Annotated in this window: 135 protein-coding genes and 38 tRNA genes (2 of these 173 only partly in view); 137 read left to right on the top strand and 36 right to left on the bottom strand. The window is 64.4% G+C overall.

The features are described 5' to 3' along the window. A protein-coding gene (locus tag NF551_RS17990) for a hypothetical protein (RefSeq protein WP_227897647.1) crosses the window boundary here: on the bottom strand, positions 1–370 show its 5' portion. The gene continues 371 nt to the left of window position 1, outside the view; the window shows 370 of its 741 coding nt (coding positions 1–370); it begins with the start codon at positions 368–370; its stop codon lies off the left edge, out of view. Positions 371–564: 194 nt separating this feature from the next. On the opposite strand from NF551_RS17990, the gene NF551_RS17985 reads away from it, so the two are divergent. Next, positions 565–1,152 (top strand): DUF3592 domain-containing protein, encoded by a 588-nt coding sequence (locus NF551_RS17985; protein ID WP_227897648.1) that lies wholly within the window; start codon positions 565–567, stop codon positions 1,150–1,152. Positions 1,153–1,218: 66 nt separating this feature from the next. Here NF551_RS17985 and NF551_RS19020 read toward each other — a convergent pair whose 3' ends face one another. Then, a complete protein-coding gene (locus tag NF551_RS19020; protein WP_227897649.1) occupies positions 1,219–1,989 on the bottom strand; it encodes an Ltp family lipoprotein in 771 nt (256 codons plus the stop codon). A 295-nt stretch (positions 1,990–2,284) separates the two neighbouring features. On the opposite strand from NF551_RS19020, the gene NF551_RS17970 reads away from it, so the two are divergent. Continuing rightward, on the top strand, positions 2,285–2,557 hold the full coding sequence (locus tag NF551_RS17970) for a hypothetical protein (RefSeq protein ID WP_227897650.1): 273 nt from the start codon (positions 2,285–2,287) through the stop codon (positions 2,555–2,557). Positions 2,558–2,587: 30 nt separating this feature from the next. Here NF551_RS17970 and NF551_RS17965 read toward each other — a convergent pair whose 3' ends face one another. Both NF551_RS17965 and NF551_RS17960 read right to left on the bottom strand, forming a co-directional pair. Further along, a complete protein-coding gene (locus NF551_RS17965; RefSeq protein ID WP_227897651.1) occupies positions 2,588–3,211 on the bottom strand; it encodes an RES family NAD+ phosphorylase in 624 nt (207 codons plus the stop codon). After that, positions 3,208–3,765, bottom strand: coding sequence for a hypothetical protein (locus NF551_RS17960; RefSeq protein WP_227897652.1), 558 nt, complete (start codon positions 3,763–3,765; stop codon positions 3,208–3,210). Before NF551_RS17960 ends, NF551_RS17965 begins: the two co-directional genes overlap by 4 nt. Before the next feature lie 431 nt (positions 3,766–4,196). On the opposite strand from NF551_RS17960, the gene NF551_RS17955 reads away from it, so the two are divergent. From NF551_RS17955 to NF551_RS17935, 5 genes are all read left to right on the top strand, one after another. Next, positions 4,197–4,556 carry a hypothetical protein gene (locus NF551_RS17955; protein ID WP_227897653.1) on the top strand — a complete coding sequence of 120 codons (360 nt, stop codon included), beginning with the start codon at positions 4,197–4,199 and terminating at the stop codon, positions 4,554–4,556. Between the two features lie 75 nt (positions 4,557–4,631). Then, positions 4,632–5,135 carry a tRNA-dihydrouridine synthase gene (locus NF551_RS17950; protein ID WP_227897654.1) on the top strand — a complete coding sequence of 168 codons (504 nt, stop codon included), beginning with the start codon at positions 4,632–4,634 and terminating at the stop codon, positions 5,133–5,135. A 121-nt stretch (positions 5,136–5,256) separates the two neighbouring features. Next, entirely contained in the window at positions 5,257–6,429 is a 1,173-nt protein-coding gene (locus NF551_RS17945; RefSeq protein ID WP_227897655.1) for a glutathionylspermidine synthase family protein, read from the top strand. Next, positions 6,426–7,910, top strand: a complete 1,485-nt coding sequence (locus NF551_RS17940) for an APC family permease (protein ID WP_227897656.1) — start codon at positions 6,426–6,428, stop codon at positions 7,908–7,910. Before NF551_RS17945 ends, NF551_RS17940 begins: the two co-directional genes overlap by 4 nt. Next, positions 7,907–8,689, top strand: a complete 783-nt coding sequence (locus tag NF551_RS17935; protein ID WP_227897657.1) for a hypothetical protein — start codon at positions 7,907–7,909, stop codon at positions 8,687–8,689. The genes NF551_RS17940 and NF551_RS17935 overlap by 4 nt, the downstream gene beginning before the upstream one ends. Before the next feature lie 27 nt (positions 8,690–8,716). Here NF551_RS17935 and NF551_RS17930 read toward each other — a convergent pair whose 3' ends face one another. Next, positions 8,717–9,283: a DUF5067 domain-containing protein gene (locus tag NF551_RS17930; protein ID WP_227897658.1), complete on the bottom strand. Its 567-nt coding sequence runs from the start codon at positions 9,281–9,283 to the stop codon at positions 8,717–8,719. 201 nt (positions 9,284–9,484) lie between these two features. Here NF551_RS17930 and NF551_RS17925 point away from each other — a divergent pair, with 201 nt between their 5' ends. From NF551_RS17925 to NF551_RS17915, 3 genes are all read left to right on the top strand, one after another. Continuing rightward, a complete protein-coding gene (locus tag NF551_RS17925) occupies positions 9,485–9,829 on the top strand; it encodes a DUF4326 domain-containing protein (protein WP_227897659.1) in 345 nt (114 codons plus the stop codon). A 282-nt stretch (positions 9,830–10,111) separates the two neighbouring features. Beyond that, positions 10,112–10,468, top strand: coding sequence for a hypothetical protein (locus NF551_RS17920; RefSeq protein ID WP_227897660.1), 357 nt, complete (start codon positions 10,112–10,114; stop codon positions 10,466–10,468). A gap of 9 nt (positions 10,469–10,477) precedes the next feature. Next, positions 10,478–11,122, top strand: a complete 645-nt coding sequence (locus tag NF551_RS17915; protein ID WP_227897661.1) for a hypothetical protein — start codon at positions 10,478–10,480, stop codon at positions 11,120–11,122. On the opposite strand, the gene NF551_RS17910 is transcribed toward NF551_RS17915, so the two are convergent. Together NF551_RS17910 and NF551_RS17905 are read right to left on the bottom strand one after the other, a co-directional pair. Further along, positions 11,119–11,472, bottom strand: a complete 354-nt coding sequence (locus NF551_RS17910; protein ID WP_227897662.1) for a hypothetical protein — start codon at positions 11,470–11,472, stop codon at positions 11,119–11,121. The two genes, NF551_RS17915 and NF551_RS17910, sit on opposite strands and share 4 nt — an antisense overlap. Positions 11,473–11,520: 48 nt before the next feature. After that, entirely contained in the window at positions 11,521–11,913 is a 393-nt protein-coding gene (locus NF551_RS17905; RefSeq protein ID WP_227897663.1) for a hypothetical protein, read from the bottom strand. A gap of 77 nt (positions 11,914–11,990) precedes the next feature. On the opposite strand from NF551_RS17905, the gene NF551_RS17900 reads away from it, so the two are divergent. The 6 genes from NF551_RS17900 to NF551_RS17875 all read left to right on the top strand — a co-directional run bounded on the left by NF551_RS17900 (position 11,991) and on the right by NF551_RS17875 (position 15,128). Then, positions 11,991–12,182, top strand: coding sequence for a hypothetical protein (locus NF551_RS17900; RefSeq protein ID WP_227897664.1), 192 nt, complete (start codon positions 11,991–11,993; stop codon positions 12,180–12,182). Continuing rightward, on the top strand, positions 12,179–12,847 hold the full coding sequence (locus NF551_RS17895; RefSeq protein WP_227897665.1) for a hypothetical protein: 669 nt from the start codon (positions 12,179–12,181) through the stop codon (positions 12,845–12,847). The genes NF551_RS17900 and NF551_RS17895 overlap by 4 nt, the downstream gene beginning before the upstream one ends. Beyond that, positions 12,844–13,905, top strand: coding sequence for a hypothetical protein (locus tag NF551_RS17890; RefSeq protein ID WP_227897666.1), 1,062 nt, complete (start codon positions 12,844–12,846; stop codon positions 13,903–13,905). The genes NF551_RS17895 and NF551_RS17890 overlap by 4 nt, the downstream gene beginning before the upstream one ends. A 112-nt stretch (positions 13,906–14,017) precedes the next feature. Next, positions 14,018–14,473: a hypothetical protein gene (locus NF551_RS17885; RefSeq protein ID WP_227897667.1), complete on the top strand. Its 456-nt coding sequence runs from the start codon at positions 14,018–14,020 to the stop codon at positions 14,471–14,473. 152 nt (positions 14,474–14,625) lie between these two features. Beyond that, positions 14,626–14,829 (top strand): hypothetical protein, encoded by a 204-nt coding sequence (locus NF551_RS17880; RefSeq protein WP_227897668.1) that lies wholly within the window; start codon positions 14,626–14,628, stop codon positions 14,827–14,829. Then, positions 14,826–15,128, top strand: coding sequence for a hypothetical protein (locus tag NF551_RS17875; RefSeq protein WP_227897669.1), 303 nt, complete (start codon positions 14,826–14,828; stop codon positions 15,126–15,128). Before NF551_RS17880 ends, NF551_RS17875 begins: the two co-directional genes overlap by 4 nt. Before the next feature lie 9 nt (positions 15,129–15,137). On the opposite strand, the gene NF551_RS17870 is transcribed toward NF551_RS17875, so the two are convergent. After that, entirely contained in the window at positions 15,138–15,359 is a 222-nt protein-coding gene (locus NF551_RS17870) for a hypothetical protein (protein ID WP_227897670.1), read from the bottom strand. A gap of 88 nt (positions 15,360–15,447) precedes the next feature. Here NF551_RS17870 and NF551_RS17865 point away from each other — a divergent pair, with 88 nt between their 5' ends. The 4 genes from NF551_RS17865 (at position 15,448) to NF551_RS17850 (ending at position 19,529) form a co-directional block, all read left to right on the top strand. Further along, a complete protein-coding gene (locus NF551_RS17865; RefSeq protein WP_227897671.1) occupies positions 15,448–16,263 on the top strand; it encodes a ribose-phosphate diphosphokinase in 816 nt (271 codons plus the stop codon). A gap of 10 nt (positions 16,264–16,273) precedes the next feature. Next, positions 16,274–17,809 carry a nicotinate phosphoribosyltransferase gene (locus NF551_RS17860; protein WP_227897672.1) on the top strand — a complete coding sequence of 512 codons (1,536 nt, stop codon included), beginning with the start codon at positions 16,274–16,276 and terminating at the stop codon, positions 17,807–17,809. Further along, entirely contained in the window at positions 17,806–18,447 is a 642-nt protein-coding gene (locus tag NF551_RS17855; RefSeq protein WP_227897673.1) for an NUDIX hydrolase, read from the top strand. Before NF551_RS17860 ends, NF551_RS17855 begins: the two co-directional genes overlap by 4 nt. A 143-nt stretch (positions 18,448–18,590) precedes the next feature. Beyond that, positions 18,591–19,529, top strand: coding sequence for a cation diffusion facilitator family transporter (locus NF551_RS17850; protein WP_227897674.1), 939 nt, complete (start codon positions 18,591–18,593; stop codon positions 19,527–19,529). Between the two features lie 110 nt (positions 19,530–19,639). On the opposite strand, the gene NF551_RS17845 is transcribed toward NF551_RS17850, so the two are convergent. The 4 genes from NF551_RS17845 to NF551_RS17830 form a co-directional block, all read right to left on the bottom strand. After that, positions 19,640–19,819, bottom strand: coding sequence for a hypothetical protein (locus tag NF551_RS17845; protein ID WP_227897675.1), 180 nt, complete (start codon positions 19,817–19,819; stop codon positions 19,640–19,642). Next, a complete protein-coding gene (locus NF551_RS17840; protein ID WP_227897676.1) occupies positions 19,812–20,240 on the bottom strand; it encodes a DUF6283 family protein in 429 nt (142 codons plus the stop codon). Before NF551_RS17840 ends, NF551_RS17845 begins: the two co-directional genes overlap by 8 nt. A gap of 186 nt (positions 20,241–20,426) precedes the next feature. Continuing rightward, entirely contained in the window at positions 20,427–21,173 is a 747-nt protein-coding gene (locus NF551_RS17835; RefSeq protein ID WP_227897677.1) for a hypothetical protein, read from the bottom strand. A 15-nt stretch (positions 21,174–21,188) separates the two neighbouring features. Then, complete coding sequence (locus tag NF551_RS17830; protein WP_227897678.1) at positions 21,189–21,887, bottom strand: 8-oxoguanine DNA glycosylase OGG fold protein; 699 nt, start codon at positions 21,885–21,887, stop codon at positions 21,189–21,191. A 112-nt stretch (positions 21,888–21,999) separates the two neighbouring features. Between NF551_RS17830 and NF551_RS17825 the strand changes: the two genes are divergently transcribed. Together NF551_RS17825 and NF551_RS17820 are read left to right on the top strand one after the other, a co-directional pair. Beyond that, on the top strand, positions 22,000–23,106 hold the full coding sequence (locus NF551_RS17825; RefSeq protein WP_227897679.1) for a site-specific integrase: 1,107 nt from the start codon (positions 22,000–22,002) through the stop codon (positions 23,104–23,106). Next, positions 23,103–24,008, top strand: coding sequence for a hypothetical protein (locus tag NF551_RS17820; RefSeq protein ID WP_227897680.1), 906 nt, complete (start codon positions 23,103–23,105; stop codon positions 24,006–24,008). Before NF551_RS17825 ends, NF551_RS17820 begins: the two co-directional genes overlap by 4 nt. A 2-nt stretch (positions 24,009–24,010) precedes the next feature. Here the strand turns inward: NF551_RS17820 and NF551_RS17815 are convergent, their stop codons facing one another. Further along, positions 24,011–24,919, bottom strand: coding sequence for a hypothetical protein (locus NF551_RS17815; protein ID WP_227897681.1), 909 nt, complete (start codon positions 24,917–24,919; stop codon positions 24,011–24,013). A gap of 635 nt (positions 24,920–25,554) precedes the next feature. Then, complete coding sequence (locus NF551_RS17810) at positions 25,555–27,585, bottom strand: ATPase, T2SS/T4P/T4SS family (RefSeq protein ID WP_227897682.1); 2,031 nt, start codon at positions 27,583–27,585, stop codon at positions 25,555–25,557. 222 nt (positions 27,586–27,807) lie between these two features. Between NF551_RS17810 and NF551_RS17805 the strand changes: the two genes are divergently transcribed. Then, positions 27,808–28,110 (top strand): hypothetical protein, encoded by a 303-nt coding sequence (locus NF551_RS17805; protein ID WP_227897683.1) that lies wholly within the window; start codon positions 27,808–27,810, stop codon positions 28,108–28,110. 75 nt (positions 28,111–28,185) lie between these two features. On the opposite strand, the gene NF551_RS17800 is transcribed toward NF551_RS17805, so the two are convergent. Next, the gene (locus NF551_RS17800; RefSeq protein ID WP_227897684.1) at positions 28,186–28,614 is read right to left on the bottom strand and encodes a hypothetical protein; all 429 of its coding nucleotides are present in this window, start codon (positions 28,612–28,614) and stop codon (positions 28,186–28,188) included. Between the two features lie 133 nt (positions 28,615–28,747). On the opposite strand from NF551_RS17800, the gene NF551_RS17795 reads away from it, so the two are divergent. Together NF551_RS17795 and NF551_RS17790 are read left to right on the top strand one after the other, a co-directional pair. Then, positions 28,748–28,918: a hypothetical protein gene (locus tag NF551_RS17795; protein WP_227897685.1), complete on the top strand. Its 171-nt coding sequence runs from the start codon at positions 28,748–28,750 to the stop codon at positions 28,916–28,918. Next, positions 28,915–29,493, top strand: coding sequence for a hypothetical protein (locus NF551_RS17790; protein WP_227897686.1), 579 nt, complete (start codon positions 28,915–28,917; stop codon positions 29,491–29,493). Before NF551_RS17795 ends, NF551_RS17790 begins: the two co-directional genes overlap by 4 nt. Before the next feature lie 757 nt (positions 29,494–30,250). Here NF551_RS17790 and NF551_RS17785 read toward each other — a convergent pair. Continuing rightward, positions 30,251–30,673 (bottom strand): hypothetical protein, encoded by a 423-nt coding sequence (locus NF551_RS17785; RefSeq protein WP_227897687.1) that lies wholly within the window; start codon positions 30,671–30,673, stop codon positions 30,251–30,253. Positions 30,674–30,860: 187 nt separating this feature from the next. On the opposite strand from NF551_RS17785, the gene NF551_RS17780 reads away from it, so the two are divergent. The 11 genes from NF551_RS17780 (at position 30,861) to NF551_RS17730 (ending at position 37,641) form a co-directional block, all read left to right on the top strand. Further along, positions 30,861–31,754 carry an aminoglycoside phosphotransferase family protein gene (locus NF551_RS17780; protein ID WP_227897688.1) on the top strand — a complete coding sequence of 298 codons (894 nt, stop codon included), beginning with the start codon at positions 30,861–30,863 and terminating at the stop codon, positions 31,752–31,754. Between the two features lie 272 nt (positions 31,755–32,026). Then, the gene (locus NF551_RS17775; protein WP_227897689.1) at positions 32,027–32,644 is read left to right on the top strand and encodes a hypothetical protein; all 618 of its coding nucleotides are present in this window, start codon (positions 32,027–32,029) and stop codon (positions 32,642–32,644) included. Positions 32,645–32,723: 79 nt separating this feature from the next. Continuing rightward, the gene (locus tag NF551_RS17770) at positions 32,724–33,038 is read left to right on the top strand and encodes a hypothetical protein (protein WP_227897690.1); all 315 of its coding nucleotides are present in this window, start codon (positions 32,724–32,726) and stop codon (positions 33,036–33,038) included. Positions 33,039–33,061: 23 nt separating this feature from the next. Further along, positions 33,062–33,138 (top strand) — tRNA-Arg (locus NF551_RS17765). A 67-nt stretch (positions 33,139–33,205) separates the two neighbouring features. Beyond that, positions 33,206–33,754 (top strand): hypothetical protein, encoded by a 549-nt coding sequence (locus NF551_RS17760; RefSeq protein WP_227897691.1) that lies wholly within the window; start codon positions 33,206–33,208, stop codon positions 33,752–33,754. Positions 33,755–33,787: 33 nt separating this feature from the next. Next, positions 33,788–35,359 (top strand): Na+/H+ antiporter, encoded by a 1,572-nt coding sequence (locus NF551_RS17755; protein ID WP_227897692.1) that lies wholly within the window; start codon positions 33,788–33,790, stop codon positions 35,357–35,359. An 88-nt stretch (positions 35,360–35,447) separates the two neighbouring features. Then, positions 35,448–36,278 carry a thymidylate synthase gene (locus NF551_RS17750; protein ID WP_227897693.1) on the top strand — a complete coding sequence of 277 codons (831 nt, stop codon included), beginning with the start codon at positions 35,448–35,450 and terminating at the stop codon, positions 36,276–36,278. Then, a complete protein-coding gene (locus NF551_RS17745; RefSeq protein ID WP_227897694.1) occupies positions 36,278–36,619 on the top strand; it encodes a hypothetical protein in 342 nt (113 codons plus the stop codon). Before NF551_RS17750 ends, NF551_RS17745 begins: the two co-directional genes overlap by 1 nt. A 46-nt stretch (positions 36,620–36,665) precedes the next feature. Further along, positions 36,666–37,052, top strand: coding sequence for a hypothetical protein (locus NF551_RS17740; protein WP_227897695.1), 387 nt, complete (start codon positions 36,666–36,668; stop codon positions 37,050–37,052). A gap of 61 nt (positions 37,053–37,113) precedes the next feature. Next, positions 37,114–37,189 (top strand) — tRNA-Arg (locus tag NF551_RS17735). A 38-nt stretch (positions 37,190–37,227) separates the two neighbouring features. Further along, positions 37,228–37,641 carry a hypothetical protein gene (locus tag NF551_RS17730; RefSeq protein WP_227897696.1) on the top strand — a complete coding sequence of 138 codons (414 nt, stop codon included), beginning with the start codon at positions 37,228–37,230 and terminating at the stop codon, positions 37,639–37,641. A 47-nt stretch (positions 37,642–37,688) separates the two neighbouring features. Here NF551_RS17730 and NF551_RS17725 read toward each other — a convergent pair whose 3' ends face one another. Further along, positions 37,689–38,843 (bottom strand): AI-2E family transporter, encoded by a 1,155-nt coding sequence (locus NF551_RS17725; RefSeq protein ID WP_227897697.1) that lies wholly within the window; start codon positions 38,841–38,843, stop codon positions 37,689–37,691. A 166-nt stretch (positions 38,844–39,009) separates the two neighbouring features. On the opposite strand from NF551_RS17725, the gene NF551_RS17720 reads away from it, so the two are divergent. Together NF551_RS17720 and NF551_RS18990 are read left to right on the top strand one after the other, a co-directional pair. Beyond that, a complete protein-coding gene (locus tag NF551_RS17720; protein WP_227897698.1) occupies positions 39,010–39,447 on the top strand; it encodes a GatB/YqeY domain-containing protein in 438 nt (145 codons plus the stop codon). Positions 39,448–39,509: 62 nt separating this feature from the next. Continuing rightward, complete coding sequence (locus NF551_RS18990; RefSeq protein ID WP_269439058.1) at positions 39,510–40,115, top strand: Clp protease N-terminal domain-containing protein; 606 nt, start codon at positions 39,510–39,512, stop codon at positions 40,113–40,115. Between the two features lie 61 nt (positions 40,116–40,176). Here the strand turns inward: NF551_RS18990 and NF551_RS17710 are convergent, their stop codons facing one another. From NF551_RS17710 to clpX, 6 genes are all read right to left on the bottom strand, one after another. Beyond that, on the bottom strand, positions 40,177–42,525 hold the full coding sequence (locus NF551_RS17710) for a fibronectin type III domain-containing protein (protein ID WP_227897699.1): 2,349 nt from the start codon (positions 42,523–42,525) through the stop codon (positions 40,177–40,179). A 253-nt stretch (positions 42,526–42,778) separates the two neighbouring features. Further along, positions 42,779–44,068 (bottom strand): Y-family DNA polymerase, encoded by a 1,290-nt coding sequence (locus NF551_RS17705; RefSeq protein WP_227897700.1) that lies wholly within the window; start codon positions 44,066–44,068, stop codon positions 42,779–42,781. 7 nt (positions 44,069–44,075) lie between these two features. Then, positions 44,076–44,507 carry a LexA family protein gene (locus NF551_RS17700; protein ID WP_227897701.1) on the bottom strand — a complete coding sequence of 144 codons (432 nt, stop codon included), beginning with the start codon at positions 44,505–44,507 and terminating at the stop codon, positions 44,076–44,078. A gap of 90 nt (positions 44,508–44,597) precedes the next feature. Further along, complete coding sequence (locus NF551_RS17695; protein WP_227897702.1) at positions 44,598–45,389, bottom strand: hypothetical protein; 792 nt, start codon at positions 45,387–45,389, stop codon at positions 44,598–44,600. Beyond that, on the bottom strand, positions 45,386–45,769 hold the full coding sequence (locus NF551_RS17690) for a hypothetical protein (RefSeq protein WP_227897703.1): 384 nt from the start codon (positions 45,767–45,769) through the stop codon (positions 45,386–45,388). Before NF551_RS17690 ends, NF551_RS17695 begins: the two co-directional genes overlap by 4 nt. 76 nt (positions 45,770–45,845) lie before the next feature. Continuing rightward, a complete protein-coding gene (gene clpX / locus NF551_RS17685; protein ID WP_227897704.1) occupies positions 45,846–47,111 on the bottom strand; it encodes an ATP-dependent Clp protease ATP-binding subunit ClpX in 1,266 nt (421 codons plus the stop codon). 241 nt (positions 47,112–47,352) lie between these two features. On the opposite strand from clpX, the gene NF551_RS17680 reads away from it, so the two are divergent. The 11 genes from NF551_RS17680 to NF551_RS17630 all read left to right on the top strand — a co-directional run bounded on the left by NF551_RS17680 (position 47,353) and on the right by NF551_RS17630 (position 55,585). Further along, the gene (locus NF551_RS17680; protein ID WP_227897705.1) at positions 47,353–47,916 is read left to right on the top strand and encodes a dihydrofolate reductase; all 564 of its coding nucleotides are present in this window, start codon (positions 47,353–47,355) and stop codon (positions 47,914–47,916) included. Positions 47,917–48,472: 556 nt separating this feature from the next. Beyond that, positions 48,473–49,447 carry a PDDEXK family nuclease gene (locus NF551_RS17675; RefSeq protein WP_227897706.1) on the top strand — a complete coding sequence of 325 codons (975 nt, stop codon included), beginning with the start codon at positions 48,473–48,475 and terminating at the stop codon, positions 49,445–49,447. Between the two features lie 62 nt (positions 49,448–49,509). Continuing rightward, positions 49,510–50,331, top strand: coding sequence for a DsbA family protein (locus NF551_RS17670; RefSeq protein ID WP_227897707.1), 822 nt, complete (start codon positions 49,510–49,512; stop codon positions 50,329–50,331). A gap of 95 nt (positions 50,332–50,426) precedes the next feature. Next, positions 50,427–51,086 carry a hypothetical protein gene (locus NF551_RS17665; protein WP_227897708.1) on the top strand — a complete coding sequence of 220 codons (660 nt, stop codon included), beginning with the start codon at positions 50,427–50,429 and terminating at the stop codon, positions 51,084–51,086. Between the two features lie 50 nt (positions 51,087–51,136). Beyond that, the gene (locus tag NF551_RS17660) at positions 51,137–51,712 is read left to right on the top strand and encodes a DUF2637 domain-containing protein (protein WP_227897709.1); all 576 of its coding nucleotides are present in this window, start codon (positions 51,137–51,139) and stop codon (positions 51,710–51,712) included. Positions 51,713–51,804: 92 nt separating this feature from the next. Further along, positions 51,805–52,050, top strand: a complete 246-nt coding sequence (secG, locus tag NF551_RS17655; protein ID WP_227897710.1) for a preprotein translocase subunit SecG — start codon at positions 51,805–51,807, stop codon at positions 52,048–52,050. A gap of 44 nt (positions 52,051–52,094) precedes the next feature. After that, positions 52,095–53,402, top strand: a complete 1,308-nt coding sequence (secY, locus tag NF551_RS17650; RefSeq protein WP_227897711.1) for a preprotein translocase subunit SecY — start codon at positions 52,095–52,097, stop codon at positions 53,400–53,402. Between the two features lie 23 nt (positions 53,403–53,425). Further along, on the top strand, positions 53,426–53,842 hold the full coding sequence (locus NF551_RS17645) for a hypothetical protein (protein ID WP_227897712.1): 417 nt from the start codon (positions 53,426–53,428) through the stop codon (positions 53,840–53,842). Between the two features lie 95 nt (positions 53,843–53,937). Continuing rightward, positions 53,938–54,660, top strand: coding sequence for a hypothetical protein (locus tag NF551_RS17640; RefSeq protein ID WP_227897713.1), 723 nt, complete (start codon positions 53,938–53,940; stop codon positions 54,658–54,660). A gap of 106 nt (positions 54,661–54,766) precedes the next feature. Further along, positions 54,767–54,916, top strand: a complete 150-nt coding sequence (locus NF551_RS17635) for a hypothetical protein (protein WP_227897714.1) — start codon at positions 54,767–54,769, stop codon at positions 54,914–54,916. 90 nt (positions 54,917–55,006) lie between these two features. After that, positions 55,007–55,585, top strand: coding sequence for a hypothetical protein (locus NF551_RS17630; RefSeq protein ID WP_227897715.1), 579 nt, complete (start codon positions 55,007–55,009; stop codon positions 55,583–55,585). Here the strand turns inward: NF551_RS17630 and NF551_RS17625 are convergent. Further along, positions 55,582–56,406, bottom strand: a complete 825-nt coding sequence (locus tag NF551_RS17625) for a zinc metalloprotease (protein WP_227897716.1) — start codon at positions 56,404–56,406, stop codon at positions 55,582–55,584. The genes NF551_RS17630 and NF551_RS17625 overlap by 4 nt on opposite strands. A 116-nt stretch (positions 56,407–56,522) precedes the next feature. On the opposite strand from NF551_RS17625, the gene NF551_RS17620 reads away from it, so the two are divergent. The 21 genes from NF551_RS17620 (at position 56,523) to NF551_RS17520 (ending at position 61,056) form a co-directional block, all read left to right on the top strand. Continuing rightward, positions 56,523–57,080: a hypothetical protein gene (locus NF551_RS17620; RefSeq protein ID WP_227897717.1), complete on the top strand. Its 558-nt coding sequence runs from the start codon at positions 56,523–56,525 to the stop codon at positions 57,078–57,080. A 425-nt stretch (positions 57,081–57,505) separates the two neighbouring features. Continuing rightward, a tRNA-Trp gene (locus NF551_RS17615) sits at positions 57,506–57,579 on the top strand. Positions 57,580–57,764: 185 nt separating this feature from the next. After that, positions 57,765–57,847: transfer RNA gene (locus NF551_RS17610), tRNA-Tyr, on the top strand. Between the two features lie 2 nt (positions 57,848–57,849). Continuing rightward, positions 57,850–57,923, top strand: a tRNA-Met gene (locus NF551_RS17605). Between the two features lie 34 nt (positions 57,924–57,957). Then, a tRNA-Leu gene (locus NF551_RS17600) sits at positions 57,958–58,038 on the top strand. Between the two features lie 193 nt (positions 58,039–58,231). Then, positions 58,232–58,314 (top strand) — tRNA-Leu (locus NF551_RS17595). A 12-nt stretch (positions 58,315–58,326) separates the two neighbouring features. Continuing rightward, positions 58,327–58,414, top strand: a tRNA-Ser gene (locus NF551_RS17590). Positions 58,415–58,427: 13 nt separating this feature from the next. Then, a tRNA-Ser gene (locus NF551_RS17585) sits at positions 58,428–58,514 on the top strand. A gap of 92 nt (positions 58,515–58,606) precedes the next feature. Continuing rightward, a tRNA-Pro gene (locus tag NF551_RS17580) sits at positions 58,607–58,680 on the top strand. An 81-nt stretch (positions 58,681–58,761) separates the two neighbouring features. Continuing rightward, positions 58,762–58,899: transfer RNA gene (locus NF551_RS17575), tRNA-OTHER, on the top strand. Positions 58,900–58,966: 67 nt separating this feature from the next. Next, a tRNA-Ala gene (locus tag NF551_RS17570) sits at positions 58,967–59,042 on the top strand. A gap of 1 nt (position 59,043) precedes the next feature. Continuing rightward, positions 59,044–59,116 (top strand) — tRNA-Ala (locus NF551_RS17565). Positions 59,117–59,157: 41 nt separating this feature from the next. Beyond that, the gene (locus NF551_RS17560) at positions 59,158–59,709 is read left to right on the top strand and encodes an HAD domain-containing protein (protein WP_227897718.1); all 552 of its coding nucleotides are present in this window, start codon (positions 59,158–59,160) and stop codon (positions 59,707–59,709) included. 47 nt (positions 59,710–59,756) lie between these two features. Beyond that, entirely contained in the window at positions 59,757–59,960 is a 204-nt protein-coding gene (locus NF551_RS17555) for a hypothetical protein (protein ID WP_227897719.1), read from the top strand. Between the two features lie 38 nt (positions 59,961–59,998). After that, positions 59,999–60,071: transfer RNA gene (locus NF551_RS17550), tRNA-Lys, on the top strand. Between the two features lie 29 nt (positions 60,072–60,100). Further along, positions 60,101–60,174, top strand: a tRNA-Lys gene (locus tag NF551_RS17545). Between the two features lie 204 nt (positions 60,175–60,378). Continuing rightward, positions 60,379–60,452 (top strand) — tRNA-Ile (locus NF551_RS17540). 1 nt (position 60,453) lies between these two features. Beyond that, complete coding sequence (locus tag NF551_RS17535) at positions 60,454–60,702, top strand: helix-turn-helix domain-containing protein (protein ID WP_227897720.1); 249 nt, start codon at positions 60,454–60,456, stop codon at positions 60,700–60,702. Between the two features lie 10 nt (positions 60,703–60,712). After that, positions 60,713–60,785 (top strand) — tRNA-Asn (locus tag NF551_RS17530). A gap of 78 nt (positions 60,786–60,863) precedes the next feature. Then, positions 60,864–60,938, top strand: a tRNA-Asp gene (locus NF551_RS17525). 45 nt (positions 60,939–60,983) lie between these two features. After that, a tRNA-Gln gene (locus NF551_RS17520) sits at positions 60,984–61,056 on the top strand. Between the two features lie 44 nt (positions 61,057–61,100). Here NF551_RS17520 and NF551_RS17515 read toward each other — a convergent pair. After that, positions 61,101–61,664 (bottom strand): NUDIX hydrolase, encoded by a 564-nt coding sequence (locus NF551_RS17515; RefSeq protein WP_227897721.1) that lies wholly within the window; start codon positions 61,662–61,664, stop codon positions 61,101–61,103. Between the two features lie 147 nt (positions 61,665–61,811). Between NF551_RS17515 and NF551_RS17510 the strand changes: the two genes are divergently transcribed. The 25 genes from NF551_RS17510 (at position 61,812) to NF551_RS17390 (ending at position 67,335) form a co-directional block, all read left to right on the top strand. Further along, positions 61,812–61,884, top strand: a tRNA-Arg gene (locus NF551_RS17510). 18 nt (positions 61,885–61,902) lie between these two features. Next, positions 61,903–61,975, top strand: a tRNA-Glu gene (locus tag NF551_RS17505). Between the two features lie 43 nt (positions 61,976–62,018). After that, a tRNA-Glu gene (locus NF551_RS17500) sits at positions 62,019–62,091 on the top strand. Positions 62,092–62,105: 14 nt separating this feature from the next. Then, positions 62,106–62,178: transfer RNA gene (locus NF551_RS17495), tRNA-Arg, on the top strand. Between the two features lie 11 nt (positions 62,179–62,189). Continuing rightward, positions 62,190–62,263 (top strand) — tRNA-Ile (locus NF551_RS17490). Positions 62,264–62,270: 7 nt separating this feature from the next. Beyond that, positions 62,271–62,343, top strand: a tRNA-Leu gene (locus NF551_RS17485). A 539-nt stretch (positions 62,344–62,882) separates the two neighbouring features. Next, entirely contained in the window at positions 62,883–63,158 is a 276-nt protein-coding gene (locus NF551_RS17480; RefSeq protein WP_227897722.1) for a hypothetical protein, read from the top strand. A 90-nt stretch (positions 63,159–63,248) separates the two neighbouring features. Next, complete coding sequence (locus tag NF551_RS17475; protein ID WP_227897723.1) at positions 63,249–63,551, top strand: hypothetical protein; 303 nt, start codon at positions 63,249–63,251, stop codon at positions 63,549–63,551. Between the two features lie 7 nt (positions 63,552–63,558). After that, positions 63,559–63,630, top strand: a tRNA-Val gene (locus tag NF551_RS17470). A 79-nt stretch (positions 63,631–63,709) separates the two neighbouring features. Continuing rightward, a tRNA-Val gene (locus NF551_RS17465) sits at positions 63,710–63,781 on the top strand. A 42-nt stretch (positions 63,782–63,823) separates the two neighbouring features. Further along, positions 63,824–64,093 (top strand): hypothetical protein, encoded by a 270-nt coding sequence (locus NF551_RS17460; protein ID WP_227897724.1) that lies wholly within the window; start codon positions 63,824–63,826, stop codon positions 64,091–64,093. A gap of 39 nt (positions 64,094–64,132) precedes the next feature. Then, positions 64,133–64,205, top strand: a tRNA-Thr gene (locus tag NF551_RS17455). 135 nt (positions 64,206–64,340) lie between these two features. Further along, a tRNA-Thr gene (locus NF551_RS17450) sits at positions 64,341–64,413 on the top strand. A gap of 177 nt (positions 64,414–64,590) precedes the next feature. Then, positions 64,591–64,935 (top strand): hypothetical protein, encoded by a 345-nt coding sequence (locus NF551_RS17445; protein ID WP_227897725.1) that lies wholly within the window; start codon positions 64,591–64,593, stop codon positions 64,933–64,935. Further along, positions 64,936–65,018, top strand: a tRNA-Ser gene (locus NF551_RS17440). Between the two features lie 35 nt (positions 65,019–65,053). Beyond that, positions 65,054–65,127: transfer RNA gene (locus NF551_RS17435), tRNA-Pro, on the top strand. 41 nt (positions 65,128–65,168) lie between these two features. Continuing rightward, positions 65,169–65,254, top strand: a tRNA-Ser gene (locus NF551_RS17430). A gap of 28 nt (positions 65,255–65,282) precedes the next feature. Beyond that, a tRNA-Phe gene (locus NF551_RS17425) sits at positions 65,283–65,355 on the top strand. A gap of 24 nt (positions 65,356–65,379) precedes the next feature. Beyond that, positions 65,380–65,452 (top strand) — tRNA-Gly (locus NF551_RS17420). A 40-nt stretch (positions 65,453–65,492) separates the two neighbouring features. Then, positions 65,493–65,564, top strand: a tRNA-Thr gene (locus tag NF551_RS17415). Between the two features lie 34 nt (positions 65,565–65,598). Next, positions 65,599–65,675 (top strand) — tRNA-Gly (locus tag NF551_RS17410). Between the two features lie 70 nt (positions 65,676–65,745). Then, a complete protein-coding gene (locus tag NF551_RS17405) occupies positions 65,746–66,330 on the top strand; it encodes a hypothetical protein (protein ID WP_227897726.1) in 585 nt (194 codons plus the stop codon). A gap of 39 nt (positions 66,331–66,369) precedes the next feature. After that, positions 66,370–66,441 (top strand) — tRNA-His (locus NF551_RS17400). Between the two features lie 119 nt (positions 66,442–66,560). Then, positions 66,561–67,001 carry a dUTP diphosphatase gene (gene dut / locus NF551_RS17395; protein WP_227897727.1) on the top strand — a complete coding sequence of 147 codons (441 nt, stop codon included), beginning with the start codon at positions 66,561–66,563 and terminating at the stop codon, positions 66,999–67,001. 25 nt (positions 67,002–67,026) lie between these two features. Next, entirely contained in the window at positions 67,027–67,335 is a 309-nt protein-coding gene (locus tag NF551_RS17390) for a hypothetical protein (RefSeq protein WP_227897728.1), read from the top strand. A 59-nt stretch (positions 67,336–67,394) separates the two neighbouring features. Here NF551_RS17390 and NF551_RS17385 read toward each other — a convergent pair whose 3' ends face one another. Both NF551_RS17385 and NF551_RS17380 read right to left on the bottom strand, forming a co-directional pair. Continuing rightward, a complete protein-coding gene (locus tag NF551_RS17385) occupies positions 67,395–68,366 on the bottom strand; it encodes a DUF7007 domain-containing protein (RefSeq protein ID WP_227897729.1) in 972 nt (323 codons plus the stop codon). Between the two features lie 43 nt (positions 68,367–68,409). Then, on the bottom strand, positions 68,410–68,901 hold the full coding sequence (locus tag NF551_RS17380; protein WP_227897730.1) for a hypothetical protein: 492 nt from the start codon (positions 68,899–68,901) through the stop codon (positions 68,410–68,412). Between the two features lie 186 nt (positions 68,902–69,087). Here NF551_RS17380 and NF551_RS17375 point away from each other — a divergent pair, with 186 nt between their 5' ends. The 14 genes from NF551_RS17375 to NF551_RS17310 all read left to right on the top strand — a co-directional run bounded on the left by NF551_RS17375 (position 69,088) and on the right by NF551_RS17310 (position 78,201). Then, positions 69,088–70,365, top strand: a complete 1,278-nt coding sequence (locus tag NF551_RS17375) for a hypothetical protein (protein WP_227897731.1) — start codon at positions 69,088–69,090, stop codon at positions 70,363–70,365. Positions 70,366–70,459: 94 nt separating this feature from the next. Continuing rightward, positions 70,460–71,116 carry a hypothetical protein gene (locus NF551_RS17370; protein WP_227897732.1) on the top strand — a complete coding sequence of 219 codons (657 nt, stop codon included), beginning with the start codon at positions 70,460–70,462 and terminating at the stop codon, positions 71,114–71,116. Between the two features lie 87 nt (positions 71,117–71,203). Next, the gene (locus tag NF551_RS17365) at positions 71,204–71,683 is read left to right on the top strand and encodes a hypothetical protein (RefSeq protein ID WP_227897733.1); all 480 of its coding nucleotides are present in this window, start codon (positions 71,204–71,206) and stop codon (positions 71,681–71,683) included. Between the two features lie 128 nt (positions 71,684–71,811). Then, positions 71,812–72,579 (top strand): hypothetical protein, encoded by a 768-nt coding sequence (locus NF551_RS17360; protein ID WP_227897734.1) that lies wholly within the window; start codon positions 71,812–71,814, stop codon positions 72,577–72,579. 163 nt (positions 72,580–72,742) lie between these two features. Further along, on the top strand, positions 72,743–73,558 hold the full coding sequence (locus tag NF551_RS17355; protein ID WP_252605000.1) for a histidine phosphatase family protein: 816 nt from the start codon (positions 72,743–72,745) through the stop codon (positions 73,556–73,558). Positions 73,559–73,679: 121 nt separating this feature from the next. Continuing rightward, positions 73,680–74,444: a hypothetical protein gene (locus NF551_RS17350; protein WP_227897736.1), complete on the top strand. Its 765-nt coding sequence runs from the start codon at positions 73,680–73,682 to the stop codon at positions 74,442–74,444. Positions 74,445–74,510: 66 nt separating this feature from the next. Beyond that, complete coding sequence (locus NF551_RS17345) at positions 74,511–74,903, top strand: hypothetical protein (RefSeq protein WP_227897737.1); 393 nt, start codon at positions 74,511–74,513, stop codon at positions 74,901–74,903. A 5-nt stretch (positions 74,904–74,908) separates the two neighbouring features. Beyond that, entirely contained in the window at positions 74,909–75,556 is a 648-nt protein-coding gene (locus tag NF551_RS17340) for a hypothetical protein (protein ID WP_227897738.1), read from the top strand. Positions 75,557–75,582: 26 nt separating this feature from the next. Beyond that, on the top strand, positions 75,583–75,861 hold the full coding sequence (locus tag NF551_RS17335; RefSeq protein ID WP_227897740.1) for a hypothetical protein: 279 nt from the start codon (positions 75,583–75,585) through the stop codon (positions 75,859–75,861). Between the two features lie 29 nt (positions 75,862–75,890). Continuing rightward, positions 75,891–75,964, top strand: a tRNA-Cys gene (locus tag NF551_RS17330). 122 nt (positions 75,965–76,086) lie between these two features. Then, positions 76,087–76,230, top strand: a complete 144-nt coding sequence (locus NF551_RS17325) for a hypothetical protein (protein WP_227897741.1) — start codon at positions 76,087–76,089, stop codon at positions 76,228–76,230. A 91-nt stretch (positions 76,231–76,321) separates the two neighbouring features. Next, a complete protein-coding gene (locus NF551_RS17320) occupies positions 76,322–76,543 on the top strand; it encodes a hypothetical protein (protein WP_227897742.1) in 222 nt (73 codons plus the stop codon). 31 nt (positions 76,544–76,574) lie between these two features. Further along, a complete protein-coding gene (gene trxB, locus NF551_RS17315; protein ID WP_227897743.1) occupies positions 76,575–77,492 on the top strand; it encodes a thioredoxin-disulfide reductase in 918 nt (305 codons plus the stop codon). 61 nt (positions 77,493–77,553) lie between these two features. Beyond that, complete coding sequence (locus NF551_RS17310; protein WP_227897744.1) at positions 77,554–78,201, top strand: hypothetical protein; 648 nt, start codon at positions 77,554–77,556, stop codon at positions 78,199–78,201. Positions 78,202–78,251: 50 nt separating this feature from the next. On the opposite strand, the gene NF551_RS17305 is transcribed toward NF551_RS17310, so the two are convergent. Both NF551_RS17305 and NF551_RS17300 read right to left on the bottom strand, forming a co-directional pair. After that, positions 78,252–78,581 carry a histone-like nucleoid-structuring protein Lsr2 gene (locus tag NF551_RS17305; RefSeq protein ID WP_227897745.1) on the bottom strand — a complete coding sequence of 110 codons (330 nt, stop codon included), beginning with the start codon at positions 78,579–78,581 and terminating at the stop codon, positions 78,252–78,254. Positions 78,582–78,663: 82 nt separating this feature from the next. Then, a complete protein-coding gene (locus NF551_RS17300; RefSeq protein WP_227897748.1) occupies positions 78,664–79,521 on the bottom strand; it encodes a sigma-70 family RNA polymerase sigma factor in 858 nt (285 codons plus the stop codon). 188 nt (positions 79,522–79,709) lie between these two features. On the opposite strand from NF551_RS17300, the gene NF551_RS17295 reads away from it, so the two are divergent. Together NF551_RS17295 and NF551_RS17290 are read left to right on the top strand one after the other, a co-directional pair. Beyond that, positions 79,710–80,621, top strand: coding sequence for an ABC transporter ATP-binding protein (locus tag NF551_RS17295; protein WP_227897852.1), 912 nt, complete (start codon positions 79,710–79,712; stop codon positions 80,619–80,621). Further along, positions 80,608–81,834 carry an ABC transporter permease gene (locus NF551_RS17290; protein WP_227897749.1) on the top strand — a complete coding sequence of 409 codons (1,227 nt, stop codon included), beginning with the start codon at positions 80,608–80,610 and terminating at the stop codon, positions 81,832–81,834. Before NF551_RS17295 ends, NF551_RS17290 begins: the two co-directional genes overlap by 14 nt. 8 nt (positions 81,835–81,842) lie before the next feature. Here the strand turns inward: NF551_RS17290 and NF551_RS17285 are convergent, their stop codons facing one another. Next, positions 81,843–82,628 carry a zinc finger domain-containing protein gene (locus NF551_RS17285; protein ID WP_227897751.1) on the bottom strand — a complete coding sequence of 262 codons (786 nt, stop codon included), beginning with the start codon at positions 82,626–82,628 and terminating at the stop codon, positions 81,843–81,845. A gap of 87 nt (positions 82,629–82,715) precedes the next feature. Between NF551_RS17285 and NF551_RS17280 the strand changes: the two genes are divergently transcribed. From NF551_RS17280 to NF551_RS17245, 8 genes are all read left to right on the top strand, one after another. After that, positions 82,716–83,561 carry a hypothetical protein gene (locus NF551_RS17280; protein ID WP_227897753.1) on the top strand — a complete coding sequence of 282 codons (846 nt, stop codon included), beginning with the start codon at positions 82,716–82,718 and terminating at the stop codon, positions 83,559–83,561. After that, positions 83,558–84,031, top strand: coding sequence for a hypothetical protein (locus NF551_RS17275; protein ID WP_227897754.1), 474 nt, complete (start codon positions 83,558–83,560; stop codon positions 84,029–84,031). The genes NF551_RS17280 and NF551_RS17275 overlap by 4 nt, the downstream gene beginning before the upstream one ends. A 110-nt stretch (positions 84,032–84,141) precedes the next feature. Further along, positions 84,142–84,414, top strand: coding sequence for a preprotein translocase subunit SecE (secE, locus tag NF551_RS17270; protein ID WP_227897755.1), 273 nt, complete (start codon positions 84,142–84,144; stop codon positions 84,412–84,414). 67 nt (positions 84,415–84,481) lie between these two features. Next, positions 84,482–85,423, top strand: coding sequence for a hypothetical protein (locus tag NF551_RS17265; protein ID WP_227897757.1), 942 nt, complete (start codon positions 84,482–84,484; stop codon positions 85,421–85,423). Positions 85,424–85,523: 100 nt separating this feature from the next. Further along, entirely contained in the window at positions 85,524–86,261 is a 738-nt protein-coding gene (locus NF551_RS17260; protein WP_227897759.1) for a Bax inhibitor-1/YccA family protein, read from the top strand. Positions 86,262–86,395: 134 nt separating this feature from the next. Continuing rightward, positions 86,396–86,623 (top strand): hypothetical protein, encoded by a 228-nt coding sequence (locus NF551_RS17255; RefSeq protein WP_227897760.1) that lies wholly within the window; start codon positions 86,396–86,398, stop codon positions 86,621–86,623. 11 nt (positions 86,624–86,634) lie between these two features. Then, on the top strand, positions 86,635–87,015 hold the full coding sequence (locus tag NF551_RS17250; RefSeq protein WP_227897761.1) for a hypothetical protein: 381 nt from the start codon (positions 86,635–86,637) through the stop codon (positions 87,013–87,015). Continuing rightward, positions 87,015–87,437: a hypothetical protein gene (locus NF551_RS17245; protein ID WP_227897763.1), complete on the top strand. Its 423-nt coding sequence runs from the start codon at positions 87,015–87,017 to the stop codon at positions 87,435–87,437. Before NF551_RS17250 ends, NF551_RS17245 begins: the two co-directional genes overlap by 1 nt. Positions 87,438–87,823: 386 nt before the next feature. On the opposite strand, the gene NF551_RS17240 is transcribed toward NF551_RS17245, so the two are convergent. Together NF551_RS17240 and NF551_RS17235 are read right to left on the bottom strand one after the other, a co-directional pair. Next, positions 87,824–88,570: a hypothetical protein gene (locus NF551_RS17240; protein WP_227897764.1), complete on the bottom strand. Its 747-nt coding sequence runs from the start codon at positions 88,568–88,570 to the stop codon at positions 87,824–87,826. Next, positions 88,567–88,815, bottom strand: coding sequence for a hypothetical protein (locus tag NF551_RS17235; protein ID WP_227897765.1), 249 nt, complete (start codon positions 88,813–88,815; stop codon positions 88,567–88,569). Before NF551_RS17235 ends, NF551_RS17240 begins: the two co-directional genes overlap by 4 nt. A gap of 166 nt (positions 88,816–88,981) precedes the next feature. On the opposite strand from NF551_RS17235, the gene NF551_RS17230 reads away from it, so the two are divergent. The 3 genes from NF551_RS17230 (at position 88,982) to NF551_RS17220 (ending at position 91,998) form a co-directional block, all read left to right on the top strand. Next, positions 88,982–89,401: a hypothetical protein gene (locus NF551_RS17230; RefSeq protein ID WP_227897766.1), complete on the top strand. Its 420-nt coding sequence runs from the start codon at positions 88,982–88,984 to the stop codon at positions 89,399–89,401. Beyond that, the gene (locus NF551_RS17225) at positions 89,398–90,129 is read left to right on the top strand and encodes a M50 family metallopeptidase (protein ID WP_227897768.1); all 732 of its coding nucleotides are present in this window, start codon (positions 89,398–89,400) and stop codon (positions 90,127–90,129) included. The genes NF551_RS17230 and NF551_RS17225 overlap by 4 nt, the downstream gene beginning before the upstream one ends. Positions 90,130–90,273: 144 nt before the next feature. Next, on the top strand, positions 90,274–91,998 hold the full coding sequence (locus NF551_RS17220) for a CCA tRNA nucleotidyltransferase (RefSeq protein WP_227897770.1): 1,725 nt from the start codon (positions 90,274–90,276) through the stop codon (positions 91,996–91,998). 485 nt (positions 91,999–92,483) lie between these two features. Here the strand turns inward: NF551_RS17220 and NF551_RS17215 are convergent, their stop codons facing one another. Continuing rightward, complete coding sequence (locus tag NF551_RS17215) at positions 92,484–92,753, bottom strand: hypothetical protein (protein WP_227897772.1); 270 nt, start codon at positions 92,751–92,753, stop codon at positions 92,484–92,486. A gap of 130 nt (positions 92,754–92,883) precedes the next feature. Here NF551_RS17215 and NF551_RS17210 point away from each other — a divergent pair, with 130 nt between their 5' ends. From NF551_RS17210 to NF551_RS17200, 3 genes are all read left to right on the top strand, one after another. Then, on the top strand, positions 92,884–93,198 hold the full coding sequence (locus NF551_RS17210) for a hypothetical protein (RefSeq protein WP_227897773.1): 315 nt from the start codon (positions 92,884–92,886) through the stop codon (positions 93,196–93,198). 39 nt (positions 93,199–93,237) lie between these two features. Then, positions 93,238–93,504, top strand: a complete 267-nt coding sequence (locus tag NF551_RS17205) for a hypothetical protein (RefSeq protein WP_227897776.1) — start codon at positions 93,238–93,240, stop codon at positions 93,502–93,504. A 136-nt stretch (positions 93,505–93,640) separates the two neighbouring features. Continuing rightward, on the top strand, positions 93,641–95,773 hold the full coding sequence (locus NF551_RS17200; protein ID WP_227897777.1) for an acyltransferase family protein: 2,133 nt from the start codon (positions 93,641–93,643) through the stop codon (positions 95,771–95,773). 61 nt (positions 95,774–95,834) lie between these two features. Here the strand turns inward: NF551_RS17200 and NF551_RS17195 are convergent, their stop codons facing one another. Then, positions 95,835–96,275, bottom strand: a complete 441-nt coding sequence (locus NF551_RS17195; protein ID WP_227897778.1) for a hypothetical protein — start codon at positions 96,273–96,275, stop codon at positions 95,835–95,837. A 133-nt stretch (positions 96,276–96,408) separates the two neighbouring features. On the opposite strand from NF551_RS17195, the gene NF551_RS17190 reads away from it, so the two are divergent. The 11 genes from NF551_RS17190 (at position 96,409) to NF551_RS17135 (ending at position 104,518) form a co-directional block, all read left to right on the top strand. Beyond that, the gene (locus NF551_RS17190) at positions 96,409–97,416 is read left to right on the top strand and encodes a GmrSD restriction endonuclease domain-containing protein (RefSeq protein ID WP_227897780.1); all 1,008 of its coding nucleotides are present in this window, start codon (positions 96,409–96,411) and stop codon (positions 97,414–97,416) included. Between the two features lie 42 nt (positions 97,417–97,458). Continuing rightward, positions 97,459–98,532: a hypothetical protein gene (locus tag NF551_RS17185; protein WP_227897782.1), complete on the top strand. Its 1,074-nt coding sequence runs from the start codon at positions 97,459–97,461 to the stop codon at positions 98,530–98,532. 25 nt (positions 98,533–98,557) lie between these two features. Beyond that, a complete protein-coding gene (locus tag NF551_RS17180; protein ID WP_227897784.1) occupies positions 98,558–99,712 on the top strand; it encodes a hypothetical protein in 1,155 nt (384 codons plus the stop codon). Positions 99,713–99,752: 40 nt separating this feature from the next. Next, on the top strand, positions 99,753–100,244 hold the full coding sequence (locus NF551_RS17175; protein ID WP_227897785.1) for a hypothetical protein: 492 nt from the start codon (positions 99,753–99,755) through the stop codon (positions 100,242–100,244). Between the two features lie 86 nt (positions 100,245–100,330). Then, positions 100,331–100,945, top strand: coding sequence for a hypothetical protein (locus NF551_RS17170; protein WP_227897787.1), 615 nt, complete (start codon positions 100,331–100,333; stop codon positions 100,943–100,945). A 159-nt stretch (positions 100,946–101,104) separates the two neighbouring features. Beyond that, on the top strand, positions 101,105–102,130 hold the full coding sequence (locus tag NF551_RS18985) for a lytic transglycosylase (protein ID WP_227897788.1): 1,026 nt from the start codon (positions 101,105–101,107) through the stop codon (positions 102,128–102,130). 432 nt (positions 102,131–102,562) lie between these two features. Then, complete coding sequence (locus NF551_RS17155) at positions 102,563–103,249, top strand: TM2 domain-containing protein (protein ID WP_227897790.1); 687 nt, start codon at positions 102,563–102,565, stop codon at positions 103,247–103,249. A 50-nt stretch (positions 103,250–103,299) separates the two neighbouring features. After that, entirely contained in the window at positions 103,300–103,602 is a 303-nt protein-coding gene (locus tag NF551_RS17150) for a hypothetical protein (protein ID WP_227897792.1), read from the top strand. Next, positions 103,595–103,924, top strand: coding sequence for a hypothetical protein (locus NF551_RS17145; RefSeq protein ID WP_227897793.1), 330 nt, complete (start codon positions 103,595–103,597; stop codon positions 103,922–103,924). Before NF551_RS17150 ends, NF551_RS17145 begins: the two co-directional genes overlap by 8 nt. Continuing rightward, positions 103,921–104,097 carry a hypothetical protein gene (locus NF551_RS17140; RefSeq protein WP_227897794.1) on the top strand — a complete coding sequence of 59 codons (177 nt, stop codon included), beginning with the start codon at positions 103,921–103,923 and terminating at the stop codon, positions 104,095–104,097. The genes NF551_RS17145 and NF551_RS17140 overlap by 4 nt, the downstream gene beginning before the upstream one ends. Before the next feature lie 37 nt (positions 104,098–104,134). Then, positions 104,135–104,518 carry an antitoxin Xre/MbcA/ParS toxin-binding domain-containing protein gene (locus tag NF551_RS17135; protein ID WP_227897796.1) on the top strand — a complete coding sequence of 128 codons (384 nt, stop codon included), beginning with the start codon at positions 104,135–104,137 and terminating at the stop codon, positions 104,516–104,518. A gap of 60 nt (positions 104,519–104,578) precedes the next feature. Here NF551_RS17135 and NF551_RS17130 read toward each other — a convergent pair whose 3' ends face one another. Together NF551_RS17130 and NF551_RS17125 are read right to left on the bottom strand one after the other, a co-directional pair. Then, entirely contained in the window at positions 104,579–105,130 is a 552-nt protein-coding gene (locus NF551_RS17130) for a hypothetical protein (protein ID WP_227897797.1), read from the bottom strand. Beyond that, the gene (locus NF551_RS17125) at positions 105,127–105,336 is read right to left on the bottom strand and encodes a hypothetical protein (protein WP_227897798.1); all 210 of its coding nucleotides are present in this window, start codon (positions 105,334–105,336) and stop codon (positions 105,127–105,129) included. Before NF551_RS17125 ends, NF551_RS17130 begins: the two co-directional genes overlap by 4 nt. A gap of 180 nt (positions 105,337–105,516) precedes the next feature. On the opposite strand from NF551_RS17125, the gene NF551_RS17120 reads away from it, so the two are divergent. Continuing rightward, positions 105,517–105,767, top strand: the 5' portion of a protein-coding gene (locus NF551_RS17120; RefSeq protein ID WP_227897800.1) for a PspA/IM30 family protein. It continues 481 nt past the right edge of the window; only the first 251 of its 732 coding nucleotides appear in the window; its start codon is at positions 105,517–105,519; its stop codon lies off the right edge, out of view.

Raw genomic sequence — 105,767 nt, 5'->3', positions numbered from 1 at the left:
CGTCCTCGCTGCCCGGGACGACATCGCCGTCAGCGTCGGTCAGCCCCGAGACCCAGTAGCGGTTGTCGTCCTCTTCGACGCGCAGGTACCGGGCTTCCGGGTACGCGTCCTTGATTCCGAGACCGATGCTCTTGAGGGATGCCCGTTCCAGGTCGAGTTCCATGACGTCGCGGTGCACGTCCACGGCCCGGATCTGGTCGAGGAGTTCCTCGGCGCGCTCCTGGGATTCTCGGTACTGGTCGTAGGGGGAGGCGGCAGGGGCGGCACCAACGGTGACACCGGATTCTGCATGGTTCGTGGCAGTGAACTGGCCTCCGGCTGGAACACCGGGCTGGACGCGCGCCCTGGGCGCATTGGAAGAAGTGGTCATGCCTACCTGTGTGCGGCACCAGGACAGGGGCGGCAGCATCTGGCGGGGTCGTGGCCTGGCATGGTTTCAGCCGTGTGCCGGCCGTCTACGCATGTCCCTTGGCGGCAGAACCATTTAGGCCGCCCCGGGGGATTGCCCGGCAGGCCGGAAGCCACTTGATTCTCCCCAGACGACCGCCATTGAAAGGCCTTCCCATGAACGCTCCCGACTTCCTGCAGCCCGGTGCTGCCGACACACAGACCGTGCCTTCAGAAAGCCGCCGCGACAACAGGCCCGCCCCCAGGTCACTGAAGCGCGCACTCATCGTCCTTGGCTGCGGCCTCGTCCTGACTGGTGCGGGCGCATTCCCCCTGGCCGGGGAAGTGTCCGCGGCGATCGCAGACAACCCCAATGTCAAGGGGACTATCGTCGACATCCGGTTCGAGGACCAGGCGCCGGCGGGAGAAGAAGCGCCCGCTGAGGGTGAAGCGGCTGAAGCGCCGGCTGAAGGTGAAGAGGCAGCAGCACCCAAGGAAGGGGAGGCTGAGTCGCCGGCCTGCTCTCCGGTTGTCGGCTACGAGGTTGACGGCCAGATGTACAACACCAGCCCGAGCGAGTTCTCCAAGGACTGCGACTGGACTGTCGGCCAGGAAGTAAAGGTGGCCTACGACAAGGACAACCCCGTGGAAGCCAGGATCACCACTGAAGAGTTCAACGCAGTGACGGCTATCCTGCCCGGCGCCGGGTTCCTGGTCCTCCTCGGAGGCCTCTTCATGACCATCACCGGGCTGCGCAAGCGCTAGCCAAACGCAAAGGGACGGCGGCACCCCCGGTGAATCGAGGTTGCCGCCGTCCCTTTTGGCGTGGCGTTACTTGAGGTTCTGGACCGCGTAGTCAGCTTCCTCCGGCGTGAACTTTCCGCCGTACTCGCTCACGAGCTGGTCGCGCACAGCCTCGGGGGACAGGTTCATGTCGTCCTGGTACGTCTGGGCCTGCGCCAGGGCGTTCTCCTTGAAGTCCGCCTGAACGTTGTCGACCGCGTACTGCGCTGCCTCAGCGGAGAACTTCCCGCCGAACTCGCTCACGAGCTGGTCGTAGAGCCCGGCCTTGCTCAGGTGGGCGAAGTCCGAGTAGCTCTCCGCCTGCTTCAGCGCCGACTGGTACTCCTTGGGTACGGACTCTTCAGCCGGAGCCTCATCAGCCGCGGGCGCCGCCGGCTCAGGTGCTTCTGCCGCCGGGGCGGGGACTGCCGGGGTGCTGCTCTGCTTGACCTCGGTGGACGCCGCATCAATGGCGGACCCGACAGCGAAGACGCCACCGATAGTCATGAACAGTGAGATGAAGATTCCCGCGACCCACAGGCCTGCGGTGACGAGCCAGGCCGTCTTCTTGTTTTCGTAGTAGCCGTCGAGCGGACGCCCATGCTTGTCGGTCTGGTTGCCGGTGAGCGTGATGATCAAATCGACCAGCGTCCAGATGCCGAAGCCGCCGGCAGTCAGGAGTTTCAGGACGCCGGTGCCGATCTTGCCCAGGTAGAACCGGTCGATGCCGAGCCCGCCCAAGAAGAGGGACAGGAGCCAGGTGGCGACGAACGACTTCCCGGCTGTGGCCGGCGCATAAACCGGTGCGGTGCTGCTCATAAGGGTGTTCCTTCTCTGTAGTGCTGGGATGTACATCACTTATGTGTGCGGCACGGGTAAGGAAGCTCACCACGGCCTTCGGAAGTTGCCCCGGCTGTCTGCTGGAGACCTGCAGCCCGGGTGTGCACAAGAACGCGCCGCTCACCCCTTCCCGGCTGGCACCTTCCCCTGGGGGTGCTCGGAGGCACAGGAAGAGGGGCGCAGGGCCCCGTGGAGAGCAGTTCGGCCGTGTCCGCACACATAGGACGCAGTAGGGCATCCCGCCCGCACCGTCCGATACAGGAGCATCCCGTCCATGAGCACCGCAGCAGAAACCGCCAGTCAGTATCCGATGTCCGAGAAGCTTGCCGGTGTCGCCGACCAGAGCCGCCAGATCGGCGAGTTTCTTGACTGGCTCGAATCCAAGGGAATGACCATCTCGGAATTCGTCCAGTACGAGGGCTACTCCGAACCGCGGCTGGAACCGGTATCCACCGGCTTCGAACGCCTGCTGGCCGACTACTTCGAGATCGACCTCAACGAGCTCGAAAAGGAGCGGCGCCGGATCCTTGCCGAGCTGAACGGCTAACCCGAACAGCTGCCCAATGGCAGGCGGGCGCTACACCTCGACGTCGATGTTGATGCCCGCACAGAAATCAATGAGCCAGTCCAGGTCGGGCCCATTCAGGTAGGCGCGTGCCGGCACGGAAATGTCCGTGGTGAATGCGTCTTCAGACCGGTCGAAGAAGATGTAGGCGAGCCCGTCGTTAAGACGCCTGGACATCCACACGCATCCGTCCAGGCCGGCATCGTAGGCTGCCTGTGCCCACTTCACAGTCTCGGTGTACCAGGCTGCCTCGCAGGCCGTGAGCTCGTGCGGTTCGACGCCGAGGGCACGCAGCCCCTCACCCTTGAAGGACGCGAGGCGCAGGTCCCTATCGGTTCGGAGGCCGGCGGAGACCCTGTCTTCGTAATTGGCTTTGAAGAGGACCCCTCCGGCATACGGGATCTCGTGGAGCATGCTTTCGCAGACCGCCGTCTTGAGGTCCCCGGCCGCGTAGAGCACCGCCACCGGAGGGTCGCCAAAGAAGGCGAACCGGGTTGGCTTACCCTTGCCCGGGTTGAAGTCAGTGACTTCCCTGGCGTTGCTGAATACTCGGTGAAGGACGGACCCGGCCGGAAGGGTCACGACCTGGGGGCTGAAGCCCGCCGGAACGGGCGGTACCGGCGAGTCGTGTGTCACCACTCTTCCGCCAGAGACTTTCGTGCCGTGCTGAGAAGCGCTGCCTCGTCGTCGATGACATCCACCGGCCGGCGGCCGTCAAGGAACCCGTTGGGGGCGCAGAACCACTGCAGCAGGCTCTCGCCGCTCCACCGGTCGCCGGCAATGCGCACGACGTCGCTGATGACCGGACGCACCTTCCCGGCAGCCAGGTCGAACTCGAATTTCGGGAAGAAGGTCTTATTGCCGCGCTTGACGCCCAGCAGCTTACCTTCCTTGACCAGCTGGGAAGCCTTGTTCCGGTTCGTGGCGCTGTTGCCGAGCTCCCGCGCCACCGCGGTGCTGTCCAGCATCCCGAACTCGCTCTCCATGGCCCGCCAGCGGTTCTCCTGCGCCGCGACAGAGCGTGCTACCTGGGGGCTCGTTTCAACGTCGTGCGGAAACTTCTGAGCCAGGACAGACAGTGCTTCAATGCTCCGTCTCAGGACCAGCTCGCGGTGCTCCAGCCTGTCCTCGATTGAGAGCCGGTTCTTTGTTGGCGCTAATGCCGAAGCTGCCCCTGCATGACGTTTCATACGAACCAGTCTAGCGTCCCAAATGTCATGAGTACATGGGGTCGGCCGTGGACTTCTCCAGGGAGCGGGGAGAGATGCCCCCTCTGCCGCACACATAACAGTTACGCCCGGGGAGTCCGGGTCATTCGAAGCACGGGGAAAGCGCGCCCCGGAGGACGGACAGGTAGACGGATGGCATCCGTTCGCCTGGACCTTGATTGGAACCCCTGAGACGGGGCCCGGATTCGATTTCCGGCAAAAGGGTCGAAGGGCTGGAAAGGCCCCGGAGGCTAGCCGTCCGGTGAGGCTGGGCGTGGTCGGAAACCCCTTCAGGGGGTAACCCGGGTTCGAACCCCGGGAACACGCGGTGGCCAACATGACGAACGAGCGCCGGCGGCGGGGACAACCTCCCCTCCGCCGGCCTTCTCATGCCCGTCCCCGAAAAGAGAACCATGAAGAGACCCCGGATAGCCGCCGCCACGGCCCTGGCACTGGCTGCACTGCTTGCTGTGGCAGGCTGCAGCGGCGGGCCTTCTGCACCCAGCCCCGATTCGGGGGTCGACACCGCGATAGCGACCGGGGAATGCCGTCTTCTGGCAGGTTTCCTCTCCGCCGACCTCGAGCTGGACCCGGGGAACGTTGAGGACATGCTCAGTATCCTTGCGTCCCTCATTGACGTGGGATACCCCGAGAGCGCGAAGGTGGCCGAAATGATCATCGCCTCGTACAGCGATACGCCGCCCAGCCAGGAAGAGGCGGACGCGATCGTTGCTGAATGGTCCGCGTTCTGCACCCGGAACGCAGCCGGCTAACAGCCCGCTCATCCCTGCCCGCCGCCGCACACAGATACTGCGGACACCAGACAACACAGAAAGCAGGACCACCCCATGAACGCAGACGCCGCCGCGCGCCTTGCCCGCTTCCGGGAACCGGACGGCACCTTCGGCAAACAGCACCACAAGGAACCCGCCGTGACGCTGAACGTGCCGGCAAAGCGCAAAGGCCGCCGCAAGAGCACCGCCGTGGTCCTTGGCGTGACAGCACTCCTGGCCAGCGCCGTCCTCACCGGCTGCGGCCCGTCAGGGAACGTTATCGACGCCGACTACGCGAAGGTCTGCCAGGACAAGACAACGAAACAGCGCATCGAGGACTCGAAGTGCAGCGAGGAGGGCCGCTCCTCCGGACACGCAGGCTGGTACTTCTTCCCGATGGGAACCACCGGATCCACGACGTCACACTCCATTCCGGCCGTCGGGCAGAAGCTCACCGGCGGTACCGAAACCATCCCGGCCAAGGCCACCTCGAAGTCAGGTGTCAGCTCCAAGGGCTCCACGTCTGTTTCCCGCGGTGGGTTCGGCAGCGGCGCGAAGGGCGGAAGCGTCGGCGGATAACCCCGAAACACACTGGCCGGCCGGTTGCTGAAGAGCGATCGGCCGGCTTCCGCACACATAGGTGCAGGAGCAATAAACACCACCGGTCTGCTCAGAGCTGCCGGATAAGACCAAGGAAATCATGAAGCGCATTGAATCAACCCCGCGGCCGGACTGGCGCAAAAAGATCGAGTCCCAGGGGCTGATCTACTCCACGGCGATCCGTGAAGACGGCTCCCTGTGCGAATACTGGCACGAGGGTGCCTACTACGAATTCACCATGCCCGAGGTGGAGATGCTTGAAAGCGTCACCGAAGAGCTGCACACGATGTGCATCGAGGCCGCCCGCTACCTGGCAACAGGGGCCATGGGAACCATCGGCATCGGAACAGAAGCACTTGCCCTGGCCTCCTGGTCCCTGGAACGCAGCGAACCCGCCGTCTACGGGCGTTTCGACCTGGCATACGACGGCGTGAATCCGCCCAAAATGCTCGAGTACAACGCCGACACCCCGACCGGGCTGATCGAAGCGTCCATCGCCCAGTGGTTCTGGCTGCAGGACGTCAAGCCGGAATCCGACCAGTGGAACGGCATCCACGAAGCGCTCATCAATGCTTGGCGCAAGCGCCTGGAAGCATCAGGGACCACCCGCCTGCATGTCGCCCACGCTGAGGTCGAAGCCAGCGGCGAAGACTGGATGACCGCGGCCTACATGCTCGACGTCGCAAGGCAGGGCGGCTGGACCGTCGAAGGGATCAACATGTCCGACATCGGCTGGGACCCGGTTCGGAAAATGTTCGTTGACCTGGACGGAGAGTCCATCGACAACATCTTCAAACTCTACCCGTGGGAAATGATGATCAAGGAGGAGTTCGGGGACAACATCCTGGACTTCCCGACCGCAGCCAACTGGTTTGAGCCGGCCTGGAAGATGCTGCTTTCAAACAAGGCTCTTCTGGCCGCCCTGTGGCACCTGTATCCCAACCACCCCAACCTGCTGCCGGCGTACATGGAAACCCCGCGCGACATGACACAGTGGGTGGCCAAGCCGCTGCACGGGCGCGAGGGCGACAACATCATCATCCACGCTGACGGCATCGACATCTCCCAGTCCGGCGACTACGGCACCGAAGGCTGGTGCTACCAGGAGTACTTCCCCCTGCCTGATTTCGACGGCAACAAACCGGTCCTTGGCACCTGGGTAGTCGACGGGGAATCGGTGGGCGTCGGCATCCGCGAATCGGACGGCCCGGTCACCGACTACTACTGCCGCTTCGTGCCCAACGTCATCGACGCACCGGCCCCGGAGAATTGAGCAGCGCCAAAGGGCTGAAGTCTGCAGGGCTGGGGCTGTGGGGGAGTTTCGCCATCGGGCTCTCCTCCACGGCCCCGGCCTATTCTTTGGCTGCGACGCTTGGGCTCATGGTTGCAGCCGTCGGTGCACAGGCGCCCGCTGCACTCGTCCTGGCCTTCATTCCCATGCTGTTCACCGCCGTGGCATACAACGAGCTGAACAAGGAGGACCCGGACTGCGGTACGACGTTCACCTGGGCGTCCAAGGCATTCGGCAGCCGCACCGGGTGGATGGGCGGCTGGGCCCTGGCACTCTCAGGCGTCGTCGTACTGGCGAACCTTGCAGCCATCGCGGGCGAATACCTCTGGAAGCTCATCAGCCCTGACCTTGCTGAAAGCCCAGTCCTGGTCACCGCTACAGGGGTAGGGTTCATTGCCCTCATGACGTGGCTGAACATCCGCGGGATCACTCTCGGGGACCGGATGCAGAAAATCCTCCTGGTCATCCAGTACGCCGCCCTGGCCCTGTTCGTCATCATGGCCGCGGTCAGGATCAGGACCGGCAGTGCCTACGACTTCACGCCCGTGGACGTGGAGTGGTTCAACCCCCTGGCTGCCGGAAGCCTCACAGCGATGACGTACGCCGTCCTGCTGGCCCTGTTCATCTACTGGGGCTGGGACACCTGCCTGGCACTGAACGAGGAGACCCGGAACCCCGGTAAGACACCGGGGCGCGCCGCACTTCTCTCCTCCGCCGCACTGCTAGTCACCTACGTCGGTGTCAGCGTGCTGGTGATGGTGTACGCCGGCATTGGGGAAGACGGGCTGGGACTCGGAAACGAAGCCCACGCCGATGACGTCCTCTACGCGGTCAGTGAAGACGTCATGGGTCCCTGGGCCTGGATCATCATCGTGGCCGTTCTCGTCTCGGCCGTGTCCTCCACCCAGACGACCATCCTGCCGACGGCACGCGGCACACTGGCCATGGCCGTCCACGGGGCACTGCCGGCACGCTTCGGCGCCGTCCACCCGAAGCACCAGACCCCGGTCTTCGCCACGGTGCTCATGGGCGCCGTCTCCTCCGCCTACTACTTCGGCATGAGCCTGCTGAGCGAGAACTTCCTGGAGGACTCCATCGCCTCCCTTGGCCTGTTCATCGCCTTCTACTACGGACTCACCGCCTATGCCTGCGTCTGGCATTTCCGTGCCACCCTGACGGCCAGCCTGCGGAACTTCGTGATGCGCGGCCTGCTGCCGCTTGCCGGTGCCGTGTCGATGACCGCTGCGCTCATCATCTCGGCGGCGGACATGATCCGTCCCGGCTACGGGTCAACAGTGATGGGCGGCGTCGGTGGAGCGTTCGTGATCGGTGCCGGATCCATGCTCCTCGGAGGGGTCCTGATGTGCCTCTGGTACCGGTCGCCGGCCGCCGCCGCCCGTCAGGCAGTTGAGCCGTCCCCGCAGGTGAGGGAGATACCCTCGGATCAGGGGGAATATCTATGAGCAGGAAATGGGACTCGGACCCGAGATACTTCAGCGCGCTGACGATCCTCTTCGCGGCGTCCGTCACCGTCCTTGTCTTCGGAGGCAAGTTCTCAGCCGCAGCTCTCTTCTTCGGGGTCGGCGCCCTGTACGGAGCCCTTCTTACCCGGGTGGTGTCCCGTTCGGGCCGGGCCTCCTACGCCATGTACTGCGCCTTCAGCCTCATGTTCATCGTGCTGGCCGGCCTTCAGAGTGACCTGGGTGTTCCTGCTGCCGGACCGATGATGATGGGATTCTCCGCCGGGCTTTCCGGAGCCGTGAGCAAATGGACGGGCAAGGACGCCGGAACCCGGGTGAAGGTGAAAAGGGTGCGCGACGCCGACGGCGGATACCCCGGGGGCTGGAAGGTAGCGCTCATCAACGCTCTCTGCGCTGCAGCGCTGCTGTGCTTCCCTCTGGTGTTCCTCGGCGACGGAGCAGCTCCGGGAACGATCGCCTGGTCGACCCTGATCGGCTTTGCCGGCGGGTGGGTGCTCTTCCGGTTCGGAAAGACCATGCAGGTTCGGTCGCTTACGCTCTTCGCCCTGTTCTTCGCGCTGCTTCCCGCCATGATTGTCGCGGGCCTGTACGGCTACGGTCCAGCTCCCATTATCGCCGGGTTCGGCCTCATGGCGGGCGCCCTCATCGGTGGTCGTTACTGGACCGGAGAGCGCTTAGGGGCACCGCGCCCGCCCTTCGCAGGCCAGGGTAACCGCCGGCGCCGGAAGAAGAAAGCACGAAAGCCGCCGGCCAGGGCGTAACAGCTCCGGCCGACGGCTTAGCGACTGCTACTGCAGGTTGTACGTGATCTTGCCGATCTCGGTCATGCCGAGGTTTTCGGAGGCGATGAGATCAACGGGGGTCGTCAGGTCATCGAGTTCGTAGGAGATGGCGCTCTGGATCGTGCCGCCGACCTTGATTTCCTGCATCTGGGACTCCAGGAAGGCATCATCCGGGAGCATCCCGACATCAAGCTTGTTGACGGCGTTCGGATCGTTGTCCTGGATCGCCTGGAACAGGAAGATCCAGTTCGAGGACGTGACGGGGCTCTCACTGGCAACATTGGTGATGTCGTACCAGAAGGCCAGCACGGGCTTCGAGCCGTACTCATTGCCTGGCTCACCGACCTGGATGATCCGGTGATCGGTGATGGCGATCTTTACATCGCGGGTGGTCAGGACGCCGTCGACGAAGGATGCCTCGGCGGCAGGGGCCGTGGTCTCCTTCGGTGCTTCAACGGTCTGGCTGGTGCTGGGCGTTGTGGCGGCAGGTTCATCCGCTGACGCTCCGCCGCATCCGCTGAGCAGGAGGGTAAGCGCCGCTGCAGCTGCCGGGATAGCCATTTTCTTGTTCATTTGTTCCCCCATTAAGGTCCGGCCTACTGCCGGGTAACTTCAATATCCATTCGGAGATTAGCACGGCGCGGGGACTGGCCTATGGCCCGTGCTGGACTGTTGCGTCCCGCAGGCAGGCTGCGCAGATCCCGGCCATGGTCCGCACACATAGGGGGTGCAGCCAGGCACACGGCCGGCGGCATCAACGGAAGCAGCAGAACCATGGCAGAACCAATGACCGGCGCCCCGCGCAGGATCCGGCACAGGGTAGGTGCAGCCCTGCCTGAAAACACGATGCTGGTCGGAAAGGCCAGCAGCTGGGCCACCCCGTTCAAAGCCGGAGAACTGGGTGTGCTCCGCGGCAGCGACGACACCCGGGTGTTCTTCCGCCCGGCAGACGAGGAGGAAGCCCTTGGCATGTTCCGGACCCTCCTCGAACAGCCCGGCATCCGGGCGAAGGTCGTCGCCGACCTCCGAGGCAAGAACCTTGCCTGCTGGTGCCCCCTTGATCAGCCCTGCCATGCTGACGCCCTCCTGGAGGCAGCCAACGGTGCGGACACTGTGTAGAGAGATCGCCTTCATGCCGCACACATAGGGGATGTGGACCACCGGAATGCCGGGCGGGTCCCTGGGGTGTTCGTATCAGCGGGATCCCGTGCATGACGGCGTGGGGCCGGGGAGGCGGTGGCTGACCTGCTGTCCATCGACGGGCAGCTTGATGCACGGGGCGAGCCCGCGATGGTGGAATACGCCGGCCCTTCGCGTCGGAGACGCAGGTTCGAAACCTGCACACCCCTCTCAGCAGCACCCGACCGGGCCAGCAGAGTCCGGCACAGAAGAGGAGCAACAATGGCCTACCCGACATTCCCCGAAATCAACCGCGACCGCCGTGGCTACCCGTTCTACGGTCCCGAGCTGTCTGACGCTCCGGACCTTTACGGCACCGAAGAAGTGCCCGCGGAAGAGAAGCTCGTCTACGCCCGGTACTCCCTGGGTGAGTCAGAATGGATGATTTTTGAGACGGACAAGCTGACTGGGGAGGCCTTCGGATTCGTTGTCCTGAACGGAGACACCGAGATGGCCGAGATGGGATACATCGACGTTATGGCCCTTGAAGGCGCGGTAACACCGTTTGGCTCCATCATCGAACGGGACCGGAACTGGACGCCAAAGCCATTCGGAGAGGTGGACCCCCGGGGCCGCTAGGATGTCCGGATGACACGAGACTGGGATGCCTACGACGCCACCTGGGTTCCGCTGGACGGACAGGTTCAAGCCTGCGCCAACTCCCTCCGCCGAATCCTGGAAGAGCTCCGCAGGACCCGGTCCGTGCCCGTACGGGACGTCATCAGGGACATGCAGAAGGTCTCCCAGCTGCGCTCCCGTGCAAAGGGCACCAGCCAGCTCGACAAGATCGACCGGGATGAACTGGTCGCCCGCCTCACCGTCAACTTCCGCGCGCTTCAGTTCCTGCGCGCCTGGGCGGACCGGTTCGTGCCATTGAGCGCCGAGACAGTCCATCGGATCCAGGGAAGCCGTGCCCTGGCCGGAACACCCGAGGAAATCCTCCTCAGCTGCCGGGAACGCACTGAGCTGCTGCTTCTCGCCAGGCCTGAAGGACGGCAGTTCTGGGACCTTGCCCGGACGCTTCTGGCTGACATCGAGGCAGAGCTCCAAAACGCCGACAGTGCCTCCGCGGTGGAACTGATCCAGTACAAGTCGACCATCCAGTGGGTGGCCCCTGCCTGGATCTTCAAAGACAGGACGAAGTACGGGGAGAGCACCAAGTACGGGTACCGCGCCGTCCCGGTTAACAGTGTTGTCTCAGGGGGCCTGCCCGGGCTGGGCCGCAGCAGCTAGGAAGGATCCGGCATCAGCTTCCAGATGCGGTCGATGACGTCCAGGGCACGGGCGCCTGAGAGGTCCAGGGCCCTGACACCGTCAACGTCGTGGATGTTGTGCATCAGGTTCGAGAAGGATGTTCCGTTCAGTGCCGGCACCTCACCGCGGACAATGCGGTCGGCCGCTGCGAGGAGCGCGGCGTCCCCCTGTGGTTCTTCCAGATGGCGGACATACGCGCGGACCGTGTTGATCCTCGGGTCCCGGTCCGATTCGGCGCGGCCCAGGGAAAGGGCCAGGTTCAGGGCAGGGTCTGCGTCCATGCTGGTGCGGATCGACTCAACGTACCGGTCAATGGATTCTCGGCTCATAGGCATGTTCCCTATGTGTGCGGCACGCCCCGAAGCGCTGCCCGCTCACTAGAACGGGGGATACGGGCGCAGCTCGCGGACCTCGGCGGAGAGTGAGCTGTCACGCTCAATGATTCCGAGGATGATCCGGCGTGCAGCGTCGGACGGGAATTCAGTGCCAGTGTCGACCCCTGCGCCGTCAAGGTTGACGATCATGTTGTTGAACGTCATGCCGTACACAGCGGGTTCTTCACCGCGGATGATCCGGTCTGCTTCGGCCAGGCGCAGCTCATCGCCGGTGGGGTTGTAGGCGCCCCTCACGTACCTCAGGGCAATATTGCCGCCAAGCTCACGGAAGCCATCCTCCTCCTTCAGCGTGTTCAGGGACATGGCCATCATGAGGGCCGGGTCGGAGCGGATGGCATCCAGGGCATTGGCCAGGGCGGTGTCGGTGGTCTTCATGGTTCCTATGTGTGCGGCACATCCCCGGGAGCTGTCCGCAGGCTGCTCCTCCGGTGCCCAGCCGCACACAGTCAGTCATGATGAACAGTTCCGTACATACCCTGCAGCGTCAGGGAACCGCACCCCTGCCGGCCCCGGAAAGCGACGAGCTGGTGGTCGATTCGATCCCGGCAATCACCTCCTACTCGGACGCCAACGACGCTGACTTCCGCACCATGATGGATCAGGCTTTCGAGCTGAACCACGCACACCGGGCAGGACTGAAGTGAGCACCGGCGGCACCAATACTGCCGGATCAAGCCCGCAGGTCATCATCCGGGACCCCATCGGGCGGTTCAAAGAGCACCTTCACCGTGAGCCGGCAGCGAAGCTCACCGGAAACATGGACATGCTCAGCTCGCGTCTGGCCGGCTACGCCGAGGAGAAGCACGAAGCCGCACTCGCAGCGAAGCGTGCCGCCAACAAGGCGCGCGTCTCGATTGCGGCCCGGGCCATCCGGGACAGCGACCCGGAGATCGCCAGGGTCTTCCTCAGCTCCAAGGACCCGCTCGGCGGCGCCACCGTCGTCGAAGTAGAGGATGCCGACGGGAAGGCCCTCAGCCCGCATAAGAGGGTGGCAGCCCAGGATGCGCTGAGGCACGCGCAGGTCTCCTACGAGCACAGGTTCCTGTACGGCGGCATCAACGTCGAGGGAATGAGCCAGTGGATTCCGGAGGACTTCAACCCGGATCTGGACCGTGAAAACGAGTCCGAGAAAGGTGCCCGCCGCGCCCTCGTGGCCATGAACGCAGCCGCGCTGGAAGCAACCGACCCGCAGACCCGTGTAGCCGACATGCTCACTGACATGCGCCACTACGCCCGCAAGCACGGCATCAGCTTCGACGACGCCATCGAACGATCTGAGAACTACTTCGAACAGGACCGGGAATCATGAGCACCACCACCGCGCCCCAGCCGCGTGAGGCCGGCGGCCAGTACAGCTTCAAGACCCACGGTGAGGCACCCGTAGCGCTTGGCGCCGCCGGTGATGACACCATCACCCGCCTCCACGAATTCGCCGACGCCCAGCCCGGCTCGACTGAAGGCCGCGGGCTGGCCAACCAGGCCCGGCTCTCGGCTGCAGCCCGGAACATCCATGAGGGCCTGCCCGGGGCGGCCAGCTTCACCCTGGACAAGGCCGATGGAGGCTACGTCGTCGCCCGAGCCTGGGACACCCGCGGCTACCAGCTGGGCGAGGATGACCGTGAGTACATCGTGAAGCACCTCCGCGAAGCCGGCGTCGGCTACATCCATACCCCGGTCGGCCTGGCCGAGGCCCGGCGGTGGGAGCCCGATGCCGTCTCTCCAACCTCCCCGAAGATCACGTCCAAGGGCCGCACCGTCTTCGTGACGCTGCCGGACGGGGTGGTTGTGGACAGGACGTCGAAGAGCAATAACTACACGCATGCCATCATCGCCTCTCCGGAGAACACCGACGTCGTGCGGAAACTGGCGCTCGTCGAGGCCGATGAGCACCGGAAGGAAGTCGATGACATTGACGCCGCTCTGGCCGAGCCGCTGAAGATCCGGTCAGTGCAGCGGGTCAAGACCACCGGCGACCCGGACGTGAACCATCAGGGCGAACCTGTCTACTACAACCACGAGTACCGCGCCTACTCCACGGACGGCAAACGCCTGCTGAAGACGCTGCGGGGCAACTCGAAGCAGGAAACCCAGGGCGCCTACGACGAGGACGGCAAATACCACCCGGACCGCATTGAGAAGATCTTCCCGGCCATGAAGGCGGCACTGAAGGAACGACGTAACACCGTGCAGGGGTACGTCGACAAGGCTATGTCAACGGTGGAAGAGATCGACAACGGCACCTACAACGCCGGCACCTGGTCCGCCTGGGGCTTCTCCGCCTCGGCCGCCAACGCAGAGAAGACTGCACGGTCCAGCATGAACCATGCGCCGGCACGCACGTTCTCCGCAGTGGAGATCGACAAGTAGCAGCGCTCTGGCCGAGGGGTCCGTCCTGATGGGGGCGGGCCCTTCGTTTACCCAAGAGGCTCCTGCCTCGACTTCATTACGGGGATCCACCCCGCGCCCGAAAGGAAGCCCATTGGCCAGTACGAGAACCCGCACCATCCCTGACGAGGCCTGGGAAGCGGTTGGCAATTCCGTCTTCCGCGACGGACACCTCTACCCGGACAGGTGGCACTGGGAGGGCAGGACCGCCGTGTACGAGGACTGCCAGGACCAGGAGCTGGTGCGGCTGCACGCGTTCTTCACCCTGGAGAACTACCCCGAATGGGCCGGCGCCGCCGTCATCTGCCCCCGCGCGCCCCGGCTGGAGGAAACCCTGGTCCGGTTCGATGACAAGGCCGCCTTCATCGCCAACGGGCACCTGAACCCGCACCGCAGCCCCGGCGTCCCGGACTGGTACTTCTTCTGGACCCGCAATTACACCATGGGAGCCCTGAAGAAATGGGCCCGCTCCGTCGGACTCATACCGCCCAAGGATCTTCCTCAGGGCCGCGGCGGCTACGGCATCGACACCGGCCTGAGAAGACGCTGACGCCGTTGCGTATTCCGGTGCGGGCCGCACACAGGAAAGCATGAACATCTTCCAGCGCAAGAGCGCGACCGGCAACCCCCGCAGACGGCAGCCCCAGGGGGGTACCCACCGGCGGCCAGTTCGCCGCGGAATCGAAGCCCGAACCCGAATCCGTGACACTGGCGCCGGCCGGCAGTGACCGCACCCAGGAACTGATCTACGAGGCCGGGAAGGTCTACAGCGATCCGGAGAAGGCCGTAAACGCCGCCATGGCAATCGAGGCGATGGAAGAAACCGCGCGGCAGATGAACCTGGCCGACGAATACCGGGCCAGGGGTAATGAGCCTGCTCCCCCGAAGAAGCTCGCGCGGCCATGACAGCGAACGCCCTTGCCGATCTGCGTTTCGATCTCCTGAGCGATGAGCAAGGAGGATTGCCTGTTTCCGCCATGCGCACGGACGCCACCGACGTCATCAGGAACCTTCCCGAGGAGATCGAGCAGGCCGGCTCCACAGAGGGTCGGATCGCAGCCGTCCAGGCGGCACGGGAGAGGATCCACGCCGTCCAGGAAAAGCACAGCGCTGTTTCAAGCGTCGCCCAGGACATCCGCAACCATCTGGACGAAGCGGACAGGCTTCTGGGCAAGACCTACGACTGGGACAGGGCAGGCTACTAGCCGTCAGGCCTATGAGGCGGGGGCGCCCTCATCCTTCAGGTAGGCGATGAGGGCGTCATCTTCGAGGAAGTAGGTGTCGAAGGAGAGGTCGAGCCGGTGGCGCAGGTTCTCGACGTACTGGAAGAAGCGCTGGTCGGATCCTGAGCGCTTCCAGTCTGCTTCCAGCAGGCTGAGCAGTTCGTCGATGCGGGTTTCGGGGCGGGTGCCCGGCTGCTGGTTTTCGGTGTCCATACGGCGAGTCTAACTCCGTCGCTGACGTCCAAAATACCCACGGTCACGTAATAAACATCAAATGATGAATATTGTGTATAGTGAAGGCATGCTCACAACATTCGCCCAGGTCCCCCAGGGATTCACCGTCCACTCGGCAGCAACGGCCATGACGTTCCCGGCCGGCGAAGCCCACATCAAAACCGACGCCGCCGAAGGCCAGACGCCGCTGTACCTCTACCTCACCGGTGCCGACGCCAACGAGTACATGAGCGCCGCAATGTGGATCGACTACGCCCACCAGGGCGGCCACGAGGTCAAGGCACTCATCCCGTACCTCCCCGGCGCCCGCCAGGACCGCGGCAACCCCTTCGGAGCCAAGGTCTACGCCAACCTCATCAACGCCATGAACGCCGACGAGGTCGTCTGCTTCGACCCGCACTCACCCGTCATGCCGGGTCTGGTCAACAACCTGCGGGTTGTGGGATCCGAGAGCGTCATCGCCCGCGCAGTCCGCAAGCACCTCCCCGGATACGCCGGCGTCATCTGCCCCGACGAGGGTGCCAAAGCCCGCTCCGCCGTCACCGCCCAGGCACTCGGTCTTCCCCTCTTCCACGCCGCCAAACACCGCGACTTCGCAACCGGCAAGCTCTCGGGCTTCACCTGCGAAGAACTTCCCGCCGAAGGCCGCTTCCTGGTCGTCGACGACATCTGCGACGGCGGCGGAACCTTCATGGGCCTCGCCCAGGCAACCGGCCTCGGACCCGGCCGCCTCGACCTCTGGGTCAGCCACGGAGTCTTCTCCGGCAACGCAGGCCAGCTCACCGAAGCCTTCGGAAACATCTTCACGACCGACTCACACCCCGGCGCCGCCAACCCGGCCGTCGGCGCCCGCATCACACCCCTGATCTCCCACCTCATCTAAGGAACCCGCCATGACCACCATCGCCCCGGAAATCACGACCGCCAGCGTCACCGCCGCCCTCTTCGAAACCGACGCCTACAAGCTCGGCCACATCCACATGTACCCCAAGGGAACCACCCAGGTCCTCTCCAACTTCACCAACCGCGGCTCGCGCATCGAAGGCGTGGACCACGTCGTGCACTTCGGTCTGCAGGCCTTCCTGCAGAACTACTGCATCGAACGGTTCGCACCCTTCTTCGCCGCCGACGAGGACGAAGCTGTTGCCGAATACGCCGAAGGCCTCATCGCCACGCTTGGCCCGAACAACATCGGCACTGACCACGTCCGTGCCCTGCACCGCCGCGGATACCTGCCCCTGATCTTCCGGGCCATCCCTGAAGGCACCCGGGTCCCGCTGCTGGTTCCGTCCGTCACCGTTGAATCCACCGAGCGCGAGTTCTTCTGGCTGGTGAACTACATCGAGACCGCCCTCAGCGCCTCCATCTGGCACCCCTCCACGGTCGCCACCATCGCCGACAAGTACCGGGGCATCCTCGATGACGCCGCCGAAAAGACAGGCACCGCACCGGGGTTCGTCGACTGGCAGCTGCATGACTTCTCCTTCCGCGGCATGCCCGGCATCGACACCGCTGCCGCCTCGGGCGCGGCCCACCTGCTTTCCTTCAAGGGCTCCGATTCGCTGGGCGCCATGGACTTCGTCCGCCGTTACTACAACTCGGCCTTCGGTGCGGAGAACGGCCAGATCCTGGGGTCCATCCCGGCCAGTGAGCATGCCGTCATGTGCGCCAGTGGCCCGGAAGGCGAGGAAGAGACCTTCCGAAGCATCCTCGAAGCCAACCCTGCGGGCAATATCTCCCTCGTCTCCGACGGCTACGACCTCTGGAAGGTGCTGCAGGTCATCCTGCCGAACCTGAAGGACGTCATCATGGCCCGCGAAGGCAACACCGTCATCCGCCCGGACTCCGGCGACCCGGCCGACATCGTCTGCGGCACCCGTACCCGCCCCGGCGCCGTGCACACGGCAGAAGTGAAGACCATGGAGCGCAACCCGGCATACTTCGGCGTCATTGAGCTGCTGGACGCCGAGTTCGGCCACACCATCAACGACGCCGGGTACAAGGTGCTGAACAAGGTCCGGGTCATGTACGGAGACTCCATCACAGCCGAGCGCGCCGTGGACATGACCTCACGCCTGGAAAAGATGGGCTACGCCTCGGAGAACCTCGTCATGGGCGTCGGCTCGTTCACCTACCAGTACAACACCCGGGACACCTTCTCCTCCGCCATCAAGGTCACCCACATCGTCGTTGAAGGTGAAGGACGCAACGTCTTCAAGGACCCGGCCACCGCAAAGGGCGCCAAGCGTTCGGCCACCGGCCGCCTGGCTGTCATCCTGGGCGAGGACGGGGAGCTGAAGCTGATCGAGAAGGCCACCCCGGAGCAGGAAGAAGCCTCGCTGCTGCAGCCGGTCTGGGCCAACGGCCAGTTCATCCGCCGTCAGTCCTTCGCAGACGTCCGGGCAGTGCTCGGTAACATCGCATCATGACCCTCCCGCAGCAGCCGCTCGTCTCGATCGACACCGTCCCCTTCCTGTTCCGGGACGGTGTCCTGATGGTGGTCCTTGCCGACCGCATCTTCGAGCCGTTCCTGGGGCAGGCCGCACTGCCCGGCGTCCTGCTGTCCACCAATGAACTCCTGGCCGAGGCCGCCGCCCGGGCCCTGAGCACGAAAGCCGGTATCGCCGGTGACTCTGTCCGCAGCATCACCGGTGCCGGCGTCTTCGACAACCCGGACCGCGACCCCCGCGGCCCGACGCTCTCCATCGTCCATACGGTTGTCCTGGATCCGCAGGCCGAGACTGGGGCGCTGGCACACCTGGTCCGCGCGGCCGACGCCAAGGGGCTGCCGTTCGATCACGAGGCCATCATCGCCCGCACGGCAGGCACCGTCCTGGACTCGCTCTGGGTTGATGCCGGCCTGACCCGGGCGCTGCTCGGTGAATCGTTCACGACGGCCTCGGCGGCACGCCTGAGCCGGGAACTGGCGGCAGCTGCAGGACGGCCCGAACCCGTGACCGCCAACCTGGGCCGGGACCTGGCCAAGAATCCAGCACTGGTGAAAACGACAGCTGCCGCCGAACCCGTCGGCCGCGGCCGTCCCGCAGCCGGATGGGCCTGGGCCTAGGCTGAGCCGACACTGAGCGGCGCCGTCCTGCATTGCGGGGCGGTGTCGCTTTGTTTTGCGGTGAAGGAAAACAGGACTGCCGCACACATAGGGGAGGCGGGCTGAACACTGCCCGCCGTCACCACTCTCAAGGAGCCCCGTCCGTGTCAGCCCCCAACGGCAGTAAGGCGATCATCGCCGCACTTGCCGCCAACCTTTCCATCGCCGCGATGAAGTTCGTGGCCTACCTGCTCACCGCTTCATCCTCGATGATGGCCGAGTCCATCCACTCGGTGGCCGACTCCTCGAACCAGATCCTGCTGCTTGTCGGCGGTAAACGGGCAAGGCGCCAGGCCAGCCCGGAGCACCCCTTCGGATATGGCCGTGAACGCTACATCTACGCGTTCATCGTCTCCATCATCCTCTTCTCCGTCGGCGGTCTCTTCGCCCTGTACGAGGCGTGGCACAAGTTCCAGGATCCCCACGGGATTGAAGGCCGCTGGTGGTGGGTCCCGGTCGCCGTCCTGGTCTTCGGCCTCTTCGCCGAGGGCATGTCCTTCCGCACCGCCGTCCGCGAATCGAACCACACGCGCGGGCGCAGCACCTGGCTGCAGTTCATCCGGCGGGCCAAGTCCCCGGAACTGCCCGTTATCCTGCTCGAGGATTTCGCCGCCCTGCTGGGCCTGTCGTTCGCCCTCTTCGGCGTTGTCCTGACCCTGGTCACCGGCAACGGAATCTTCGACGCCGCCGGCACTGCACTGATCGGCGTCCTGCTGGTCGTCGTGGCAGCCGTCCTGGCCGTGGAGACCAAGTCGCTGCTGCTCGGTGAGTCAGCGACGGCAGCCGACGTGCGCGCCATCGAGGAGGCCATGATCGGTGAAGGCGTGGAGAAGATCATCCACCTGCGCACCATGCACCTTGGTCCGGAAGAACTCCTCGTCGCAGCCAAGTTCGCCGTCGACAAGGCTAATACCGCCCAGGACATCGCTGACGCCATCAACGCGGCCGAAGCCCGGATCCGTGCCGCGGTGCCCATCGCCCGGCTGATCTTCCTGGAACCGGACGTGTACTCGCCGGCGAAGGCAGTCCCGGCACAGAGCTAGAGCCGGAAAGGAACCCCGCACCCCCACCGGTGCGGGGTTCTTCTGTGCCTGCAGGACCGCAAAAGCCCCGCACCGGGATCCGGCACAGGGCTTGCGGTGAAACGGGCGGGTCAGTCCTTCGCTGCGCTGGCCTGCTGGTCGCGGATTGCCTTCTGCAGGCGGTCCTGGCGCGACCCCTTCCGCGGCTTGGGCGTGTGCCTCTGGGCGGCACTGGAACGGCGGAGTTCCCGCATCGCTGCTGCCAGTTCGGGGTTGGCCCACGTGTGCTTCTTCCCGGGTTTCTTAGGCATGGAACGCCTGCACCTCTTTCTTGCGCATGATTTTGTCGATGACGGCCACCGCGTCGGCTCCGGGGGAGTGGATCTGCTTGCCGCCATGCTCTGCGGCCTCCGCTCCGCTGGCGAACAGGGGAACATCGGTCGTGTAGTCGGCGCACGAGGGGTCGAGGTCCCCGCGCATCAGGCCCAGGCGGACGGCGAGCATATCTGCCGGGTCCCGGTGGCCGAGCCAGCCGGAGCAGACGCAGCCGTCGCCCTGGTGGCACATGAAAACGGCGGCTGAGGACTGCTCGTGCATTTCGCCGTCGTAGGCAGGCAATTTGGCATATTCGGCCTTATCCCACACCCCTGACGGAACGTTCTTCCGGTAGGGGCACGAGGCGCAGGGACTCTTGCGGGGCTGGGCCGCTTCAGGTTGCTGGGGGCCGGACATGGGGGTTCCTTCGATAGGCAGAGTGGTTGTACTGCCTATGTGTGCGGACGGCGCGGTGGATGTGCACACGAGCGGGCCAGGGCGCCTGCCGCCGCGTCATTTCAGGGGTCCGGCGCTCAGGTCCCGTTTTTTCGGGCAGACAGTTCTCGCTTCAAGGGGGTGGAATTTCACCGACGATAATGAAGATTATCGTCGGTAGCCTGTTTTGAGATTTTCGCACCGAATTTGAATGAAATCGGGGCAGATGAGAGCCATAGCCCGGGACGGACAACGCCAGGGTCGGTTGGTGAGGGCCTCGGTCCAGCACCTGGCCGACCGCGCATATCCCGCATCGGGATCGTAGAAAGCTCCCGGCACCGAGTACGTTGCGGCCGTACCAGCCCATCGGACCCGGACCTCTCCGTCTCTTGCCGGACGGTCACCCTCATTGACCATCCAGCTGCTGGAACGAAACGCCACTCCCCAGGGCTCAGCCATGAACATCGTTCCACTGCCTGAACCGAAGAAGGTGCTCTCACTCGCCACAAGCTTGCAGCCTGTCGAGTTCTCGGCGACCACGCTGTACCTGGTGTGGTTCAGCGCATCGAGGCCCATGCCGATCACGCAGAACGCCGAGCACAGCGTCAGTGGAGTCCAAAACCAGCGGATTTGAACCTCGGACCACTTGAAAGCGTCGGCTTCCGGGACGGAACGGCGTGCGGAGACCTGCACGGAGACGAGGATGGCAGCGAGGGCAAACAGGGCTCCGGCTGCCATCCACCACGGAATGAACTTTCCGCCGACTACAAACAGGACCGTCATGAAGCCCGGAAAGACAAGCGGGATGCCGGCGATGAGAAGGGCCACCGCAATCCGTGGGAGGGCAGCGCTGCTTCCGGCCCAGGCCCTGGCACGTTGCAGCACTCCGGTGCGGGCGTCCTCCCTGCTATTCACAGATCCCGTCCCGCCCTACCGGCGCTTGAAGACGGCGTATTCGATCTCGTCGGCACGGACCTTGCGCTCACCGTTCAGCTGCTCGGTTGCCAGATCGGCCCACCGGCTCATGAATGTGCAGTACCTGCCGTAGGCGTCGGGGTACCAGCTGTCCGTAGGCGCTGCTTCCCAGACGTCGGAGAGGTTGCTGGCTACGGTTTCGTCCAGGATGACGTAGTGCGGCTGGGTGCTGATCCCCTGGGCGAAGTAAAGGAACTTGGTCGAGAACGCCGGACCGAACCAGGTGATCCGGGCACCTCCCCGAGGGGTGGTTAGGATGCCGTAGACCTCCTCGGCAGGCTCGCCGCCGCGCACCGCGGTCCAGGCTGACAGCAGCAGGTCCGCTGCCCTCTCCTGGTCCTTGGCGATGCCATCGAGCCTCTTGGGAAGGTTCCGGGCCTTGTTCCCGAGGCCCCAGGCATAGGAGTAGTAGTGCAGCTGGAAGACGTTCTCCGGTGTGATCTCGCGTGATCCCAGTTCAAGGACGTCGCGCCTGGATACGCTGACCCACCCGGTGCCGGAGAGCTTGCCCTCGAGGGGTGGCAGGTCCCGCAGCGCCAGTTCCTTCTGCCAGCGGTCGGTGTTCACCGGGATGGAGTGGCCCAGGACTTTCTCCTCTCCCGGCAGGTCAGAGACGATGTAGTCGGGCAGCGGTGCTTCGGCGATGATCGGCATGGCGTGACTCTACAGGGGAGCTGTAGCCGCGGAGAGGTATTGCGCCGCTGCGGCCGGCTGTTATGTCAGTGCCGGGAGGTATGACTGGTGACCTGATAACCAAGGGAGCGCCATGACCCTCATCGCTGACCACCGCCACGGGGAGCTGCTGAGCCCCGCCGATGCCGCGCGCGTCCAGGAAGCACTGGACAACTCCATCTCCGATGCGACCAAGACCGCCTACGCCTCCGACTGGCGTGCCTTCACCGGCTGGTGCTCCTCGAGCGGTTACCGGCCCATGCCGGCCTTAGCCGAAACCGTCATCGCCTACCTGACCTTCATGGCCTCAGCTGTCCGTCCTGACGGCAGGCACGCCTACGCCCAGTCCACGATCGTCCGCCGGGCCTCATCCATCAACGCCCAGCACGTAGCGGCCGGCATGGCCCCGCCCGGCGCGGACGGGCGCGTAACCCGGGCACTGAAAGCCATCAAGCGTTACAGGACCCAGCCCCAGCGGCGGGTGGCGCCTCTGCTGACGGGCGATGTCCGGCTCCTGCTCGAAGGCACCCAGGTCCGCACCTGGCCGGACGGTATCGGGGCTGTCCGGGACGCTGCGCTGCTCCTTGCAGGTTTTGCCGGTGCCTTCCGCCGCTCCGAGCTGGCCGCCCTGAAGATCTCCGACGTCATCCCCGACCTTGCCGACGGCGTCTACCTGCGCGTTCGCCGGTCCAAGACCGATCAGGAGGGGCAGGGCCAGATCAAGGGCCTGCCGTACGGAGTCCACCCGCTCACGTGCGCACCCTGCGCCATCTACCGGTGGATGGACCTCCTCGACGCGGCCGAAGGGCCCGACGGGCGCCCCGGACTCATGCGCGCCCTGCGCAAAGCCGGCCAGCCGACCTCCCACATTTGCCGGGACGGCAGGCACCAGCGGCGCTCGGACAACGAGAGCCCACTGTTCAGGTCCCTGGCCGGCGGCGGAGTCATCAAACCGAAAGGCATGACCGGCCACGCAGTCAGCGACGTCATCAAACGCCGGGCGGCCGCAGCAGGGCTTGACCCCAATCAGTACGCCGGGCACTCCCTTCGGGCGGGCTTCGTCACGCAGGCCTTCAAATCGGGCGCCGATTCGCGTTCGGTCCGCCGGCAGACCGGCCACACCGGTGACGCCATCCTGGCCGTCTACGACCGGGAGAACGCCCCGCTTGAAGGCAACGCAGTCAGGAGCATCGGCCTGTGACAGCAACCATCACGCGCCCGCGCCGCACCTCCCGGGAATGGTCACTGTTCCAGGACTGGTGCTCGGCCGCCGACGTAGTGCCCATGCCGGCCACGGCGGAAACGATCGCAGAGTTCTTCCGGGAGGTGCCCGCGACAGGATCCACCCGGAACCGGCAGCTCCAGGCCATCAGGCGAGCCCACCGGGAAGCCGGACTGCACCTGCCGCTGCCTACGCCGGAACCGAGGACACCCTGGCGGACCGGTCCGGGATGGCTGGATCTTGGGACGACCCTCCGGCGCGCACCGCTCAGCGGCTGGCCATCAGGGCTTGCAGCACGCCGGGACATGTTCCTCGTCGTCCTGGCAGGGGAGTGCGGGCTCTCACGTGAAGGCGCACGGTCGGTGGCCGCCGGGGACGTCGTCCAGGATGCCTGCGGAAGCTGGAGCATCGGCCGGCACCCCATCCCGCGGACCCCCGATGCCGGATCCTGCCCGTCGTGTGCTGTCGCCCGGTGGATGAAGGTACTGGAAATCTGGGACTCAAGGGGCCGCTACTCCGTCCGTGAGCACGTTGCCGGTTACCGGCCGGACGGTGAACACGAATGCCTGGAACCTGCCGTCCACGAAGGGATTTCCGCCCATACCCTGCTTCCCGGCATCGACAAGTACGGGTGGCTGGCGGACTGGGAACCGATGACGGCACGAAGCATTTCCGCTGTGCTCGCCTACCGGCAGGACGCCGCCCAATGGCCCAGGGATCCGGCACCGTTTGAGGCCGTAGACGTACCGGAGCGCACTGACTTCCAGCGGACCAGCATGCAGGACCTCACCGAGATGCTCGACGATCTCGACGACATGGTCAGCGCCGCGCTTCGGGCCTCCGAAGCCGTCATGAAAGAGGTCGCTGCCTCAGCGAAGTAGGCCTACGCGGCTGTGCCGCTGCCGAATGCGAAGTCCATGGCGCAGGCCAGATACGCCTGGGCGTGGTTGGACGCCAGCTTCATCTCGGGATGCGTTCCCTCGACCAGGGCCCGCAGCTCGGGTCCGTCCTGGAAGGGCAGGGCCAGGAGCCGGTCAGATTCCCATGAGTCGTGGGCGCCGGCAGCTGAGTCCCACACCTGGTTGTACGAGAGCGGAAGGTAGGCCAGGAATGAGAAGACCGGTTGCCACCGCTGGGTGTCCAGGAAGAAGCCTGTCGGAATGATCTGCGCCTCGTGGACGTCGAGCTCCTCAACGAGGCCGCGCGCTGCTGCAGCGGAGGCATCAATGGCCCCGTCGGCGCCGCGGTCTTCCGGAAGCATCCCTTCAGCTACGACGTGAACGTTGTCCCGGTATTCGCCGCTGTTCCCTGACGCTACGAAAGTCCGGCGGCGGACACCGAGCACGAGGTAGCCGTCGGAGGTAACCGGCACAACGCCGCACCCGGCCTTGGCCGGAGCCGGAAGCCCCGCAATGTCTCCGGGAGTATCCAGAGGTGCGTTCCACCGTTCACGCAAGGTGCCGCCCATACCGGGGATCAGTGTGGCTTCACCTTCTGTCAGTTCACGGTCCAGGCTTCCGCTGGAGGCGGCCCACCGGTGGTAGGTGGTGATGGCCGGTGCCAGTTCCCAGATCCCGTCAGCGGCGAGGGCAGCAGACGTAACGCAGAGACCCTCGCCATCGGTGAACATGACGCGGCGGGCGGCCGAGGCGGAGACCATCTCCCGGAGGCGCTCTACCCGGAGGACGTCCCAGTGCGCAGGATCCCCGGCCGGTGCCGGCTCTCCGGTGAAGCGGGCGGTGGTACCGGCCATGATTATGCCGGCGACAGTGGAAGCAAGGGTTTCGGTCACGCACCTCTGTGTGCGGCCGGACCGCAAACGCGCAGGGGCATGACGGTTTGTTACGGTGGGGAGAGTTCTTCACCGTGCCGCACACATAGGGGATAACAAGAACCGAGAAAAGCCGGCTAGGAACCGGCAGGGCTCATGGAACCGCTTTGCGGGCCGGATCGTTACCGGGAAGCCCACCGACTGGAACGGCAATACCGCTACGGACGAGCAAGGCCTGAATATAGCGCTAGGCAGGCCCCTCGAAACCGGACGGAATCCATTGCCGTTGAACCCGACGAGTAAAAGCACGTGTCCTAGGAACCGCGTGTAATAGGGATAGGGAATTCCGGGCGGCATTGCCGGCCAGTCGCCAACTTTGTCTGCATCCCTATTCATCTCCGGGGTGCGGCCGCGGCAGCCCGTAGCTCAAAAATGAGAGCAGGAAGCCAACCGTGTGCAGGTGAGAGTCCTGCCGGGTCCGCGGCCGTCCGGGGACGACCGGGAGCAGGCACGGGCCCGGGACGCCGGGCGGTACTGAAGCTCAGACCTGGCCGAGCGCCGGTATGGCGCCCCGGAGGTCGCGGGTTCAAATCCTGCCAGTGCCACCAAGAAGCCCCGCCACAGTTCGCTGCGGCGGGGCTTTCCTGTGCCCGTGGTTATGCGGCGTGCGCCTCCCAGACGGGGCTGAACGGGACCGGATCAGCGCTGCTGCCTGACCGGTATGTCGGGGTTTCACCGTCAAGGTCCAGGCGCCGGGCCGTGAGGGTCAGGTCATCGCCGAGCAGCTTCAGCTGGGCGTCGGACTCCACCCCGATCAGCAGGGTGACTCCGACCCGGGATGCTTCCCGGCTAAGCCGTGCCAGGGGAGCGAACCATGAACCGGCGCTCTCTCCGGCCGCCACCATGTCCGGCACATCCACCACAATGCAGCGGCGCGCAGGGCGGACCTCGGCCGGCAGCTCCGAGTACGGGCCGTCCCACTGGGAGATCCTCCGCGCAAGGGCCCTGGATTCCTCCAGCATTTCAGCCAGCTCCGCGCCGGCATTCCGTGGATCGACACGGTGAACTTCACCGGGGAAGCGCCCTGCAACGGCGGCCAGGGCTTCCCCGCGGCGGCCGGGGTCAGCACGGATGGCCAGGAGGTTCTGCTGCAGTCCCAGGGCGTGCCGGACCTTGTCACCCTTGCTGGTCGTGCCCAGGGTGATCGACTGCGCACTGTGGCGTTTGCCTGCGTGCAGCGCCCGACGGAAGTCCATGGGGTTCTCGGCTGCCTTCTCGGCGGCCTCTTCGGTGATGAGTCCGTCGAGGACGAGCTGGCTCAGGGAGGTGGCAAGGGGAATCATCCCCGGCTCGCCTGCCTTCACCAGGGACGCCAGAGCATCGCGTGAATCGTCGCTGATCAGTTCGCGTACCCGGTGGGTAACGGTCATCAGCTCGACTGCAGGAACACGGAGGGTGTTATCCGCGGTCTCGACCAGCTTCTGGAAGAGCACCCATTTCAGTGCGGAGGCGACGTCCTTCGCGGTGACAGGCCACCCGTTTGTCATGATGGCATCCAGGATGCGGAAAGGCACCCTGGCCGCTGACTCTGCATGCATGGACAGGAAGACGGTGTGCCCTGCCTGCGCAGCGAGAAGGGCCGCATGGAAGTCCTCAGGTGAACGGGCGTCGCCGACGACAATGATGTCCCGGACGTCGCGGACGGCTTCAGTGATGACCACATCCGTGGTTTCATCCTTGCCGACGATCCGGCGCCGAACCTCGGACAGGCCTGCGTTGACGGGCAGTTCCAGGACTTCCTCTATGACGGTCACGCGCCGGGCGTATTTCTCCGTGATGAGGTTCAGGACCGCCGCCATGGAGAGGGACCGCCCCGATGCAGTAAGGCCGGCGAAGACGTAGAGGCCGGGTCCCACCGAGGCGAATCCGCGTACTGCCGGAGGCAGGTTGAGGTCATCGAACCGGGGCGCTTCACCGGCGGTCACGGGTACAGCAGGAAGCACCGAGTCCGGGCACAGCTGGAACAGCACAGGAAGCCCGTTGCCGCCTGCACGGTAATGCCCTTCCATGAACTGCGGGCTGCCGGAGACGGGGGAGCCGAAGAACGCCGTACGCTGCTGCGGCACCGTGCGGCCCAGGAGGATCCGCGCCGAGCCCGGCCAGATAGCAGGCTCGGACTGCCATGCGGCAATGACCGGGTACCCGGCGTCAGCGAGTTCACCGGCGGCGGCGGACATTTCACGGCTGACGGTGTCCATTCCTGAGGCCAGGGCAGAGACACCCTCGAAGAAGACGATTGCCGGACGCGGTTTCCCGGTCAGGTCGCTGAAGACGGCCTGTGCCCCATCCCGGTCGGAAGTGACATGCGCACCTTCGATCTTCGAATAGCCGGCGCCGTGCTTGTCCGGGTCGATGATGTGCACCTCGATGCCGGCAGCCGCGGCCTGGGCGGCCATGGATGCCATCAGCTCGGATTTGCCGGTGCCGGACCAGCCTGAGATTTCCAGGCGTGCACCTGCCCGGGGCTGCCACGTGACGGGCGAACCTGCGGCGGTGCCGATCGTCAGATTGGGGTAGATGAATTCCCTGCCGGCCGCACGGACGAGGTCCAGGGCGCGGGGGTAGGTGATGCCGGTTTCTGCTTTAAGTTTGCGGGCCGCTTCTTTGGCCGCACGGTTTTTGACCATGGGATCTGTCCTTCAACACGCGGAGACGTCCTGTGCCCATCGCCTGTGGAGTACAGAAAGATGGTGGTGCAATCCGGGATTCGGGGAACCTTGTCCTCGTTGCAGCTATGGCGCACAGGGCCGTCAGCTGCTCGGAAGTCCGCCACCGGTGTGGCGCTGCAAGGAGACTTAACGCGGGCGTCCTGCACAGGCAACTGCCCACGGGCGCGGCACAATGGGCTGATGCAGTCCAGGGAGAAGTACGCCGGCGAGGGGAGCCACCCCGACTTCTCCTCCGGCGTCGTCCGGTTTCCGTATCGGCGGGAGCCCTACGCGCGGGTGCAGCTGAAACTGGAGGGCGGAGGAGAGATAGTCCGCGACGTACGGGTCCAGGCACGCACGGGCGACAGCACCCACCTGCTCATCTTCTTCGACGACGAAGGCGACGTGCATTCATTCTGGATCCCGGCACGCAGCGCGAAACGGATCAGCAGGGCCGAATCGTCCTGGATCGACCCCTACGACGAAGGGCAGCCGGAAGACTAGGCCGAGGCTGCTCCTAACCCTGACTTAGCGGAACGTTATTCAGGTTTTGGGGCATAAACCTGAATAAGCACTCGTTTATTCAGGGTTCCGTGCCGCTGCAGCCCTGGAGCCAGCCCCGGAGTAATGGCTGTCCAGTCCCGTCGTCTGGGAGGCCATGAACGCCCATTCCTCCTTCTCGCTGGCGTCGGCAGAGAGCAGCCCCAGCCGTTTGGTCAGCTCGAAGAACCCCTTGCCGGGCATGCTGGAGGCCTTGTTGTACACCAGGACGGAGATGAGAAGGCCCGGATGGTCTTCCCGTGCGCGTTCGGAAATTTCGGCCAGGAGCGGGCCAATGGCTGCCCGGTCGCGGCTCAGTGTCAGCGGTGGCTGCCCGCTCTCGTCCGCGAGGGCTGCAACGAAATCTGCGTACTGGATCATGTTCCGGCCGACCGCACGCCGTTTCAGGATCCGCAGTCCGGCGAGGACGAGCTCATCCCATTCAAGGTCATCGCGGCCGTACATCATTCTTCCCCCAAGGATTTGAAGCAGTGGATGGGAACCACCCTAACGGCATGGGCGGACAGCCGGGCAGAAGCAGCAGACCCGCCGCACACATAGGGAATGGAACCCCTGAAATCTGAACAGAAGAGAGAAGCCAATGCCCCGCAGAAAGAAACGCTGGTACATGGTCGTACCAGCCGAAGACCTCCCGAAGATCGTGCCGGAAGACTACAAGCTGGCCGTCCTTCGCCTGCCCTTCACCGGGACATTCCGCTTGACCTGGTGGCTGGACGCCAACGGGCGCATCGGTCGCAAAGGTGTCGAATGAGCACAGCGGACCTCCTGCAGCGCACAGGAGGCCATCAGATCGAACTCATCAGAAACAGCGGACCCGGCGACCAGGAATCATGGGTCGGATGTTCCTGTGATCCCGAATGGCAGGGCGCTGACGAAGCCAGCCATGCGGCACATGTCGCTGCCTTTGCGGCAGGGGCGATGACACCGTTCGCCTGGGCACAGGACCAGCTCCAGAACCTGGACAGCGTTATCTCCTACATGGAATCCACTGACGAGGCGTCCTGGCGCGTGAACACTGTCCGCTCCGCCGACGACACGACCAACTGCTTCTTCGGCCACCTGTTTGATATGGGCGGCGAAGATAAGCGCGGGTCGCAGCTGTGGAACCTGTTCGAGGAGATCTGGGCGACCACCTACATGGTCTACCCCGTCAATGACGGCCGGAACCCGGACTACCCGCAGGAAACTCCGAAGCAGCGGATCCTGGCCTACCTGCGCGACCTCAGGGACGGGAAGGCCAAGAGCACCTCCGTCCTCGTTGCAGAGGACATGGCGAGGTTCGAAGCGGAGGAGCGGGGAGAGATCTCCAACGTGCCGCACACATAGGGGAAGTAAGGAATGAACAACCGTCCCGGCTGCTGAGACCGTCTCCCAGCCGGGCACAGGGCAGATGCGGATAGACCGCAGGCGAACTGCAGCGCCGGAAGTGGGGGCAGAACCCACCTGTCCTACTGTGCACCGGACAGACCGCCCGGTGCACACCTCGGGGGTGCTCAGGGGAAGTGACGCGTTTAGCCGACGCGGTGAACTCTCCGGGACATGGACTGCATGCCGTTGGCAACGGAAGCAGGAAATACGGGCTGGGAACAGTGCCGTTTGCCGGTAGAACTCCGGCCGCTCCACCAGCCAGTGCCCGGCAGATCCGGGAAGCGTCCTTCGGGGCGGTGCGGGGGCAAGACCCGCCGCTGGCACTGCGTCACCGGGACAGAAGCGGGTTGCACCGCAGAACTGGGTCCCGGCGGTAGCCCGATGCCGGAGAAAATCGGGTCCCTGCCAGTGCTGGGCGGCTACGCAGGCCGAACTGGAAGCCGGATGTGCGCTGCAAGGGTTACGGGCCAGGGCGTGCGGGTTGATTCGGCGAGGAGGGTGATGCCTAGGTCCTCCAGAGTGCACCGGCAGCAAACCGGAGTCACGCACCGTATCGGTGAAAGTCCGAAGCAGTATGCCGTGTTTCCCCAAAGGCCACGGGGGAGTACCTGAGTGCCGGGACCCGACATAGGGACGGTAACTCGGCAGGTTGCGTCAGGGCCCGGTCCGCTTCGGCGGGCCGGGCCCTTTGCGTGCCCGAGCAGTCCGCGGCGGTCTAGTACCGGCCGTCCAGATCGACGCGGTCAATCTGGAACCCTTCCTCCAACTTCTCCCGGGAAACCTCGATGTACCCCTGCCGTTCACCCATGTCGAGCGTGTAGAAGTCATGGCCAGCCGGAATCTCGGCGGTGAACTGGAAGAAGCAGTCGACCGGTCCGGGATTCACCTGGACGCCCACACCAGCTGGCAGCTCGCCCATGGCGATCGTCTCTCCACCGGCCTTGATCTTCCAGGGCTTGCCCTCGTCCATCGCGTCATTTCCCATGCCGCCACACTCTCCGCCCTCGACGTAGTCGAGCGTGACCGGGGTTGATGACGTGAGAGTGATGTCGGCGGTAAATGTGTCCTCTCCGCAGCCTGACACGGCAAGCAGAGACAAAGCGGCAACAGGGACGATGAGCAGGCGGGACTTTGCCAATTAGGGCTCCTTATCGGCGGCGGGCGGGCGCCCAACCGGGAGCCTTGGACGGATCCTACCGGCACCATGGCTGCGGAGGATTTATGACGCAGTCGGGCCGCACCCCTTCCACTTACAGCTACAGCCGCACACAGGGGTTCAGAGGGCCAGCTGCCGGAAATGCCGGAGTTCCCTTCGAGAGGGAGTCATGCAGACATCCGCCCCGGGTATCGCAGCGAACGAGCAGAACACCGACCAGGCGTGGGTGAAACTTCGCCACCCGTCCGGCCTTGGCATGGCCGAGAGAGCCATCCGGGATTCCGTGCCGCTGGACAGCCGCATCCTGGGGGTGCAGCACGTCCGCACAGCCCATTATGTGGCCTGCAGGGTTGAGACCCGTGATGGATCATGGCTGGCCAGGGTGGGCGTCACTTCCCCCTCGGACACGGCGAAGGCGGACAACTCGGGCTTTATGGGAACAGCTGTCACGGTTCCCACGGGCCAACAGCGCGAGTACGTGCTGGCCCGGGAGTTCAGCTTCGCCGGCGTCAGTGTCACTGTGCCGGCAGGCTATACATCCTTCGAGGGGCCGCTCGATGCCCACTCCGGCCTTGATGTCCTGTGGCTGCCGTTCCTGCAGGACTCGGGCGCGGCCGTGACCGCAGAACAGTGGGCTGCAGCGCTGGTGCCCCTGCACGCATCCCGACCGGGCAATGAACTGCCGGTATTCACCAGCCGGGCTAAATCTCTGGGCAGGCTTGCTTCCTGGGCTGACCGGGAAGCAGCAGCCTCCGCTGCGAAGGAGTACGACGAGCGGCTGGCAGAGCTCTTTGGAGCAGCCACACGCTGGGGCCCCGTCCACGGGGACGCCCACTGCGGCAATATCCTGGTCGCCGCCAAGGGGCCGGTGCTCTTTGACTTCGATACGGTCTGCTGGGCTCCTCTCGCCTGGGACCTGACCCACCTCCTGGTCAGGGCGGGGACAGACCGGAACACCGGGTACACCGTTGGGGAGATCCGGGAGGCGTTCGGTTTCACGGACCAGGAGGTGGACGCTGCAGTTGCCCTCAGGCTCGTTGCCAGACGTATTGCACGGGCATAACCTCTGGCTCCGTGGCGCATTTTGTCCCGGAGAGTGCTTCGGCTGACCCCGTCATATTCAATGATCCCAACACTCTGTCAGTATGATTTCGGTCACGATCCCTGCTCTTCTGTGAGAAGAATGCGACGTCCGGTGCGGCATGTGATTCATGGGAGTGACCTCGAGCAGATAAAACGCGTAAAGCCGTCCTGACTGGACGGTAAGATAATCTCCGCGTTCAGCAGCCAGTCTCACTGCGACGGACACTCCTTTTGTCTCAATCTCTACCCCCGGTGACTGCCATGCTTCCCATCAACCCTGCACAGCTCAGCTACGACTACAACCTCCGGTTCGACGGCAACCCGTACACGGCCTCCGATGGAACCCCTTGTGCAAGCCGTGTCACCCTGGACGTCTGCCTTGCCGAAGACATCAGCGACGTCATGCCGGCCGGCCGAAGGGTCGCCCATTCTGTCCTCCACCTCGTTCCAGAAGTCCTCCAGGCGCCCATCGGCATTTTTGATGCCCCCGAACTGAAGGACTTTGGTGACCTGCTGGCGCACGTATCCCTGGATATCCTCGTGGGCCTCCAACGGGGGGTCGACAACAGCTGCATGACCGTCGTCGCTTCCATGAACGTTGACCCGCTTTTTCGCGGCCAGAACATTAGCTACATGCTCATGGACTCCATCCGGGACACTGTTGGCCGGTCAGGCTCGCTGATCGCGGTAAGCGCTGCACCCACACTTCAGGGGTATGGCCCCGACGCTGAGACTGCCTATGCAGCAGGGATGGCCTCCCTGGAGCGGCACTGGGAGCGCTACGGGTTTATCAACTGTCAGAACGGCCTAATGATGCTTCCGATCCTGCCGCACACCGACGAGGGACGGGTCGCCAGATACGCCTGGTAACAGGCTGGCGATGAGAGACCGGCACAGTGCCGCACACATAGGGACCAACAAGTATCCCCGTCCTTGAAGGAGCCCTCCAATGTCTGCAACCATGCCGCGACCTGACTACGCGCCGACCGGCGCCCTTGCCATGACCCTGGGCGAGCTTGCCGAACGCCACGAAGAGCTCCGCCCCAAGACGCGGTCGTTCCTGCGCGTCACCTTCCCCTACCTGAAGTTCACGCCCCAGGGACAGATCCGCAGCATCGAGAACGGAAAGCTCGTACTCATCCAGGGCAAAATCCACCCCAAAACCTATGACTTCTCCGGTGCAGACCGCCTCGACGAGAACACGCCGTGCTGGGTCTGGACGATCAACGATGAGCGTGCCGACGCAGCCTCGAAGGCAGCCTGATTCCAGACGGCTCTGCCGCCCACGCCTCCATAGCTCAGCTGGATAGAGCACCGGCTTTCTACCCCGGCTGTCGCAGGTTCGAGTCCTGCTGCGGGCACCAGCGGGGATATTCCCTGCCCTGTCCGCACACATAGAAGACACACGTACGTCTATCTATGGGGGACACCATGGCTACAGCCTTCAAACTGCCCAATGTTCCGGGCCTCGTCGAGCGGATAGTCGCCGGCCGCAAACGCCTTGATGAACTGCAGGCACGCGCGATGGCTGAAGCCAGGTCCATCCACCCGGAACTTCACGCCGTCATCCGAGCCGATAGGACGGGCCGGATATTTACCCATGTCGAGTTCGTGCCGTGGACCCCGTCTGCGCCCGAACTGCCGGAAGGCTGGCACTACCTCAAGACCCGCAACAGGGTCGAACCCCGCCGCGGCAAAGCCAGGGCAGAAGAACAGGCACTGTTCGCCAGCCTCCAGCCCGACTTCGAGCAGCCCGGTCACGTCATTAACGAGACAGGCCTTCCGAACATCGTCTTCCACAGCAACGGAGGCGGCATTCCCGCATGGATGGCCCACGAAGACTCCCTCTACGCACTGATCGACGGGGAAGAGCTCTGGGAACAGATTCCTGCCCCGTGGATCTCCGTCAGCACGGATGAGATCGCGGAAGCAGATCGCGCACGCCGGGCCTCGGACGTTCCCCTTCCTGTCGGCCGCTAGCCAGTCGCCTCAATACCCCTAGGACACCCACTAATGCATCAACTCGCTCTTATCATCGGGCTCCTGCTCGCCACCGTCATCGCGGTCGGACTCGGGGACAGACTCAAGCTCCCGTACCCGGTCATCATGGTCCTCATCGCCCTCGGCGTGGCTTTTATCCCCGGCATCCCGCACCTGGATCTCGCGCCGGAACTGATCCTTCCGCTGTTTCTGCCTCCGCTGCTTTATGCCACGGCCAAGAAGACCTCATGGTCCGTGTTCCGCATCCGGTGGCGTTCCGTTGTCCTGCTCGCCATCGCGCTGGTCGTCGTAACGACCGCAGTGGTTGCCGGAGTCGCCTGGCTGCTGATCCCCGGCATCGGCATTCCCGCAGCCATCGCGCTCGGTGCCATGCTGGCCCCGCCTGACCCGGTGGCCGTCGAGTCGGTTGCAGGGCGCGTACGCATGCCCCGCCGCCTGATGACCGTCATGCAGTCCGAAGGCCTGTTCAACGACGCCGCGGCCATTGTCATCTTCCAGACCGCAGTCGCTGCAGCCGTCAAGGGAAGCGAAATCAATGGGTGGCTTGCCATCAAGTTCGTCACCGGTGCAGCCATCGCCGTTGCCCTCGGCTTCGCCATGGCCTGGGCAGCCAAGAAGCTGATGCACTTCATCGCCTCATCGACTGCCCGTTCAGCCGTCACGCTTATCCTCCCGTTTGCTGTGTACATTGCCGCGGAAGAAGTCCACGCCTCCGGTGTTATCGCAGTCGTCGTAGCCGCCCTGGAAATGAAACGCCGTGCCCGCCCGCATGACGCAGCAGAGCGCATCACCTCCAGTTCGTTCTGGGACGTCGTGGAACTGCTTGCCACCGGCATCGCCTTCGGCCTGATCGGTCTCGAAGCCCGTGACGTCATCACCGAGACCGGCACTGACATCCTCCCGATGCTGGGGCACGCCGGAATCATCTGCGCAGTGGTCATCCTCGTCCGCGCTGCGTGGCTGAGCCTGCTTATCCCCGGGAACCTCCGCCGCGGCGACGGCCTGCCGCCGGCTGGCACCAAAGACGTCGTCATTCTCACCTGGTGCGGCATGCGCGGACTGGCAACGCTCGCTCTGGCACTGGCGCTGCCCACCGTGACCGCTGACGGCTCCCCGTTCCCGGCCCGCGACCAGATCATCGTCACAGCCATCGCAGTCCTTTTCGCAACCCTTGTCGTTCCGGGGTTTACCCTGCCGTGGCTGATGCGCCGGCTGAAGGCTCAGGAATCCCCTGCTGCCGAGCACGAGGTGGAAATGGTCCTGGCCCAGCGCGCCGAGGACGCCGCCCTTGCTGCACTGGATGAAGCCCCGTTCCTGCACGACCTGCCCGTCCAGCGACAGGAAGCCATCACCCGCGGCATCAAACGCCTGAGCGAGGATCTTGTCATCGACGTGCCTGTGCCATGCGACAAGAAGGGTGCAGTGAAGATCCGCCACGACTCAACCGTGGCCATCCGCACCATCGCCCTTGACGCCGCCCGCCAGGAAATCCTGCTCGCCCGCAACGAGGTGGGCGTTGACCCCGAAACTGCGGACCGGGTTCTGAGGCGCCTGGACCTGCGCACGGTCATGCTCCAGAAGTAGACCGGGGGAGGGCCGTCACGGACGAGCGCGCATAGAAACAACAGGCCCCTCGATCCGTGGCGGCCCCTCCCAACCGAAAGGCCGTCAGATGCCCATACCAACTCCGTATGAAGATCTCCTGCGCGATGTGCTCGCCAACGGGACCCCGCGCAGCGACAGGACCGGGACAGGAACCATCGGCGTCTTCGGCCGGCAGATCCGTTTCGACCTCTCCGAAGGCTTCCCCCTCATCACCACGAAGAAGGTCTTCACCCGCGGCATCATCGAAGAGCTGCTGTGGTTCCTGGCCGGCGACACCCGGGTGTCCACCCTGAAGGACAAGAACGTCCACATCTGGGACGAGTGGGAACTCAAGGACGGGACGATCGGCCCCGGCTATTCGCACCAGTGGCGCCACTGGGACATCCCCGAAGCTGAAGGCGGCGGGTTCATCGACCAGATCGAAGCTCTCGTGGACGGGCTGAAGAACGACCCGTTCAGTCGCCGCCACATCGTCAGTGCCTGGAACGTCGGCAAACTCCACGAAATGGCCCTGCCTCCCTGCCACACCATGTTCCAGCTGCATGTCACCCCGGATGCCGACGGCAATCCGTGGAAGCTGAACTGCCAGCTCTACCAGCGCTCCGGTGACCTGTTCCTGGGCGTACCCTTCAACATCGCCTCCTACGCTGTCCTCACCCACATGCTCGCCGCCCAGACCGGACTGGTCCCGGGCGAATTCATTCACACATTCGGCGACGCCCACATCTACCTCAACCACGTTGAGCAGGTGAATGAGCAGCTCTCCCGCGAGCCTCGGCCATACCCGCAGCTGGTGCTCAACCGCGTGCCCGAGGACATCTTCGGGTACACGATCGAGGACTTCACGATCGAAGGGTATGACCCGCACCCTGCGATCAAGGCGGAGGTATCGGTCTGATGGGCCGCAGGCTCACCGGCAAGCGGATCAGGGCGGCCGCACTTGCAGTCATCGCCGCGTACATCATCTGCGCGGTCTGGCTGGTTCTCCCTCTGCCGGGGGACAAGGAAGCCTCTGCGGCTGCCGGGATCCTGCTCCCGTTCTCACTGGCGGCAATGGTTCCGTATCTGTACCTGACCATGGTTCCGGGCATTGTCCAGATCCGCTGGGCTCTGAAGAACCCGCAGGGGACGCCGGAGGAATACCGGGAGCATCGCTCGAAAGCGGACGAAGAAGCCATGGGCCGAGCAGGAAACGGCCTGGTCCGGTGGATCGTCAGCCTGCGCACGGGAACCTGGTAGCCCCGGGCCGGGGAGCGGGACGCTGTCTGCCGCACACATTGCGCCCATGACACGTACACAAAACGGAACCCCCGAAGGCGTCTACTACCGTCGCGGACTCACCGCAATCGCCGGAGGTGGACTGCTCATGGCCATCGGGATAGTTTCCCGTTTTCACGGCACAGGGGAGTCCGTGCCCGGCCCTGTGGCTGCCGCAGCCGTGGCATGGTCCCTGCTGGCCCTCCTGGCGGCATCCGGCGCCATCTTCCTGAATGCCTACACCCGCAGCCTCCCGGCCATCCTCAGGCTGCGCTATGGGCACCGCCACGGCTCTCTGGCCGGCTGGGAAGGCCACCGCGAGGCTGCGGATGCCATAGCTGGGGCGAGGGCACGTACGGGCCTTGGAAGGCTGCTCGTGGGTATCCGGAAAGGAAGCTGGACGACCGGGCGGTGAGAGTTTCGGGACCAGCCGCACACATAGAGGGTGTTAGCCACAAAAGCCCGGCCGGGCACCTGCCTGCGTAGCTCAGCGGATAGAGCGTCCCCCTCCTAAGGGGAAGGTCACGGGTTCGAATCCCGTCGCAGGCTCCAACACCGGAGCCTTCCGGTCGCAGCACCGGAAAGAAACCATGCCACGCTCCAGCACGCCGTCCCGTATCGGCGCCGATCTCTATGCCCGGGCGGTCGCCTTCATCATCGGGGCGATCCTCATGCTGGCGTTTATGTCAGCATCTAGCCCGGCACCTTCGAACAGCATCATCGAATCGGTGCTCCTCGTTGCCCTTGCCGTATGCCAGGCCGGTGCTGCTGTGTCCGCCCTCGGCCTCCTGGGGCGAGACCTGCAGATCACCGGCATCACCGCGCTCGGCGCCGAAGCGCTTGTCCTGATCGGACTCTTCAACAACTCCCTCACAGCAGCCGGCATCTACGTCTTGCTCTGCCAGGGGCTTAGCATCGCAGGGATAGCCCTGATCCGGCACGCATCACGACGTCAGCCATCTCCTGAACCGGCATCACTGCCAAGGCTGGTTCCCGCACATTAGGCATCGAAAAGGCCCGCACCCAAGACGGATGCGGGCCTTTGTGCTCCCTAGAGGGCCGGTACTTCCTCTTCCCGGGAGTCAACGGCGGGTGCTGCGGGAACGGGTTCCCCGGTGTCTTCTCCGGTCCAGACCTTCAGGACTGCCCATGCCACCGCCGTGATCGGCACGGAGAGTATGGCCCCGACGATGCCGGCCAGGATGGTGCCGACGGTCAGGGCGAGGAGGATGACCAGGGCGTGGATGTTCAGGGACCTGCCCATCACTACCGGCTGCAGCAGGTTCCCCTCCAGCTGGTTGACGACAACGATGACGATGACGACGATCAGGGCGACGACCGGCCCGTTGGCGACCAGGGCAATCAGTGCGGCCAGCGCTCCGGCGGCAGTGGCACCCACCAGCGGGATGAAGGAGCCGACGAAGACGATCACGGACAGCGGCAGCGCCAGAGGTACCTGCAGGATGAACAGGGAAGCTCCGATGCAGATGGCATCCACGGCTGCGACGATGGCGGTACCGCGGACGTAGGCGCCCAGGACTTCCATGGTGCGGGTGCCCGTGAGGCGCATCTTCTCCAAGCGTTCGCCCTTGAACCAGCGCAGCAGGAATGCCCAGATCCGGTCCCCGTCCTTCAGGAAGAAGAAGAGGACCACAGCCATCAGCGCGAACCCGGTGATGAACGAGGTGGCCGCACTGATTCCGGCCAGGGCTCCGCTTCCGGCCGCACTGCTCGTGGCGAAATCTGTGGCTGCGCTCCTGGCGTTCTGAATCATGTCCGGGTCCACCGGAACAGGCCCGTCTTCGACGAAGGCGTAGAGCTTGTCGAACCCGGCCGAGGCCTGTCCTGCAAGGTTGTCCCATTCACCCCGGATGGCGAAGACGATCCCGGTGACCAGGCCGCCCGATACGCCCAGCAGGAGCAGGAAGGAGACTCCCGTTGCGAGTGCGCGCGGCCAGCCCCTGGTGCGGAGCCGTCCCACGAGAGGTGCAATCGCTGCGGCCAGGATCAGCGCCAGCAGAAGCGGGATGACCACCAGGGTCAGCTGAAGGAGACCGTAAACGACCGTGCCGGCCAACAGAAGCAGGAGAAGGATCTGGGCGGAGCGGTGACCGGCGCGCCCCAGCCTGCCGTCCCAGGGATTCCTGCGGTCGTTGTCAGTGGCGTGGTTCGGGTCCGGCGGACTTACCGGGGCAGGTGAGTGCATCAAGGATCTTTCTGGGAGGGAGGCAGCTGTGGATAGGCGGAAATCCACGTCAGGCTAGCTGAGAGACTGCCAGGCAGTCATAGACCCCACGGGGAGGGCAAGCACCCTGTCCGTACACATAGGAGCTGAGCCGGAAACCTTCGGCGTACCCGGCAGAAGGAACCCCGTGACCTTCCATCTGAAATCATCAGGCATGGCCGCCCTGGCCGATGCCGTCAACGAACTGAGCAAGCCCGGCCGGATCCCCGGCGAGCCCACCCTGGACCGCCCCGACGGCGGACTGAAAACGAAAGTGAAGACCATGTCCCCGAAAGAGAAGCTGCAGGCTGACGACACCGCCCGCATCTACACCGAAGCCGGGGAGGAATCCCGTGCGGCAGCCGAGATCGCAGAGGCTGTCATTATCGAGGCATACCTGCCCAAGCCGCTGGAACGCGCTGACGTCGAGAAGATCGTCGCCAGTGTCATCGCCGTACTGGAAGGCGACGGTGCACAGATGAACATGCGCTCCATGGGCGCCGTCATGAAGGCCGTCACCGCCAAGGTGGCCGGCCGGTTCGATGGCAAGGCCGTCAGCGACATCGTCCGCGCCGCCCTGTCCTAGCAAGCACTCGTCCGAGGCACTCCGGTCCGTCCGGGGTGCCTTGGGCTTTTCCAAGGAGACCCATGTTCGACCGCTTCACCCACGGAGCCAAACGCGTCGTCGTCCTCGCCCAGGAAGAGGCACGGATGCTGGACCACAACTACATCGGCACCGAGCACCTGCTGCTGGCCGTCCTGCACGAAGGAACCGGCACCGGGGCCCGCACACTCGGAAACCACGGTGTAACCATTGAGGGCGCACGCGCCGCCATCGTGGAAATGATCGGCCGCGGCATCATCCCGCCGAGCGGACACATCCCCTTCACACCCCGGGCCCGCAAGGCACTGGACCAGGCACTGAAGGAATCTCTCGTGCTGGAATCCAACAGCATCACCGAAGACCACATCCTGCTCGGAGTACTGCGGGGATCCGGCATAGGCGTTGCCGTCCAGATCCTGCAGAAGCTCGGCGCAGTGAAGGACACGATGCTGGGTGAGATCGAAGGGCATCTCACGTCCGCCGGACCCACGGAGGAGGACGCCGGCACGCCCGTCGCCGAAGCCCTGACTGCGTTCCAGCGCGCGCTCGGCGCAGATCTGGACGTCCCGTACTCCGAGCTGAAAAACGCCATGACCGAAGCCCTGCGCGCCGCCCAGCTCGCCGCAGTCGGACTGACCCGCGCGGCCTAAGCCGGCAAGGGCGCAGTTCGGACCGGGCTCCAGTACGTCACTGGGGCCCGGTCCTCGCTGCTTATTTGGCTACGAACTCATAATCGTCGAGCTGGTATGTACCTCCACTGCTCCGGGTGCTGTAGAGGATTGTCTTCCCGGCATAACTGGACAGATCGAGGTGGTATTCGGCCCACACGCCGTCGGTGTTTCCAGTGGCTACCGCACTCTTACTGGAGGACCCTATGAGGTGTGACGCCCTGCCTTTGGACCAGAAAGACAAGACTGGCTTATCGGCAGGTACCGTCAGGGACTGGGAAGCCTCGCTGTCATACCCACTCAGTACAAGGGAAGACCCGCCCGAGTGCCCGCCTGCGGCAATACCGGACTTGTAGAACGTCCAGCCGGCGGCGCCGTCCTCAAAACCGGGGTTGGCAATGGGCGTTTTCAGTATCCCGATTTCTCGTGATGCCGGTGAGGCGGATTCTCCAACTGAGTTCACTGCAGTGACAGTGAAGATGTACTTTTCGCCTGCCGACAGGCCTGTCATTGTCACGCTCTTGGCTGTAGGGGCAGCTTCCAGGCTGGCTCTGACATGCCCACCATTCCAGGCATCCACCCGGAAATGGGTTATCGGTGCCCCGCCGTTGTATGCAGGACCCACCCAGCTCACCCCCGCGTCGCCGAGCTTCGACATGGCGAGGACGGAGGTCGGGGCATCGGCGACTGTGGCACGGTTCAGTTCAAAGTTGTCCGCGTACTGGTTGCCTGCCAGAGCTCCGGTGACTCCCAGCGTCATGGGTGCACCTGCGTAGGCGGAGAGGTCGACTTTGTACTGGGTCCATGAGCCGCTGGTCTTGCCGGTTGTGTGCTGAGGCAGCGTGACGCTGCCGGCCTTTACCTTGATGCCGCTATAGGTACTCCAGTAGGTCAGTACAGGGGTATCAGCCGGGACGGTGATGACCTGGGTGGTCGTACGTGAATAGTCGTCGACTTTCAGAGCAGAGGACCCAAATGGGGTAGCTGTCGCTGAAACTGCAAACCCTCCAAGTTTCCAGCCGCTGCCTCCAAGCTCGAAGCTCGGATTGGCGATGGCCCCGGGGATTACCACAACAGGGCCGTACGGTGCAGACTCCTCGGAGATGCCCAGATTGTTCTTTGCAGCAACCGTGAACGTGTATTCGGCCCCGGTAGTCAACGTCGAGAACGTAGCACTGAAGGTGTCAGCCGGGACTGTTACCTGCTCCGCCACGTCGCCGTCTTTCCATGCTGTCGCCGTGAAGGAAGTGCGTCGGCTTGCACCGTCGAACGGCGGTGAAGACCAGGTTGCCGTGGCGGTTCCGAGACGAGAGCTGGCCGCAACCGAGATGGGGGCAAATGGCGCTGAGGCCGGTGCGAGATCGACGTCGTCGAGCTGTCCTGAGGGGCTGGAGTTTCCGGTGAAGGAAATCGTCACAGTCTGTCCGACGTAGGCGCTGATGTCGCCGTGGTGGATGTACCAGCCGTTGCCGACGTCCTCTGAGGCTGTAGCTACGACCGTGTTGTTGACCTTCGGGGTAACTCCCTGAGTCCTGCTTCGGCTGGCAAAGGTCAGCACCGGACGGTCGTCAGGAACGGAAACCACCTGGTACAGGTTCGCATACAGAGGGAGGCTAGCAGCGAGGGCCCCGGTTTGTACCGTCCCTGCGGTGGTTTTGATGCCTCCCGAGGTTGTCCAATACTGCAGGTTGTCTTCGAAACTTGGGTTCTTGAGGGTCGAATCAGGAAGCTTGACGGCGGCCGTTGCTGGCTCGGATAGACCCGTCGACCTGATGGCTGCAACGCGGATCCGTACGGTCTGCTCCGGGAGCGCACGCATGGTAGCGGTAGTGCTGGCGCTGTCCTCTGAAAGCAGGGTCCAGTCACCCTCGTCGACCTGATACTCAACCTTGTAGCCGGAGGCGCCCTTATCCCGGTCCCAAACGGCTTTCGCCTGCAGCGCGGAAATGGCAGTCAGCTTCAGATTGGATGGACGACCCTCCGCCTTCTCGATCCCGCCAATGGAGTCTATGAGTTCGGCTAGCTTGTCAGCCGGCAGGCAGCCGGGGTCGGTGTCTGCTTCGAAGAGTTCAGGGTCGGTGTTGGCATCGGTGGAGTAGAAGATCTTGCCGGTGCCGGATTTGGCCAGGGCGACGTAGCAGGTGCCCTTCTCATCGGCCATGACCTTGGTCTTCTTCGTGCTGGGCAGCTGCAGGTAGCCGGTGTCCAGGAGGCCGGCGTGGTCCATGAACCGGTTGTCCTTGGCCTTGGCTACACCTTCGGCGGTGCGGATGGAGGAGAGGTCCTGCTTGGCGCCGTTGTTCTGGGTGTACGGGATGACGCCGAAGATGGCTGCGAGGACGCCGGCGGCCAGGATCCCGACCACGACCACCCCCGTAAGGATGGATGGCATATCGAAAGCACCGGAACTCTTCCTGAGCACGGGCATGGCTGGGGGTCTCAAAACAGGTCTCCTGAGTGGGGCCGGACCGGGATGCTGGCTCCCGGTGGGACGGTAAGGCGGTCCGACCCGGGCAGGAGTCATGAGGATGGAGCTGCACGGGTCCACTCATAGATGTCTTCCGCCGCGCAAAAACAGGCTTGTTTGTGACGCATCGGACAGGATCCAGGCAACAGGCACTGGCCAGCCGCACTGCCTGCCGGCTCTAGCTGGCTTTCACTACCGGCAGCTCATCCCACTCGGTGGTGTAGCGCGGGGAGGAGAACTTCCTGGTCATCGTCCAGTCCGGTCGGGAAGAGTTCAGGCCGGCGAGGCCAAGACCGATGGCAGTGGTCCCGTACTTTTCGGTCACTTTGCCCAGGAGTTCGCCGATGTTCCGTTTCTCGTGCACGGTGACGAACTCGTCGAAGACCGGCTGGGCGCCGGCGGGGGAGAGGTCTGTGAGCATGACCCCTGCCCTGGCGTAGCGGATACCTTCGGTCATCTGGGCATCCATGGCTTCGATGGCCGCCTTGGTGAGGATGACGGGGTCAGCGGTCGGGACTTCCAGGTGGACTGCCGCTGAGGGAAAGGAATGCTCGCGGTCATTGAAGTGGGAGGTTCCGGCGAAGACGGTGAGGATCCGGGCCAGCTGGTTTTCCTTGGCGAGGCGGACGGCAGCCTTCTGGGCATATATACTCATGACCTGGCGCATTTCCTCGATGGTGGTGACCGGGGTTGAGAAGGACCGGGAGAAGATCATCTGCTTCTTGTCCGCCCGCTCGGACTCCATGGGGACGCAGGGGATTCCGTTCAGTTCCAGTACGGTGCGCTGCAGGACCACGGAGAACCGGCTGCGGATCATGACCGGGTCCGCATCCTTCAGGTCGGCAACCGTGTAGATCCCCAGGATGTTCAGCTTCTTGCCGATCCGGCCGGCCACACCCCAGAGCCCTGTCACCGGAACCCGGGACATGATAGTCTCCACGACACCTGGGGGCATGGTGTCCAGGTTGCAGACCCCGCCCATATGGGGGTTCTGTTTAGCGATGCGATTGGCGAACTTTGAGAGCGTTTTCGTGGGTCCGATCCCTACGCAGACCGGCAGTCCGGTGTTGCGCAGGACGGCTTTTTTGATCTCCCGGCCCCGGGATTGAAGCTCCTCGGGGTCGCCCCTGAGATGCAAAAATGCCTCGTCGATTGAGTAGATTTCCGTGAAGTAGGAGAACCTGGCCAAGAGCCTCATGACGCGTTCGGACAGGTTCCCGTAGAGCTCGTAATTACTGCTGCGCTGGACCAGCCCCATGCGCGGGGCGGCTTCGGCCAGCTTGAACCAGGGCGTCCCGTTTTCGATGCCGAGGGCCTTGGCTTCATCGGAACGGGCGACAACGCAGCCGTCGTTATTGCTGAGGACAACACAGGGGACGCCGGTCAGCTTCGGGTCGAAGACCCTCTCACAGGAGACGTAGAAGCTGTTGACGTCCACCAGGGCTATCCGCGGTCCGGGCGGGTACATCCCTGTCCTAGAGCCGGTGTAAACAACGGGTGGCCACTCCCCAGACGAGAAGATCGCTGAGCTCGGGGATCTCGATGTCCGGGTAGTCGCTGTTCTCCGGATGCAGGACAACGCCCCGTCCATTCACCCGGAGCCGTTTGACGGTCAGCTCCCCGTCAAGGATCGCCACGACGACGTTCCCGTCCCTCGGCTGGAGGGAGCGGTCCACGATCAGTTCGTCGCCGTCGCTGATTCCGGCGCCCGTCATGGAGTCTCCGCTGACCCGCACGATGAAGGTGGAGGTCTCATCCAGGATCAGGTGCTTGTTCAGGTCGATGCCCGAGTCGTAGTAGTCCTGGCTGGGGCTGGGGAACCCTGCCGGCACCGACGAGGGGCTGACCGGGACCTCAAGGACGGGATGGTCTCCGGGAAGCGGCCCGACCTCTGATACAGCTGTCACGACACACCTCGCATAGAACATACTTTCGAACTAATTCAGGTTAGCACCCGTCCGGGCGCCCGCGAGGCAGCAGCCGGAAACCTTATCGGCTCAGTACGGCAGGCGGTAGTGGCTGGCGATGTGGTGGAAATCGGGATCCTCGCCAATGCTGCTCGATGAGGCAACGTGCGGGTCATTGGTTCCTGGCGGAAGATCAAGATCCAGCCGCCGGTCCCAGAAAGCCCAGCAGCGCCCGTGGAGAGTCTTGGACTCGTAGGAGATCCCGAGCGGCTCCGATCCGTCCTCCAGCGCCTGGTCCCGTATGGTCTGCGCCAGGATCGTCGTAAGTGCACGGTTCTCACCCATGATCGAGCCGGCGGTAAGGAGTCTCAGGCCCATAGACGTACCTCTGACGGTGGGCGTCATGCGCTGCAGTGCGGCAAGCGTAGCCTGGTGGTCGATCAGTACCCACCAGCCTTCGGACGGCAGGGAAAGAGTGTGGATGGACCGGTTAATCTGCCAGCCCGCGGGTATTGCCCAAGGGGGATCAACCCCGTTGGCCTTCGCATCCTCCAGGACCTGGGAGATGTACTCGTCGACATCCCAGCCGACAGACTCTGCCGTCTCAGCAACGGAAGCCAATTTCATTCGAAAGACGGTCAATACCTCGGCATAGGAACACCGTTTGGAATCGGCGATGTAGACGGTGCGGCCCATGGTGTCGTACCGCCCGCGCCTTTCGACCATTGCGGTCCCCGGCGCCTGATCGGGAAGAGGGCCAACGTACTTGTTGGCCATGACGGCCAGCGCTCCGTGACGGTCCTGTGCGACCCGGAATCCAGTCTGCCCGGCCGCCCTGACAAGGCTGAGGCCCGTCCGGCTGCAGATGGCGTCCTCTTTCACGCCGCGTATGTATCGTGCACGAAAGCCTCAGCGGCGCCAAGGACTTCCTGGCCGAGCTGTCGCTGGATGTAGAGCACCGGGAGCCCGTCATTTAGCCGCGGGTTGGATCCCATCAGCCACGCCAGGGCTACATCGGGGCCCTGTGAGTGCTCAAGAGTCCTCCAGACCTGATACCCCAGGCGGACCCGCGCGATAACCTCAGAACGGCCTGGAATGGGGCCGTCTGGCTTCGCCCACTCATACGGGGAAGTCCGGTCTCTGACGCCGGCCATGGTCTGGACGACAGTGGCACCGACATTGTCGATGAGCACTCTCACCAGCTCATGAAAGTCCATCTTCATGGCGTCGAGGTAAATGCCGTTGGGGGAGATAGTCTCCATTCAGGCATCCTGTCACCCGGGCATTGGCGAAGCAACAGATAAGCGGCGTCCGACCGGCTCCCAGTCGGTGCCCAGACTATGCCGCGGACTTGTGGCGCAGCCCCACCTTCGCTTCCCCGAGGCCGTGGACGAGCGCCTCGGTGACCGTGACAGAGTCGATGTCTTCACGTCCGGGAAGGTCGAACATCAGCGGCATGAGGATTTCCTCCATGATGGCACGCAGACCCCGGGCGCCCGTTCCGCGGTCCAGAGCCATGCCGGCGATCGCCTGAAGGGCTGCCGGTTCGAAATGCAGTTCGACCCCGTCCTGGTGGAAGAGCTTGGCGTACTGCTTCACGAGAGCGTTGCGCGGGCCGGTGAGGATGCTGATGAGGGCATCGCCGTCCAGCGGGCTGACCGCGGTGATGATCGGCAGGCGCCCGATGAACTCCGGGATGAGCCCGAACTTGACCAGGTCGTCCGGCCGCACGTCAGCGTGGGTGGCCGCGGGGGCGCCGGAGCCAAGGTTCGCACCGAAGCCGATGCCCTTGCGTCCTGAACGCTCGGCGATGACACCTTCGAGGCCTGCGAAGGCACCGGCGACGATGAACAGGACGTTCGAGGTGTCGATCTGGATCAGTTCCTGGTTCGGGTGCTTGCGCCCGCCCTGCGGCGGCACGGAGGCGACCGTCCCTTCGATAATCTTCAGCAGCGCCTGCTGGACGCCCTCACCGGAGACGTCCCGGGTAATCGAGGGGTTCTCCGACTTGCGGGCGATCTTGTCGATCTCGTCGATATAGATGATGCCGCGCTGGGCCCGCTCAATGTCGCCGTCGGCTGCCTGGATGAGTTTCAGGAGAATCGTCTCGACGTCTTCGCCGACGTAGCCGGCCTCGGTCAGTGAGGTGGCATCTGCCACGACGAACGGCACGTCCAGGCGCTTGGCCAGAGTCTGGGCCAGGTAGGTCTTCCCGCAGCCGGTCGGGCCGGCCAGCAGGACGTTCGACTTGCCGACCTCGACGCCCTCAAAGGCGCCGGCGTCCTCGACTGCGGGGCCAAGGCCGATGCGCTTGTAGTGGTTGTAGACGGCAACCGAGAGGGCCCGCTTCGCAGGCTCCTGGCCGACGACATACTCCTGGAGGAAGTCGAAGATCTCACGGGGATGCGGCAGATCGAAGCCGGGCGCGGCCGGGGCCTCCGCTTTCGTTTCCTGGAGCTCCTCCTCGAGGATCTCGTTGCACAGCAGGATGCACTCGTCGCAGACGCATACCCCGGGGCCGGAAACGAGCTTGCGGACGTCTTCACGGCCCTTGCCGCAGAAAGAGCATTTGAGACTCTCGGATGCTGAGCTCACTCGTGCCATGGTGTTTCCCCCTGTTGCTGTGGCCGGCGGTGCCGGGCCGGGCATCTGCGCCCTCTGGTATCTGGTCTCGGGAGGTCCGGTGCAGCTCCGGCCGCGCGGACTATGCCCGGGCCGGCCGCCTCCCGGTGAACCTCAGATGGAAGCCTTACCACGATCGCCGCACACATTCGATTTATGTAACAGAGGTTCACCGGCCCAAGGAGTGGGCAGGTCCTGCCGTCCTGCCGCACACATAGAGGGCATGACAGTAACAACGAACGAACAGGCTACGGCCGTCACCATGCGCGCGGACGACGCCGTGATCGGCATGATCTGGGCCCAGGGCACCTCCGGGGTCATCGGCTCCGAAGGCCGGATCCCGTGGCACCTGCCGGAGGACCTCGCACTCTTCAAATCCATCACTGCCGGGCACCCCGTCATCATGGGCCGCAGGACCTGGGAATCGCTTCCCGAATCGTCCAGGCCGCTGCCCGGACGCATCAACATCGTGGTCTCATCCAACCCGAATTTCAGTCCCGCAGGGGCAGTCCGTGCCGGGAACCTCCACGCCGCCCTCATCGAAGCAAGCATGAGCGGAGCTGGATCCGACCAGATCTGGATCATCGGCGGCGCCCGCCTCTACGAGGAGGCCCTTCCCCTGGCGGATACGGTCGTCATGACCCGCGTTGACCTGGACGTCGAAGGCGACACTTTCGCACCCGAGCTGGGACCGGCATGGGAGCTTGCCGAAGAGCAGCCGCCCGGTGGTCTCGGCATTTCGGAGGACGGCACCCGCTTCCGCTTCGAACGCTGGACCGCCCGCTAACTGCCCTGTGTCCATAACTTTGCCCGCAAGAGGGTTACGGACAACGTAAAGTAGTCCCTGGTGCACGCACCCGCGAAGCCCCGCAGTTGTCCCCCATCTGCGGGGCTTCGTGCTGTCCGAGGCCAAATCACTGCTCCGGATGCCCGTTTTGGGCCTTCCAGCCAACCTCCTGGCGACTGAAAACACCCCTCCTGCCAACTGCCGCTCCGAGGCTGCGCCCCTTTCTGGCCCGGAATTCCGCGGATTTTCCGGTCTCTGCCAACTAAACCAACTCTGCCGACCGGTTAAGTACGCACTTAGAAGGGAGAGGGGTATATATACCGAGTGGAGGGAGAGGGGTTATATATATAGGGCCCCCTTATATACATATCTCTCTTAACTAGTTGGTTCAGTTGGTTGTATATAAGGGACCCCCTGTTTTCCCCCTAGATTCCGCGGATTTTCTCTACCAACCGAGTTCCCGGTTTTAGTTGGCAGACGGTTGGATCCGGTTGGCACCGGGTTGGCACCCCGTCATAGCCTTCTGGTCTGCGCATGTCCTCTGTCAGGAGGAACCATGCCGGAGAAGAAGAAGCCGGGCCGCGTCAAAGCAGCCCCGGCGAAGACCAGGAAGACTGCAGCCAAGAAACCAGCTGCCGCCTCACCGCCCACCCGAAGCAGGACAACAGCGCCGGAGGCCCGCAAGCCTGCCCGCAAACCTGCAGCTGCCCCCACCGGACGGAGGAAACCGGCCCCGAAAGCCGCCGCCCCGAAACGCAAGCCAGCTGCAGCCGAGAAGCGCACGGCATCGAAGGCCCCCGCGCGCCGACCGGCATCCCGGGCACCCAAGCCGAAAGCCGCGGAGGCCCTCTACTCCGGCAAAGTCTTCAGGTCCCGCCTCGAAGCGCGCTGGGCGATCCTCCTGGACCTGCTCGACATCAACTGGGACTACGAGCCCAGCCACTACCAGGTCGGCCCCCACCTCTGGTACCTGCCGGACTTCTACCTCCCGCAGCACCGGATGTGGCTGGAAGTGAAGGGCGCAGCGTTCATGGATGCACAGTCCATGGCCAAGATCCTGGCAACCGTCGCCGGACCCATGCCGGTCCCGCTGCGCGAAGAGCCGTACACGGCCTCCACCAAGCTCCTCATCGGAGGTTCCCTGCCCAGACTGACCTCCGGACGCCCCGTGCACACCCTGGTGACTCCGTCGCTCGACGGCCGCGCAGCCCTCACCCACGCAACGTTCGGGCGGGAAGGAGCCGTTCCGGTCGGCGAACCGTGGGACATTGTCGAAGCCGACGGCATCCCCAAATCGCGAAGGCCTGCCCCGGGCCGGATGAAAGAACTCCTGGAGCCGGATCCAATCGCCCTCAAGCCGCCGGCCGACGTCGCAGCCGCGTACCGGTTCGCCGCGACGGCAGCCTTCGACGACACCACCAGGACCCTGGCACCCAGCAACGACGACGTCATCACCTCCCGCCTCTCAGCCCGCCGCTCAGGCAGGCCGCTTGGTCCGCCGCGGACAGCCGCCGGGCCGCAGGGCGCATAGACACAAGAAGACGTCTTTGCAGGATTCCGCCCGTGAAGGCCCCATTTTCGTGAAAGGGCCCAATGCCTGAAGAACTGAGCAAGAAGGAAAAGACCGAGCAGCGCCGTGCCCAGGCTGCCGCCCGGATCAGTGCCGAGAAAACCCGTGAGCGCCGCCGCAGGAGGATGATCCAGGCAGGAACTTTCCTCGCAGCCGTGGTCATTACCGCCGGCATCGCAGCACTGGCCGTCGGCAACCGGGCCGAGCCCATCAGCTCAAGCGGCCCCGTCCCGGCAGCAGCCAACGTCTTCGGCGGAGTCAACACCCAGGCACCCCTGTCCGAAGGGTTGAACGTTAACGCCGAGGTCATCCCTGAAACCGTCGACGGGACCCCGCCCGGGATCTCCGCGCCTGCCGAAGGGGAGCCCGCATCAGTGGTGCTCTACGTTGACCCGAACTGCGTGCACTGCGCAGAATTCGAGGGCTACTACGGCGAGACCCTGAAGCAGAAGGCAGAAGAGGGTGCCATCAGCCTGGAGACCCGCGCCATCGCCATCCTGGACCGCAACTCACCGACGAACTACTCCTCCCGTGCCGCCAACGCCATGGCCTGCGTCGCCGATGCTGCCCCGGAGAAGTACCTGGAGTTCACCGGCGCCGTGTTCGAGAACTTCCCCTCCGGCGAGCTGGCCAACCAGGGGCTCATTGACCTTGCCGGAGAGCACGGCGTCGACGGCATCAGCGACTGCGTCAAGGACGGCACCTTCCGCCCGTTCGTGAAGTTCACGACCGAAGCTGCTACCGAGCACGGCATCACCGGCACTCCGACCATCTTCATCAACGGACATCTGTGGGACCTGCAGGGTGGCTTCGAGACCGTCCTGAACGAGGCCATCACCGGCTAGCACTTCACGTCATTAGGGGCCGCCGTCCGGAGGAATCCGCGGCGGCCCTTTCCGTGCCCGGGGAGAAGCGTCTGCCCTGCCGCACACATAGAAGCATGAGTGAAACCCCTGCCCCCGAAGACTCCGCAGACGCATCAGATGCCCTGGGAACCCTGCTGGCGAACATGGCGAAGGCGGTGCAGGGCGAACGCCGCAGCTCCCCGGGCTACCAGTCCATGGATGCCGCTGACACCATCCACCAGCTCGTCCGGCGCCTCGAGCACGCTACCAGCGAAGCCATCATGGACGCCTACGACGTGCTGACCGACAAGTTCGGCCTGGAAGACAAGCGTCCGCTCTACGACTATCTCTTCGAAGTTCCGATGCGCTTCCGGCTCTACCGGGAGGCTTTCAACGCCGAAACCCATGTCGGCTGCGTCGACCGGGCCGTCGCCGCGATCGCTGAAGAGATCCAGGCTGCCGGGAATCCCGCCGAGCCCAAGACCGAACCCCGGTTCGGTAAGGCGGCACTTGCAGGTGACGGCGCCGGAGGCCATATCGGTGCCGCGGCTGCCGCTGACGCCCTGATCCTCGCTGACCTGTTCGACGACTCGCGCCGGATCCAGCGCCTGTCCTGCGACACCCGTGAGATCACCGGACGCATCCTCGCCAAAAGCCCTGACGTCGACCCCGCCAAGCTGGCCGGCACGGTCCGGCTCATCCTCAGCACAGCCGCGGACATCGCCCGCGAGCAGGACGGCCTCGAGACCCGCTAACGGTCTGCCGGCCCTGCCCCCCGAACCTGAACTACCCCGGAGCCCATCCCATGAGCAAGAACGCCACGCCCCTGTCCCGCCCCATCGTCATGACCGGATTCGCAACAACCGTAGTCATCGCTGCCGGCGCCTTCATCCTTTCCTTCGCCGCCCTGACCGACCTTGCCGTCATGTCGGGCCTGAACCCTGACCTCGCGTGGATCTGGCCGATCATCGTCGACGGACTCATCGTCGCCTCCACCGTTGCCATCGTCGCCCTGGCCGGGCACGAGAAGCGCGTCCTCGCCTACCCGTGGTCACTGCTCTTCTTTGGCGCCGTCGTCAGTACGGCCGCGAACGCCGTGCACGCGATCCTGGCCGTGGGTGATAACGGAGCTGTTCCCGCCGTCGTGTCGGCGATAGTTGCGGCCATGCCCCCGGTCGTCCTCCTGGCCATCACGCACCTGACCGTGATCCTCGTCCAGAAGTCCGCTGTGAAGCCCGTGAAGAAGGCGGCAGCAGCCAGGCGTTCAGCAACCCGCAAGCCCGCAGAAGAGCCGCGTACGAGCCGCGTGCAGGTGCTCCCGTCCATCCCTGCCGCAGAGTTGGAGACCACTGAGCCTGCCGCGGAACCCGCCGCCGCCTGAGCTGCCCGACGCGCCGTCAGCACCCGGGGCGCATAGAGAACATATGCCGGAAAAACACGCCTCCGGCACCACCACAAAGGATTCACAGCCCCATGACTTTTCTGACTATTGCCCTGCAGGTCCTGATCGTCGCGCTCAGCATCGCGCTGGTCGGCATGATCCTGCTGCACAAATCCAAGGGCGGCGGCGCGACTGACATCTTCGGCGGGAGCATGACGAACAGCCTCGCATCCACCGGTGTCGCCGAAAGGAACATGCTCCGCGTCACTGTGACCATCGCAGTGCTCTGGACCCTCTCGATCGTCGCTGCCGGCATCCTCGTGCCCTACAGCAGCTGATCCTCCTCCCACCCCACTTCGATTCCTCAAAGGAGGACCAGCTAGTGCTGGAACCGATTAAGCGCGTATTTCAGAGCCCTGACCTGCGCAAGAAGATTCTCTTCACCCTCGCCATCCTTACCCTCTACCGCCTGGGATCCTTCATTCCCGCACCCGGCATCAACGCCGCGAATGTCCAGCAGTGCCTGGACGGAGGAAGCACCAGCGGAGGCGTCTATGACCTGGTGAACATGTTCTCCGGCGGCGCGCTGCTCTCCGTGTCGATCCTGGCGCTGGGCGTCATGCCGTACATCACCGCATCCATCCTGATGCAGCTGCTGCGCGTGATCGTCCCCCGCCTGCAGGAACTGCACAAGGAAGGTCCGTCCGGCGCCGCCGTGACCACCCAGTACACCCGTTACCTGGCCGTCGGCCTGGCAGCCGTGAACGCCACCACCGTCGTCACCATGGCCCGCAACGGGACACTCATGGGCGGCTGTGCGCTGCCGATCGTGCGCAACGAAAGCTTCATCACCGCGCTCGTCATGATCATTGCCCTGACCGCCGGCGCCATGCTGGTCATGTGGATGGGCGAAAAGATCACCGAGCACGGCGTCGGCAACGGCCTGTCCCTGCTGATCTTCACCTCCATCGCCGCAGGCTTCCCGACCGCACTGGGCGCCATCGGCCAGACCCAGGGCTGGACCGTCTTCGCTGCCGTCATCGCCATCGGCCTCGTGACCATGATGCTCGTCGTCCTGGTTGAGCAGTCCCAGCGTCGCCTGAAGGTCGTCTACTCCAAGCGTGTCGTCGCCGGTAAGACATACGGCGGCAACGCCACCTTCCTGCCGATCAAGGTCAACATGGCAGGCATCGTCCCGGTTATCTTCACCTCGGCAATGCTCGCCCTGCCCGGTATGGCGGCCCAGTTCTCCACCCGCGACGACGGAACCATGCCTGAATGGGCTGTCTGGATCACCCGGTACCTGACCGTGGGCGACCACCCGATCTACATGGCGGTCTACTTCCTGCTGATTGTCGGGTTCACGTTCTTCTACGTCTCGATCACCTTCGAGCCGGACGAGATCGCAGAGAACATGCGCAAGTACGGCGGGTTCATCCCCGGCTACCGTGCAGGCAAGCAGACCCGCGACCTGCTCGCGTACGTCTCCAACCGCATCACCGCCTTCGGAGCCATCTACATCGGCTTCCTGTCCTTGATCCCTCTGATTGCTCTGGTCCTGATCAACGCTAACCAGAACTTCCCGTTCGGCGGCGCAGCGATCCTGATCGTCGTCGGCGTCGGCCTGGACACCATCAAGCAGATCAGCTCGCAGGTCGAACAGCGCAACTACGGGAGCCTGCTGCGGTGACAGGAGGCGGCAAGCCTGTACTGGTGAAAATCCTGGACGGGCAGCTGAAGGACGGGCGGGCCACGGAACTGGACCTCGTCAACACGATGAACGCTGTCATCTCCGATACGGCCCCGGACACGGAGGCAGCCACCCGCTGCCAGGTACTCCTGTGCATGTCCGGGGCCCTTCGGGGCCTCATCAGCCGCCGCTATTTCGCCGCCCTGTTTACGGGACGCCTGTACAGGGCGTGGCAGCTGCACGAATCCCTGTGGGACGTGACGGAGTTTTCCATGGAACTGTCACTGGGGCACGGCACCGACCCGGACTCAGATTTCCTCCGCGTCCAACTGCTGCAGATGACCCTCGCCCGTCGCGGCGCAGGCATCACCGGGGACCTCTCCCGCGCAGTACGCGCCATGGTCCGAGTCGCCTCCGCCGGGACCACGCCGCTGGAATAGGCCAGTAAAGAGCCTCCGGGCAGGTATGTGCGGATAAGAAAACGGGTACCCCGCCATGGGTGGTCCCGGGCCTCCGCTGCGCTACGTTCGGCGGCATGGAATGGATTGAAGTCTCGGGATTCGTCGTGAGTCTGTTTCTGGCGGTCCTCGCGTTCCTGGGTTTCATCCGATCCTCCAGGAAGACCCGTCGGCATCTGATGTACTCGGTGCACACCAAGACTTTCCAGGGGATCGGACGTGTTACCCGCGTAGCCTTCATGAATGTTGGCAAGGACGACATTGTGCCCGGCGACTTCAGCAATGGCCTGCCGCTGAGAATCGACCTTGAGGTTCCCATAACCTGTCAGCTGGGTGAGTGCTTCTCATACAAGGCGAATGACATGGACCTTGACGTGGTGGGGAGCTGCGTTTCACTCAAGCCGACGATCATTGGGCCCGGATCCATGATTGTGGGTCAGTTTGTCACCAGGGGGGAGCCAGACCCTGAGTTGAAGCGAACCCTCGAACACATACCCGTCACTTCTTTGGCAGAGGCGCGCGGGAAAGTGGGTAACTGGCTCTTCATGGTTTTCACATCTCTCGTATGTTGGTTCTCTGCCGCGATAATGTGGGGCCTCGATAGCACCGAAAACATGAACGAACTGGCTATTTGGGCTCTGAAATGGTCCGTGGTCCCGCTGTCGGTCTTTTTCCCGGTTTCCCTGGTCAGGCTCATAGCCTCCTGTTCGGCTCCTCTGCGCTTCCTGTCCGCGACCAGGAGAGCCCTGCCGGCTCTTCGCCGCTACCGCGCCCGTGAGCTCCAAGCTGACCCTGAGTAGGAGCGATGAGGAATATCCTGGGGGAAACCCTATGGCGCCGGTACCGACCCTGAGAAAGGCTGACCGAATGCGCACGGAGGTGCCTCCGTCCGCACACATAGAGAACATGGCCAGAAAACTTCCCAGCCCCGAACTTGTCTGCATCGTGTGCAGCGGAGGCGACCGTGACATCAACGGCGCCCACACTGTCTGTGCCCTGTGCGAACTGCAGGGACTCACCGTCCCCGAGGCCGTGGAACTGCCTGCTGCAGCCTAACCGCCGCCCCCAAAAATCCCCGTCAGCGCCCAGGACGCATAGAGAGAAATAGGAGTACTTCACGCTATTTCCTGGAAGGGGACCCATCGCATGCACATTCCGCCGCGGTACCAGGCTTTTGTCGACAGCGATCAGGAACCTATGGAACGGCTCCGAAAGGGGCGAGGCCGCCTTGCTGCCTACCGTTCTTCGAACCCGGAAGTCCGAAAGTCCGTTCGTCTGACCACGCGCAGCGAACTGAACAAGGTCCGGCGGGCAGCCCGCAGCCTGAAGATCACCATGTTCTGCGATGAGACGCTGGATGACCTGCGGGTCCTGGCCTACAACACGTACGCAGAGCTCGCCTGGAACAACGGCGGCCGCAGGGTCCCGGACTTCGCCATGATGCGGCCCGAGAACCTGGACCGGGTCACCGTGAACTACATCCGGCACAACCGGACCAAGTACGAGCACACCCTGATCGTGAACGGCCTGAACACCAACGACCTGCGCCGGTCCTACAACATCGAGCTGAAGATCAAATGCCTGGCCGAAATAGCCCGGGTCTTCCCTGAGCTGGCCGCCGAATGCGAACGGCAGCGCCTGGCCGTAAGCCGCAGCCTCCAGGAGGCCGTGGACCGCATCGCCGCCAACGAGGAAGCAGGACTTGGCCTCCCGAAGGCCGCCTAGTACTCCGCCACGCAGGCCCCGCGCCCCAGGACAGCCAGACCCTCAAGGTCCCCGGCACCCAGGGATGCGGGGCCTGTCGTATGGGGACTCATCAGTTCCAGCGGCGAATCGACGTGGGCCAGGCCTGCCACATGCGCAAGCTCGTGGACGATGACCGCCTTCACGGTTGCGTCCCCGTCAGGGGATCCAAGCAGCGGAGCCAGCTGCGGTCCGTCAAGCATGACCTGCCCGGTGACATACACCCAAGGCTGGCTTCCGGCCTTCACCGGGGTGCTGCCGCCCAGTCCCGCAGTACGTCCCCCGAGGCGGCTGACCTCATCAGGGTCCGACCAGGCGATCAGCACCGGAGCCCACCGGTCCCCGTACACCTCAGGCTGGTACTTCTCCCGGTACGTTGAAGGGCGCTCCTCGCTGGTCCCTTCGTACATGAATTCCAGTCCTGTGGCCGCAGCGATCTCCCGGACTGCGCTGAACACGATCTCGTCGCTGCCCGCGGGCCCCTCCCCGGAGAGCACGTACCGGACAGGGTCGCAGGGGTCGAAGGCGACGATGTCCTGCCCGGGCATCCCCGTGAACGCATAGGAGGAACCAAGCCCCGGGTCGCCGGCTGCCGCAGCGGGTCTTGTCGTACCGCCCACGGAACGGGGCCAGTCACCGCGAAGAGCCTCCAGTCCGGCACCGACACCGGCCATGGTCACGGGTGCGGCCACCAGCGCCCACACTGCAACTGCTGCGACGGCTGCCGCAACAACTGCCGCCGGAAGTATCCGCGGGCGCCTCGTCCCGGCCCGATGTGCAGGGCTGCGCCTGGCTGTGCTCATTGATTCCGTCCCCAGCGGTTCTCTACCGCGGACCGCCCGCCCCCGGTGGTGTGCCACGGTAGCAGCGGCATCTGACACGTCCGCGCCCGGGGGCCGGCCGCCGCACACAGGAGGACATGACAGCGAACCAGAAACGCGACCGGGCCGGAAAGTTCGACTTCGGCACCCACTCCGAACCGGACATCTCCCCGTTGCGCTCCCAGCCATCCGAATCGACTCGGCAGGCACTGGCCGGCCGGCAGGAACTTCTGGCCCGGGCCGCAGAGATCCGTGCAGCCCTGGCTGTTGAGTCGGCCTCTGCCTTGGCCTCCCATACCCGGGACCTCTTTCCGGATGCCGCCTACATCGGCCTCATTGCAGACGACGTCGACGGCAGGGGCGCCAGGGTCACCGGAATCTGGGGTGCCGGCGGGAAGCTCCTGGCCGCCCGTGCCGGCGGAGACAAGTCCCGCACCGAAGCCTTCGAGTCCTGGTCGCGCGCCGGAGAGGCGGGGGAGTCGATCGAGGCACTGACAGCCGACCTTGGCGGTCATGCAGCGGACCTGTCCGGGGCCATGGAGCTTACCTCGAGCCCGAGGGCTGACGGTTTCGGTGTGTACAGCGGAGCCTGCAGTTTCAGCCTCCACCTCGACCGGATGCTCGACACCGAAGAACACCGGGAGCCGGCCGCATAGGACGTGGGGAGAGTTCTTGCCCCTGCCGTACACATAGGATTTATCGGCGGTTATCTGCTGAATGCATAGCCTGAAGCAGGTTATGTACAAAACCCATTTCTCTCACGTACAGTAATTCCCAACAGCACCTCCGGGTGCGCCGAGACTCTTCACGAAAGGAAAGCCATGTCAGCAGCAGTCATGCCCAGCATTCAGACCGCCAGCGTCCGTGGCTTTGTCCTGCCCGTGAATACCCTCTCCTCGGAAAAGCCGATGAACCACGCCCCCAAATTCTATGGACAGGATCAGGCGTGGACGGCCCTTATGAGGCACCGGAGTTAACTTTTGACTGCATGCAGTCGTAGCCGCTTCGGGTAAGTCCACACCGAGGCGGCTTTCTTTTTGCCCGAATACGGGTACCGCCTCCGCCGGAACAGACCGGCACTGGGGATGTAGCTCAGTTGGATAGAGCATCGGTCTCCAAAACCGAAGGCCGCAGGTTCGAGCCCTGCCAGCCCCGCAATGCACACCACCGGTGATGCACCTGAATATTGAGAACTCCATAGTGAACGTGAATCAACACGGATCGAGCACCGGGACGCCAAACCCGGCGCATGCACGACGAATCCGTGAGAAAAACCAAGCCTTCCGGTGATCTCCCCGGGTATCCATCAGTGATGCCGGGCGGAGACACCGGAAGGTCACGGGAGGTTGCCTGAGCGGCCAAAAGGAGGCGACTGTAAATCGTCTGGCATTGTCCTTCGGGGGTTCGAATCCCTCACCTCCCACTCGCACGGTAGAGCAGTTCGGCAGCTCGCCTGGCTCATAACCAGGAGGTCACGGGTTCAAATCCCGTCCGTGCAACGAAGGCCGCCGGTATGGTTCCGGCGGCCGTTACGCCTGTCTGGCGGAATGGCAGACGCGCCGGGTTTAGGTTCCGGTGTCTTAGGACGTCCGGGTTCAAGTCCCGGGACAGGTACGGTGGCCGTCAGCAGTGCGGCCCAAGCGATGCGGATCCTGCCGGAGACAGGGCGCCCTGACCAGCGCACTTCCGGCCTGCTCGTGAGGTAAACAGATGGAGCTGCCACCGGGGTGGACGACGATCCCATAAACGCAGTCCGGAGGGGAAACGCCCAGTCAGCGCCGAACCTGCCGCACTAACCCGGTGATCCGCCCGTCTGGCGAAACGGCAGACGCGCCGGCATGAGGTGCCGGTGCCCGAAAGGGCGTCCGGGTTCAAATCCCGGGATGGGCACGCAGTACCAATGGAGACCCCAGCCGAGGGATGGCGGCGGCGCCGGCTTCGAACACCGGTTGCGGTAACACGCGTGGGAGTTCGATCCTCCCGGTCTCCGCTCAGCAGTACCTGGAGAGTAAGCGAATGGCCAGCAGGCCGACTGCTAATCGGCCAAGACGGGGCGACCTGTCGTCCGGGTTCAAATCCCGGGCTCTCCGCAAACGGCCACCGGTGAGAGATCGCCGGTCTGCCGGATACATAGGGGTTGAAACGATTACCTCACCCCCGTTGCCAGGAGCAGCGGGGACCGCGGGACGTAGCTCAGCTTGGAAGAGCGCCTGGTTTGGGACCAGGAAGTCGCAGGTTCAAATCCTGTCGTCCCGACGAACCGGTGTGAAAGCCGGTTTGATGGTCCAGCCGCCGGATCAGCCCAGCCGAATGGGCGGATCAGGAGGCAAAGCCATCAGGAGTGTGGCCCGGCTTGGCAGGGCGCCTCCCGGCTATGGAATGCGGGTTCAAATCCCGCCGTCCGCTTCGGCGCGGATGCCACCTGGTAGGGCCAGAACGGGAAGGAAGCCGCGGGTTCAAATCCCGTCACTCCACGCCGCCTGATCTCAGGGCGCTCAGGGACCAGATGCTCCCTCCGGTTTGAAGGCCGGGAAACATCTATGGGGATATGGCGCAGTTGGTAGCGCGTCTGCATGGCATGCAGAAGGTCCCGGGTTCGAACCCCGGTATCTCCACCACGGGGACTTAGCTCAGCTGGTAGAGCACCTGCCTTGCAAGCAGGGGGTCGCGGGTTCAAATCCCGCAGTCTCCACGAGCCAGATTCAGGCCCACGCCAGCGGAAGGGAGCGCGCGGTGATCAACTGGTACAGCGACGTCGACGGCGTCTACAACGCATACACCGACCACCGCTTCGACCCTGCACCCAGGGACGCATCCGGCTGGCACGGCACCTGGCAGCCGATGGAAATCGGGGGAGCCTTCCCCGGCTGGTGGTCCGAGGAGCTGGTCTCTGAACTGGACCGCCTGATTGCCCATCCGCAGATCACCCCCAAATGGCTGACCACCTGGGAAGAAGGCGCACCGGAACAGCTTGCACCTGCACTGTCCATCACGGGCGGCTCCGACTGGCCTGTACTGACGGGCATCGAATACGACAACCCCATGAAGTGGCAGTGGTGGAAGCTCGCCGCGCTGAAGAACGATCTGGCCGCGACCGCACCGGATGCATTCATCTGGGTGGAGGACGATGTTCCCTTCGATCCGAACACCATTGTGTGGCTGCAGACCATGTCCATCCCGCACCTGGTGATCTCCCCGAAGACAGCCATTGGCGTCACCCGGGACCACGTTGCGCAGATCGAGGCGTTCATCGGTGAGATTTCCGCAGGCGTCCGCACACATTAGGTGAGGACGAACGGGAAATGCCGGTCGCTGATGAAGGAGTGCAACCGATGAATAAGCGCTACACCGCGATCGTGAAAATCGTTGAGGTCGAAGAGACTGTGGCGGCCGGCCAGCCGCGCCGCCATATGGACGGTGCACCAAACCCGAGCCACAAGACGGACACCGAGATCCTTTCGGTCACGATGCGCAGCGAATCCCTTGAAGAACTCAAGGAGCAGCTGGCGGCACACGTCGGGCTGGTCAAGGGGTAGTTCAGGAAAGGTCAATGACGGTCCGGAAAGACGGATGCGCCTCTGTAGCTCAGTTGGTAGAGCAGCGGACTTTTAATCCGCGGGTCCAGGGTTCGAGCCCCTGCGGAGGCACGCAATATGACAGCCGGAAAGACGGCAATGCCTTCGTAGCTCAGTTGGTCAGAGCATCCGACTCTTAATCGGAGGGTCCCGAGTTCAAGTCTCGGCGAGGGCACGTAGCAGCGATCAGTCCGCGGCAGGACGCACCCATCATGAATGCCGGGATGATGAACGCTGCACCGAACCGGGCGCCGGCACCCCGACGGAGCAATCCGTAAATCCGGCCGCAGTACCGCCAGCGCTGAAGTCCGGGCCGAAAATCCCGGGTGCCGATGCTGAGCCCCGCAAGGGAGAGCTGAAGCGGGCGGTGGCTGCGAGAGGTCAATTAGCTCAGTCGGTTAGAGCGCCGCCCTGATAAGGCGGAGGTCCGGGGTTCAATCCCCTGATTGGCCACATGGAAACACGAACGGGCCAGCAGCTCGCCGATGCGAACCTGGCAAACCAGAGCCAAATGGTTGACCAGCTCGCCGTCCTACGGCATGAGCACGGTCTGACCCTCGAAGAAGTGTCCCGGCGCTGCAGCGCAGATGCCGCGGAGGTGCTTGCCTTCGAGCGTCACGGTGAAGCGACGGCATCCTTCCTGCGGCGCTATGCAGCGGCGGTGGGTGCGGTCGTACAGTTCAGTGTTTCCCCGGCCGGGTAACTGGCCGTATTCCCCTGTAGCTCAACTGGCAGAGCAGCCGACTGTTAATCGGCAGGTTCCTGGTTCGAGCCCAGGTGGGGGAGCGATGCGGCACAGCCGTAGATGCGCATTGATGTGCGGTTTCCCGCCGTAACGGATGTGCCCGGTAAAAGTCCGGACCTGGAGATGTGGCTCAGATGGCCTAGAGCACCCGCCTGTCACGCGGGAGACCGCGGGTTCGAATCCCGTCATTTCCGCGATCCGGAGTAACACTCGCCGTACCGCGGTGAGAGGCCGGATGATGCGCCGTAGGGTAATTGGCAACCCACCTGCCTCTGGAGCAGGGGAGCCCTGGTTCGAGTCCAGGCGGCGCAGCGCGCACCCGCAAGCCAAGCTGACCTGCGGGTGCATGGCCGCGGCTAGAAGTGGCCGCCGGCGAAAGCGATCGCCAGTGCAGCGAGGGTGACCCCGCTGCTGATACCGCCGTTGCCCATGAGGTCGCGGATCTGTTCGATGCTGTACCACTCTGTGACGGCCCCGGACTCTCCTTCCATGAAGTCGGGGTCGGTTTCTTCGGCGCTGACCCGGGTCAGCCAGGCAGAACCCATGGTGGTGGTTGTACCTGGCGCCTGGAAGAAGGTGCCAAGAAGCTTTGCACTTTCGGCGTGAAGCCCAGTCTCTTCTTCCAGCTCCCGGATGGCGTGCTCAGCTTCCAGGGTGGCAGCACCGCCTCCTGGAAGTTCAAGGACGAACTCATCCACCGGGTACCGGTGCTGACGGACAAGGGCGATGTGATCGACACCGTCAATGTCGGCGACAGCTATGCAGCTGACTCCAAAGCCTCCGCGCGTGTACACGTACTGGCCCGCGGATCCGTCGGGCCTGATGATGCTGTCCTGAACCACCTCGAGGTAGGGGTTGGCGAAAACGACGCCTCCGTCTACCCGCTGAATGGTCTCAGTCTGTGTCCTGGCAACGCTCATGATCCTGCTCTCTGCCCGAGGGCGTTCTGCCAAGCTGGGTGCCTGCACCCCGCTCAGTCCAGGGCCCGCAAAGTGCAGGGCCTCATATCTGTATGAGTGCGGCTGCCTGCAGCTGCGCGCAGCGTCGGACGCTCCAAATGCCAATAGGCCCGCGTAGCTCAAGGGATAGAGCGCCCGCCTCCGGAGCGGGAGGCTGCAGGTTCGAATCCTGCCGCGGGCACGCACGACCAAACACCTGGCCCCCATCGTCTAGCGGCCTAGGACACTGCCCTTTCAAGGCAGCGGCACGGGTTCGAATCCCGTTGGGGGTACGCAGCACAGCACGACGGCATTCCTGGCATCTGCCGGGAACTTGCCCCCATCGTCCAGAGGCCTAGGACACCGCCCTCTCAAGGCGGAGACACGGGTTCGAATCCCGTTGGGGGTACGCAGTATCATCCCGCCCTGGTAGCTCAGCGGATAGATCGCCTGACTACGGATCAGGAGGCCGCAGGTTCGAATCCTGTCCAGGGCTCGCAAGACCAGTCCTCCATAGCTCAGCCTGGCAGAGCAGCGAACTCATAATTCGAAGGCCGCTGGTTCAAATCCAGCTGGAGGGACTCAACTGCCCGCCTGGCCCAACGGCAGAGGCGCCGGCCTCAAAAGTCGGAAGGTCCGGGTTCGATTCCCGGGGCGGGCACGCAACTTTTGTCCCGGAGCCACGATCCGTGTAAGAAGGATGGTTGAAGCTCTGACTATGGGGGGAATTTTGCGTTTGAAAAGCATGGCTGCCGCCTCTGTCCTGGGGCTGCTCCTGATGACCGGTTGTGCAGCTTAACCGGGCCCTCATAACAGGGTCGACTATGACGGGGTCGACGCCCTCAAGGACGCCTATGTCAGCGCAGGCGGAGAATGCCGCGTCTGGGATCGGAACGACAAGGGAACCCACTCCGAAGAGTCCGGATCCTGCGGATACACCGCGGCCCTGTCCTACTACGGCGATAACACCGAAGGCTACGACTACGACTATGCGCAAAAGCGCAGGCTGAAAGTGCCGATGATCATCGGACCCAACTGGATTATCCAGACCGAGATCTCCGACTTCGGTACAGCGCACAAACTCGCCGAAGACATGGGAGGCAAATACGACAAGGGCAAGCGATGGTGAGAAACCGGGCCTCCTCCGCACACATAGGCGGTGAACGGGAGCAGCAGGCTCCCTGACACCCAGGAGGAACCATGTCAGCCGCCGCGCCCGCCGCATACACGTTCAACGCGGACATTTACGGTCCTGAGTGCATCGTTGAAGCCATGATCTCGACGGATGAATACGAAGGATGGGGCCTGGCCCCGGGCGTCAGCATGAGCGTCGAGGAGAACCTCGATGAGATTGCCGCTGCGTTCAGCATCGACCGCAGCGACGAGACCAGCTTCGACAGTGATGCTTTCCCGAAAGCTGTCTTCAGCCACCAGCTCAACGGTGAATGCTGCGGCCAGTGCGGGGAGGAAATCTAGGACCTGCCGGCCGGGGAGAGTTCGGGGCCGTTCCGCACACATAGATGGTGAGCGACCAGCTCAACCCCCTCAAGACGGAACGAGTACCCAATGACTTACTTTGGCGGCTGCCAGCTGGAAGAGCATGACACCGATCCTGACTCCTCCAGCCACCGAATCGTTCCGGGCACGTGGCGCGAAGCAACATGCGCCGAAAGTGACGAGGTTCGCAAGAACCAGGACCTCACAGTCTGGTCCGGCCACACGGACACCGAAGGCAGGTACGGGGAAGCTCTGATGTTCACCTCCTGGGGCTCAGGGGACGGCCGGACACCGGTAGTCGCCGACGTCAGGTACATGGACAAAGACAAAGACAAGCCGTGCGAACACCGCATCTACGAAGTAGCCGGATAACGGCTGCGCCTGTATAGCTCAGCGGCAGAGCGCCCGCCTCACACGCGGGAGGTCCGAGGGTCAGCACCTCGTACAGGCACAGGGGTCTAGCTGCACCCCGGGATCTGAGACCTCCCGAAGCAGCCCGGACGCCCGGCCCCAACCAGGGCGTCCATCAAGCCTGGCTAGCTCAACGGCAGAGCGCCCGCCCGACACGCGGGAGGCACGGGGGTCGGCACCCCGGTCAGGTACGCAACATCCCCTACGAATGGTGCCCCCAGGAAGAGGAAACGATGTCTGCAGTGCAGAAGGTCCGCAACCTCGCCCGCTGGGCCTGGGAGAAGGATCAGGAGCTGGTCACTTCCGGCCGCAGCCTTGACGGGAACCATCCCGATTCGGGGCTGATCGACCGGGCATGGGTCCGCTCCTGCCTTCACCCGAGGATTGAGGACCGCGCAATCGACAGGGCCCTGCGGAGCCTTGTTGAAAGCGGTGAACTGGAGCTGGTGAAACCCGGCTCCCGCGAAATGTACCGCTTGGCGAAGCCCGGCTTCGACAAGTAATCCGCCGCTGCCGGGCCCGGGAAGCCGGGTGCCGGCGGTGCCCCTTTAGCTCAGCGGCTAGAGCAACCGCCTTGTAAGCGGTAGGTCGCCGGTTCAAATCCGGCAAGGGGCTCTGGGGCTGGCACGGGATCCCCAGGCAGTGAAGCAGGACCGAGAACCGTCAGGGTGCGCTAACGCCCGGACCGGAAGGAGGACCTGCCTAATGCCGAACCACTGCCCGGCAGCGCTTTAGCGGGCCTGTCGTCACGCCCTGTTAGCTCAGTTGGTAGAGCAGCCGTTTCGTAAGCGGCAGGTCGCCGGTTCAAATCCGGCATAGGGCTCGCCAGGCCGTACGGGGTTGATTACCCCCGCGGGGAACGCCGGCCGTCGTCAAGCCGGGCCGCCCCGACGGCCAACTGCCGGCAGGTGCAAAGTCACACCGCGCGTGCAGCGTGGAGGTCGTGGTACAAACCCGCGGCTGGCAGGGCAACCAACTTCACTCCAGGGGAGGCAACACCGTGAGTTCCCGATACGTCGACGAGGCGGTCAACACAGCGCTGCACATGCTGCGCAATATGGACATCCTGCCCTACGACGACATCTTCGAGCAGCTGTTCGATCGGTGCTCACCCGGCCTTGTACTGTCCCAGAAAGTCGTTCTCTACCCCCAGTTCCGGCAGGCGGTTGAACCGGAGCTGCTCCGACAGATCCGCAAGAACGGACTGTTCGGGGTCGTGAACGGGTACTGGACGCACGTAGCAGCCAGCCAGCTGCTCCAGGAAGCCAGGGCCGGTGACTATCTCACACCGGAGGAAATACGCCTTGAGGACCGGGCATTGGGCCGGACTTGGGGGCACCACTAAGGAGGATTGGCTGAGCGGCCGAAGGCAGCGGTCTTGAAAACCGTCCCGGGAAACCGGCGGGGGTTCGAATCCCTCATCCTCCGCTTGCAGTACCCCGGAGCGTTCAGCGTTCCGGTTTCGGAGTGTGGCGCAGTTTGGCAGCGCGCGTCGTTCGGGACGACGAGGTCGCAGGTTCAAATCCTGTCACTCCGACAAAGGGCACCGGCAGCCCATACTGCCGGTGCCCCTCCAATGGCGGGTTTGCCTAGCGGCCTAAGGCAGCGGCTTGGAAAGTCGTAACCGGAAACGGTCGGGGGTTCGAATCCCTCACCCGCCGCCACGGCCTGGAGACTTCTCCGGGCCGCCCCGCCGCTGTAGCTCAGTTGGTAGAGCGCTCGACTGAAAATCGAGAGGTCGCCGGTTCGAAGCCGGCCGGTGGCACTTGGGGCGCAGGCCGCGCCCCTCGCGGAAATAGCTCAGCTGGCAGAGCGCCACCTTGCCAAGGTGGAGGCCGCGGGTTCGATCCCCGTTTTCCGCTCGAAGCCCTGTTTCGGCAGGCAGCCGCGTGAAGCGGTTTCGCCCGGTTAGCTCAGTGGCAGAGCGCGTCCTTGGTAAGGACGAGGCCGCGGGTTCAAACCCCGCATCGGGCTCGATCCGCAGCTGCTTGGTCCAGCTGCGGCTCATGCGGGGGTAGCTCAGCTGGCCAGAGCGCCTGGCTTCCAACCAGGATGTCGCGGGTTCAAATCCCGTCCCCCGCTCCAAAATCCTCCTCTCCGGATCAGGCACGGTCCTGCGGGGAGGGGCACGGTCCTGTCCGCACACATAGCGGCTATGAAGAAGCCGACGAGATCCCAGTGGGATGCCATGCCTGCAGGGACCTATGCCGCGGTCACGCTGCTCAGCGAGGACGACGAAGGAACGTACTACTCGCTGAAGGTGGACGAGGGAGCAGCCGTGAGGGGCGATTACGCTCTCATGGGACCCGGAGCCTGGCAGGCCCTGTTCGATGAGGTCGCCACGGTCGAGCTGCTTCATGTGCCCGGCGGGATGCCCGTCTTCGATCCGGGACCCACCCTGACGTACGGCGAGCTGACCACCCTGCTGGGCACCCACACCCGCGGCAAGCTGCTGCGGATGGTGATCGCCGGTGAACAGTACACCCCTGGACGCCCCTTCCATCACCCGTCCGGTGACGGCGAGGTATCCCTGGGCATCGCTGCTATGCGCCAGTCGGTGGGAGATTTCCTGGACCAGCTCACACGGGTCCGCATCCTGCACAGGGAGCCGTCTGAGCCGCTGGAGATCGCCGACGACATGCCGGTCCGTATCCGGGACAGTAACGCGCGCGACGACGATGCCTGGTCGATCACCGGCCTCCACGTCGACGTCCAGAAGGTTTACCTGGATCTCGCATAGGGGTCCAGGCCAGGTGCCGGCATCCGCCGGCGCCGTTTGGTGCCTGTAGCTCAGTGGCAGAGCGCCCGGTTGTGGTCCGGGAGGCCGCGGGTTCAATCCCCGTCAGGCACCCTCAATGTTCATCAGACAATCAGCCGCCGTTGGTCCACGTTCACTGGGGAGAAACAAGCGCGTCTCCGCACACATAGCTCCTGCCTGCACCAACGCCGGCAGAACGAAAAGAGAACAGCTTGTCGAACACCAAGGTCCTCATCCGGAAACTCGAAGAGGACGCAGTTATTCCTTCCATCGCCACCCCCGGAGATGCAGGCGCTGACCTGTACTCGGTGGCCGGCGGAACCATCCCTGCCGGCTCGTGGGCCGCAGTCGGTACCGGCATCGCCCTTGAACTGGAACCGGGCACTGTAGGCCTCGTCCACCCGCGCTCCGGCCTGGCCGCGAAGAAGGGCATCACCGTCCTGAACGCACCGGGCACCATCGACGCAGGCTACCGCGGCGAAGTGAAGGTCCTGCTCTCGAACACCTCCGACACCGACTTCGTGTACGAGGCCGGTGAACGCATCGCCCAGCTGGTTATCCAGGAGTTCCTGACGCCGGTCTTCGAGGAGGCCGATACGCTCAGCAGCTCGGTCCGCGGAGAAGGCGGCTTCGGGCACACCGGAACCAAGTAAGAGACAGGGAAGGAAGGTCCGGAGCATGCAGGATGACACCGCAGCCGAAGAGGTGAAGGGGATGGACCGCGTCCGCGAGATGCTGGTCGTCAGCGAACGCTCCCACAGGGTCACCTGCAGCAACCCTGACGACCCTTCCCGCCGCACGCTCTACAGCGACACAGTGGACCTAGCACGGGCCCTGGAAACAGTGGAAGGAATCGTCACCTCTGCTGAGGAACGCTACGGTCCTGCCGGGGCTGCACTCGGCGAGGAGATCATGCAGGCGATTGCCCGCGCAGTGGAGCTCGATGAGAGCGTACGATTTGTCCCGGGACGGGGCCAGCGCTTTTAGTGCCCTGTGAGGGTGAAAAGAGGGGCCGGAGGATAACCTCCGGCCCCTCTTGGCATGTCCTAGGATGCCTTCTTGAAGATCTGCAGGCCTTCGACCTTCGGGAGCGTTCGACGCTCCGTCCAGGCCGGGGCCATGTCCTTCCAGTCATCCTCAGGAATCAGGACTGTGCGCGGGTTCAGCGGCTTCTCGTCATTGACCTTGCCGTCTGCGGGGATGTCGGACAGATCGACTGCCACCATGCCCGGATGGCCCTCGGGCTCGAGGTCCAGGCGCAGCATCCGGTCATGGGTTTCAGCCCGCGGCGCCAGGAACTCGCGCGCAGCGATGATGTCGGACTCCTCGGCTGTGATCGGCTTGAACTCGGTGAGCCCGTAGCGCTCCGGATCCTTGCCGACGATCTGGGCGTATTCGTCCGGGTAGTACTTACGGGCTTCCGCATGGGCCTCTTTGAACTTCAGCCGCGAGAGGTCCTTGTAGTGGGTGATCGCGGCAACGCTCCAAGCACAATCCTCCTCGTACCACCCGTCGTGCTTCCTCCATGCCGGATGGACTTCAGCCTGGCGCTTCCGGGAGAGCTTGTAGCCACCGTGCCCGGCAGTCCAGACGTCATCAATGCCGGGGGCGAGTACGTCATGGTTTTCGATGGTTCCCCACGGCGATCGGGCGCCGATCTCCAGCTTGTTGTGCTCGTACTGCAGGGCGCGTTCGCGCAGCTGCTTGCCTCGTTCCTTGCCGGCCTCGGTTGAGTCGACAACGTCCCGTGCCAGTCTCACCGGCCGGCTGCCGCGGTAGTCCACAACGTCAAGGTTGTAGTCCTCGCTGCGGATGTCCTTGGAGACCTCGATACGGACCCCGTCGGCCATCGAGACAAGCTTGCTGGTGTACTCGTCGCCGTCGGCGTCCCATTCGGTGCCGTCGGCGTCCCGCAGGGGGTTCGGAAGGGGTGTGAGCCGGACGCCTGACTCGGTATGAAGGGTTTCAGTGAACCGGCCGATACGGTCCCGGCCCTGCTTTTCATTGGAATTAGTCATGCCCCTCTGTGTGCGGCGCCGGCCGGATTGGTGCAGCCGATGGTCACCTCACGCGGGTGCCAAGTCCGGCATTCATGAACAGGACTTTCAGGTCCATGGTCTGCTGCAGGGGACTTGGCTTCCATCCCAGGGCCGCCTGGACAAAGCCGGACTTGCCCCTTTCCTTTCCAATTTCCCACAACTCGTCATGAACTGGCAGGTGCAGGAAATTCAGGGGTTCACCCGTCTCCGCATGTACGGGCCACGTGTAGAAACTGAGGAAGTTCTCAGACCTGGGGTCCTCGGGATCTTCGGGGCAGAAAGGCGCGTCCTCGAAGAGTCCCGGTCCCGATACAACCCAGCCAATGGGAACGGTCTCCATCGGGCCTATGGTGTTGATCCAGGCTGCCAGTGCCTCTTTGGCGCTCATCTCTTCGGGCACGTAATTGTCCGAGATCGTGTGGGTGCCGGGGAGGATCCATTTCAGGAAGAGGGGCGTCTCCGTCCAGCTGATTTCAATCGAACCCCTGAGCCTGAAATTCCATGTGTTCTGCAACTGCTGCCGCCCTTTCCTATGAAGGTTCCGATCGTAGCTGCCCAGCGGGGTCTGTTCGGTGGCACCCGCGGCCCGCCGGGGAATGCGAAAAACCTGAGGTCTGCGCGGTGCGTTTCGCACTGCTTAACACTGAGCCGGTGACAGCGCCCGTCGATAGGATGTCGGGAAACGGAGCAACGGGGGACCATGAGCATCGAACACGCAAGAAAAATGGCCTTGGAGTACGAGCTGCCGGGGGCGCTCAAAGGCTGTCTCGTGGAACTGTCCCGGAACGCCCTGTTTGCCGCGATGGCAGCTATGGACCGGGGCGAAACCGATGCCGCAATGAACCTCCTGGAAACCGGCTTCAAAGCGAGGCTGGAGGATCAGTCGACTCTGTGCGGAGGCTCTGCGTCGAACTGGAGCTGGATGCATCCTGTGCACTGCACTGCCGCGGCCATTGCCGGCAGGAGTGACCTCATCAGGCTGGCAGCTGCCACGGAGACCAAGGCACTGGAGCAGGTGGCGGAGGGGCTGGACCAGCCGGCAGTGATACTTGAGCTGGACCACCCCGGGATAACCGGCGTCGGACTGACCCCTCCGGCAGAGCTGATACGGCAATACCAGGAGTCTGCGCCGTCATGGGCCGATCGAATCGCCGAGCATCGTGACCGTCTTCTTGAGGCCCTGAAGCTTGTTGACGTTTACCGGGACATCCGGAGCATTGTGGCCGCCGAGCCGGGGATCCGGCAGACAGACCTCGCCGGGCGGCTGCCTGAACCGTTCATCAAGCGCACGTCCACCCTGGTGAACCAGCTGGAGGCCGCCAAAATGGTGGTCACCGGCAAGGACGGGTCCAGGGTGACCGTATGGCCCGCCGACTATCACGATCTGCCGGCCACGCTCCGTGTCGTGAGCCGTCCGTGGACGTTCACCGGCTCTGAGGATTTTGATGACCCAGACGAGCTGCCGGCCTTGGAAGGACAGGCGCTCAGGGTTGTTGGCTGGGCCCGGAACCTGGCGTCAGTCATCAGGCCGGCTATCGAACACCCGGAATCCCCGGAGTCGATTATGGTTCAGGATTTCGCTGGGTACCTGATGGGCACGTCGCAGGCGGAAGGGCACCTGTGCCGCATGGACGACGAATGGCGCGAGCTTGCAATTCTGGGCCATGTCCCGCTTGAGGTGCCGGTCTCCATCCTGTCGAGACACCGGGACAGCGGGTTCTCCAGCGTGAAGGCGCGGTCTATGAAGCGATGGCTCGCTGCCGAACCCCGCCACACGTATCTCGTAATAGTCCCGGGCAAAATCATTGGCGAGTGGGCATTGCGGCCCACCCTCACAGAAGTGCTGGATCCATGCCCTGGGGCTATCCCGGTCACGGTGCTGGAGAACGCTGCCGACCACACGGAGAAGGTCAAGGGCATGCGTAAAGAGATGCTCTGGCTGTGGGAGGCAGAGAAACTGGCTGCGTCCGTGGAATGACGCCCAGTGGCCGGCCTTGGGGAAAGAATGCCCTCTGTCCGCACACATACGTGCTGGAGGGCGGCACCCGGCGGCCCGGTTACGGAGGCACGACGTGGGCGACCACCTTCATAAGGCGATGGGCTGGGCCCTGCCGTCCGGCGTGGACCTGCTGAACCGGGATCACCCGGCCTCGCGCCTCACCATGGCCGAGCACTCCCTTTGGCTGCGCAGCCGGGCATCCCGTGCCAGCGATGAGGCGGTCCGTGACGACATCGAGTACGAGGCCGACCTGCTGGAGAAGTCCCGCAGCGTTTTCCTGGATGCGTGTGTCCTGCATGTTCCGGGCCTGGACGGCGGCACGATGCTCATCACCCCGCCCACCTATCTGTCCGACTGGCATCGAATGGACGACGACCTCGACTGTGCTTTCGCCGAGGACGAGCCTTTCCAGAACATGATCAGCTACATGCCATCCGGCCCGGTGCCTTTCAACCGGTCGTGGATGGATGCGCTGACAGGGCGGCCGCTCCAGGGTCCTGCAGGCGACGCCGCGGCAAAGGCCGGCACAGAGCGCGGTGACCAGGCGGCCCTGCGCGTCAGGATCCAGGGGGAAGAGGCTCCGGCATTCAAGGACCCGGCTGAGGCACGAGATCGGATCGTCCCCGGGATTCCGCGCGAAGTGGTGGACCTGGTCAAGCACCTGGGATCGTTTCTGAGCCCGGAGCAGCTCCTGCGCCTGCGTCCGGCGAAGGCGGCCTGGATCGGCTAACCCGGCTGGAGAGAATCTGCGCTCTGTCCGCACACATAGTGCTTAGAGCAGCCCAAAGCGGACTGCCGGTTGAAAGGACAGACCACCATGGGCATTCAATTCGAACCCGAGTTCCGGGAAGCTGACGTCGAACGCTACGCCTTCGCCTGCGGCCACCCGAACGGCCTGACCACGCACACCTTCGAGTCCCACGGTGATGCCTACACGGCCCTGTGCGACGTCGTCGGGCTGCACGGACACGCTGGATCCCTGGCCGTCTGCGGTGACATGTTCTGCACCTCCGGCGCCGGCAGCATGTCCGTCACCCCGGTGACCCGCGAGGAAACCCCGGTACTGAAGGTGTCCGGCACCAACGGCCACAGAATCCTCCGTGCCGTTGGGCTGCCCGACGACTACTGCGGGTCCGCACCCGCGGACAGCGTTCTTCGCGGCATCCAGGCCGGCACCGAGGCGGCCGCCGCCGGCGTCTACGGCAACGAGTCGGCGTACCTCCTGGAACGCCTCCCGGAGCTGGAAACCGTTGCCCGGTTCGCACAGGAGCGCGGCCTGGCCCTCACCTGGGCGTAGCTCCCAGGCGCGACCTCCCCGAGTCGTCATGCTCGGTCATACCGCCCTGGGCAAAGCCTGACGGGACAATGCTCAATGCACCACCCCACGCTCGTGTACGGTTACTACCATTTATCACTGGGGGGACAATGACGAAATATAAGGGCACGATTTTCTTCAATTCGAGGCTCAGCCTGCGCCTCTTCAAAACTGGCCGACTGCTTGCGCGGCTCTCTCTGATATGCGGAATAATCGCCGGCGTCCAGTTCATGGTCCGCCGCGACACTGAGATGCCTGAACCCACCTTTGCCGATGCGGCACCGACAATATTTCTGCTCGGCCTCTGGCTGCTAATCAGGATCGCCATCAGCATCTCGGTCAGAAGATCCATGCGAGAAAGCGCCGCACAGCGCGGTCAAAAGCTCTGGCAATACCAGAAGGATACGGCCAATAAAAAGCTCCGCACCAGCTTCGAACTTTCCGAGAAAGGCAAGTATCCGAATACGAAGCGCGGGCAGGAGCGTCGGGTGGAAGACGCCCTGGCCCTCCACAGGAACCGCCTACGCCTGAGACTGGAGGACGTCCCACGCGTATGGGGCACCCCTGGAACCAAAGCTGGATACAGTCTCCTCCGCGACGCCCAAAAGCAGGGCCAGACGATCGTAGACAAGACCTGCCGTGAATACGCAGTCAGCGAGTACGCCGCAAGGAGCGGTTCCAGTGAATTGAAAGTACGGGAAACCCTGAAGGAAGAGGATGGCTACGGGCCCGTTAGTAAAGCGGTAGCTGAACTGTATGCCTCGGTCCATTACGAGTATGAGGCTTACTTCGAGAATCATGAGCATTCTATCCGGGGCGTGTTGGGCGGATACTCCGACGCCCGGGGCCTGAACGGGACCAAGAGGGTCTATGACTGACAGCTGCCATGAGCCCTGTCTCTGACAATCAAGCTGAGTGGCTGGCCCAGGTGCCCTTCCTCCCTGGGCGTGCCGTACAGGTTCTCCGGATGTGCCGCACACATAGGGTGTAACAGCGAACCCGCCGAACCGAAGCAACACAGCAAGGAGCTCTCTCATGGTCATGCCCAGCAATCTCTTCCTGGTCCGCCACGGCCAGAGCGAAGCGAACATCATGCAGAAGACCTCCAAGGCGGGCGACCAGAGCCTCTACACCGAGGAGACCATGACGGTCCCGGACCGCTCGTGGCGGCTGACGGAGCTGGGTGTCCAGCAGGCGAAGGTTGCCGGTGCATGGATTGCTGAGCAGGGGGTCGGTTTTGACCGGGCCATCGTCTCCACCTACACGCGCACCCGTGAGACTGCAGCGAACCTCGGCCTGAACGTCCGCTGGGAAGAGAACCGCGTCATCCGTGAACGCTCCTGGGGCGAGATTGGATCCATGTCCAAGCAGGACTTTGCCCGCCTGTACACCCAGAACAAGGCCTACCGGGACAGCGACCCGCTTTACTGGGCGCCGCCGGCCGGTGAATCCATCGCCAATGTTGCGGAGAACCGCGTCCGGAACATCCTGAGCACTCTCCACCGGGAGAACGCCCGCGAGAACGTCCTCATGGTCACCCACGGGGAGTTCATGTGGGCCACACGCCTGGTGCTGGAACGCTGGAGCGACGAAGAGTTCCTGGAACGTGACGAGGACAAGTCCCAGACCATCCACAACTGCACGGTCCTTCAGTATTCGGCTGTCAGGCCGGAGGACGGCCAGATCAGCGACAAGCTCACCTGGGTGCGCCGCAGCTGGCCTGTCCAGGTCGACGGTGAGTGGACGATGTTCGTCGGCGGCTGGGAGCCCTTCGACCGCAAATACTTCACCAACGAGGAGCTGCTGGAGAAGGCGGACGCCAACCGGCACTTCTTCCAGGACTCTTTCGGCAGCTGACAGCCGGGCAAGGCACCGGGGACCCCAATGGACCCGGTGCTTTCCTGCGCCTGCGGAACGGGAGCCGCACACAGACGGGCGAATACGGCACACCGCCGCCCCGCACCTGAAAGCAGGACCCATGACCAGCCTGGAAAACACCCAGCCGCGCGCCGCCGACGGCAAATGGCTTCCCACCTCACGACGCGAACCGAACGGCGTCGTCCTGTCCGGGCAGCGCGGGCTGTCCCGCCTGGAGCCGATCATGGCCACCGTGGACCTGCAGGAGTGGAACGACGACGAAGCAGAGGACGCCGGCACCGTCGAGTTCGACGCCGCACCGATCCTGGCCGGCATCGTGCCGAACCTCACCACTGAGGAGCTGGCGAACCTCGACTACAGCACCCGGGACGACATCTTCAACGAAGCCATGGCGCGGGGTTTCGTGCCCATCCACGACGGGCCCTTCGAGCTTCACGTCCAGGAGTCGCTCGACGCTGCACTGTCCAAGAACCCGGCATACTTCGATACCCCGTACCCGCATGAGAAGACGGTCCGGCACCCCGACGTCGTCATCCAGTCTCCCCTGAGCGCGTACGAGATGGGCTTCCGCGCAGACAGCGACGGCTATGTGGAGACCCTCGCAGTCCTGGACATCGACGAGATGAGCGAGCAGGATCCGTCAGATCACTGGGGCACGGTCAGCAGGACGGTTACCGGAGGCGAGCTGCTCATGGACATGAATCGGATCCCGCATTCGGTCTCCACGCACAAGGACTCGGGCGCACCCCAGGCCGTCTTCCGCATCACCGGCGACGTCTCAGCTGCCGTCGAGTGCATGAGCGACGAAGAGCAGGATCTCTTCGAGGCGGGCATGGCTGACGCAGCCGCCCTCCAGGGACGCTGAAAACCCTCACCGCCGGGTGGGGGCCCGGCGGTGAGCTCCCTGCCCGCCTCCGCACACATAGAGGGTATGGAACCCACAGCCATCCAGCCCAAGTCCGCCCGCCCCGCCCCTGAGCTCCGCGAACGCCACGTCCTCGTGTGGTTCGAAGATGACCGCGGCGTACCCCAGCCGGTCCTGACCTGCATGCACGGCCCTGTCACCGACCCGTTCGGGTGCTTCAAGGCCTACGTCGAGGCAGACAGCCACATCCTGGACGACGGATACCAGGGGGAGCGGGACCCCGACCATCTGTGCACCGGAGTCATCGAGTCGTGGCCGCTGGACGCCAGCCCCGAGTCGGAACTGCTCTGGGACGTCATGGACGAGGAACCGGAGATCGACTGGAAAGCGGTCCACACCGAAACGCTCCGGGCCGTGAACCGCGGCCGGGGACGGAAAGCCCTGCTGCCGCACACATAGAAGCTATGGAGACAGCACCCATCCCCGAGACCCCGCCCGCTGGTCCGGGACCAGCCGTCCAGGAACACCAGGTGGCGTGGTTCGTCGGCAACGGCATCGAGTTCGACCTCGAATGCCGGCACCCCGCGGACCCTGCCGTGCCGTGCGACCGGGAACTGCTCATCTCCCTTGGGGGAGACGGGCTGATGGAAACACATCTGGGCGGCAAGGTCCCGCTCCGTGACGGTCTGCTCCAGTCCTGGTGGACGGGGGAGCCCGGCGCGGCACAGCTGTGGTGGGACTACAAGACGTCACCTGACTCCGGACCGGCAGCGCTGCCGCCGGTTCCGGACGCTCCCTCCTCGGCGCCGCTGCGCCATACAGGGCTCTTCGGAGACATTGCAGCGGACCGGCGGCCCCGGCACCTGCACGAAGTGCGGCTGTTCATCGAAGACGGATGGTTCGCGCCCGAGCTGACCTGCCTGCACCCGCAGGACGCAGACGACGCGTTCTGCGACAAGGACACCCTGCAGGGGGACAGCATGCTCCAGTATTCGCACCGCGGGCGCACCGGCCTGCGGGACGGAACGATCGAATCCTGGTGGGAGTCCTACCCCGACGGTTCAGACCTGGTCTGGAAGTACGTCGATGACCCCACCCAGGGCCAGGCATAACTCGGTACGACAACCAAAGGAACACCATGGCAGCGTTTGATGACATTTTCCCTGAACTGGACAAGCTCGGCATTGCCTTCACCGAGGCTGAAATCTTCGACGGCTCCGAAATTGCCGCCAACCCGCTGGGCGACCGGATCGGCACCCTTCCCGACCCCGAAATGGCTGCGTATGTCACCGAGGACGGCATCGAGATCATTCCCATCCAGAAGCGTGCAGTAGTGACCTTCGCCGGCAAGACCCCGAAAGAAGCGGCCGAAGAAATCCGTACTGCTGTCGAGATGCTCCGCGGCGGCCAGCCCTAGCGGGCACCCAGCCGCCTTCGGGCGGTCAGGGCGATGTAGGCGAATTGGCAGAGCCGCCGGTCTGCAAAACCGGAATTTGGGGGTTCGAGTCCCCTCATCGCTTCAAGACAACTACCGGGCAGCCGGACGGCAGGAGGAGATATGTCCAGGACTCGGAAAGACCGTCCTGCATGGGCGCGCGCCAGCAACAGGGCGGCTCACCCGGCGCCGGGGCTGGGAGGAGCCATGCGACGCCGCAGTTCATGGATCATCCGGTACGGATCCGAAATGCTGACTCACCGCCAGGCGAGGCGTAGAGCCCGCAGCCTCCTGCACCGCGGGATCGAACCCGAACCCCGCTACCGCACCGGGAAATACTGGAACGACTGACGCCGAAACGCCGTCGGGCCCCGGGACGCATAGAAGCAAAGGAGGGGTGTTCCCTCCCGCGGCCCGCCGCGGCCACCACAAGGAGCCCCACTTGGCATCGAACGAACAGAGCACCGAGGGCATCAAGGCCTTCATCAGCAATAAGGTGATCAGCGGAAACCTGCCGCCCGAAGAGGCAGAGGCAGCACTGGAGCTTCTCGGCACCCTGGACCCGGACAACACGGCCGTCGACGACGTGCATCCCGAGCTGGAACCGGTCAGTGAATTCGAACCGGTCACGATGAGCCCGTCCTGGATCAGGACCCACCGCTAAACCATTCCCCAGCAACCCCGAAAGCAGCACCATGGATACGATCCACGACGTCATCATCATCGGTTCCGGCCCCGCCGGCTACACCGCCGCCATCTACGCCGCCCGCGCCAATCTCCAGCCCCTGGTCTTTGCAGGAATGCTGGAAGCAGGCGGCGAGCTCATGAAAACCACCGAGGTCGAGAACTTCCCCGGTTTCCCCGGCGGGATCCAGGGCCCTGACCTCATGGCCAAGATGGAGGCCCAGGCAGAACGCTTCGGCGCTCGGATCCTCTTCGAGGACGTCGAATCGGTCGACCTCGCAGGCGAGATCAAGCAGATCGTTTCCGAGGGCACCACCTACCGGGCCCGGGCAGTCATCATCGCCACCGGATCCGCGTACAGGCATCTTGGCGTACCCGGAGAGGCTGCATTCTCCGGCCGCGGCGTCAGCTACTGCGCGACCTGTGACGGCTCATTCTTCGAAGGCAAGGACGTCGTCGTTGCCGGCGGAGGGGACTCAGCCATGGAAGAAGCCCTGTTCCTCACAAAGTTCGCCTCCTCAGTGACCGTCCTGGTCCGCGGCGGGAACCTGAAGGCGTCCCAGGTCATGGCAGACCGGGCCCGCCTCCACCCCGGCATCACCTTCCTCTACAACACTGAGGTCTTCGAGGTTCACGGCGAACAGCAGATGACCGGCCTGACGATCATGACCGCCGGTGTCCGGAAACCCCTTGAAGCGCAGGGGCTGTTCGTAGCCATCGGCAACAACCCCCGGACCGCACTCGTCGCCGATCAGCTTGTCATCGACCCGCGCAGCGGCACGATCGGCGTTGACGGACGCAGCTCCAGGACGTCCCTTCCCGGTGTCTTCGCGGCCGGAGACGTCATCGACCCGACCTACCGCCAGGCCATTACGGCTGCAGCATCAGGGTGCGTGGCCGCCCAGGACGTCGAGCACTACCTGGCATAGCCGGTTGGGGGTGCGGAGGGCGAAACAGCACCATCCGGAATATCTACGCATGCTCCGGGGTATGAAGCTGATCGAGGAATACATCCGCCTGGAAGCGAAGTTCGCGCGGCACTTTTACAACGGCGACATGCCGGACCGCATCCGCCAGCACAAAGGCAAGGGCGGATACCTCCTCGCCGCGTCCCACTCCTCGAACCGCATGATCGGCGGCCGGCCGCGGCAGGCTGACCGGTACACGGGGGCGATGGCCCAGATCGTGGCCGTCCGGTCCGGTCACAGCTGGCTGGCCGCCGACGGCGTGATCTCCGAATGGGCTTCATGGGAGGGTCGGCGTGACCGGTTCCGCGATGCCCTCGACGCCGCCCTGGACAAGGACCGTTTCGTCATCGACCTCAGGGCCACCCCGGCAGGGCCGGCAGGAGACATCTTTATCGGGTTCGGCCCGCGCCCCAGTGACGCTGCCATGGAGCTCGCCGAACGCATCGACGAGGCCTTCCCGGAGTTCAAGGTCGTGGTTGGGGGCCGCTTCAATCCTGCAGCTCCCGAAACCATCAGCTCTTATGCCCAGGGCCGCGGAGGGGACGGCCTCCAGCTCAATATTGCGGCACCGCTTCGTGACCCTCTTCAATTCCCGGATACCACCGAGCTTTTCATCAAGGGATTCGCAAATGTCCTCGGAAACGGAACAGGCGCCCAGGATTCCGAATAGACCGGAAGCCTGAACGCCGTCACGTTTCTTTTTGTGTGGGGTAACCCCGGTTAATTAGCTGCAACGTATGAGTCGATCAGCGCCTGGGGGACCCGGCCATAGTCATTTACTTTCATGCCCTGCGACTTGGCCCATTCCCTGACGTCCGATGGTGAGGGACCCTGCCGCTGCCCTGCCGGACGGCCCGGTTTCGGCCCCCTGGCTGCCTGGACCTTGCGTGCCGCTTCAATGAAAGGAGCCAGGGAATCACGCATTTCCTTCGCGTGCTCCGAGTTCAGGTCGATCTCGTATCTGACATCTTCTAAAGCAAACCGGATCGTTTCATCTGCCTGCGATCCGTCGAGGTCATCCTGAAGGGTGACGATTATTTTCTGAGCCATATCAGTAGATTATCAGCCCGATGACTGCCCGCCGGAATATTTATCAGAACAGCCAATCCGGACCTAGGAGACGGATTTTATTCTATGCAGGAATGCCGTCCGAAAGCAGATGGGCTACGTTCTCCAGATATTCGTCCATGCGTTTACGAGAAAGGCCGGGCCTGCTGCACGGCACCTCCCTGTCCTCACCGCGATAAGAGGAAACGCTCTCCCGTAGCAGGCCTATGCCGGCCGTCCGGTCCTGGGAAACAGCGGAGTGGGATTTGCCCGTTTCGGCTGCGATCTCCTTGACGGTGCGGTCTTCATAGTAGATCTGCTCTACGACGTACCTGATCCTGGGCGGCAGTGCCTGGACTGCCATCCGCAGGTAGCGCCTCTCCTCATCGGCAACCAGCGCAGCCTCGGGGCTGTATGCCGCATCCTCCGGCCAGTCCATTCCAGGTTCAAGACTGAACACTTTCCGGCCGTCATCTGCGATGCTTTGGCGGACAGTCCGGGTGTCGACTCCGAGCAGTCCGGCGATCTCTTCCTGCGTGGGTACCCGGCCCAGCTGCGCGGTCAGTGCGTCCACAGCGGAACGGGTCCGCTTGATCTTTTGCCTGGCACCCCTGCCTGCCCAGTCCAACGAGCGAAGCTCATCCCCGATAGCGCCGTTGATCCTGATCCGCGCATAGGCGCCGAACGGAACTTCCTGCGTCGGATCGAAGGTCGAGGCGGCTGACACGAGCCCCAGGAATCCGGCTGAAGCCACTTCATCACGCTCCAGGAGGCCGGACAGACGGCGGCATGCTTCAGCGACCAGATAGCCCACCAGCGGGATGTTCTTCAGGATGACGGTCTCGCGCTCTGCAGCAGTGAGGCGGTTTCCGGAAACCGGTGTTTCAGCCGTGCATTTTCCGGAGTTGCGCGTTGGCCGCACAAGAGTTTGAGCCTTGAACATTTTGGGATCATAGATCAAGGCCTATATGCCATGCCTCGACCTGATAACTTTCAGCGGGCATAGAGTCGCGTGCTGCCGCACACATAGCTGAGTATGAGCTCTATCAATCCCTTCGGTGCCGGAGTCTGCCCCGGAGTTCAGTGCCGGTGAATGACTCCGAAAAGATCGTCACTGTCCGGGACTTCCGCATGGACTTCGGTGCCAGGGCAGTGATCCGGGACCTCTCCTTTGACGTCCAGCGAGGGGAGACCTTCGGCTTCCTTGGCGGCAATGGGTCCGGAAAGACCACGACCATTCGCGCGCTGCTTGGAATTCACCGGGCAACTGCTGGAACCCTCCATATCAATGGCCGGCCATTCGGTCCCACTGACGGTGCAATGCTCGGGTATCTGCCCGAGGAACGCGGCCTTTACCGGAAGGAGCCGGTACTGGATGTCATGGTCTATTTCGGACGCCTAAAAGGCATGGGGCGCCGGGACGCCGTCCGGTGGTCACGGCAGTACCTGGAACGTGTTGGCCTGGACGGCAAGGCAGGGGACCGGCTGGATAAGCTTTCCGGCGGCCAGCAGCAGAAAGTTCAGCTCGGCGTCACCGTCATGAGCAGTCCGTCGCTGCTGATCCTGGATGAGCCCACCAAGGGCTTCGACCCCGTCAACCGGCATCTGCTGATGGAAATCATCGGTGAGCAGAAGGCTGCCGGAGCTACCGTCCTGATGGTCACCCACCACATGGACGAGGTGGAACGCCTGTGTGACCGGATCCTGCTCCTTCGGGACGGGACAGCCCATGCCTACGGCTCCGTAAAAGACGTTCAAGCCAGCTACGGCGGCCGTACGGTGACGCTTACCTATGCGGGGAAGCTGCGGCAGCTCGGAAGTCTCCACGGGGCGTACAGTGTCCTGGCCAACGAAGCTTCAGGCGACGGCAACGCCGCACAGCTCCAGCTGGAGGACTCCGCTAGGGAAGAGGACGTACTGGCCAGCCTGCTCGATATGGGGCTGCCGGTCACCTCATACGCCGCATCAAGGAGATCGCTGGAGGAAATCTTCATGCGTGTTTACGGCACCGACATCGAAGGATCCACCAATGGCCGGGCATAACCTCTGGACGGTCACGTCCTTCGAATTCATGCGGACCGTCAAGAAGAAGACCTTCTGGATCGGCACCCTCGGCGTCCCCGTCATCATCGGCATCGTCATGGCGCTGCTGGTCCTGACCCAGACAGAAGCCACCCGCACAGCGGACAGCCAGAAACACGCCACGGTCGACTTCGCGTTCACCGACAGCTCCGGCCTCATTACCGACGATCTTGCAGCCTCGTACGGCGGCACCCGGACGGAGGACCCTGTGCAGGCGCTGCAGGACGTCCGTGAAGGCCGCAGTCAGGCGTACTTCGCCATCCCCGGGGACCCGGCACGGGAAGAGATCGAGATTCATGGCAAGGACCTTGGAGTCTTCGAATCCGGGACCTACGGTGCAGTGGCCGGCCAGATGGTCAGCGACGCCGCCACTGCAAAAATCGGGTCCCCTGAATTGGCAGCACTGGCCGGAGGCGGCACAACCTTCACCTCGACGCTGTACGCTGACGGGGATGAAACAGGAGGCATCTACGCGGTCGTCCCGCCGCTGGTCTTCCTGGCATTCTTCTACGCCGTCATGATGTTCATGGGCAACCAGATCCTGAACAGCACCGTGGAGGAGAAGGAGAACCGGGTCACCGAAATGATCCGGACAACCCTGGCACCCAAAACCCTCATCTCCGGCAAGATCCTGGCCCTGATGCTGACCGGGCTCGTCCAGATCGGCGTCATCGGCATTCCGGCGGCAGGCCTGTTCCTGACCGGCGGCGGCGGCGGCGGCGGCGGCGGAGCGGCATCAGAGATCCTGGCGCGCATGGACCCCCAGCCCGGGACCATGGTGACCGGTGCCGTACTGCTGGCCGGAAGCCTCCTGCTCTTCACGGCAACCCTGATGGCCATCGGCGCCGTCGTACCGACCGCGAAAGACGCCAACGGTCTCTTCAGCGCGATCACGATCGTGCTCTTCGTCCCCCTGTACGCGTTCTCCCTGTTCGTCAGCGACCCTGATGCCGTTCTCGTTCAGGTCTTCCTCTACTTCCCGTTCTCCGCGCCGGTGGCCGCCATGCTCCTGAACGGGCTCGGCTTCCTCACCGGCACGCAGGCGGCCGTCGTCGCTGCTGAACTGTTCATCGCAGGAGGGATCATGATGGCCCTGGCCGTGAAGCTCTTCAGCCACGGGAACATCCGGTACCACTCCCGGATTCCATTGAAGGAACTGATGCGCTCCCGGTAGGCCCGGCGCTACTGCCGGCTGTCCACGATCTCTCTTATCTCCTGCCAGGACTTTCCCCGCAGCTCCGGATAGAGGGCTTGATTGTCGGGGCGGCGGTTGACGTCCGTGGAGACCCACTGGTGCTCTGGAGGCATCTTGTAAGCGTCTTGACGGGGCCTGTGGCTCAGGTGGGCGATCCCGCCGGCTGCGGTAAGGCATGGCGAGCCTGCCGGGGCACCACAGGAGGAACAATCTATGGACTCGATCTCAGCCAGGATTTCCTGGACGAGCCGGTAGCGCTGCTCCGTCCTCCGGTGTGCAATGTCTTCCCAATCGGTGCTGCCTTCAGCGTTGAACCCTATGGAGCGGTCCCTGGCCAGGAGGGTCGGAACCGGCTCCAGTGCCTCAACGACGGCGCGGTAAGTCGTCAGCTCGGACGCGACAACATCCTTACCCCGGCTGGCCATAGACAGGATCTGCTTTGGGCTCAGAATGCCGCCTGTTTCCTCTATCCACGGCGCCTTACCTGGGTATCCGATGGCCAAAGCGGTGTCTGTTTCTATGACCTTCCGGGCTTTTTCCAGGGCCGAGAGCTGCTCCTTCAGCTGGCCCTCTATCTCGATGATCCGGTCGTTCGTCGGCTTAAGGTTCAGCGGCGTAGCGCAGCCGTGAAGCGCCAGCCGGAAAGCCTGAAGAGATGCCAGCGCTGCCTGTCCTGCAGCCACGACGTCGGCCAGAGGCATAGCCTCCCAACCGTCTCCGGAAGGATCAAACGAGTCCAGGGGGATGGCTTGGTCGATGTTGTCGTTAGGCATGCAGCCAGCCTATTTCCACCGCCTGGGCCGTTTTTACCGCCAAACTCGGCGTGTCGTTTCTCGCTGCCTGCCGCACACATAGAAGACATGACAGACATCAAGGCACGCCAGCCCGAAGGCATCCCCGCCGGCGGGCAGTTCGCCCCCACCTTCCACAACGAATCCCCGGTCACGCTCGGCACCGCCGAACGCCGCCCTGAGCTCTACGGATGGCCCGAGTCCCTTCCCGAACCCGAGCTGAAACTCATCATCGCCGACGACTGCACTATCTCGACCGCGCTGAACGTTGAGGGCCACGGCACGATCACTATCTTCACCGACAACCCCTCCACGGGCCGCTGCGACTACGAGCAGTTCGCCGGAGAGTTCGACGATGTCGACGGAGACACCATGGAACAGGTTGTCGCCTGGGCTTCGGAACGCCACCTCTACATGGAAGCCGATGCCAGGGCAGAAATGAAGACGGCAGCCGAAGCGGCACGCGCCCGGATCGCTGCCGCAGCCACGGGCAAGCCCGCCAGCCTCAGTGATGATGAGCTCGCCGACCTGAAGGGGAACACCGACGGCGTCCTGGCCAAGGCACGCACCGCCCATGAGCTGGCCGGCATGGCGCTGTTCAGCCGCGAAATCCTCAAGCGTCACCCGGAGGCGGCAACGGCCCGCCTGGAAGTCGTCGGCGCTGACAACGGCGAATTCATTGGCGGGGCTGTCATCACCGACGGCGACGGCAATCGTGTGGCCGTCTACGGCGAAGACCGCCACGAGGACGAAAACACGGTCACGGATCTCCTCCTGGCACTGGACTCGGACGCCGGGAACGCCGCATGGAGTGAATACACACTCCGGGCAGAAGGCTTCAGCGTCGCCAGCTTCGAAGAGGATAGCTACACCCTGAACCTGACCAAAGCTGCAGATTGGGCACCCGGCGCATGAGCACTGAAAACGAACTTGGCGACAAAGTACTGGTCCTGCTGCTCGAACGGCGCAACGCAGAACTGAAGAAGGCGCAGGAGAGCATCCGCGCCATCACCCGGACCCTCGTAGCCCGGAAGGTCCTGGCACTGGAACCCACCGCCGTTCGGCTGGAGATCGTGCCTGAAGTTTTCGAAGAAGGAGTCCGCGCCCACAGCTGCGCAGTCTTCAACGCTGAGGGGGTCCTGCTGCGCTCATTCGAAGGCGACAGCGAGAACCCGGTGGACGAGGAGATTACCGGCCTCCTGGACGACCTGACCCCCGAGCCGGGCACTGATGCCTGGTTCCGCTACGTCACCTTCTTCGAACGCTGCAGCGTGGATCTGCTCGAAGCCATGAACCCGGACACTGGCACCGAGCCGTGGCTCAGGTTCGTGCAGCTGTTCGGCCCGCCCCAGTCTGAGGCAGCCGGCGAAGCCCGGGCCGCGTAGGCAGCAGCGGCGGGGCGGGGAGCTTTCCCTGCCCTGCCGCACACATAGACACCGAGAAGCCCTGCACCCCCAAGGTGCCGGCACAACGCCAACAGCAAGGACCACCCCGAATGACCCAGACACTGGAAGCCGAAGAGCAGCCGGCCCGGATCGGAGTTCCCTCCAAGGACGGGAAGCGCGGATTCTTCGGAGCAGTGATCCTCTACATCCGCCAGGTGATCGGCGAACTGCGCAAGGTTGTGAAACCGACCCGCGGTGAGCTGTTCAAAATGACGGGCATCGTGCTGGCCTTCGTGGCCGTCATGATCCTGCTCATCACCGGCCTGGACCTCTTGTTCGGCTCACTGTCCTCGCTGGTCTTCAGCAGCGGCGGCGAGCAGTAACACCCTGACGGAAAGCGCCCTGCAGCTGCGGGGCGCTTTTTCGTGCCCGGCCGCACACAGAAGAGGCATGACACCTCTCATTCAGAAACGCCAGCCCGAAGGAATTCCCACCGGGGGTCAATTCGCGGGCACGGAACACTCAGAACCCAACATCACCCTGGCCCGCCTGGCCGTCAATCCCGCCTACGTCAGGGGCCGGCTGCGCGCCTACGGACTCAACGGCCGGTTAAGCGTCGACCAGACCGAGGAACTCATCGACGTACTCAACGCTGGCCTGGACTTCAGCGACAGGAGCATCGAGGAAGCTGCCGATCGGATCCTGCACCGCGACCGCGGCTACGGCGCCTCCGACGCACGGACCGTAACCGTCCTCGAACAGGAGCTGCGCGAGGCAGGCAGGATCGAGGAAGCCAATGCGCTGGCCAGGGTCGCAGCTGCCAGCCCCATGGACTACCCGAACGAAGCTGAGAGCACCTTCGCCACCGAGGAGGAACTCGCCGAACTTGCTTCCCGCCTGCTGCCCGACGGCATCGAAACTCCGGTGCCGGTCTCGGACCCCCGCCTGCAGTCAGGGCAGGTCTTCGACAAGGTCATTGATGAGGACGGCACTGTCTTCCACCGCCGGCGCCCCGGAGTGTTCGCGGGAACCCCCTACGCGATGCGCATCCAGGCCAGCCGCCCGCTGAGCGAGGACGAGCGGAACCAGTTCGCAAGCCTCGTCGGCTACACCTACGCGTCCACCATCAGGGGCGAATCCCTCGGCGATGCGCACCCGGACACCCCGTACTCCTTCATCGTGGCCGCCGACATGACCAAAACCCGCCGCGATGACCTGGGCCAGGGCCTGGACGAATTCGAAACGAACCTGCCGGAGAACCTGCAGGAAGGAACGAGGATTCGGACCACCAACAGGACCGGCCCCATCGGGACGCAGGCCGTCGAAGGATTCCATGACCCGGACCTGACGTTCGAGATCTACTACGACGACATCTTCGACCCGGGCGTGTAGGGGCCTCAGCCATTTCATCCGGCCGCCGCACACATAGTAAGTGCCGGGGCACCTACGCCCTGGCCCGGCGGCCGGATGCCGAACAATCACTGGAGAAACCTTGAGCATATCAGGCGGAAACCCCGTCTTAAGCCGCACCGACTTCCTGGCCGACGCAGGCAATGCGACCGGCCGGGCCATGACCTACGACGACGTCCTGAGGAAGACACTGCCCTGCCTGGCAGTCCTGGCCGCCGGCGCCGTCTTCGGCTGGATGAACCCGGGTCTGTATCTGGTGGGTGCCCTCGTTGGATTCGCCCTCGGCATGGTCAACATCTTCAAGCGGCGCGTCTCGCCCCCGCTGATCCTGGCCTACTCCGGGTTCGAAGGCCTCGCGCTCGGTGCCATCTCAGGCAAGCTTGATTCGCTGTACCCCGGCATCGCCGTACAGGCGGTCATCGGCTCCCTGGCCGTCTTCTCAGTGGCACTGTTCCTCTTCCGTTCAGGGAAGGTGCGCGCCACACCGAAGTCAGTCCGCTTCCTGATCTACGCAATGATCGGCTTGATCGTCTACAGCCTGATCAACATTGTCCTCATGGCCACGGGTGTGCTGACGAACCAGTGGGGCATGGACGGCCTTGAGGTCATGGGCATCCCGCTGGGCGCGATTATCGGCGTCTTGGCGATCGGCATGGCCGGCTTTTCCCTCATCGTCGACTTCACCGAGATCGAGGACGCCATCCGCGGCGGCGCAGACGAAAAGCACTCGTGGACCTCGGCTTTCGGGCTCATGGTCACCCTCGTCTGGCTGTACATGGAGATCCTCCGCCTCCTGGCGATCCTGCGCGGCGACGACTAGCCGGCTGAGTCCCGCCAGCCAGCAGCCCGTCCGGGTTTCCGGGCGGGCTGTCCTGTTTCGGGGGCGGTGAGAGTTCCTTGCGGCGCCGCACACATAGGGAACATCAAGCCTCACCGATTCACCAAGGAGTACCGATGACATCGACACAAACCCGTACAGCGGAAGCAGTTACCTGCCCCGTCATCTACGCGACAGTGGACGACGAGACGGTTCTCGCGCTGGCGGTCGGACTGCATGACCAGAAGTGCCGCTCGGCCAGGGCCTGCCCCAGCCGCCGGATGCACGCACTGGACTGCTTTGGGGAATACGCCCGCAACACCCTCACCATCCTGGCCAGCACGCAGTGGCCCGCAGAAATCTAGGAACCACCCCCATGACCACCCTGACCCTCGTTGAAGACCGCACCGCCGGCAGCTTCGGCAACAGCGACTACGAAGAGTCCGCCATCGACGGCGTCACCTTCTGCAGCTGCGGACGCGCCCTGCGCCCCGAAGGAACCGACGCCTCCCAGTACCCCGGGACTTCAGCCAGCTGGGGCAACAACCAGTGCCGCGCCTGCGACTACCTCGCTGCAGGCCGGGACCCCGAAGACCGCTTCATCACCCAGGACCGCATCGCCTACCTCAGTTCGCTGCGCCGGGACCTTGAAGCCGCACGCCGCCGCCGCGGAGTCCCCTCCTGCGGGCTCATCCCGGCAGGCCGCGTGCCCATCAGCACCATCATCTCCGCCATCGACTCGAAGGGAGCCCGGTAATGAGCCTCCAGAAACCTGAAGACCTGCAGAAGTGCAGCAACTGTTCCCGCCCGATGCGCCCGCGCGGTGTCCTGAAGAAGGAAGCTCCCGGGACCGTCGCCTGGGGCCACTCGGGACAGTGCAAGTCCTGCATCCAGCCCAACACCACCGCCGCAAGGCGCCCCCACCTGCTCGTGAAGGAACGCGTGACCCCCATGTACGGAGATGACGAATACGGTATCGACAGCGAAGACCTGACCGGTTTCCACGAGGAGGATCCTGAGGTCCGCCGGCGCCGGGTGCCCGAGGCCGTGCGCCTCCAGAACACGGTCAGCGGCCTTGAGGCATTCATGGCCCGCCGGCACAAGCGTGTCGCAGCCGAAGCGGTCAGCCCGATCGTGTGGGGCCGCAACCAGGACGTCGAGACAGCCGCAGCAGCCTAGAACCAGATGTAAGGCCCCGGATGATAACCATCCGGGGCCTTTCGGCACATTCGGCATCTTCACAAATGGCTTTCTTTCAGGGCGCCTTGCCGGGCTGCGGAGTGCGCCCATAGTGTTTTGTTCACAGCACGCAGCGGTTCACAGAGCCGCAGCAAGCCAACGACTAAATCACTGCACGCCCAGTACCTCACGGGAAAGGCAAGCCGCACGGATGATCCCGGTTTTGGGGTTACGAGCCGGGATCATCCACCCCCTCTTTCCTGGTGTCGCTGCGTTGGGGGATGAGCGGCACCCCAGTCCCCGGTTGTGGGGTTGTAAGCGTTGTGGTGGCGTACAGAAAAGCCTCGGAGTGAACGGACTCCGAGGCTTTTTCTTATGTGCGGCTGTTACTCCTGCGGGCCCCGCCGGACGGCATCCACGCCGGCGGCGGCATGACGGACCAGACGCCACCCGCGCTCGGCGGCGTGCCGGATGTCGTCAGGAACCTCCTCGCCCTTGTGCAGCAGGGAGGAGACCATGACGGCGTTCATCAGGTCCTCCCGGAGTTCGTAGAGCCCGCCGGACTGGATTTCCGGGACAGGGTGGATCCTCTTCGCCTCCCGGGCGCCTTCGCGGAGAGGAACGCGGGCAACCAGGAACAGAACGACGAGCGGGGAGACGACTTCCGTGCCGGCGCCCTGGACCAGGGCTGCTATCGGGGCGAGGAACAGGGCCACCCGCGCGAGCAGGCCGGCCTTGCCGCGAAACGCCCCTGTCCGGGCTTCCCTGCGGCGCTTGAGGACCGGACGCAGCACTTCGCCCTCGTTGATGAAGGCCATGCTCATCCAGCGGCTGGTCGTGCGGCCGAGGACGCTCAGGATAAGCGCGATGGCCTCTAAAGCTTCCCGTGGGTGCTCGTCCCGCCATTCCCTGATCCGGTCATCGGGCTCATCCGCCCACGCCTGGGCGTAGCGGAGGTCGATTGCGGCGCGGAGCTGGGTGAGGTCCAGGCCGGATGCTTCCGCTACAAGATCTGCGGGCAGGCCCAGTGGCGGGAGGGCGGCGGCCGGTTCCGTTGCCCGGGCGGTTTCTTCGATCCTGATGCCGTACCGCGGTGACCCGTCCGGGAGCAGGTATTCGCTGTTGCGTGTCACTGGGCTGCCGCCCGGGTTTCCGCGACGCTGGCCGGACTGGTGCCGGTCAGGGTGTTCTCGACGATGCCGATCAGGATGGCGTGGTCGGTGCCGCCCGTGCGGAGGTGCCGGTGCAGGATGTGAAGCCCGCGGCCGCGGCGGAACGCCAGCTCTTCCAGCTCAAGGACACGGTCTTTCAGCGCCTGGACGTCTTCTGTTTCCGGCGGAACCCGCGGAGGAATCTGCAGCGGAGGCAGCTGGGACATCGGAGGGCCTTTCGTTGAACGGGTCGTTGCCTCCTATGTGTGCGGAGGCCCGGGTCCCTTTCACCGCACACAAAAGTTCCCGGCGGGGACAGAATCCACCGCTGCCGCACACATAGGTGATGTGGAGCGGAACACCGCACCGGACCCCGAGACGAGGATTAAGACAATGACTAGCACCAAGGCCGCACTGAATCTGGACGAACTCCTAGTCATCAATGACGCGGACCCGTACACGTACGACGACGGCGAACCCAACTCGGGCATCCCGCAGGCACTGTTCAGCCAGGACCACTTCAACGGCCCGCAGCTGAAGATGTACTACACCACCCACCGCGGCACCGAGCTCTTCCGCACCTACAGTGTCGGCGGCTGGGAAGAAGGCAGCTACCACCGCATCGTGCAGGACGGTCCGCGCGTCAACGGCCCGGTCGCCTGGATGAACACCAACGACGTCGCCCTCACCGCCCACAAGCAGGCCGAACGGGAAGGGATCCTCGTCGAGGACGGCGACCACATCATCCTTCGCGGCACCGAATACATCATCAACCGGGACAGCCGGGGCTACGTCAGCCTCGTACGCGCATGACCGGACTGGCTGAACTCGTGCGGGACCGGATCATCTCCGGTTTCGCACAGTCCGCAGCCCCCGAAATCACCATCCTGGAGCTCGTCCTCATCCTCCTTGCCGCGTCCGCCCTCGCCGTGCCTGCACGGACCTGGAAGTACTTCGGGATGTTCACCACCGTGGTCCACGAACTTGGCCACGCAGTCGCAGCGCTCATGACGTTTCAGGTGGTGACCGGGATCAAGCTGCACCTGAACCACGGGGGCACCACGAACACGTACGGGCGCGGCGGCATACGCGCTGTCTGGTCGGCGTTCTGGGGCTACCCGGCGCCGGCCGTCACAGGTGCTGCGCTCGTCTGGGCCGGTGTCCACGGATGGTCCTCAGCCGCGCTCTCTGCCAGCTGCATACTCCTTGCGGTGACGATACTGCTCATCCGCAACGCTGAAGGCTTCCTGATCCTGGGGTCAGTCCTGGCGGTGTCCGTCCTGCTGGTGCTGTTTGCCGGGCCGGTTTTCCTCGGGCACACCACCCTTGTCCTGGGCGTGGCCCTGCTCGTCGGGGCGGTACGCGACCTTGGTAAAGTCATCCACGTTCATTTCAGGCGCAGGACCGAGCTGGAAAGCTCCGATGCCTACATCCTGTTCCGGCAGACCATGATCCCGTCGCCGCTGTGGCTGCTGGGCTTCGCTGCCGTGACCGCCTTCAGCTGGGCAGCTGCCCTGGGCGCCGTCGCCGAGAGCCTCTGACCGTCTGCCTTCACGTTGATCCCGGCCCGGCGGAGAAAGTTCCGTCCACGGGGCCAGGTGTCCTCCTGTGTGCGGCTGAAGCCGGTTTCGCGCAGCCGGCACCCTGCCTGGGCGGAAGGGCCTCCAGCCGCACACAGTAGAGGCGTGAGAAACAGCCCCAGACGCCAGCCGGCCGGCATCCCCGCCGGAGGCCAGTACGCACCGTCAGTCCACGCCGAATCTTCCGTCGGTGTCGGTGCAGGCGGCACTGTCCTGCCCGGGCTGATGGATCTGACGCCGGAAGCCTGGGCAGTCCTCGACGCCTGCCGGGATACCGGGGGACGCCCCCTCATCGTCGGTGGATCGGTCCGCGACGCGCTGCTCTCCCTGGAGACCGGGGAGCCGGTCGCCTTCAAGGACATCGACATCGAAGTCCACGGCACCGCACCGCAGGCCCTGCAGGAAGCACTCCCCGGAAGAGTCCAGGAGGCCGGGGCCTCGTTCGGTGTGCTCACCACCCGCATCGGCGGCCAGGACTTCGACGTATCCGTGCCCAGGCGCGACTCCAAGACCGGAGAGGGGCACCGCGGGTTCGAGGTCGAGCTGGATCCGGACATCACCCTTGAGGAAGCGTTCGCACGCCGGGACTACACGATGAACTCCATGGGCTGGGATCCGTACACCGGTGAACTGATTGATCCGTTCGGCGGACGGAAGGACCTGGAGGACCGGATCCTGCGGCATACGCGGGAGGAGACTTTTCGGGATGACCCGCTGAGGCCGCTGAGGGCCGTCCAGTTCGCCGCGCGCTTCGACCTGGACATCGCCCAGGAGACCATTGAGCTGTGCCGGTCCATGAAGGGCTCGATCGCCCAGCTGCCGAAAGAGAGGCTGTGGAAGGAATTCAACAAGCTCGTCACCCTCGGACGCAGGCCCTCCCGCGGCCTGGAGGCGCTTTACCAGACTGGAATAGCCGAGAGCTTCCCGGCGCTGGCTGACGTCCGCGGATACCCCCAGGATCCCCTCTGGCACCCCGAGGGGGCTGTTGACGTACACCTGGGCCTGTCCGCCGATGCCGCAGCAGAGGCAGCCGAACGGGACGGTGCTGAACCCTCCGAACGCCGGGTAGCCGTGCTGGCCACCCTCCTGCACGACGTCGGCAAGGCGGAGCACAGCCAGGAGGGCCCTGACGGGTGCATCACCAGCCACGGGCACGCCGCCGGGGGAGTGGGGCCGGCTGACGAATTCCTTGCCTCGATCGGGGCGCCCAACGAGGTCAGGGAGAAGGTCCTCCCGCTGATCCGCGAGCACATGCGCCACATCTCGTTCGATGCCGCGCCGTCGGCTTCGGCTGTCCGCCGGCTCATGAGGGACCTGGCAGGGGAGAACGGCAACGGGCCGACCATCACAGACTGGGCGCGGGTAGTGGATGCGGACCTTGCCGGCCGCGGGCCCGGTGCGAAACCGCCCATCTCCGGACACTGGCTCCAGGTGACAGCAAGCGTTACGGCCGACCCTCCCATCCTCCGCGGTGAGGACCTCGCCACCGCCGGGATCCCCCGCGGCCAGGAATGGGGATGGATCGTGCGCGCCTCATTGGCAGCACAGGACGAAGGACTCTTCACGGACACTGCAGGGGCCGTCCAGTGGGCGAAGGCGAACAGGGAGTCAATAACTGCCGCGGAGAAGCCTCGCTGGGAGGCCGCGAAGGCGCTCCGGGAAGCGATGCAGCAGGCGCGCATCGAGAACAGCAGGGCCCAGGCCCGGGCGGAGAAGGCACGCAGGAACGGGCTGAATGACGAAGCTGCCGAACACGACCGGGAGGCGGAGAGGTTCAGGGCCGAGATGAACTGGCTGAAGAAGGAAGAGGAAGCTGTCCGCAGGGCGTAGACATTGAGGATGCGGTTCGCCGGCGGAATGCCCCCGCAGCCGGGATTTTCCGCCGTGATAACCATCGTCTCTCGGACTGGATAAAATCGTTCCTCAGGTTATCACGAGGTGAAAAATCGCCATTATGCCCGCGGTTCCGACCAACCTTCTGGCGACCGGAAACACCCTTTCTGCCAACCGGCTCCAGGGTGGGGTACCCCCGTTTTGCCCCGGAATCCCGCGAATTTTTCGATCTCTGCCAACTAAACCAACTCTGCCGACCGGTTAAGTACGCACTTAGAAGGGAGAGGGGGATATATATACCGAGAGGAGAAGGAGGGCTTATATATAGGGCCCCCTTATATATAACTCTCTTAACAGGTTGGTTTAGTTGGTTGTATATAGGGGACCCCCTATTTTGCCCCTAGATTCCGGGGATTTTCTCTGCCAACCGAGTTCCCGGTTTTAGTTGGCAGACGGTTGGATCCGGTTGGTCGGACAGTTGGCTAGGCCGAACGCCGTCCATACCAGACACCGGTGCTGATCTCGTGCTTGGACGCCTCGTACGCCGCATCGGTCAGGTTGAAAAGGTTGTGCGCCAGCTGGAGGGAGTCGACGCGGCTGAACCCGGTCTTCTCGGAAATCTGGCGCCACGTCAGGCCCCCGGAACGAAGGCGCTGGACCTCGACTGCAGCATCGTGGATCTCGGCAGCAGTGGCCGGCAGCGGACGGTATCCGTCAGCGGCCTCGGCGGGGGATTCAGGTGCGGTGTTCATACCCCCTATGTGTGCGGCACTGTGCCTCTCCGGCGACACCCCGCGGAAGGGACCCGAAGCAGCGAACAGCCGTCAGGGCCCGCGGCGCATAGGAATAACCGGCCACCAAAAACCAACAGGCAAGGAACCCATGTTCATCCAGATCGACGAAGAGCTTCATAACGTCGCGTCCATCGAGAAATTCTGCTTCTCGGAATACCCCAACTACGAAGGCGAATGGCGCGCAGAAGCGTACTTCTTCGGAGACGCAGAGGCCTACTCCGCCCTGCCTCACACCTTCCCCAGTGAAGCTGAAGCACGGGAGTACGCCGGCGCGGCCATCACCCGTGCCGGTGTCGCCCACGTCTGCACCGAGGATGACCTGATAGCCATCGCCGACAGAATCCACACAGCCGTACGAACAACTGAGAGCCGGTTCCCGCCAAACGTCGGCGCACGGCCCTAACGTTGAGCCAGGACCGCCAGGAAATCAGGAGGAGCACCCATGAGTGAAGCCACCATTTACACCCTGAGGGCCGCAGCGCGCGAGGGCGGCGAAAAGCACTTCCCGGACGACATTGCCCAGCTCGAAGACATCACGTTCGCCGAGATGACCTTCACCGTCCTGGATGCCGGGGAAACCAGCGCAATCCTCCAGGCCGAGTCAGCGGAGGAGATCGACCTGGATGACGACTTCGTCCAGGCCTTCGAAGACGCCCTGGTATCCAGCCACGGCATCTACCTCGACATCGAAGCCGTGCCCGAAGACTAGGTACGTACTCAGGAAGGCCCCGCCATCCGGCGGGGCCTTCCGCGGTTAAGGGCGCACCCGAAGACGCCGTCAAAGCTCCGGACGCATAGAAACAAGAGGCCCGGGCGTCGGGCCGTGTCTATCCGAAGGAACCTGCGTGACCACCGTGCTGCTCCCGGCCGCTGAACCTGCCACCAGAAGGGTCAGAGGCCGGCGCCGGGCAACGACGGCTCCGGCTGCCACCGGCCACCGCCCCGAAATCCAGGGGCTGAGGGCACTGGCAGTGCTCATGGTCGTCACCTACCACGTCTGGTTTGGCCGGGTCTCCGGCGGAGTGGACATCTTCCTGCTCATCTCCGCGTTCCTCATGACGCTCTCCTTCGTGCGCAAGGGCGAGACAAGGACAGGGCTGAAGCTGGCCGGATACTGGCTGCGCACCTTCAGCCGCCTCTTGCCGGCCGCGGCCATCGCCCTGATCGGCACCATGGCAGCCTCCTGGCTCTTCCTGCCGAAAGCCCGCTGGGACGGTGTCCTCGAACAGGTGTGGTCCAGCCTCGGATACTTCCAGAACTGGTTCCTGGCTGCAGAGTCCGTCGACTACTACGCCAACGACCACTCCGGGGCCAGCCCGCTTCAGCACTTCTGGTCCCTGTCAGTCCAGGGGCAGATCTTCATCCTGTGGCCGCTGCTCTTTGCTGCGGCCGCACTGGCCGGCAGGATCTTCCGGCTCCGCTACCGCACCGCGGTCACCGTCGTGTTCGGGCTGGTCTTCGCCGGATCCCTTGCCTACTCGGTCCACGCAACGGCAACAACCCAGTCATTCGCCTACTTCGACACCCGGGCACGGCTGTGGGAGTTCGCGCTCGGCACCCTCCTTGCCGTGGTCCTGCCCTACGTCCGCCTCCCGAAGCCTGCAGCGGTGGCCGCCGGCTGGACAGGGCTCGCAGCGATGCTCAGCGCGGGATTCCTCATCGACGTCGAAGGCAGCTTCCCCGGCTACATCGCCCTGTGGCCGCTGCTGGCCGCGGCACTCATCATCATCGCCGGCAGCACAGGAAGCCGCATCGGTGTCGACAGGTTCCTGTCCTGGAAGCCCGTCGTCGGTCTCGGCGGCATCTCCTACGCCCTCTACCTCTGGCACTGGCCGGTCCTGGTCATCTACATGGCCTGGAGGGGACGCGAAGCAGTGGGCCTTCCCGGCGGCAGCGCCGTCATTGCCCTCTCGCTCATCCTGAGCTGGCTCACCACCCGCCTGGCTGAACGGCCGGTGCTCGGCCTCGGGTTCATGAAGAAGAAGCCCGGGCAGGCCGTGGCCATCCTGGTCCTTGCCGCCCTCGTCGCAGCGCCGGCTGCAGGATGGCAGTACGCGAACCGCATCGAGGCGGAGGCAGCGGCCGCCGCGCACACCCGTGAACTTGCTGAGGCCAAGGCCCGCGGCGCCATGTTCACGCAGGAACAGAAGGACAATCCCGGCGCCCTTGCCCTGCTAGCGGAGGCTCCTCCGGCCGGTGACCCTGCAGCGCCGGTGATCCCCTCCCTGGATGAGCTTGGAGGCCAGTGGGTCCAGGTGGGGCCAAAATGCGAAGAGGTCTTGAAGCCTGTCGGCAACGAGACGGCCGCGGAGAACTGCCAGCATCTGGCCGGCAAGGACGGCGCCAAGCGGATCCTTGCAATCGGCAACTCGCACACCCAGCAGTGGAGCGGCCCGCTGACCCTCATGGCCGAAAAGTACGGATACGACGTCGTCTTCCTTTTCAAGGGCGCCTGCCAGTTCGGGACCGGCAGCGAAGGAAGGGCCCAGGACTGCGTCGACTTCAACACCGCAGCCCTGAACTATGCGCTCGAGCAGAAGCCTGATGCGGTCTTTACGGTGGCCACCGCGGCCCAGCCGGAAACCCCGGAAGAGCATGCAGTCAACGGGCTTGCGGATGCCGCGTCACAGCTGCAGGAAGCCGGGATCCAGGTCGTCGGCATCAGGGACACCCCGCGCTTCGCCTTCGACATGATCACCTGCATCAAGGAAGAGGGTGTGAACGGTGCCGGGTGCAATACGCTCCTGCCCGACAAGCTGGCTGCGGTTTCACCGGTCGAGGAGCTGGGCGCCCAGGTTCCCGGCATGGTCTTCATGGACCTGACCGATAAGGTCTGCCCGGACGGTGCCTGCCCGCCGGTCATCGGCAACGTGTACGTCTACATGGACACGAACCACCTGACCGCCGCCTTCACCCGGTCCACACTCCCGTTCTTCGACGACAGGTTCCACGAAGCCACAGGCTGGAAACGGCCCTAGGGACGGCGAAGGCCCCGCACCGGACGATTCCGGGGCGGGGCCTTCCTGGGGCTTGAGCGTGTTACCAGCTGACGACGGTTCCGCCGAGCTTCTCACGGAGTTCCGCGGCACCGGGTGCGTTGATGACCCAGTTCTCACCAACCAGCCAGGGGTTCATTTCAAAGTCGATGTCGGCGAAGACTTCCTTGTTGTCCTGGATGAGCTGGTCGATGGTACTGCTGGACAGGAAGGTAGAGAGCACGGCGCTGTCGGAGCAGTCCGCTGACTCTGCGGCCAGGGTGACGGCATTGTCCTGGTCGAAGGCCGGGCATTCTCCGCCGGCTTCGACGAAGGCGTCCTTCAGTTCCACCACGGTCGCGTACGTGCCGCCGTTGGCTGGCGGAGCCGTTTCGGACGGTTCAGGCGCCAGTCCGGATGTCGTATCTGCGGACGAGCCGCCGCAGCCTGTCAGTACCAGCGAGCCTGCGGCGAAAACCGCTGCTGCCATCCCCCACTTTTTCATTCTTCAGATCCTTAGTCCTTGCTTGTGCCGTCGCGAGTGACAGCGGCCAGCCCATCCTACTGGGCGGTAGGGACAAGGCTGCGCCTGCAGGGTGCCGGAGCGGGTAAGGCACCCTGCCGCACACATAGGGGTTATGACGACTCCGCTGCTGCTGCGCACCCGCATCCTGTCCGGCATCACCCTGCCGCTGCTGGCCTTCACCCTCACCGCCTGCCAGGTCCCGGCACCGCCGGAAGCGACCCCTGCACCCGCAGCCCCCGCGGCAGTCACCGAGCCGGCTGCTCCTGCTCCCGTTGAAGCTGCACCAGTTCCCGAGCCTCCGGCACCGGCACCTGCCCCGGAGGCTCCCAGCCACGACACGGCAGCTGCTGGCACCGCCCTCGCCCAGCTGGAAACGATCGCCATCAAGGGCCGTGCCCCGAAGACCGGGTACTCCCGCGACATGTTCGGCTCCGCATGGCCGGACATGGACGGAGACGGCTGCGACGAGCGCAACGAGATTCTGGCCCGTGACCTGACCGGCATCACCTACAAGTCCGGACACTGCGTGGTGGCCACCGGAACGCTGGCCGACCCGTACACCGGAAAGACGATCAGCTTTGTCCGCGGCACCGCCACCAGCTCCGCCGTCCAGATCGACCACGTGGTCGCCCTCTCCGACGCCTGGCAGAAGGGCGCCCAGCAGCTCAGCAGCCGTGACCGCATGGCACTGGCGACGGACCCGCTGAACCTCCTGGCAGCAGACGGACCGGCCAACGGGTCCAAGTCCGACAGTGACGCCGCCACGTGGCTGCCCCCGAACAAGGCCTTCCGCTGCGAATACGTGGCCCGGCAGACGTCCGTGAAAGCCAAGTACGGCCTCTGGATGACTCAGGCCGAACATGACGCGATCGCAGGCATCCTCAGCTCCTGCCCGGACGAGCCCGCTGCAGGATCCGGAACAACACGCACGAAACCGGCGGCTGAAATGCCCGCAGCTCCTGCTGCTCCCGCCCCTGAGCCGGTGCCGGCCGCGGACGGTTCCGTCACCTACGCCAACTGCGCTGCCGTCCGGGCTGCCGGCGCAGCACCCATCCGTGCCGGAGACCCGGGGTACGCGAAGAAGCTTGACCGGGACGGCGACGGCGTGGGCTGTGAATAGCTTCCGGGGAGAAGCACCCGGCGTGCCGCACACATAGTTCCCATGCAACGAATCACTCCTGGTGAGCGCGCCAGCAACTACATCTCCTGGATGTCCTTCAAAAAAGTCGTCCCCTCCGACAGGTCCCCGGACCCGCTGGAGCGCAGCCTCGCATACACATACGCGACACTCCGTTCCAAGCAGGACCGCAGCGAAGCTGAAGAGACGGCCTTCAGGGAAATGACCGCGGCCAGGGTAGCTGTGCGGGAAGTGCGCGCCGAAGCAGGCCTGCCCAGGCGCTCCTTCAAGTCCAAGGGAATGGTTACCGCCCTCCGCATCGAAACCTTCTACCGCGAAAAGGGCAGGCTCCCGCTGGCCAGCCGTGACGACGAGCGGAAGGTCTACGGAGACCTCCGCAACCTCCGCCACCGCAGGACGGTCGGAGAGCTGCCCGCAGACACCGTTGCCGTGCTGGAGCAGATCCCCGGAGCCCTCGCCGTCGTGCGCCGGCCGCCCCTGCCCGAACTGGAGAAGCTCGAAGCCTGGTGCGCAGCCAACAAGCGCATGCCCCGCCACGACATCAACAACCGGAGCACCCCGGAAGAGGATCTGGAAGTGCATCTGGGCCAGTGGCTCTACCGGCACATCCACCGGCGCCCGAGCGCCAAGGAAACCGACACGACCCGCACGGTGCGCGAGCGTATCTTCACGCTCCAGGACACCTACCCGCCAGCCTCTGCCGTGAAAGCCAGCGCCGAAGCACGCCAGGTGCTGGACTTCATCGACCGTGAAGGACGCCTGCCCGACCGGCACCGTGACACCCTCCTGTACGCCCAGGCCAGGCGCGTCCGCCATACCTACACCGCCCGGAAGGGCAGGTTCGGGGCTGACATCGCCGAATTCCTGGCCGCCACCAGCGAACTTCCGAACCCCGCCGAAAGCACCTGGGACGGACACTTCGCCGAGGTCCGGGAGTTCACGGCTGCCAACGGCCGTCTTCCCCTGATTCATTCCGGTCCCGCTCCGGAGCGGCGTCTGGCGGAATGGCTTGCCGTCGCCCCGTACGTCGACGATGCCGGCCGGCGGGATGCGCTGGAGAGCTGGCTGGAGGGCTTCAGCGCAGCGTCGGCGGCCTGAGGCCCGAGCCGCACACAACATGGGTATGAACATTCGCAGCAGACAGCCCCAGGGCATCCCGGCGGGCGGCCAGTTCGCCACAGCCTCCCATCCTGAAGCCGGGGCTGTAGCCCTTGCCGCCCCGCCAAGCACCCTTCACCGGGCGCTGGACTCCGCCATCGCCGACTACGAAGGCCGGGCGCAGCGACTCGACGACCATGACCCCCTGGACGACATCCGGACCGTTGTCACAGACCCGGAGGCAGATGCCCGGTATGCCGCCTACCGGGAAACCGTGGACCGGCTGAGTGTCCTTCGGGATGCCGACCTCACCGAGGGCGAACTGGCTGCTGCCCTGGACATCCTTGGCTGGGAACTGCGTGCCCGTGGGGACGCTGCACTCAGGGAAGGTAAACGGGACGTCTACGCGGGCATCGGCACGGACATCCTCATCACCGCCTTCGAAAACAGGGATCCCGTAGCCCAGCTGCAGCGGCGCCGGACCAAGATCAAAGCTCTCAACGGGCTGCAGTTCGAGGACGTTGACCTGCCCTCCGGTGTGGCCATGGACCGTCACATAGCCAAGCTGAAGCTGTCCGGGATCGCCGGAACCGTCCGCGGGATGAAGGCCACGGGTGAGTACGGCAAGGGTCTCAGCGCAGTGATCGAAACACCCGAAGGGCGGTCCTTTCAGCTGGACATGGCCCATTCGACTCTGGCCGTTGCCTGGGCCGAAGACCCCTCCGTTGCCGTCCGGGTGGATCTGGGCCGCGGAGAGCCGGTTACGCCGGAAATACTGGGCGAATCCTTCCGGGAAGCTGTCCGGCATGCGGCCATTACCGATGCCTGGACGAACAGCACAAGGATGCGAAGCAGCAGTCCGGGGGTGCACCCGGCGGTCAGCTTCACCGACTACACCGTGATCGAAGACGGCGACATCACTGTGGCTGCGGTGACGGCCGGGAACTCCATCAGCATGTACCGGGTCGAACGCCTGAGGAACACGGCGACAGGAGAATCCGAGACCCGCGTCCAGGTCCTTGGTTCGGACGAGTCCAAGGCCAGCACCCGCATGACAGAAGCGATCCTCGCGGACCTCTCCGAAGCTGGAGGGGGAGAAGGCTCAGGTGCAGCATTCTCGAGGGACCTGGACAAGTTCGCTGCCGCCGTGACCGCGGACCCCGGATACCGGGCCGGCTGAGGAACAGCTGTTTCCGGGGCCCGGCCGCACACAGGACGGTATGAGCATCCATGCGGTATCACGTGTCCCGGCAGGAACGAGTGCCGGAGGGCGGTTCGCTGAAACCAGCCACACGGAGCCGGACATCGGCCTCGGGTACAAGAGCGCGCACACCGCCCCGGTGAACGACGGGTGCAGCGCCCCGATCGCCGAGCTGGCACGGGTGTTCTCTGAGGAGGTCTACGAGCATCCGGAGTGGTACGGCAGCGGTGAAACCGACGAGGAAGCGATGGCCCAGCTGGCCGCGGCCAGAAGCAACCCGGAAGCGCTGGTCAGGGTCTACCGCGCGCTGCCGCCGGGACTGGACAGGATCAACCGCACCGACTGGGTGACGCTTTCTGCCCGGTACGCCCGCCAGCATGCAGTCCAGGACGATGACGAAGGCAACGACTGGCCGGTCATCAGCGCCCAGGTCCCCGCCTCGAGCGTCTTTTCCGACGGAAATGACCTCATGGAGTACGGATATGACGGCCCGGACCTGAACTGCGCCTGAAACGTCGGACGCCGTGTGTAAGCTCAAATTTTGCAGCACGGCCCTGCGCCGGATTTAGGGCTGCCACACCTTCCAGAAAGGGAACCATGGAACCCAGCACCGGCGCACAGCAGCCGCAGTCACCGACACCGCCCCAGACGCCTCCGCAGCCTCAGGCTGCACCGGCCCACGACCCGAGCGTCGTTTACCTCCAGCCGGGACAGCGGGCCGTGTACATCCAGCCAGGTATGACACCGCCCGTGAACGCTCCGGCCCCGGCAGTGCCTGCTGAAGCTCCGTGGTTCTACGCGAACCAGTACACGCCCCAGATGCACAAGGGTCCGTCCTCGGGCCTGCGCATCGCATCCGGCGTCGTTGGCATTGCCCTGGGCGCCTGGAACACCCTGACGTTCTTCGCCATCATGTCCAACGTCTACGGCCCCAAGACCCCGCTGTTCGGGTGGATGAACTTCTTCCACCTCGTGGGCACCATTGCGATCCTGACGCTGGGCATCATGATCATCGTCAAGCACCGCCAGCGCTCCCGGCCCATTCCGGCGATGCTGCTGGGCTTCACGTTCGTGACAGTCATTGTCGACCTCATCCTGTCCAACGCCTACTGGATGCCCGGGGTGATGTGGTCCCTCTACGGCGGCATCCCCCTCATGGTGCTTACCCTGCTGGTCCTGATCCTGGAGAACTCCGCGGCCAGGAAACAGTAGTCCCCGAGCAGCCCGCCGGCCGGATCCCCCTCCGACCGGCGGGCTTTTCCATGCCCGGTGGTGAGAGATAAGGACGCTGCCGCACACATAACGGGAGTCATTTTCTACCGCCGGCGAGATCCTCCCAGGGCCCCCGGCTGCAACAGCATTGAGGTCCCCTTGTCCGTCATCTCCAACCGGTCCCGCCGCGCCTCGGTCACTACCATGGCAACCCTTGCCATCGCCGCGGTCGTAGGCGGAGCTCCGGCCCACGCCGCATCCGTGCACACCGTTGAACCGGGAGACACCCTCTCCGGTATCGCCGAGGAACACCAGGTCAGCCTGGCCGGCATCTTCGAAGCCAACAGCCTCGGATGGACCAGCATCATCTATCCCGGCGATCTCATCTCCCTGGACGGTGAACCGGCAGCGAAACCCGCCAAGACTGCAGCACCCGCCGCGGGAGCAGGAACCCACACCGTCGTGCCGGGTGACACGCTCTCCGGTATCGCCCACCAGTACGGGGCGGCGCTGTCGACAGTCTTCTCGCTGAACTCCATGAACGGCTCGACGATCATCTACCCGGGCCAGATCATCCGCGTTGCAGAAGCGGCAGCACCCGCACCGGCGCCTGCCTCCACCCCCGCTCCGGCTCCGGCTCCGGCGGCTGAGCCTGCCCCCGTCTATTCGGCACCGGCACCCGTTGAGGCCGCCCCCGCGCCTGAAGCACCGGCCCCGGCACCAGCGCCGGCACCTGCCGAAGAAGACGTCTTCATCCCCGGGCCCGACCTGAACCAGCTCACCGGAGGCTACGAAACACCCCAGGCCGTACAGCAGCTGGTGGCCACAACCGCAGCGGCGATGGGCGTCGACCCGGCCCTTGCACTGGCCGTCGCAGAACAGGAGTCCACCTTCAACCAGAGCGCCGTCTCGTGGGCCGGTGCGATCGGCATCATGCAGGTCATGCCGACCTCCGGCATCTGGGCCTCGGAGCTTGTCGGCCGCGACCTGAACCTCCACGTTGCCGAAGACAATGTGACAGCCGGCATCGCCATCCTCTACGCCCTGCAGCGCACGAGCACCGACCTCGATGAAGCCATCGCCTCGTACTACCAGGGCCAGTACTCCGTCCAGACCATCGGTATGTACGACGACACCATCGACTACGTTGCTTCCGTGAAGTCCCGGATGGCCAAGTTCCAGTAGCAGCACCGGAACCCGCCACCCCCTGAGCAGGCCGCCGGCACCATACCGGCGGCCTGCTCCGTACCCGCGGCGGTGAGAGCTACGGGCGGCTCCGCACACATAGCAGATGCGGGCAACAGGGCCCTCCTTCCCAGGCCGGATATGACTTCACAGCACCGAGACGAACACCCGAACACACAAGCACCCCCGCAAGGCCCCCTGCGGCCCCGGGGCAAAGCACGTCACGCGGCACCGCCGCTGGCAGCCGCGCCCGCCGCGGCGCCCGTCAGTCCAGTGCGGGCGGAACCCGGACCAGAACTTGAATGGCCTGCCCTTCCGACGCGAAGGCAGCTACGCCTGGCCCGCGAAGAAGGCCGGGACATGCCCTGCGGGCTCACCGGCACCCTCGCTGCCCGACCCTGGGACAAAGGCCGCCCGGCATCTGCAGGATCCATGGCAGACGAGTTCGGACCGTTCCCCGTACCGGTTGCCGAACTGAAGAACTTCCGAACCAACTGGGTCCTCGCAGCTGCCCTCGGTCCGCTGGGCATCGACCGGTTCCACCGCGGCCGGCACATCACCGGCGCATTGAAGGCGCTCACCCTCGGCGGCGCCGGTATCTGGTGGGCCGCAGACCAGTTCAGCATCGCCTCCGGCAGGGCCGTGGATGCACAGGGCCACCCCATGACCGGCACGAAGCCGCAGCGCATCCTGGCCGCCGCACTCTCCGGTGTCCTGGTCGCAGGAGCCTGCACCGCCGCAGCCGTGGCCGCCCTTCCCCTGGCCAGCGAAGCCGGGGAGGAACTCTCCGCCGTCATCGCCCCGCCCCCACCTCAGCAGGAGCTGCTCACCATCGCGTCCTTCAAGGTGCCCGCGGGCGAGCACACCACAAGCGAGTTCAGCGCCAACGGTGAGGAGGCAGCGTTCAAATACACGCTCCCCGGCCCCGGCTACGCCTACCTCCTGCCTGCCGGCACCGCCACGCCGCCCAAGGACGCAGAACCGCTCTTCTCCTGTTTTGAAGCATGCACCGGTACGGTCACCGCCGTCGTCCCGGCAGGCAAGTACACGCTCCTGGTCCAGACGCCGGGCGAGGGGAAGATCAGCGTCCACCAGATGGGGGTCCGGGACCCGCAGTAGCCTGGACGGCGGAAAGCTGGCGCCGGCCGCGTAAACCCGCGGAGAGATTCATGGCAGCTGCCGCACACATAGTCGCCATGAAGAAGCGTGAAGAACTCGACATGACCGCCATCGTTGACGCGACAGTGGTCGCCTTCCACGAATCCAAGGGTTCCCCCGGCGGTCCCATCGACCCCGTGAAAAAGGAACTCGTGGCCGCTGCCTTCATGCCCGTCATCTGGCACACCGTCCAGGCTGTCCTCGACCAGCTCACCAAGGATGAAGAGACCGGCACGGAAGAACCCGCCGCAGAGTTCGTCGTTCCCGACAGTCTGGAAGGCCTCGAAGGTTTCGAAGGACTGACCGGTGCGTAAGCCCTTGGGCACAGAGACCGTGCAGGCCGAAGACGGCACCATCCTGGAGCTGACCGCCTACAGCGAGGAAACGGAGGCAGGGGAAGCATCCGCGGCCAACCGCCGTCAGCTGCGCCTCACCCTCACCCGGGCCGGCGAACCCCCGGTCGAACTGACCATTAGCGGCGCAGGAGCGGAAACCATCACGCGAATCGCAGCCGAGGCCGGGCTCCTCATCGAATCAGAAGCCGACACCGCCCGCCGGTACCTGGCCAACTTCCGTGAGATCCTCCACGCCGGTGCCGTCGCAGAACTCGAACGCAGAGCAGGAGCCGGCCAGTGAACAGACTCCGTATCGCCCAGGTTATCCGCGCGTGGTCGGCAGTCGGTGCAGTCTCAGCCACAGCTGCCGCCGTCGCCCTGCAGCACAACTACATGAGCGCCCAGGCCGTCCTCTTTTTCTTCACCTATATGTTCGCCACCCAGTGGCGGGAACGGATCATCGACGGTCTCTGAGGCCTCACCGGGGCTATGCCGCGAGTAAGGTCAGGGCATGGCCACTTCGCGTGTACCCAGCCGCCGGTCCGTTGCCGTCGGGTCCTGGAATCCGTCCGGGGCGCAGCAGCGAACCGTTCTGCTCACTGAATCCCTGGGCGGTGCCCCCGCGGCAGCCGAACTCCTCGGTGTCAGCCCCGGCAAACTGTCCCGCTGGATGAACGGGGCGGAATCACCCGGCGTGGACGCGTGGCGCACCATCATCGACCTCGACTACGCCCTGGCCCGCGCCCAGATGATCTGGGGCAGGGAAGCGGCCGTCCAGTGGATCCTGGGATCGAATGCGCACCTTGGCGGAGCCCGCCCCGTCGACGTCCTCAGGAACGGCGGGACAGCAGAGATCATCGACGCACTCGACGCCGCACAGTCCGGCGCCTTCTAACCCGTCACTGCACAGCAAAGCCCGGCACCATGAATCACACGGTGCCGGGCTTTCTGGTCCCTAGCTGGCCGGAAGCTCCGGGGCCGGGAGGAACTGGGGGAAACCCTTCGTGTTCCGGGCCTCGACCGAATCGGAGTCGAAGACATCAAGGACATCGCCGTCGTAGGTCAGGACCGGAACGAACGATGAGCCTTCCAGGGCGGTGAGCTTCACGGCTGCCGGCTTGCCGCTGGCCGTAGTGAGCGTGACTTCCTCGCCGCTGCCCAGGGCCCGGAGGAGATCCTCGTCAGCCCAGCTGGTGCTGCCGGAAAGGTCAATGAACGGTTCGGCACCTTCGGTTCCCATCCGCAGGCTGACCTGGGCTTCGATCTGGGTGGCAACTGAATAGGCGCGCCGTTCAGCAGCCTCCCCGGCGGCGTCCATGTTGCTGAGCACCCATTGCGTCCCGGTGCCCAGGAGACAAAGCACGGCGGCCGCAGCAACAGGGGTCTTGACGGGAACCTTCTGGAGCTTCTTCGGGTCACCGCCGGTCTGGACCTGCAGCAGGAAGACGGTTGCCAGTGTTGCGGCAACGATGATGGCGCTGAGGAAGATCAGGTCGGTGAACATCATGCTGCTGCCGTGTCCTCTTCGGCCGGGTGGAGCTGGTCTGCGTAGACGGCAACAGGGTTGGGGAGTTCCTTGCCTTCGATGCTGACCACCAGCAGCTGCCCGTCCAGGGCTCCGGGTTCGGCAATGACGGCGCGGCCGGGCACGATCCCGTCCTGCTGATCAAGGTAGTCGGCTTCAATAACGATGTACGGGTGGCCATCGGCCATAGGTGTTGCTCCTTCGGTTGGGGGCGGTTTCCTCCTATGTGTGCGGCATCCGGCCCCGCCCTTCCCGCCCGGGCGTAGACGGTTGGCATTGCTGCCGCACACATAGAAGCCAGAGAGCCGGATTTCGGCCCTTCCGCGGCCCCAAGACCGGTGCCGCCCACGAACTGAAGGAATTACTCCATGGCGAAACAGTCCATCTTCGGCCGCATTGCCCAGCTGACGAAGGCCAACATCAACTCCCTGCTGGACCAGGCAGAGGACCCGGGCAAGATGCTGGACCAGATGGTGCGCGACTACACCGTGAGCATCAGCGAAGCCGAAAGTGCCGTCGCCCAGACGATCGGCAACCTGCGGATGCTCCAGGACGACCGTGCCGAGGACCTCGCCGAAGCCACAAACTGGGGCAACAAGGCGCTGGCCGCGTCCCGCAA

Origin of the sequence: Arthrobacter caoxuetaonis (assembly GCF_023921125.1) — a bacterium.
In the GTDB taxonomy this organism is placed as follows: Bacteria; Actinomycetota; Actinomycetes; order Actinomycetales; family Micrococcaceae; genus Arthrobacter_B; species Arthrobacter_B caoxuetaonis.
This window is presented reverse-complemented; position numbering and strand designations above follow the sequence as displayed.

Bases quoted from the DNA above. Each gene is read 5' to 3' on its own strand.
- NF551_RS17810 (WP_227897682.1), bottom strand. From the start codon at position 27,585: ATGGTCAAAAACCGTGCGGCCAAAGAAGCGGCCCGCAAACTTAAAGCA.
- NF551_RS17920 (WP_227897660.1), top strand. From the start codon at position 10,112: ATGGCCTACCCGACATTCCCCGAAATCAACCGCGACCGCCGTGGCTAC.
- NF551_RS17760 (WP_227897691.1), top strand. From the start codon at position 33,206: ATGGCTACAGCCTTCAAACTGCCCAATGTTCCGGGCCTCGTCGAGCGG.
- NF551_RS17375 (WP_227897731.1), top strand. From the start codon at position 69,088: ATGAGCATCGAACACGCAAGAAAAATGGCCTTGGAGTACGAGCTGCCG.
- secG (WP_227897710.1), top strand. From the start codon at position 51,805: ATGACTTTTCTGACTATTGCCCTGCAGGTCCTGATCGTCGCGCTCAGC.
- NF551_RS17770 (WP_227897690.1), top strand. From the start codon at position 32,724: ATGTCTGCAACCATGCCGCGACCTGACTACGCGCCGACCGGCGCCCTT.
- NF551_RS17285 (WP_227897751.1), bottom strand. From the start codon at position 82,628: ATGCCTAACGACAACATCGACCAAGCCATCCCCCTGGACTCGTTTGAT.
- NF551_RS17175 (WP_227897785.1), top strand. From the start codon at position 99,753: ATGAGCATCCATGCGGTATCACGTGTCCCGGCAGGAACGAGTGCCGGA.
- trxB (WP_227897743.1), top strand. From the start codon at position 76,575: ATGGATACGATCCACGACGTCATCATCATCGGTTCCGGCCCCGCCGGC.
- NF551_RS17925 (WP_227897659.1), top strand. From the start codon at position 9,485: ATGGCAGAACCAATGACCGGCGCCCCGCGCAGGATCCGGCACAGGGTA.
- NF551_RS17960 (WP_227897652.1), bottom strand. From the start codon at position 3,765: ATGAAACGTCATGCAGGGGCAGCTTCGGCATTAGCGCCAACAAAGAAC.
- NF551_RS17915 (WP_227897661.1), top strand. From the start codon at position 10,478: ATGACACGAGACTGGGATGCCTACGACGCCACCTGGGTTCCGCTGGAC.
- NF551_RS17185 (WP_227897782.1), top strand. From the start codon at position 97,459: ATGCAACGAATCACTCCTGGTGAGCGCGCCAGCAACTACATCTCCTGG.
- NF551_RS17480 (WP_227897722.1), top strand. From the start codon at position 62,883: ATGTCAGCCGCCGCGCCCGCCGCATACACGTTCAACGCGGACATTTAC.
- NF551_RS17210 (WP_227897773.1), top strand. From the start codon at position 92,884: ATGTTCATCCAGATCGACGAAGAGCTTCATAACGTCGCGTCCATCGAG.
- NF551_RS17325 (WP_227897741.1), top strand. From the start codon at position 76,087: ATGCGACGCCGCAGTTCATGGATCATCCGGTACGGATCCGAAATGCTG.
- NF551_RS17475 (WP_227897723.1), top strand. From the start codon at position 63,249: ATGACTTACTTTGGCGGCTGCCAGCTGGAAGAGCATGACACCGATCCT.
- NF551_RS17870 (WP_227897670.1), bottom strand. From the start codon at position 15,359: ATGGACACCGAAAACCAGCAGCCGGGCACCCGCCCCGAAACCCGCATC.
- NF551_RS17675 (WP_227897706.1), top strand. From the start codon at position 48,473: ATGCCGGAGAAGAAGAAGCCGGGCCGCGTCAAAGCAGCCCCGGCGAAG.
- NF551_RS17310 (WP_227897744.1), top strand. From the start codon at position 77,554: ATGAAGCTGATCGAGGAATACATCCGCCTGGAAGCGAAGTTCGCGCGG.
- NF551_RS17190 (WP_227897780.1), top strand. From the start codon at position 96,409: ATGACGACTCCGCTGCTGCTGCGCACCCGCATCCTGTCCGGCATCACC.
- clpX (WP_227897704.1), bottom strand. From the start codon at position 47,111: ATGGCACGAGTGAGCTCAGCATCCGAGAGTCTCAAATGCTCTTTCTGC.
- NF551_RS17630 (WP_227897715.1), top strand. From the start codon at position 55,007: ATGCACATTCCGCCGCGGTACCAGGCTTTTGTCGACAGCGATCAGGAA.
- NF551_RS17355 (WP_252605000.1), top strand. From the start codon at position 72,743: ATGCCCAGCAATCTCTTCCTGGTCCGCCACGGCCAGAGCGAAGCGAAC.
- NF551_RS17740 (WP_227897695.1), top strand. From the start codon at position 36,666: ATGACACGTACACAAAACGGAACCCCCGAAGGCGTCTACTACCGTCGC.
- NF551_RS17125 (WP_227897798.1), bottom strand. From the start codon at position 105,336: ATGGCCGATGGCCACCCGTACATCGTTATTGAAGCCGACTACCTTGAT.
- NF551_RS18990 (WP_269439058.1), top strand. From the start codon at position 39,510: ATGTTCGACCGCTTCACCCACGGAGCCAAACGCGTCGTCGTCCTCGCC.
- NF551_RS17825 (WP_227897679.1), top strand. From the start codon at position 22,000: ATGACCCTCATCGCTGACCACCGCCACGGGGAGCTGCTGAGCCCCGCC.
- NF551_RS17205 (WP_227897776.1), top strand. From the start codon at position 93,238: ATGAGTGAAGCCACCATTTACACCCTGAGGGCCGCAGCGCGCGAGGGC.
- NF551_RS19020 (WP_227897649.1), bottom strand. From the start codon at position 1,989: ATGAGCAGCACCGCACCGGTTTATGCGCCGGCCACAGCCGGGAAGTCG.
- secE (WP_227897755.1), top strand. From the start codon at position 84,142: ATGACCCAGACACTGGAAGCCGAAGAGCAGCCGGCCCGGATCGGAGTT.
- NF551_RS17460 (WP_227897724.1), top strand. From the start codon at position 63,824: ATGTCTGCAGTGCAGAAGGTCCGCAACCTCGCCCGCTGGGCCTGGGAG.
- NF551_RS17620 (WP_227897717.1), top strand. From the start codon at position 56,523: ATGACAGCGAACCAGAAACGCGACCGGGCCGGAAAGTTCGACTTCGGC.
- NF551_RS17555 (WP_227897719.1), top strand. From the start codon at position 59,757: ATGAATAAGCGCTACACCGCGATCGTGAAAATCGTTGAGGTCGAAGAG.
- NF551_RS17340 (WP_227897738.1), top strand. From the start codon at position 74,909: ATGGAGACAGCACCCATCCCCGAGACCCCGCCCGCTGGTCCGGGACCA.
- NF551_RS17860 (WP_227897672.1), top strand. From the start codon at position 16,274: ATGACCACCATCGCCCCGGAAATCACGACCGCCAGCGTCACCGCCGCC.
- NF551_RS17985 (WP_227897648.1), top strand. From the start codon at position 565: ATGAACGCTCCCGACTTCCTGCAGCCCGGTGCTGCCGACACACAGACC.
- NF551_RS17170 (WP_227897787.1), top strand. From the start codon at position 100,331: ATGGAACCCAGCACCGGCGCACAGCAGCCGCAGTCACCGACACCGCCC.
- NF551_RS17255 (WP_227897760.1), top strand. From the start codon at position 86,396: ATGACATCGACACAAACCCGTACAGCGGAAGCAGTTACCTGCCCCGTC.
- NF551_RS17335 (WP_227897740.1), top strand. From the start codon at position 75,583: ATGGCAGCGTTTGATGACATTTTCCCTGAACTGGACAAGCTCGGCATT.
- NF551_RS17345 (WP_227897737.1), top strand. From the start codon at position 74,511: ATGGAACCCACAGCCATCCAGCCCAAGTCCGCCCGCCCCGCCCCTGAG.
- NF551_RS17665 (WP_227897708.1), top strand. From the start codon at position 50,427: ATGAGTGAAACCCCTGCCCCCGAAGACTCCGCAGACGCATCAGATGCC.
- NF551_RS17150 (WP_227897792.1), top strand. From the start codon at position 103,300: ATGGCAGCTGCCGCACACATAGTCGCCATGAAGAAGCGTGAAGAACTC.
- NF551_RS17725 (WP_227897697.1), bottom strand. From the start codon at position 38,843: ATGCACTCACCTGCCCCGGTAAGTCCGCCGGACCCGAACCACGCCACT.
- NF551_RS17795 (WP_227897685.1), top strand. From the start codon at position 28,748: ATGCCCCGCAGAAAGAAACGCTGGTACATGGTCGTACCAGCCGAAGAC.
- NF551_RS17130 (WP_227897797.1), bottom strand. From the start codon at position 105,130: ATGATGTTCACCGACCTGATCTTCCTCAGCGCCATCATCGTTGCCGCA.
- NF551_RS17155 (WP_227897790.1), top strand. From the start codon at position 102,563: ATGGCAGACGAGTTCGGACCGTTCCCCGTACCGGTTGCCGAACTGAAG.
- NF551_RS17750 (WP_227897693.1), top strand. From the start codon at position 35,448: ATGCCCATACCAACTCCGTATGAAGATCTCCTGCGCGATGTGCTCGCC.
- NF551_RS17970 (WP_227897650.1), top strand. From the start codon at position 2,285: ATGAGCACCGCAGCAGAAACCGCCAGTCAGTATCCGATGTCCGAGAAG.
- NF551_RS17360 (WP_227897734.1), top strand. From the start codon at position 71,812: ATGACGAAATATAAGGGCACGATTTTCTTCAATTCGAGGCTCAGCCTG.
- NF551_RS17215 (WP_227897772.1), bottom strand. From the start codon at position 92,753: ATGAACACCGCACCTGAATCCCCCGCCGAGGCCGCTGACGGATACCGT.
- NF551_RS17910 (WP_227897662.1), bottom strand. From the start codon at position 11,472: ATGAGCCGAGAATCCATTGACCGGTACGTTGAGTCGATCCGCACCAGC.
- NF551_RS17385 (WP_227897729.1), bottom strand. From the start codon at position 68,366: ATGACTAATTCCAATGAAAAGCAGGGCCGGGACCGTATCGGCCGGTTC.
- NF551_RS17710 (WP_227897699.1), bottom strand. From the start codon at position 42,525: ATGCCATCCATCCTTACGGGGGTGGTCGTGGTCGGGATCCTGGCCGCC.
- NF551_RS17365 (WP_227897733.1), top strand. From the start codon at position 71,204: ATGGGCATTCAATTCGAACCCGAGTTCCGGGAAGCTGACGTCGAACGC.
- NF551_RS17180 (WP_227897784.1), top strand. From the start codon at position 98,558: ATGAACATTCGCAGCAGACAGCCCCAGGGCATCCCGGCGGGCGGCCAG.
- NF551_RS17290 (WP_227897749.1), top strand. From the start codon at position 80,608: ATGGCCGGGCATAACCTCTGGACGGTCACGTCCTTCGAATTCATGCGG.
- NF551_RS17515 (WP_227897721.1), bottom strand. From the start codon at position 61,664: ATGAGCGTTGCCAGGACACAGACTGAGACCATTCAGCGGGTAGACGGA.
- NF551_RS17945 (WP_227897655.1), top strand. From the start codon at position 5,257: ATGAAGCGCATTGAATCAACCCCGCGGCCGGACTGGCGCAAAAAGATC.
- NF551_RS17905 (WP_227897663.1), bottom strand. From the start codon at position 11,913: ATGAAGACCACCGACACCGCCCTGGCCAATGCCCTGGATGCCATCCGC.
- NF551_RS17635 (WP_227897714.1), top strand. From the start codon at position 54,767: ATGGCCAGAAAACTTCCCAGCCCCGAACTTGTCTGCATCGTGTGCAGC.
- NF551_RS17745 (WP_227897694.1), top strand. From the start codon at position 36,278: ATGGGCCGCAGGCTCACCGGCAAGCGGATCAGGGCGGCCGCACTTGCA.
- NF551_RS17250 (WP_227897761.1), top strand. From the start codon at position 86,635: ATGACCACCCTGACCCTCGTTGAAGACCGCACCGCCGGCAGCTTCGGC.
- NF551_RS17930 (WP_227897658.1), bottom strand. From the start codon at position 9,283: ATGAACAAGAAAATGGCTATCCCGGCAGCTGCAGCGGCGCTTACCCTC.
- NF551_RS17225 (WP_227897768.1), top strand. From the start codon at position 89,398: ATGACCGGACTGGCTGAACTCGTGCGGGACCGGATCATCTCCGGTTTC.
- NF551_RS17845 (WP_227897675.1), bottom strand. From the start codon at position 19,819: ATGCCTAAGAAACCCGGGAAGAAGCACACGTGGGCCAACCCCGAACTG.
- NF551_RS17935 (WP_227897657.1), top strand. From the start codon at position 7,907: ATGAGCAGGAAATGGGACTCGGACCCGAGATACTTCAGCGCGCTGACG.
- NF551_RS17840 (WP_227897676.1), bottom strand. From the start codon at position 20,240: ATGTCCGGCCCCCAGCAACCTGAAGCGGCCCAGCCCCGCAAGAGTCCC.
- NF551_RS17730 (WP_227897696.1), top strand. From the start codon at position 37,228: ATGCCACGCTCCAGCACGCCGTCCCGTATCGGCGCCGATCTCTATGCC.
- NF551_RS17705 (WP_227897700.1), bottom strand. From the start codon at position 44,068: ATGTACCCGCCCGGACCGCGGATAGCCCTGGTGGACGTCAACAGCTTC.
- NF551_RS17805 (WP_227897683.1), top strand. From the start codon at position 27,808: ATGCAGTCCAGGGAGAAGTACGCCGGCGAGGGGAGCCACCCCGACTTC.
- NF551_RS17235 (WP_227897765.1), bottom strand. From the start codon at position 88,815: ATGTCCCAGCTGCCTCCGCTGCAGATTCCTCCGCGGGTTCCGCCGGAA.
- NF551_RS17800 (WP_227897684.1), bottom strand. From the start codon at position 28,614: ATGATGTACGGCCGCGATGACCTTGAATGGGATGAGCTCGTCCTCGCC.
- NF551_RS17640 (WP_227897713.1), top strand. From the start codon at position 53,938: ATGGAATGGATTGAAGTCTCGGGATTCGTCGTGAGTCTGTTTCTGGCG.
- NF551_RS17830 (WP_227897678.1), bottom strand. From the start codon at position 21,887: ATGCCGATCATCGCCGAAGCACCGCTGCCCGACTACATCGTCTCTGAC.
- NF551_RS17135 (WP_227897796.1), top strand. From the start codon at position 104,135: ATGGCCACTTCGCGTGTACCCAGCCGCCGGTCCGTTGCCGTCGGGTCC.
- NF551_RS17535 (WP_227897720.1), top strand. From the start codon at position 60,454: ATGGAAACACGAACGGGCCAGCAGCTCGCCGATGCGAACCTGGCAAAC.
- NF551_RS17680 (WP_227897705.1), top strand. From the start codon at position 47,353: ATGACAGTAACAACGAACGAACAGGCTACGGCCGTCACCATGCGCGCG.
- NF551_RS17405 (WP_227897726.1), top strand. From the start codon at position 65,746: ATGAAGAAGCCGACGAGATCCCAGTGGGATGCCATGCCTGCAGGGACC.
- NF551_RS17230 (WP_227897766.1), top strand. From the start codon at position 88,982: ATGACTAGCACCAAGGCCGCACTGAATCTGGACGAACTCCTAGTCATC.
- NF551_RS17300 (WP_227897748.1), bottom strand. From the start codon at position 79,521: ATGTTCAAGGCTCAAACTCTTGTGCGGCCAACGCGCAACTCCGGAAAA.
- NF551_RS17265 (WP_227897757.1), top strand. From the start codon at position 84,482: ATGACACCTCTCATTCAGAAACGCCAGCCCGAAGGAATTCCCACCGGG.
- NF551_RS17295 (WP_227897852.1), top strand. From the start codon at position 79,710: ATGGACTTCGGTGCCAGGGCAGTGATCCGGGACCTCTCCTTTGACGTC.
- NF551_RS17390 (WP_227897728.1), top strand. From the start codon at position 67,027: ATGCAGGATGACACCGCAGCCGAAGAGGTGAAGGGGATGGACCGCGTC.
- NF551_RS17890 (WP_227897666.1), top strand. From the start codon at position 12,844: ATGAGCACCACCACCGCGCCCCAGCCGCGTGAGGCCGGCGGCCAGTAC.
- NF551_RS17900 (WP_227897664.1), top strand. From the start codon at position 11,991: ATGATGAACAGTTCCGTACATACCCTGCAGCGTCAGGGAACCGCACCC.
- NF551_RS17625 (WP_227897716.1), bottom strand. From the start codon at position 56,406: ATGAGCACAGCCAGGCGCAGCCCTGCACATCGGGCCGGGACGAGGCGC.
- NF551_RS17350 (WP_227897736.1), top strand. From the start codon at position 73,680: ATGACCAGCCTGGAAAACACCCAGCCGCGCGCCGCCGACGGCAAATGG.
- NF551_RS17690 (WP_227897703.1), bottom strand. From the start codon at position 45,769: ATGGAGACTATCTCCCCCAACGGCATTTACCTCGACGCCATGAAGATG.
- NF551_RS17790 (WP_227897686.1), top strand. From the start codon at position 28,915: ATGAGCACAGCGGACCTCCTGCAGCGCACAGGAGGCCATCAGATCGAA.
- NF551_RS17855 (WP_227897673.1), top strand. From the start codon at position 17,806: ATGACCCTCCCGCAGCAGCCGCTCGTCTCGATCGACACCGTCCCCTTC.
- NF551_RS17660 (WP_227897709.1), top strand. From the start codon at position 51,137: ATGAGCAAGAACGCCACGCCCCTGTCCCGCCCCATCGTCATGACCGGA.
- NF551_RS17305 (WP_227897745.1), bottom strand. From the start codon at position 78,581: ATGGCTCAGAAAATAATCGTCACCCTTCAGGATGACCTCGACGGATCG.
- NF551_RS17780 (WP_227897688.1), top strand. From the start codon at position 30,861: ATGCAGACATCCGCCCCGGGTATCGCAGCGAACGAGCAGAACACCGAC.
- NF551_RS17195 (WP_227897778.1), bottom strand. From the start codon at position 96,275: ATGAAAAAGTGGGGGATGGCAGCAGCGGTTTTCGCCGCAGGCTCGCTG.
- NF551_RS17670 (WP_227897707.1), top strand. From the start codon at position 49,510: ATGCCTGAAGAACTGAGCAAGAAGGAAAAGACCGAGCAGCGCCGTGCC.
- NF551_RS17275 (WP_227897754.1), top strand. From the start codon at position 83,558: ATGAGCACTGAAAACGAACTTGGCGACAAAGTACTGGTCCTGCTGCTC.
- NF551_RS17955 (WP_227897653.1), top strand. From the start codon at position 4,197: ATGAAGAGACCCCGGATAGCCGCCGCCACGGCCCTGGCACTGGCTGCA.
- NF551_RS17755 (WP_227897692.1), top strand. From the start codon at position 33,788: ATGCATCAACTCGCTCTTATCATCGGGCTCCTGCTCGCCACCGTCATC.
- NF551_RS17865 (WP_227897671.1), top strand. From the start codon at position 15,448: ATGCTCACAACATTCGCCCAGGTCCCCCAGGGATTCACCGTCCACTCG.
- NF551_RS17245 (WP_227897763.1), top strand. From the start codon at position 87,015: ATGAGCCTCCAGAAACCTGAAGACCTGCAGAAGTGCAGCAACTGTTCC.
- NF551_RS17280 (WP_227897753.1), top strand. From the start codon at position 82,716: ATGACAGACATCAAGGCACGCCAGCCCGAAGGCATCCCCGCCGGCGGG.
- NF551_RS17875 (WP_227897669.1), top strand. From the start codon at position 14,826: ATGACAGCGAACGCCCTTGCCGATCTGCGTTTCGATCTCCTGAGCGAT.
- NF551_RS17950 (WP_227897654.1), top strand. From the start codon at position 4,632: ATGAACGCAGACGCCGCCGCGCGCCTTGCCCGCTTCCGGGAACCGGAC.